Genomic DNA, 114124 nt, shown 5'->3' on the forward strand with positions numbered 1-114124 from the left:
GCTGTTCGTCATGATCTGACCAGTCTCCCTGCCCGCGACCGCGGGCAACAGGACGACTCTCATAACGACTGGACCTACGAAACGGGGTCAGCCCACCGATCCAGGCGAAGAGGCCCTTTGAGAAGCGGTTGGTCTCGCTCATCTGGAGGAGCGCGTCCACCGCCCGGCGAGACAGGGCTCGGAAGTCTCCCACTCCGTCTCCGAGCTCGACGTCCACGAGGTGCTGGACCATGCGGTAGTACAGCTGGGAGAGGCGCTTTCGGAGCCAGCTCTCCCCATCTCGGGTGCGCCGGGCGATCACCTGGTCGGCCTGCTGGGTGCGCATGGATGTGATCATGCGGGGCACCAACGATGGAGGGTGCTGGAGGTCGGCGTCCATGATGACGACGGCATCACCGCGGGCCGCCTGGAGGCCGGCGAACATGGCCGCCTCTTTGCCGAAGTTGCGCGAGAGATTGATTCCGACGACACGGCTGTCCATGGCCGATGCATGCTGGATCTCGGCCCAGGTGTCGTCGGGGGATCCGTCGTTGACCAGGATCAGCTCGTACTCCCAGTCCTCCGCGGCACACGCCTCAGCGACGGCGTTCACCAGAGCGGCCACATTCTCCTGTTCCCGGTAACAGGGGCTGACGATAGAGACGAAGCTGGGCATGGTCCTCCTTCGGCGTCGCCTGAGAGTATCACCGCACCGCCGCGAGCCACGCTGGGAACTCTGACGCGGCTTGAGTCGCCCCGAGTCTGCGAGAGGTCTTGATCCATCGGAAGGATTCAGAGCATTCCAGCACCACGCAAGTACTCCGACGAGCTACGCGATCGCACCACGAGAACGACCCTCGACGCCCGCCAAGACCCCGCAAGCAAGGCCGAACTGACCGCCGAGTCGTAGAATAGCTCGCCATCAATCCTGAAACCATGCGGAACCGGGATCATCAACGTGAAGTGGACGAAGCGCGCCGCCCCGGCGTCACGGCCGGCGAAGCGGCACGAATAACCCAGCCGCTGAAGGAGGAGCGTGGAGTGCGGCGGACGAACGGGATCCCACACTCGGCCGCGGCGGCGCTCGCGGCGAAGCGCGACCGCCCGTAGCGTTGATTGCGGACCATCTCGACGAAGACGAACACGACTTCGGTCTCGAGCGGATTTGCACCACGCTGCCCGCAGCGGCCACGCAGTTCCCACTGATGACGTACTACTCCGGTCAGTGGGCCCACCCTTCACAACAAGCACCCGGGGCCACGAGCCCGTGGAGGACGAGGAGGGTCACGAGCCGATCGGGGCAGAGGCTATCTGCGCAACCCACCCCACATAACTCGTGAACCGATGGACGGCGCGGATGTCCGTCCGCGTCTTGACGTCTGACGTGGCGAGTCTATGCAATTCGTCGACGTCTATGTCCGCCGCGAGGATGGAGAGGTCCAGGGTGTCCAGACTCCTCTTGAGCATTGCCTGAGTCTGTTCAAGGGTGACCACCTGCCAATAGGGCAGATGCAGGTTGTTTGCTCGGCTCACCGCGGCCTGGCGTTGCGCGGCGGACGGCGGGGACATGTCGATGCCCCTCCAGAGTTCGTCGGCCCCGGGCACCCGTGGTGCATGAGTCGCCCGAAGCAGGTCGAGGGTCTCGAGCTCGGGCCTGCGCCATCTGGGTAGATCACGGAGTGGCGGGACGGGTCGACGTTGTGCCAGCCCTTCCCCGAACCGGGAATAGGTTTCGAAGGGGATCTCCAAGAGGCGCGGGGCGAGGGCGGCTATGAGATCGAATCCTACGATGTTGTCAAGACGCATCGACCGGGGGACGACGTCAACCATCACGGCGCCCGCCACGGAGTACAGGGGGTCGAATCGGGGAGTGGTGCGGGAGATGGCTAGGGCGTTGGAGCCGAAGTGGAACCGCGCTCTCGTGTCGAGCCACAGGCGGTCGGGAATGGAGGCCTCTTCTCGGCTGGCCGCCGCCGCCGATTTCCACACGATCCCGAATTGGCGCGCGACTCGGGAGAGGGCCGAGGGTTTCACCCAGGCGGTCGCCTCGTTGAAGCGCGGCACCGCGCCGACCAGAACGTCGATGCCGCGTGCATCAGCGCTCAAAGCCTGACGGGTGGGGGCCGGCCGATACATCTCACCCCATCCGCCCCCCACGGCCACGGCGTTCTGCGGGATCTCTGCCCCGGTTGGCGCGGCTTCGCTCAGGCCGGCGGAGGCGACCATGGCCGCCAACTGGCGCTCAGCCTGGGTCCTGAACGGCGGGATGACGTTGGCGTCTGTGGAGACGCGTCGCAGGCCCAGCAGCTGTGTGATGCCGTCTGCAACGACTCGGTCCGCGGTGCCCTCTGGCCCAGAGCAGAAGAACTGCAAGCGTTCCGTGACCCCTGCCCTGATACTCGCCGCCAGCACGAGCCGGGAGTCGAATCCGCCAGTGAGGTGGGCCACGATCGGGGTGTCGGGGGTGCTGGCCAGAGCCGCCAGATTGGCCCTCAGCTCTTGCACCGCCCGCTCGAGGAGCTCGTCATAGCCCAGCGACTGGAGGCCCTCAAAGACGGGGTACTCACGAATGCTCACCCCTCGCGAGTCCATCACGGCGAAGGTCCTCGGGGGGAGCGGGAGAGTGTGCGCGAAGGGACTGACAGCCTGGCCCCCGAGCCCGGTGAGGAGCCGTTGCACCTGGTGGTCCTGGTCCGGCGTGACTGTTCCCCCGCGATAGCGCACATCGCGCGCGAGACTGGTGAGGTCAGAACTCATTGTGGTTCCCGACGTGTCGTCGTGTCGATAGACCACCCCGCCACCCAGTGGATCGGGGAGGACCGCGAGTTCACCCGTGTCTGGCCGTGCGGCATAGAGGACGCTTGGCGTCCTGCACTCTCCGCCCCACCATGCGGCGAGCTGCTGCATCGTCCACTCGGCGACCCCCGCGGGGAGCGCCGATTTGAGTCCATCGTTGTCCAAGACCACCTGCTCGCCGACCATGGCGACGCCGTCGAGCCACAGCGCGAGGCTGCCCACCCGACACGTTGTGGCGGGGACGACCAGCCGAGGAGCGCCGCCCGCGCTTTCGCTAGTGGAGGGCGCGTACGCAACAGGTGCCGTGAGTTGGTCGGAGACATGGACCAGGGGCGGCGCGGCGGGGGCTTCGAGCATGAAGCCCACGATACTGGCCCCATCGAAACCTAGGCGCGAGGTTCCGGGGACGCCGACGCGTGCGGCGGTGAGCATGTGTGCCGACGTTCGGTCTAGACCGTCACCCGACGACAGTGAACTCCGGCAGACGCTCCCCGACGCCCAGCAGTTCCGCGATCGCGGCGACCGTGCGTTCGGCGGCTCGGCCGTCACCGTACGGGTTGACGGCGTTCGCCATCTCCTCGTAGGCGGCCGGGTCCGTCAGGAGGCGCGAGGTCTCCGTGAAGATGCGCTCCTCATCAGTGCCGATCAGGCGGACGGTGCCGGCGGTCACGGCTTCCGGCCGCTCGGTGTTGTCCCGCATGACCAGCACGGGTTTCCCGAGCGAGGGGGCCTCCTCCTGGACCCCACCCGAGTCGGTGAGGACGACATCGGCCAGATCCATCATCCGCGTGAACTCGCCGTAGGCGAGGGGCTCGGTCACGACCACGTTCTCCAGGCCCTCCAAGGCGGGCAGAACGGCCTCGCGCACCACGGGATTGCGATGGGCAGGCAGGACGACGGTCAACGTCGGATGCTGGGCGGCGATCCGGGCCAGCGCACGGCCGACGCCACGCATGGCGTCCCCTTGGTTCTCGCGACGATGGGTCGTGACCAGGAGGACGCGGGAGTCCTCGTCGGCGCCGCGGCGCTCGGCCAGGGCCAACAGCTGGGGATCGGAGAAGGGGATGCGCTTCTCCACCGTGCTGAGCAGCGCGTCGATGACCGTGTTGCCAGTGATGGTGATCGTGTCGAGGGGGACCGACTCGCGCTCGAGGTTGGCCCTGGAGATCGACGTCGGGGCGAGGTGGAGGGAGGCGATCTGCGAGGTGATCTTCCGGTTGGCCTCCTCCGGGAAGGGCGAAAACAAGTCGCCGGAGCGCAGGCCAGCCTCGGCGTGCACGACGGGGATGCCGAGGTAGAACGCGGCGATCGCGCCGGCGGTGGAGGTCGTCGTGTCGCCCTGCACGACCACAGCGTCCGGCTTCTCCCGCTGCAGCAGTTCGTCGAGGCCCTCGACGGTGCGGGCGAGGATGCCGTTCAGGGTCTGCTTCGGGCGCATGATGTTGAGGTCGGCGTCAGGGACGATGTCGAAGATCTCGTTGACCTGGTCCATCATCTCGCGGTGCTGACCGGTGACCGTGACGAAGCAGGAGAACCGGTCATCGGCCTTGAGGACGTTGACGATGGGCGCCACCTTGATGGCCTCAGGGCGGGTGCCGTAGATCGGCATAATCTTCAACGTCATGGTGCTCCTCCAGATGGGACGGGGTCCATCGGTCGACCCGTTCGCCCCGAGCCTATCCAGTTCCCAGCCGGATCAGCCGCTGCCGCTTCGTATACTGTGTCGAGCGATTCCTTGAGACGGCGTTCTGGTGCGGCATGCCCCAGAGGCCCGGCCAGGGATGGAAGGGAAGGACACCACCGTGCCGAACGACCATGCCGTGGAGTCGGTCCAAGAACTGCACGTCGATACGACGGGCATGCGGCGCGTGGGCCAGCGGCCGGGGCCCGGTGACTACATCGCCCGGCTCTGGCACCTCCGGCACTACATGCGCTACGAGGCGGCGGCAGTCGTTCAGGCCCAGAACCGTGGCCATCGCCTCGGGAACATCTGGCTCATCCTCACGCCGCTCTTGAACGGCGCGACGTACTTCCTGATCTTTGGTGTGCTGCTCCAGACCTCGCGAGGTGTCGAGAACTTCATCGGCTTTCTCACGGTGGGCGTGTTCATGTTCACCTTCACCTCGCGAGCGGTGGCGGCCATCTCCCGCTCGCTCACCGCCAAAAACAACGTGGCAGACGCCTTCCATCTTCCCCATGCCGTCCTGCCCCTGAGCGTTGTGATCCGTGAGAGTCTGACCTACTTCTTCACGCTGATGGCGATGATGGCGGCGATCCTCGTGATCCCGCCGCACGCGGCTGTCACCTGGCGATGGCTGCTCTTCCCCGCCGTCGTCCTGCTGCAGGTGCTCCTCGTGGCAGGGCTCGGTCTCCTGTTGGCCCGTGTGGTGTCCCGGGTGCGGGACGTCGGCCAGCTGGTCGGGTTCGCGCTGCGCGTGTGGATGTACGGCTCGGGCGTGTTCTACGCCTTCGACCGGTTCGTCTCGCACCCTCAGGTGTTGCAGATCCTGGAGCTGAATCCCATGTATCAGGTGCTCGACATCAGCAGAGACCTCCTCCTGTACGGGGTCACGCCCAGCTGGAGCGCCTGGGCCGTCCTGGCCTCGTGGTCGGTCGGGCTGGCAGTCGTTGGATTCGTCGTCTTCTGGCAGGGAGAAGAGCAGTACGGGCGGAACCTGAACCGATGACGCAGACCGTGAATCAATACGCACTCATCGTGGACCGGGTGTCCATGACCTATCACGTCCCCTCTTCGTCGGAGGCGGACCTGAAGGCTCTTCCGCTTCCACGGCGCTGGGCCTCACGGGTCCTCCGGCGACCTCCCAGAGTGCCGGTCGAGGCGCTCCAAGAGATCTCTCTGGTGCTCGAGCGCGGACGCACCCTCGGGCTCGTCGGGCGGAACGGCTCCGGTAAGTCAACGCTCTCCCAGATCATCTCCGGCAAGCTCGCCCCGAGCACGGGCCGTGTCCTGACTCACGAAGCACCCATGATGCTGGGCGTCAACGCCGCCCTCGTGCCGGCGATGTCCGGGCGGCAGAACGTGGTCCTCGGGTGCCTTGCGCTGGGCATGGGCAAGGCGCAGGTCGACGCTGCACTTCCCCGGATCGTGGACATGGCGGGCCTAGGGGAGGCGATCGACCGACCCATTGAGACCTACTCCTCAGGGATGAGCGCGCGCCTGCGGTTTGCGATCGCCACCAGCAGGGATCCCGAGGTGCTGGTCATCGACGAGGCCCTGAATGTCGGGGACTCCCAATTCCGAGCCAAGGCCAAGGAGCGGATGCAGGAGCTCAAGACCAATGCCGGAGCGGTGGTCCTCGTCAGCCACGACAACCGGACCATCCTCGACTCGTCAAATAGGGTGCTCTGGTTGGACAACGGTTGCCCCGTGATGGACGGCGATCCCCAGCGCATCATGGACCGCTACGAGGAGTTCAATGCGCTGCTCGCTCAACAGCGCATCGATGACGCCGAAGCTTTCGTGGAACGCATGCGGGGTGCATATCGGCCGCGTCGCATTGTGGAGGTAGGCGAGGATTAGGTCAGTGGGTGACTCACGCGATCATTTCGCCGCAGCGGCACCATGATTTCAGACATACCCTCCTGGACGGGGAGTCACGTCCGGCGGGATGATCGTGGGCAGCGAGCCCGTGCGCGGTCCGCCCGGGGCGACCGGCACGTTGGTCTCGGGGGCGCGGGTCCAGGCCAGCGCACCGAGCAGGATCACACCGCCGGTGAGCACGAACGCCCAGCCGTAGCCGGCGTGGTCCACCACGAGGCCGGCCAGCAGCGGACCGGCGATCGCACCGAGGTCCGCGGACATCTGCGCCGCGGACATCACCGGCCCGGCCTTGCGGCCCTGGCCCACCATGTCCGCGATGGCGGCCTGCTGCGGGGCGTTGAGCACGCCGGTGCCGGCTCCGGAGAGCAGGCACGCGACCAGGAACAGCAGGGGCGACTGCATCCACCCGATCACGCCGGTGGTGGCGGCCATGGTGAGCAGGCCGGTGAGGATCAGCGGCTTGCGGCCGTGCACGTCGGAGAGTCGCGAGGAGAAGGTCACGGCGACCACGTTGCCCAGCGCGAACACGGAGAGGGCGAGTCCGGCCATGAAGGCCCCGTCCACCGGCCACCCCAGCAGCGCCGTGCCCGCGAACGCGGTGCCGGCGAACAGCGGCATCACCGAGTTGCGCACGCCGAACGTGGCCCAGCCGTTCGCGAAGAACGAGGCGAGCGCCGCGCGGTAGGACGGCAGGCCGAACGCCTCCTTCAGGGGCATCGTCGGGCGGGGATCGCCGGTGCCGCGGTCCGCGCGCCGCGTGTCCCGCAGCAGGACGAACACCATCCCCGCGGCGATCACCAGCGACGTGCCGTAGATCAGGAACGGCGCACGGAAGCCGAAGACCGCCAGGGCGGAGCCCACAATCGGCCCCACGATGTTGCCGATGAGGAAGGCGGAGGCGTACGCACCGGAGACGCGTCCGCGCATCGTCGGCGGTGACTTCGCCGCCAGGAACGCCATGGCGGACACCGTGAACAGCGTGGATCCGACGCCGCCGAGGGCGCGGAAGAGCAGCAGCTGCTCGAACGTCTGCGCGAAGGCGATCAGGAACATGGACGCGGCCACGATCAGCACGCCCGTCATGTACACAGGCGTCTCGCCGAGCCGGTTCGTCAGCCTGCCGGAGACCGGGGCGAACAGGAGACGGGTCAGCCCGAACGCGGACACGACGGCGGCCACCCCGACGGCGGACGCGTCGAACGTCGCCGCGTACTGCGGCAACAGCGGGGCGATGATGCCGAAGCCGATCGCGATGACGAACGCGGCGGCGACGAGGACCTTGATCTCACGGGGCAGGGGGACCCGCGAGGAGCGGGCGGACGACGACGGCATGACCGCCATCCTCGCACGACGCCGGGTGTGCAGCCCGGGGCGGGCGACGGCCCGTGTGACAGACTGGGCCCGTGGAAATCGTGCTCATAGTCTCAGTCGTGGCCGCCCTGCTGCTGGGCGGCGTGCTCGTCGGCCTGCTGGACCGGCGCCCCGCCCCGCCGAAGGGGTCGTACCAGGAAGTGCGGGACGCGGACGACCCGCGCCCGAGCCCGCGGCACGCGGTGCCGTCGGGCTCCACCGCCGTCCTGGAGCGCCCCGAGGTCGACGAGGCGCCGGTCGTCGTCGCCGAGCCGGAGCCCGCCGTCGTCGAGGAGGTGGAGACCGCCCCGGCGAAGCCCGAGTACGAGCGGCCCGAGGCCGCCGGCTCGCGCCTGGCCCGCCTGCGGGCTCGCCTGCTCAAGTCCAACAACGTCTTCGGCAAGGGCCTGCTGGCGCTGCTGTCCCAGGACCGCATCGACGACGACGTGTGGGACGAGATCGAGGAGACGCTGCTGATGGCGGACCTCGGCACCGAGCCCACCCTGGAGCTCGTCGACCGCCTCAAGGCCCGCGTCACGGTCGAGGGCACGCGTGACCCCGAGCAGGTGCGCACCCTGCTGCGCGAGGAGCTCGTGGCGATGGTGGACCCCTCGATGGATCGCCGTCTCGCCGCGACCCGCAGGGGCGACCGCCCCGCCGTGACCATGGTCGTGGGCGTCAACGGCGTCGGCAAGACCACCACCGTGGGCAAGCTCGCCCGTGTGCTCGTGGCGGAGGACCGCACCGTCGTGCTCGGCGCCGCGGACACCTTCCGCGCCGCCGCCGCCGAGCAGCTCGCCACGTGGGGTGCCCGCGTGGGCGTCGAGACCGTCCGCTCCGAGAAGGAGGGTGCCGACCCGGCGTCCGTCGCCTTCGAGGCCGTCGAGCACGGCATCGCCGAGGGCGTCGACGTCGTGCTCGTGGACACCGCGGGCCGTCTGCAGAACAAGGCCAACCTCATGGACGAGCTCGGCAAGATCAAGCGCGTCATCGAGAAGCAGGCCGAGGTGGACGAGGTCCTGCTCGTCCTCGACGCCACCACCGGCCAGAACGGCCTGACCCAGGCGAAGGTGTTCGCCGAGGTCGTGGATGTCACCGGCATCGTGCTGACCAAGCTGGACGGCACCGCCAAGGGCGGCATCGTGATCGCCATCCAGCGCCAGCTCGGCGTGCCCGTCAAGCTGATCGGCCTCGGCGAGGGCCCCGACGACCTCGCACCGTTCACCGCCGAGGGCTTCGTGGACGCGCTGCTGGCCGACTGACGTCCCGCACCCCGGTCCAGGCCCCTCCCGACGTCGTCGGGAGGGGCCCTGTTCTGTCACGGAGACGTCATCAACGTGTGGTGCGGCCCACTCCTCCGGTATCTTCCTTGCATCGGCCCCGATCGGGGCCGGGCAGCGACGCCGCGGGACGGGCGTTCGCCCCCGGCTCGCGGCCCGGACCGAAGGAGACCCCCATGGAGGAGTCGAACGTCCTGGACGCAGGGACAGTGTGGATGGTGACGAGCGCGGCGATGGTCCTGCTCATGACACCCGGACTGGCCATCTTCTACGGCGGCATGACCCGCGCGAAGTCCTCGCTCAACATGATCATGATGTCCTTCGTCTCGATGGGCCTCGTCGGAGTCGTCTGGGTCCTGTGGGTCCACGGGATGACCGGCGGCGACGGGTGGGCCGGGGTGGTGGGGAACCCCGCCGGTGACCTCGGGCTGACCGGCACGATGGCCGAGGGCGGGCTCGTCGCCGCGGCCTACGGCGCCACCTTCGCGATCATCGCGGTCGCCCTCATCTCCGGCGCGGTGGCCGACCGGTTCAAGTTCGTCACGTGGTGCGTCTTCGTGCCCGTCTGGACCACCGTCGTCTACGCCCCGCTGGCCTACATGGTGTGGGGCGGCGGGCTCCTCTCCGAGGACGGCGCCATCGGCGCCCGCCTGGGGGAGGCCCTCGACTTCGCCGGTGGCCTCGTGGTGCACATCAGCGCCGGCGTGGCCGCCCTCGTGCTCGCGCTGCTGCTGGGCAAGCGCCACGGCTTCGGCGTGGACCCCGGCCACCGGCCGCACAACGTCCCGTTCACCATGCTCGGCGCGGCCCTGCTGTGGTTCGGCTGGTTCGGATTCAACGGGGGCGCGGCGGGCGGTGTCGACGAGCTCGGACTGATCTGGGTGGACACCCTCGCCGCCGGCGCCGCCGGCATGCTCGGCTGGGTGTTCGTGGAGTGGCTGCGCCGCGGGCGGCCGACCTCGATCGGCACCGCCTCCGGGATCGTCTCGGGACTGGTCGCCATCACGCCTGCCTGCGCCTATGTGAGCCCCCTGGGGGCCGTGGTGATCGGTCTGGTCTCCGGTGCGGCCAGCGCGCTCGCGGTCAACCTCAAGTACCGCCTCGGCTTCGACGATTCGCTCGACGTCGTCGGCGTGCACCTCACCTCCGGCATCCTGGGCACCGTGCTGATCGGCTTCTTCGCCCTGCCGGACGAGGGCCGGGCGGGCCTGTTCTACGGCGGAGACGCCGGTCTCCTGGTGGCCCAGACGGTGGCCGTGCTCGTCGCCGTGGTCTTCACCGCCGTGGTGACCACGGTCATCGCCCTGGTCCTGCGCGGGACCATGGGCCTGCGGGTCAGCAAGGAGGACGAGGAGCGGGGCGTCGATCTGACCCTGCACGACGAGTCGGCCTACGACGTCGGCTTCGGCGGGGTGCCCGTCCCCGCGGAGGCGCGGTGAGCCGCCGCGGACGGGTGAGGCCGGTCGGTTGCTAGGCTTGGCGGGCGCCGCGGTGGATGCCGCGGTGCCCGCGACCGACCGCGTCCGGATCAGTCGACCCCGCTTCGAAGGATCACACCCGCCGTGTTCAACTCCCTGTCCGACCGCCTCACAGCCACCTTCCGCAGCCTCAAGGGCAAGGGGCGGCTGAGCGAGGCGGACATCGACGCCACCGCACGCGAGATCCGCCGCGCCCTCCTGGACGCCGACGTCGCCGTGCCCGTGGTCCGCCAGTTCATCGCGCAGATCAAGGAGCGCGCCCTCAGCGCCGAGGTGGCCCAGGCCCTGAACCCGGGCCAGCAGGTCGTGAAGATCGTCAACGAGGAGCTCGTGGGCATCCTCGGCGGCGAGACCCGGCGCATCCAGCACGCCAAGACGGGCACCACCGTCATCATGCTCGTGGGCCTGCAGGGCGCCGGCAAGACGACCCTCGCCGGCAAGCTCGCCCACCTGCTCAAGTCCCAGGGCCACACCCCGCTGCTCGTGGCCTGCGACCTCCAGCGCCCGAACGCCGTGAAGCAGCTGCAGGTCGGCGGCGAGCGCGCCGGCGTCCCGGTCTACGCGCCGCACCCCGGCGTCTCCTCCGAGTTCGAGGCCGCCACCGGCGACCCGGTGCAGGTGGCCCGCGACGGCGTCGCCGAGGCCAACACGAAGTACCACGACGTGGTCATCATCGACACCGCGGGCCGCCTCGGCGTGGACGCCGAGCTCATGCAGCAGGCCGCGGACATCCGCGCCGCCGTGGACCCGGACGAGGTGCTCTTCGTCATCGACGCGATGATCGGCCAGGACGCCGTGGCCACGGCCCAGGCGTTCAACGAGGGCGTCGGCTTCACCGGCGTCGTGCTCACCAAGCTCGACGGCGACGCGCGAGGCGGCGCCGCGCTGTCCGTCCGCCACGTGACCGGCAAGCCGATCATGTTCGCCTCCACGGGTGAGGGCCTGAAGGACTTCGAGGTCTTCCACCCGGACCGCATGGCCTCGCGCATCCTCGACATGGGCGACGTGCTCTCCCTGATCGAGCAGGCCGAGCAGAACTGGGACCGCACCGAGGCCGAGAAGATGGCCCGCAAGTTCGCGGACCAGGAGGACTTCACCCTCGACGACTTCCTCGCCCAGATGCAGCAGCTCAAGAAGATGGGCTCGCTGAAGAAGATGCTCATGATGATGCCGGGCGCCCAGGGCATGCGGCAGCAGCTCGAGCAGTTCGACGAGTCGTCGATCGGCCGCGTCGAGGCGATCATCCACTCGATGACCCCGCACGAGCGCGTGGCCCCCAAGATCATCAACGGCTCGCGCCGTGCCCGCATCGCCCGCGGCTCGGGCGTGAGCGTGTCCGAGGTCAACGGCCTGCTCGAGCGCTTCGCGGAGGCGCAGAAGATGATGAAGCGCATGGCCGCCGGCGGCGGCATCCCGGGCGTGCCCGGGATGCCGGGCGGCGCCTCCCGCAAGGCGAAGGGCAAGGGCAAGAACGCCAAGCGCGATCGCGTGAAGTCCGGCAACCCGGCCAAGGCCGCGGCCGAGCGCAAGGCGATCGAGGAGCGGCGCGCCCGGGCCGCCCAGGCGCAGGCCGGGGCCGTGTTCGGCCGCGACGGCGCGGGGATGGACGGCTTCGACCCGTCCACCCTCAACCTGCCGGCGGGCTTCGAGAAGTACCTCAAGGACCGCTGAGTCGCCCGGTCGCGGCGCGCCGGGTGTGCACCGGCCCGCCCGATCTGGCAGAATGACACGGTACTGAGCGTGAGCCCGGACGACCCTCTATCCTCCGCTGCGCTCCGTTCCGTGTGCCAGGTCGTCGACGCCCGCTGCCCCCACGCGGCGTCGTGCCCCGGCCCCCCAGATCCACTGAAGGAGAACCACACTCGTGGCTGTCAAGATTCGTCTGAAGCGGTTCGGCAAGATCCGCGCCCCGTTCTACCGCGTCGTCGTCATGGACTCGCGCACCCGCCGCGATGGCCGTGCCATCGAGGAGATCGGCAAGTACCACCCCACCGAGGAGCCCTCGTTCATCGAGATCGACTCGGAGCGCGCCCAGTACTGGCTCTCCGTCGGCGCCCAGCCGACCGAGCAGGTCGCCGCGCTGCTGAAGGTCACCGGTGACTGGCAGAAGTTCAAGGGCGAGTCGGGCGCCGAGGGCACCCTGAAGTCCAAGTCCGAGAAGGAGGCCTTCGTGGCCCCCGAGAAGGGCTCGGTCATCCTGCCGGAGGAGCCGAAGCAGGAGGAGGCCCCGGCCGAGTCCGAGCAGGCCGCCGAGGCTCCGGCCGAGGAGGCCGCTGAGGCTCCGGCCGAGGACGCCGAGAAGTCCGAGTGACCATGCTGACCGAGGCCCTCGAGCACCTGGTGCGCGGCATCGTGGACACGCCCGAGGCGGTCCGCGTGGACGCCCGCTCCCAGCGGCGCGGCGACATGCTGGAGGTCCGCGTGGCCCCCGAGGACCTGGGTCGCGTGATCGGCCGCCAGGGTCGCACCGCCACCGCGCTGCGCACCGTGCTGGACGGCCTGGCCGGCCACCCCGTCCGCGTGGACGTGGTGGAGACCGACCGCCGCTCCTGACGGCCCGTGACGCACGGCCCGCCCGCCCCTCACCGGGCCGGCGGGCCGTCGTCGTCTGCGGCCCCGCCCCCTCCCGCCACCGACCGTCCCACCCAGGAGAGCCCATGAGTCCCGCAGCCCAGGACGACCTCGTCCGCGTCGCCCGCATCGGCAAGCCGCACGGCATCCGCGGTGAGGTGACCGTGCAGGTCTTCACCGACGACCCGGACGCCCGCTTCGCCCCCGGCGAGCGACTCGTGGTGCGCGACGGCGCCCCGGGCCTGCCGGCGGAGCTCACCGTCACCCGCGCCCGGTGGAACAAGCAGATCCTCGTGGTCGGCTTCGCGGAGTCGCCGGACCGCAACGTCGCCGAGACCCTGCGCGGCGCCCAGCTGTTCGCCGTTCCGGCCGTGCCCGAGGAGTCCGACGAGTGGTACGAGGAGGACCTCGTGGACCTCGAGGTGCGGGTCGAGGGCGAGCGCGTCGGCGTCGTCACGGCCCTGACCACCGGGGCGGTCCAGGATCTGCTGCACGTCGCGTTGGACGGCGTCGAGGAGGAGGCCCTGGTGCCCTTCGTCGAGGAGATCGTCCCGGAGATCGACTCCGAGGCCGGCGTGCTCGTGCTGACCCCGCCGCCGGGGCTGCTCGAGCTCGCCACCGGCGAGGACGAGGGCGCCGTAGACGGGCCCGCCGATGCGGATGCGGAGGACTGAGCGGTGCGCTTCGACGTCGTCACGATCTTCCCCGAGTACCTCGCGGTGCTCGACGTCTCGCTGCTGGGCCGTGCCCGCCGCGAGGGCCTCGTGGACGTGCACGTCCACGACCTGCGCGACTTCACCGTCGACCGGCACCGCACCGTGGACGACACGCCCTACGGCGGCGGCGCCGGCATGGTGATGAAACCGGAGCCGTGGGCGCTCGCGCTCGAGCACGTGGCGGCCCAGGGGCCCGTGTCACCGGCCCCCGCCGAGTCGTCGTCGGCGGAGCCGGGGGACCGCCCCGTGCTGCTCGTGCCGACGCCCTCGGGGGAGCGCTTCACCCAGCGGTTCGCCCGGGAACTGGCGGGCCGGGAGCACGTGGCGATCGCGTGCGGCCGCTACGAGGGGATCGACGAGCGCGTCTTCGGCTGGGCCGAGGAGCTCTTCGAGGTGCGGCTGGTCTCGCTGGGCGACTACGTGCTCAACGGCGGCGAGGTCGCGGCGCTGGCGATGATCGAGGCCGTCGGCCGCCTCGTGCCGGGCGTCGTGGGCAACCCGGCCTCGCTCGTCGAGGAGTCCCACGAGGACGGCCTGCTGGAGTACCCGGTCTACACCAAGCCCGCGGACTGGCGGGGCCGTGCGGTGCCGCCCGTGCTGCTCTCGGGCGACCACGGCAAGGTCGCGGCCTGGCGTCGGGCCCAGCAGGAGGAGCGCACGCGCGAGCGGCGACCGGACCTGTGGGCGGCGTACGACTCCGAGGACTGACCCGCCGCGCCCGACGGGCCGGAGGGGCGTCGCGGCGTCATCGGCTGTGGCATAATGGATCCTCGTGTCCGCCGGACGCCCGACCTGCCACAGGGGGCGCGCGTCAACGGATCGGACCCCGGGACCGCACCCCACGTGCGGAGCCCGGCCCTCGGCTCGGGACCCGGCCCCCTCGTCATGCGGACGTGGACGGGCCGTGCGCCCGCATACCACGCGGTTGACCTGTGGCATCCGCCAGGAGAGACGACATGCACATTCTCGACTCGTTCGACAAGAAGACGCTGCGCGACGACATCCCGGAGTTCGCCCCCGGCGACACCGTCAAGGTGCACGTGAACATCATCGAGGGCAAGACTGCCCGCGTCCAGGTGTTCCAGGGCTACGTCATGGGCCGTCAGGGCTACGGCGTGCGCGAGACCTTCCGCGTCCGCAAGGTGTCCTTCGGCATCGGCGTGGAGCGCGTGTTCCCGGTGCACTCCCCGGTCATCGACAAGATCGAGGTCGTCACCAAGGGCGACGTGCGCCGCGCGAAGCTGTACTACATGCGCGACCGCCACGGCAAGGCCGCCCGCATCCGCGAGAAGCGCGCCGACGCCAAGTGATCATCCCGGTCGGCCCCGCCGACCGGTGATCGACCCATGCGCACCTCGGAGCCCCGTGACCCCCGCCGGTCACGGGGCTCCGTCGCGTCCGGGGCCGGCTCCTCCTCGGGCCCGACGGCGGCCCCCGCCTCCGGCACGAGCCGCTGGTGGGCGTGGCTCGGCCTGACCGTGGTGGCCGCCGTCGTGGTGGCCGCGGTGCTGCGAGCCCTCACCGGCCCCGTCTACCTCATCCCCTCCGGGTCGATGGAGCCGACCCTGCAGCCCGGCGACCGCGTGCGGGTGGACGCCGCCGCGGCCGGCGGGCAGGGCCTGCACCACGGCGACGTGGTGGTGTTCGACGGCGCCGGCAGCCTGGCGCCGTACCGTTCGGCCGGATCGCTCGAGCGCGGCCTCGAGGACGTCGCCCGGTGGTGGGGCGTCGGCGCGGCCGAGGACGTCTTCGTCAAGCGCGTGCTGGCCCTGCCGGGGGACCGCCTCGAGTGCTGCGCCCCGGACGGCCGGCTGCTGCGCAACGGCGAGCCGCTGGACGAGCCGTATCTCGGCAGGCCCGTGACCGCAGACGAGCCGGCCGCGGCGGGGACCTGGTCCTTCGAGGTGCCCGACGGGCGCATGGTCGTCCTGGGCGACCACCGCGCCGCCTCCCGGGACTCCCGCGCACTGCTGGGCGCCCCCGGCGGCGGGCTGATCCCGCTCGAGCGGGTCGAGGGCCGGGCCGCGGAGATCGTGTGGCCCCTGTCCCGCCGCGGGACCATGGACGCCCCCTCCGGGGACACGCCGTGACGGGGCGCCGCACCGCGCTGATCGCGGCCGCCGTGACCGTACTCGCCTGCGTGCTGGCGTGGGCCTTCCTGGCGCGCATGTACGCCATCCCGTCCTCGTCCATGGAGCCCGGGCTGCGGGCCGGCGACCGCGTGGTCGCCACGCTGCTCACCCCGGATCCGTTCCCGGTGCGCCGCGGTGACGTGGTGGTGTTCGAAGACACGAAGGGCTGGCTGCCCGGGGGCGGCCACGTGATCAAGCGGGCCGTCGGGCTGCCGGGGGACATCGTCTCCTGGACACCCGGCGAGGAGACGCTGCGCGTGAACGGGGTGCCCGTGGAGGAGCCGTACCTCGCGCCGGGGGAGACGCCCGCGCAGGAGGCGTTCGAGGTGACCGTGCCTGCGGGGCGACTGTGGGTGCTCGGTGACCATCGCTCGGCGTCGGCGGACTCCCGCGCGCACCGCGCCGGGCCCGGGGGCGGGTTCGTGGCCCTCGACGACGTGGTGGGCCGCGCCCGGTTCGTGGTCTGGCCGCTGGACCGGATCGGCGGCGCCGGCACCGACCCCGACGCGTTCGCCACCGTGCCGGACGCGCCCGCGCCGGAGGCTCGCACGTGACCGCCCGCCGGGGCGGTGGCCGGCCGACGGTGCGCGCCGGCCTGGACGTCGAGGCGGGGCTGGCCGCGCCGGCCCTCGCCGCGCGGGGAGCGGACCGGGTGCTGGTGGCGGGCATGGACGAGGTGGGCCGGGGCGCGCTGGCCGGGCCCGTCGTCGTCGGGGTGTGCGCCGCGTGGCTGCCCGCCGCGGGGCAGATCCCTCCGGTGCGCGACTCCAAGGCGCTCACGGACCGACGCCGGCGCGCCCTGGTCCCGCAGATCGAGGACTGGGCGGCCGGGGTGGCGCTGGGCGAGGCCGGCCCCGCGGAGATCGACGCGCTGGGGATCTCGGCGGCCCTCGGCCTCGCCGGGCGACGGGCGTGGGCGGCGCTGTGCGCCGCGGTGGGGCAGGAGCCGGTCGCCCTCGTGCTCGACGGCCGGGACGACTGGCTGAGCCGCTCCGATCCCGACGCCGGCCCCGCGCCCGCGCCGCGCCCGCTGCCGCCCGAGCCCACGATGCTGGTGCGGGCCGAGGACCGGTGCGCGACGGTGGCGGCCGCGTCGATCGCCGCGAAGGTGGCCCGCGACGACGTCATGATCGCCCTCGACGCGGCGCACCCGGGGTACGGATGGGCCGGGAACAAGGGGTACGGCTCAGCCGCGCACCGGGCCGCCCTGGCCGAGCGCGGGGCGAGCGAGCAGCACCGGCGCAGCTGGAACCTCGGGCTGCCGGGCGCGCCCGCGCAGGCGCCGCCCACGCTGTTCGACTGAGCCCCCGGGGCCGGGCGAGGCCGCCCGTTCGACGTGCGACCCCCGGACGGGGGAGGATGGAGGCCGTGCGTGCCCGGACTGTCGCGGGTGCGCGGCGAACACTGAGGAGGCATGTCATGAGCGCAGACGACGTCGAGGACTTCGAGGCCGAGGCCGAGCTGCTGCTCTACCGCGAATACCGGGACGTGGTGGGCCTGTTCCGCTACGTCGTGGAGACCGAGCGGCGCTTCTACCTCGCCAACGACGTGCGGCTGACGCCCCGCCAGGCGGACGGGGACGTGTTCTTCGAGATCCTGCTCGAGGACGCCTGGGTGTGGGACGTGTACCGCACGCAGCGGTTCATCAAGCGCGTGAAGGTGCTGACCTTCAAGGACGTGAACATCGAGGAGCTGCCCACCGAGGACCTGACGGTCCCGCCGGACGGCCAGCTGCCGAGCTGACCCACCCCTGAGCGGTCCAGAGGACGGGACGCAGACGTCCACTCCTGCACAGGCGTCCGGCCCCGCACAATCCCCGCCGCCGCCCACCCCGCGGCCTCGCCCGGGACCACCCTGGTGCCCAGGAGGTGGTCGGGATGACGGGGACCGCGGAACAGATCGGGGCGCAGCCGCCCGGAGAGAGGCGCGCCAGCCGCGCGCACACGGCGCTGGGCCGGTTCGGTGAGGACGCCGCCGCGCGCTGGCTCGCCGAGCGCGGCTACGTGATCGCCGACCGCAACTGGCGGGGCGAGGCCGGAGAGCTGGACATCGTGGCCCACCACGCCGGCTGGTGGGTGGGCGTCGAGGTGAAGACCCGCTCGGGCCTGGCCTTCGGCGACCCGTTCGAGTCGATCGACCGGCGCAAGCTCACCCGGCTGCACCGCCTCACCGCGGCGTGGGTGCGGGCCCACGCCGCGGACCGCCGGGGCACGCCCTGGCGCGTCGACGCCGTCGCCGTGCTGGTGCCGCGCACGGGAGGGATCCGCTTCGACCTGCTGCAGGACGTGCGGCCGTGAGCGGCATCGGACGCACCCGCTCCATCACGCTGGCGGGTCTGCGCGGGGAGGTCGTGCACGTCGAGGCGGACATCGCCCAGTCCCTGCCCGGGTTCACCCTCCTCGGCCTGCCGGACCAGGCGCTGCAGGAGAGCCGGGACCGCATCCGCTCCGCCGCGCGCAACGCCGGACTGCCCCTGACCCGGCGGCACCTGACCGTGAACCTGCTGCCGGCGGGGGTGCACAAGCGGGGTGCGTGCCACGACCTGGCGAAAGGTTAGACTAGACACATGACCAAGCGCAAGGCCACCGCCGCAATCTATGTTCGGATCAGCCGCGACGCTGACGGGCGGGCCGCTGGCGTGGAGCGTCAGGAAGCGGACTGCCGAGCGCTGGCCGAGCGCATGGGGCTCACTCTGCATCCGCGAGTGTTCAAGGACAACGACACCGGAGCATCCTCCAAGAGCAAGAAGGCGCGCCCCGCGTACCGCGATCTGCTGGACGCCGTGCGCTCGGGTGAGGTGCAAACGATCCTCGCCTACTCCAACAGTCGGATCACCCGCCGCCCGATGGAGTGGGAGGACCTGATTCGTCTCTCCGAGTCGCACGGCCTCCAGGTACACACCGTTGTGTCGTCCTCAGCCCGATTCGACACCGCTGATGGCCGGATGATTCTCCGAGTCCTGGCCGCGAACGATGCCGCCGAGGCCGACCGGATTTCCGAGCGGGTGACTCGGGCGAAGCAACAGCGTCTCGAAGAAGGGGCTTTCAGGGGTGGGCCGCGTCCGTTCGGATATGAAGCGGACGGGATGACCATCCGTGAGGTTGAAGCCCAGGCGTTGCGGGAGGCTGCTGGCCGGATCATTGCGGGGGAGTCCCTGCGGTCAGTCACGGCAGACCTGCGGGATCGCGGATTCAAGGGCACGCGCCGCGCCGACTCGGGGTTGCAGCCGGTCCAGCTGCGTCGAATCCTGTTGCGCCCACGAAACGCCGGTCTTGTGGAGCACTACGGCAAGGTGACCGGCCCAGCGGCATGGCCGGCCATCCTGTCAGAAGACGAGTGGCAGGCGGTGCGGTCCGTCCTCACAGACCCGGCGCGCAAGACGAATCACGGGTCTAACCGAGTGAAGCATCTGGGGTCGAGCCTGTTTCGCTGTGGGGTGTGCGGCGACCACGTGCGGGCGAGCGCCGCCTCTCGGGGCTATCGGGTGTATCGGTGCAAGACCGGCGCGCACGTGTCGCGTGCTCAGGAGCCAATCGACCATTTCATCCGGGAGGTAATGGCTGCCCGTCTCCGGGCCGACCCGGACGTGCTGCGGCGCGAGGATGATGCGGACGACGCGGCCCCCAATGAGATTCGCCGGGAGCTTTCGACCCTGCGGGCGCGCCGCGCGCAGCTCGCGGACGACTATGCAGACGGGCTACTCGACGGGCCGCAAGTGAAGGCCGCTGGCGCGCGTATCGACGCGAAGATCGAAGCCGCCGCCGCCGAGCTGGCACGGCTCACCTCGGCTTCCGTGCTTTCCGGGCTTGCCGAAGCGGAGGACGCCGGGAATGCGTTTCTCGCCGCGCCGATTGGCGCTCAACGGGCAATTGTGGACGCCCTCGCCACCGTCACGATCTACCCTGCGGGCAAGAAGGGACGCCCGGCAGGGTGGCAGACCGGGGACCACTATCTCGACCTCGAAACGGTACAGATCACTTGGAAGGGAAGCGACGATGACTGAGGCTATGTTTCGGTACAGGATTCCGACGATGGCGGAGGCTCCGGCGGTGCTCGTGGAGCGCCAACGGTCATTCTCCAGCCTCACGCCCGAACAGATGGCCGAGCGGATCGGCATCTACTGCGAAGAGTCGTCCCACGACGGCGAACCGTGGCTCATCGGGTCTCTGGCCCTGTCCCCAGAAATGAAGGCGCAGACAGGCCGCGACTACTGGACAGTCATCCCGAAGTTCACCGTGGGGACGGGCCGGCAACTCACCGTCGCCGGTGTGCAGGCCCAAACCATGATTGGCGACCGGCGCATGCCGACTGACGACGACGGCCTCCCGATCCTGGCGGGTGAGGATTACTCCCGCGCACGAACGCGGTATCGGATGGAATGCGCCCGTTGTGGGCTGACGGTCACGGCCCGTCACGAGACCTTGCAGAAGGTCGCCGCGAGGCTCCAGACGGCTGGACTGCGAGAGGCCACCCTAGGCGTCCTCGCCGCCGCCGTTCACCGGCTTGCATGAGCATGTGCTCAGGGTGCTATAATGAGTAGCGTCTGGCACCGCCTGAGCGGGCTGGGACACTAAGCCTCCAAGCAGAGGGTGATTCACCCTGCCTTGGAGGCTCTCTCGTGTCCGAGACCCTGGCCCTGCGGGGACGTGTGGCGTCCCTCAGCCGATCCCGACCTGCTACAGACCCCGACCTGATCGACGCCCGCCGCGACCTCGCCGCTGCCAAGCTCGACGCCTACGTCAAGAAGGTGGTGGCCGAGGCCCCGCCCCTGACGGACGCCCAGCGTGACCGCATCGCCGCCCTGCTGCGGCCGACCAAGGCGCGGGATGCCCAGTGAGCGCCGCCGCCGATCTTCAGGCCCGCGTTACGCGCGGGAATGGCCGGGGAATCACCCTGTTCGCCTTTCAGCACGAGCTGAGCACCCGCGATAAGCGCGGGGCCGTCGACCTGATCTGCGAGACCTTCCCTCGCCTCTCCCGCTCCTGGGCTAAGCGCCACCTTGCCCGCATTCAGGACATGGACGGGGCGCGTCTGGGGGAGTTCATCGCCGCTGCTGATCCCGTGGTCTACATGCGCCGTCTGCGCACCCTCGACCCCACCGGCGACACCGCCGCCCGCAACGTGGACCGTGAGCGTCGGGAGGTGGCCGCGTGAACATCCCGAACATGGAAGAACGCCGCCCCCTCGCCCTGGGAGCGGCGTTCAACCACACCGATTCAGCACCTACCACGGACCCGAATCTGTCTCCCATTTTACCGGATTCAGCGGATCTTGTCGCGGGCGTTTTCGTTCTCGTGGTGACAGTGCCCAATGACCCTGAACCCCGCCACCGTCGCCGCGTTTTCCTTCAGGCTCAGCCCGCCCAGCGTGCGGCGGACCGTGCCGTGGCACGCGGACACCGGGCCGAGGTTGTCCTGTGCCGTCTCGTGCCCGAGACCTACGGAGGTGCGGCCCGTGTCTGAGCTGCTGCGCAAGATCGCTGAGACATTCGCGCCTACCTGTGCGTGCGGGGACGCGGCCCGCGCCCTCGCACACGTACTGGCCGGGCTGACCGATACCGAGGTGTACCGCCAGGGCTACAACGCCGGACGCGCCGACCTCGTGGCCGAACAGATCGACTACCAGTCATCCCGTGCCCTCCGCGCCCAGGCCGCACGCAAGCAGTGGGACGCGAACGCTAAACGCTCGTGGTGGGCCAACTGTGAGTGTGCCGCGTGCAAGGGCGCACCTGCTGATGGGTGGTGCCGCTGCGTGTTCTGTCAGGTGGCCGGATTCGTTGGAGACCAGGTGTTTCGTCACGGCGAACATGATGCAGACGGGGGCCGCGTGGTGACCGAACGGACGATGGGGGCAGGGGGTATCTACGTTGACGCCGCATGATCTCGAAGAACTCGACACCGCCGCCTACGCATGGCCGGCCAATGGCGCGGAGGCCGCAGATGCCCCTGTGGCGACCTGGAAGCCGCTGGACCTGGCCGGGTACCTCAACGGCACAATCCAGCCCGCTCAGGCCCGCCTGATGGCGCGCACGGACGGCGTACACCTGCTGTACCCCGGACACGTTCACAGCGTCGCGGGAGAGTCCGAGTCCGGGAAGTCCATGTTGATGCTGGCCGTCGTCGTGGAGACCATCGCGGCGGGCGGGCGAGTGCTGTTCATCGACTACGAATCGGACCCGGCAACCGTGGTGGACCGGCTCGTGAAGATGGGGGCCGACCCGTCCGAGCTTGCTGACCACCTCGACTACGTGCAGCCCCAGACAGACCCCGTCAACGGGCCGTACCTGGAGGCGAGCGCATGGTCAGCCATCAAGGCGACCCGGTACGAGCTGGCCGTACTGGACGGTGTCACGGAGGCGCTGAGCGTGTCCGGTGTGGCGAGCATCGACAACGACGAGGTGACCGGGTGGATTCGGCGCGTGCCGCGTGCGCTCGCACGGTCCACCGGGGCCGCTGTGGTGCTCGTGGACCACGTCACGAAGTCGTCCGAGGGACGGGGACGGTTCGCCATCGGTGCGCAGTCCAAGCTGTCCGCACTCGACGGTGCTGCGTTCATCGTGGAGCCGCTGGCCCCGCTCGGAGTCGGGATGTGCGGACGGCTGGCCGTGCGGGTGGGCAAGGACCGGCCCGGGCGCATCCGTGGTCACGGTGGAGCCTGGCGCAAATCTGACCGCACCCAGGCCGTCGCCGTGGCCGTGATCGACTCGACCGACCCGGCGCGGATCGTCTACACCCTGGAGCCGCCCGCACGCGAGCTGGACCCCGAGCAAGCGCGCCAGCAGCTCGACGATGAGCGGCGCGCGTCCGTCCTGGCATGGGTCCGTGACTGTCCGAAGCCGCCGAGCCTGAACAGCATCTGTGCGGGCGTGGCCGGTCGGAAGCAAGAGACAACGGCCATCGTCCGGGAGCTGATCGAAGCGGGAGAGCTGACGACCTCGCCAGGGCCGAACCGCTCGACCCTGCATCACATCCCCGCCTGATGGTCCCCCGGTGGTTCCGGTTCCCACTCTAAAGAGTGGGACCGGGAACCACTCATGGGAACCAGTTCCCACTAGTTCCGAACCACCGGGAACCACTGGGAACCACTCACCGCCGACACACCACAGACGGCCCCGAGCGCACCACGCGCCGGGGCCGTCGCCGTCCCGAGGAGGACACCACCGATGACCACCACCCGTGCATCCGAGATGGACAACCTGCGCTCCGTCGTCCGATTCCGACCGGACCAGTCCGGTCTAACCGGACGGACCGGACGAACCGTCCGAACCGGCCCCCAGACGGCCCTCGGCCCTTGCCTGGTCGGGGCCGTCGTCGTCCCCACGGAGGACAAATGAGCACCACCACCACCCCGCCGACCCTGCCCGACCTCGCCCCCAGCAGCGATAGGAGCGCAACCGATGACCACAACCGAACGCCCCACCGAGGCCGACAACCTGCGCCAAATGCTCCGGTTCCACATGGACCGCGCCGAGCGGCACCGGCTGCGCGCCGAGAAAGCCGAAGCCGAACTAGCCGAGCTGAAGAAGGAGTCGCACCCGTGAGCACCCCCTCCCGCCCCACACCGAAACACGCCGCCACCACCGCACTTGAACGTGCAGCCGCTGAACTCGCGTACCTGCGGAATGAGTGCGAGAGCATTCGCCACGCCCTCAATCGATCCCAGGAGCGCCCGTGAGAGCCCGCCCCACATACACCGATGCCCAGCTACGCCGGTTCGTAGCCCTCGCACGAGGCGGACGCGACAGACGCGCCGACGTGCTGGACGCCATGAGGCGGCATCCCGCCGGGAAGGGGCCACGCGCGCCCCGCCCAGACCATCCCCCCATGACCGACGCGGACGGCACACCCGCCGCCCCGCTGCCCACCACCACACCCGAGGACCACCGATGACCGCCCGATTCGTCACCCGCCCCCACATGTGGGCGCACAACAACCAGATCAGTCAGACCATCCGCGCCGAGCGCGTCGAACTCACCGACGAACACGGCGTGCTGCATGACGGCGTGGGCATCTTCAGCATGGGCAAACCCCGCCAGATGCTCACCCCCGAAGCCGGGCACCGACTAGCGCACGACCTCGCCGACGCCCTCGACTCAATCACCATCAACCCCCGCCCCGAGCACCACAACTGACCGTCCAAGGAGGACACGCACCATGACCACGAACCCCCTCTCTGAGATGACCACTGAGCAGCTGACCAAGCTTGCCCAGACCGCCGACCAGGCCCACGCATCCGTGAACGATGCAGCCCAGAAGGCGCGCACCGCAGCACAGAAGAAGGTGGAGGCCGCACTGTCCCAGGCCGAAGCCGCACGCGATGAACTCCAGCGACGGAGCGATGCCGAGGCCCAGCGCATCCAGGACCGCCGCCGGGCATTCGCGCACCACCTGCTCAACGCGGGCGGGATCGAACGACTGGCCGAGGAGAACAGGGCCGACCTGAAGACGGCACAGGAAGCCCTCATCGCCGCGCTGGAGGCCGACCCGGTCATGGTCGCCACTGCCCGCTACCAGTCCATTGCGCGCCGCTCAGAGTCCATCCGGTCCCTGCTGCACGAGGCTGCCGTGGCACTGGGGCAGGAACTGCCCGCCGGCCTGGCGAACTACCGCGCCCCCAGCGGGGCCGACTTCGACACGCACCACCGCCGCGTCCTGGACCGGCTGACGTTCACCTACGCCGATGAATGGGCCGAGAACATGCAGGACACGGCCCAGGCCAGCATCAGCGGAGACGACGCCGCCCTGGACAAGTACGTGCCCACCGCCGCTGAACGGCACGCCGAGAACGAGGCCGCACGCCTGGCCGCGCTGGCCGAGTTCAAGGCGGGCGAGAACGTGGAGCGCGTCGTCACCTACCCCGACGTGCCCGGTTCCCCGTTCCTGCATTACAGGGTCATCCAGTGGCGGGACAGCTACACCGGGCAGACCGTCCCCGACGCCGCGCCCGACGCTGGCCCCGGACCGGAGGGCATCCTCGCCGGACTCCACCACTGGGTGCCCCTCCACGAGGCAACCGCCGAAGACGTGGCCGCAGCCGTAGAGGCCGAGACCATCAGCATTCGATCCGCCGAGTTCTACGGCCTCCCGCTGCCCTCGACTCACCAGGGCTGACCACGCACACCACGCACACGGCGACGGCTCACGCACACCAGCGTGGGCCGTCGCCGCTACTGCAAGGAGCAACAGACATGGCACGCGCTAAACGCATCTGCCCGAGGCCAGGTTGCCCACGTCCCGCCGTGGGCCGCTACTGCCCGGAGCACAACAAGGAGTACGACCGGAGCCGGGGCACCGCGACTGCCCGAGGCTACGGAACCGCGCACAGACGCGCCCGCGCCGAATGGGATACACGAGTCCAACGCGGCGGCATCTGCTGCCAGCGCTGCGGCGGACCCATCACACCCGGCGAACCCTGGCACCTGGACCACGACGACCACGACCGCACGCAGTATCTCGGACCATCACACGCGCGCTGCAACAACGCGGCAGGCGGACGACGCGCGCACCTCTATGACTGACTCACCGGGGGCCAGGGGGAGCCACCGGCTGGGGGGGTCACCAGCACCGCCGGTGGGGTCCGCCAGGTGCGGGCTACGCAGATGGCCTCATCCGAATCGACGCAAGGAGGTGCCGGAATGCCCGGACCTATGCCAAATCCGACCAAACCGCGATCCCGCAGAAGGGCCACGGGAACGCGCTCAAACCTCACTGAGCTGCCCGCTGAGGGCTGCACTCTGCCCGTTCCCGCTTTGCCGAAGATGCGGGACTGGTCCCGTGAGGAGCGCGCCCTGTGGCGGAACCTGTGGCAGTCGCCGCAGGCGACGCAGTGGGATGACTCGTTTATCGCCGCTGTGGCCGCGTACATCGTCCATGCGACGGCGGTCTATGGGGGTACCGCGTCCGCCTGGCAGGCGCAGGAGATGCGCCACCTGGGGGCACAGTTGGGCCTCACGCCGGCGGGGATGCTCGCGTTGGGTTGGGTGGTGCGCAATGAGTAGGCGCAGGCTCGCCCGGCGTGACCTCGTGGCCCCGGTGATGCCCGCTGCGACCGACCCGAACCGGATCACGCAATGCTCATTCACGACCTCGCACGGGCCGGTGCGCGTCTGGAGCGCGGGCGGTGTCCCGTACCGGCTGCGCGTGGCCGGGGTGACGCTCCGGCGGGAATGGGACCGTGCCGCGTTTATCGCGTGGATGGATGACCCCGAGGTGCGGGCGGCGTTGGGGGTTGCGGGACCGTTTTTTCCTCCGAGAACTACCCCTGCCCGTGGCGCGACGAGTGCGCGCGGCCGAGAAGAGGTGGAGAAGAAGTGACGTTTGAGACTTTTCTATCCCTCGCTCTGGTGGGCATCGTCTCCGCCGTGCTCCACCTTCGTCTGTTCAGTTCGCCGCGGCGGACGCTCGACAAAGAGGCCCTGCGCGGCGACCACGCCTGTCAGTCCTCCGACATTGAAGATCGACGAGTACAGGATGAGCTTGTCCCAGAATGGTCCCGCGCCACCGTTCGCGAGGCCGACGAACGCACCGGTAAAGCCGACCATGACGGATAGAGCCGTTGCGTAGGCCACTGCCTGCGCGCCCCAGTAGTTTGCGCGTGATGACGCCTCTCGGACTTTCTCACCCGTGTAGACGGTCGCGCCGAGAATCAGGGGCATGGACAGGAGGTAGGCCTCGTAGAACTGTGCGCCGTTAGTCATGTTGCCTCAATCGCCTACGGGGGGGCGGTGCCCCCGGCCTTGAAACGGGATCGACCGGGGGCACCTGACGCCGCCAGGCCAGCGGAGGGGGGGGATGCGGCGGGCGGCGCTGATCCCAGGGTAGTGGAGGGCAGTGGACGCGCGGGCCACCCGAGCGCGACTGCTCGGCGGACAGGTCCCCGTGACGTCATCATTTGTTCACATTGCGTTCATCGTCGTAGTACACTCTGAAGTCACCCGATCGGCAGGGATCGGGTTCCACGTCGGTCTAGTTGACAGTCTCGGAGGGGTTCGATGGGTGGAAATGGTTTTCCATCCATCGGGGCCCCGAAACTAAAACGCATCCTCTGCAAGAAGCTTGGCTATAGAGAAGTGCCAGATTCTGGTCCCGGATCGCATTGCTGGTTGGAGTCAGAAACGCACACACGAGTTCGTTGGGCGTTCCATGATTCTCGTGAAGTCACCTCAATCGAGGTGCGACGACTACTAGTAACCCAAATCGGCCTGTCGAACGAAGAAGCAAGGAGGCTGGTGACGTGAACGTGCACGCAATTGTCTCGCGATACGACACGAACGCTTACGGCCTGATTAGTCCCCAGGTGCCCGCACTTTTCGCCGGCAGTGATTCGCCCGATGCCTACGAAACCGAACGCATCCCGGCTCTACTCGCGGAGTCGGGCCTTGAGGGCGATTATCAGCTCCAGGTGCACCGGCAGACCTATGAGCAGCTTGAGGATCGAGAGTGGTTCATGCGCGTGAAGGTGGACCGGCCATTTGATGTACCGTCCGCTTCGCGTCGTGACACCTGGGAGGCGCTGGAGCGCCTCCTCGAGGAGACTCCCGAGCCCATTGACAATGCTCGGCCTAACTCCACCGGCGAGGTGATTTTCATCATCTGCGAGCTGGACGACACCATTGGGTGGGTCTCCGAGCAGCTGCTGGAAGGGGAGACGGCCGCACTGGTAACTCCGGTCGGTGCCGAAGAGTTGTGGGTTCTGGATGTGCACAAGGGTGTGACTGAAGGGGCCGAGCGCCTCGACGACTCTGTCACTTTACGGGAGCTGCAGCAGCGCTTCCTTGGGGCCACCGACGAACTTCAGTCCCGAGAGTCTTTTGTGATGCATGAGCCGACGCCGGGGATGTCTCGGACGCGTCAGCTCGTGGGCGTGTGACAAGGCAGCTGCCTCTAATCGCTTCACACGCACAAGGACCACACACCACGGCCCCGGCCCTCCCATCGCGGGAGAGTCGGGGCCGTGGTGTGTTTCCGAGGGTGGTGTTCTACTGCGAGGGCCGGACTGGGTAGGTGGTTGCCAGGCCCCTACGGGGCTAGCGGAGCCCTACGGGCACAGGTCTCCCGGTCCCTCATCCCAGAAAACCCGCCGCCCTCCGCCCCCACTCAGCAGCATTTGCCCACGCCGAGTAGACCCCCGCCGATCGGCGGGTGTCTCTCGTGTGGCCCTAGGACTGGCCGAGCTCTGGCCGTCCTCGCCCCGGCGGTTCGGGAGCGTTCGGGAGGGGTGTCACCGCGCCCTCATGATTGGCAGCACAGAGGGCTGTAGACGCTGGAGGATCACGCTGTGACCTCGTGCCGTCCACCGGCGCTAGGACGGTGGGCAGGACGCGGCCCCGCGTGTGGGGGCCGGAGGCTCTAGGGCACGCCCTGGCCGGTGAAGACGCGCCACAGGGGCACATGGACCGTGGGGCCGATGACACGGCGCTCACGAGCCGCCCACAGGTCTACAGGCACGTCCTCGCCGGGCAGGTGGACTCGATACGTACCGGCGGCGTCGCGGCGTGTGTGTGCGTGAATGGTGCCGTCCTGGCCGACCATGACCCCGGCGTGCATGTCGCCGTGGTGGGCGCGTCCAGCGTCCGCGAGGGGGCCGGGGTCCGCGTCGTGGTGCGCGCCGATGTGCGCGAGGACGCGGGCCGAGTTGTCCTGGTAGTAGTCGCCCATTGTCAGCACGCCCCCACGAGAAGAGACGGGGCGGAGAGAAGGAAGAAGCCCGCCACCGTGAGCGCCGTGCAAGTGACGGCGCGGGCGACGGGCTGGAGGATGCTGGGGAGGGTACGGGTAGGCTGGTTCACGGCGTCACGTCCTAACTCACGTGGTGTCCACGCCCCGGGGTGTTCCAGCACCGCCGGGGCATTCTTACGTTTGGGCGTCTTAGTTGTACTAATGCCCTGGCGATCGTCCTGGCGGCCTACGCCGCGGACGGGCGGGTGCGGAACGTCGAGGGGCCCGTGTTCCTGGCCGAGCTCGGCCTCGACGGCGCCCTGCACCGCTCGCCGGAGACCGTGGCGATGGTGATGGCCGCCGTCGACGCGGGGTGCTCCGAGGTGGTCGTCGCCGAGGATGCGGAGGCCGAGGCCCGACTGGTCCCCGGCGCCGAGGTCCGCGGCTTCGCCCATCTGCACGACGTCATCCGCGCCTTCGGCGGGGAACCGGACGGAGAGCCGCCCCACCGCCCGGCCCGACGGCAGGTGACAGCCCCGGAACCGGAGCCGGCCCGTGCGGTGCCCGACCTCGCCGAGGTCGCCGGACAGGCCGAGGCCCGGTTCGCGCTCGAGGTCGCAGCCGCCGGCGCCCACCACCTGCTGCTCATGGGCGCCCCGGGGGCGGGCAAGACCATGCTCGCCGAGCGCCTGCCCGGAATCCTGCCTCCCCTGGACCGGCGCACCGCGCTCGAGTGCGCCGCCCTGCGCTCCCTCCGCGGCGGCGACGCCCGTGTCCGGCGCAGGGGCGGGACGGCCCAGGGGTTCGACGGTGACATCGACCGGACCCCGCCGTTCGAGGCACCCCACCACTCGGCGTCCCGCTCGGCCCTCGTGGGCGGCGGCAGCGGCCTCGCCCGGCCGGGAGCGGCCTCCCTCGCCCACGGCGGCGTGCTGTTCCTGGACGAGGCCCCCGAGTTCGAACGGCGCACCCTCGAGGCGCTGCGCCAGCCCCTCGAGTCCGGGGAGGTGCTGCTGCACCGGGCCCTCGGCGCCGTCGTCTACCCGGCCCGGTTCCAGCTGGTGCTGGCCGCCAACCCCTGCCCGTGCGGCAAGGGCGGCGGCACGGGCGTCGAATGCCGGTGCAGCGTGCCCGAACGCCGGCGCTACGCCCAGCGGCTCTCCGGGCCGCTGCTGGATCGCGTCGACCTGCAGGTCACCGTACGGCCCGTCGACGCGCGGCAGCTCACGGGGGCGCCCGCCTCCGAGACCACGTCGCAGGTGGCCGCCCGGGTCGCCGCGGCCGCCGACCGGCAGGCTCGGCGCTGGGCCGCCGCCGCCGAGCGCGGGCTCGTCCCGTCCGGGCTGCGCCGCAACGCGCACGTCCCCGCCGGGGTGCTGCGGCACGGCCCGTACGCCGTGCCCCGGGCGGCCCGCCGGCCCGCGGACGACGCCGTCGACCAGGGCCTGCTGAGCGCGCGCGGCCACGCCCGCGTCCTGCGCCTCGCCTGGACCCTGGCAGACCTGCGCGGCGCCGAACGGCCCGCACCCGAGGACACCGACGTGGCACTCACGCTGCGCCACCAGAACGAGGAGGACGCATGACCACCTACGTCACCCCGGCGGCAGACCACGTCGCCGGGCCGCGCCGGCCGGACGCCGCCCGGCTCGCCCGCGCCGCCCTGACCCGGCTGGTCGAGCCCGGGGACGCGCTCGCGGTGCAGACCGTCACGGCGCTGGGGCCGGAGCGGGCGCTCGCCCTGCTCACGGGCCGGGAGACGATCCAGCCCGCCGAGCGCGATCTGCTCGCCGATCGCGCCGGCGCGCCCGACACGCTGCCCCGGCGCTGGGCCGCGGGGCTGGCCCGCTGGGCGCCCCGGGCCGCCCGGCTGGAGCCGGAGCGTGACCTCGTGACTCTGCACCGGCTCGGGGGAGGCCTGCTGATCCCCGAGGACGACGCCTGGCCCGCCGCCCTGGCGGACCTGGGCGAGGAGGCGCCCCTGGGCCTGTGGTTCCGCGGCTCCGGAACGCTGCCTCCCGCGGACCGGATGCTCGCCGTCGTCGGCAGCCGGGAGGCGACCGCGTACGGACGGACCGTGACCGCCCGCTGCGCCGCCCACGCCGTCCAGCAGGGCGCGTGCGTGATCTCCGGCGGTGCGTACGGCATCGACGGCGCCGCCCACCGGGCCGCGCTGCAGGCGCCCGCCGCACCGGAAGACGCGGCGGATCGCGACGGCGTCCCGCCCACGGTGGCGGTGCTGGCCGGCGGCCTCGACCGGTTCTACCCGGCCGGCCACGAGGACCTGCTTCGCGCGGTGATGGCCGCCGGGCTGCTCGTGTCCGAGATGCCGCCCGGTGCGAGTCCCACGCGGTACCGGTTCCTGCAGCGCAACCGGGTCATCGCCGCGCTCGCGGGGGCCGTGCTGGTGGTCGAGGCGCGCTGGCGGTCGGGGGCGCAGAACACGGCGGGCCACGCGTTCGGCCTCGGCCGCGAGGTGGGCGTGGTCCCCGGCCCCGTGACCTCGCCCAGCTCCGCCGGTTGCCACCGTCTGCTGCAGGAGAGCCCCGCCCGTCTCGTGACCACCGAGCAGGAGGCCCTCGCCCTGCTCGGCCAGGGGCCCGCCCGGAGCGGCGGCGCGGGCGGGAGCACCTCCACCCGGGCAGCTCCCGAGTCCGCCGCGCGGCCCACCGACGGGCTCACGATGGAGGAGGCCCTCGTCCACGAGGCGCTGCCCCTGCGCCAGGCGGTGCCCGTCGACCGGATCACCGTCAGCGCCGGGCTCGCGCTGCCCACCGTCCTGGCGTGCCTGTCCCGGCTGCAGCGGGCGGGCCTGGCCGAACGGGTCGAGGACCGGTGGCGGCGGGGATGACCTCCGGCCGCGTGCTCCCGGGCGGCGCCGCCCTGGGGCGGATGGCAGAGTGGGGGGATGACCCCGTCGTCCTCCGTCCGTCCCGTCCCGGTCCCGCGCGCCCCCTCGCCCCGGGACACGGCCTGGCTCGAGGCGTTCGAGGAGCACCTGCGCCACGAGCGGAACCGCAGCCCCCAGACCGTGCGCGCGTACCTCGCCGATCTGCGCGCCCTCATCGACCACGTCGCCGGCACAGCCGGCACCGCGGCGGCGCCCGCCGTGGATGACGACGCCCTCGCTCGCCACGTGCCCAGCGCACCGGACGTCCTCGCCGAGCTGGACATCGAGGACCTGCGTGGCTGGTTGGCGGCCATGAGCGGGGCCGGCCTCGCCCGCGCGACCCTGGCCCGCCGGGTGGCCGCCGTCCGCACCTTCACGGCCTGGCTGCGCCGGGAGGGCCTGCGCTCGGACGACCCCGCCCTGCGGCTGCGCTCGCCCCGACCCGAGGGGACGCTGCCCCACGTGCTCCAGGAGCAGCAGGCGACCCGGCTCCTCGCGGCTGCCCAGGAGCGTGTGGACGCCGCCGCCGCGGGCGACGACCCTGCCGCCCACGCGCTGGCCCTGCGGGACGCCGCCCTGCTCGAGCTGCTCTACGCCACCGGCGCCCGGGTGGCCGAACTCTCCGCCCTGGACGTGGACGACCTCGAGGCCGGCCGCGGCGTCGTCCGGCTGACCGGCAAGGGAGACCGGCAGCGCACCGTCCCCTACGGCGCACCCGCGGGCCGCGCCCTCCAGGAGTGGCAGCGGCTCGGTCGCCCCCGCCTGGCCCGGCCGGACTCCGGCCCCGCCCTCTTCCTCGGCGCGCGCGGCGGCCGGCTGGGGGTGCGCCAAGCGCGCACCGTCGTCGACCGGGCACTCGAGGGCCTGGGGGACACCGCGGCGCGCGGGCCGCACGCGCTGCGCCACACGGCCGCGACCCACCTCCTCGACGGCGGCGCCGACCTGCGCAGCGTGCAGGAGCTGCTGGGGCATGCGTCCCTGCGCACCACGCAGGTCTACACACACGTCTCGATCGATCGCCTCCGCGAGGGCTACCGGCAGGCCCACCCACGCGCCTGACGCCTCCCCGGAGCACCCCCGGCCCGTCCCCTGCGCCATAGCGACACGCGCGGCGGCGCGCCGCCTCGTTGCCGGCCCGGCATCCCTGGTGCACAATGGCCCCAGGATCCACCGGAGCCGCGACGTGGTCGTAGGGGAAGACGCACCGCATCGCACCCCCGGAGGCATCCATGACCAGCACCCATACCCGCGGCGTGGTCCACATCCTCTCCGCCCCCACCGCCCTCTGCCCCCACGTGGAGTGGGCGCTGAGCTCCGTGCTCGGCCCCGCGACCTCGGTGGAGTGGGAGGGTCAGCCGGTCGCGCCCGGCCAGCACCGCGCCGAGGTGCACTGGACGGCGACCGCCGGCACCGGTGCGCGTCTGGCCTCCGCCCTGCGTGGCTGGCCGCACCTGCGCTTCGAGATCACGGAGGAGCCGTCCGCCGGGGTTGACGGCTCGCGCTGGTCCCACACCCCGGACCTCGGCATCTTCCACGCCACCACGGACGTCTCCGGCAACATCATGGTCTCCGAGGACCGCATCCGGTACGCCTACGAGGCCGGCGCGGGCGATCCCAGCGTGCTGATGCACGAACTCTCCCTCGCGCTCGGCGAGGCCTGGGACGATGAGCTCGAGCCGTTCCGGCTGGCCGCCGCCCACGCCAACGTGCGCTGGCTGCACCGCGCCGTCTGACCCCTCGTCCGGTCGGCGGCGCTCCGGCTCAGACGCTGCGGAACACGGCCACCGCGTTGTGGCCGCCGAAGCCGAACGAGTTCTTCACGGCCACGCGCGGCCCCTCGGGCAGGCGGGCGGGGGAGCCGGTGACCACGTTCAGCGGGATCTCCGGGTCCTGGTGGTCCAGGTTGATGGTCACGGGCGCCTGGCCGTGGTGGACGGCGAGCACGGACAGGATCGACTCGATCGCGCCCGAGGCGCCCAGCAGATGGCCGGTCTGGGACTTCGTGGCCGAGACCTGCACCTGCTCCAGGTGGTCGCCGAACACGGCCCGCATGGCCAGGTATTCCGGGGCGTCGCCCTTGGGCGTGGACGTCGCGTGGGCGTTCACGTGGCACACGTCCTCGGGGGTGATGTCGGCCGACCTCAGAGCGGCGCGCATCGCACGGGTCGCGCCCAGGCCCTCGGGCTCGGGCGCGGTGATGTGGTGGGAGTCGGAGCTGACGCCCGTGCCGGCCAGCTCGGCGTAGACGCGTGCGCCGCGGGCCTTCGCGTGCTCCTCCGACTCGATCACCATGACGCCGGCGCCCTCACCGAGGACGAAGCCGTCGCGGTCCACGTCGTAGGGGCGGGACGCGGACTGCGGGTCGTCGTTGCGCTTGGACAGCGCCTGCATCGCGGCGAACGCGGCCATCGGCAGCGGGTGCACGGCGGCCTCGGCGGCGCCGCAGATCACGACGTCGGCCTGGCCGGAGCGGACGAGCAGCAGCGCGGTCTCGAGCGCCTCGGTGCCGGCGGCGCACGCGGACACCACCGTGCGGGCGCCGGCGCGGGCGCCGAACTCGAGGGAGAGCGCGCCGGCGGCGCCGTTGGGCATGAGCATCGGGACGGTCATGGGCAGCACGCGGCGCGGGCCGCGCTCGCGCAGGGTGTCCCAGCCGTCCAGGAGGGTCCACACGCCGCCGATGCCGGTGCCGAAGGCCACGGCGAGCCGGTCGCCGTCGACCTCCGCGCCCTCGAGGCCGGCGTCCTTCCAGGCCTCGCGCGCGGCGACGGTCGCCATCTGGGTGGCCGGGTCCTGGCGCTTCTGCTCCACCTTGGAGAGGACCTCGGAGGTGGGCACGGTCAGCTCGGCCGCGAAGGTGACGGGCAGCTCGTACTTCTCCACCCAGTCGTGCTCCATGGTGCGCGCACCGGAGACGCCCTGCAGGGCGTGGGACCAGAAGGTGGGCACGTCGCCGCCGATGGGCGTGGTGGCGCCGAGGCCGGTGATCACTGCGGTGCGGGTCATGGGTCTGCTGCCTCTGGGTCTCGAGTGGGGATCGGGCGGAGGGGTGTCGTCGGCACGACGCGCGGCGCGCGCCGGGGTGCCGGAAGTCGAGGGTGTCGGGCGCCGGGGGCGCTCACACGCCCCCGGCGCTCACCGAGGGGACGGGGCGGGCCGGGCCCGCCGCCGTCGTGGGCCGATCAGGCCTGGGCGCCGTCGATGAAGTCGACGGCGTCCTGGACGGTCTTGAGGTTCTTGACCTCCTCGTCCGGGATCTTCACGCCGAACTTGTCCTCGGCGTTGACCACGATGGTCATCATCGAGATCGAGTCGATGTCCAGATCGTCCGTGAAGGACTTCTCCGGCTGCACCTCGGCGGTGTCGAGGCCGGTCTCCTCGTTCACGATCTCGGCGAGGCCGGCGAGGATCTCTTCCTTGGAAGCCATGGGGCGTCTCCTTCGGTAGGGGTGTGGGGTGTACGTGGACAGTGAATCAGACGGCGCCGCCTCAGGGGAGACGGACCACCTGGGCGCCGTAGACCAGCCCGGCGCCGAAACCGATCTGCAGGGCCAGGCCGCCGGAGAGCTCGGGGTTCTCCTCCAGCAGACGGTGCATGGCCAGCGGGATGGACGCGGCCGACGTGTTGCCGGCGTCCGCGATGTCCCGGGCCACGACGACGGACTCCGGCAGCTTCAGCTGCTTGGCGAACTCGTCGATGATCCGCATGTTGGCCTGGTGCGGGATGAACGCGGCGAGGTCCTCGGGCTCCACGCCCGCGGCGTCGAGGGCCTCGCGGGCCACCTTCGCCATCGACCACACGGCCCAGCGGAAGACGGAGGGCCCGTCCTGGCGCAGCGTGGGCCAGAGCATCCCCTCCGCGCCGGTGATCGCCGAGGCGTCGCCCGTGGTGCGGGCGTGCTCCACGGCATCGCGCAGCTCCAGCTGCGAGTGCGTCATGGAGATCGTGGACCAGCGCTCCCCGTCCGAACCCCACACCGAGGGGGAGATGCCCGGCTCGTCCGCGGCCGACACGATCACGGCGCCCGCGCCGTCGCCCAGGAGGAAGGAGATGGAGCGGTCCGTGGGATCCACGACGTCGGAGAGGCGCTCGACGCCGACCACGAGCACGTGCCGCGCGGTGCCGGAGCGCACGAGCGCGTCGGCCTGCGCGACGCCGTAGCAGTAGCCGGCGCACGCGGCGGAGACGTCGTAGGCGGGCGCCGGGGTGGCGCCGATCTCGTGCGCCACGAGGGCCGCGGCCGAGGGGGTGGCGTGCGGGAAGGTGACGGTCGAGACGATCACGGCGTCCAGGTCCGAGCCCTGCAGGCCGGCCCGCTCGAGGGCCTCCCGGGCGGCGCCCACGGCCATGACGGGCACGGTCTCCTCCGCCGTGGCGCGCTGGCGCGTGACGATGCCGGTGCGCTGGCGGATCCACTCGTCCGACGAGTCGATGGGGCCGACGAGGTCCTCATTGGGGACCAGGTTCGCCGGGCGGTAGGCGCCCACGGCCACGATGCGGCTGGCCGCGGGGCGCTCGTGCTGCTTCAGGGTGACGGTCATGGTGCTTCTCTCTGCCGGGCGGTGCGCGGGGTTCAGGCCGAGTGCTCGGCCAGGAACGCCCGCGCGGCGTCCAGGTCCTCGGGGGTCTTCACGGCGAGCTGCGCGGTGCCCTTGAGACCGCGCTTGGCCAGTCCGGTCAGTGTGCCACCGGGCAGCAGCTCCAGAACGCCCGTGACCTGCCGCGTGGCCATGGTCGCCATGCACAGGTCCCAGCGGACCGGGCGGGTGACCTGGTCCACGATCCGGGCGAGCACGTCCGTGCCGGACTCGACGGCCTCGCCGTCCCGGTTGGACAGCAGGGGCAGGCGCGGGTCCGAGGGGGAGAGGCCGGCGACGTGGGCCGCGAGGTCGTCCACGGCGGGGCGCATGTGCTCCGTGTGGAACGCGCCGGCCACCTTGAGCGGGATCACGCGGGCGCGGGCGGGGGCGGACTCGGCGAGCGCGCCGAGGGCCTCCGCGGTGCCGGCGGCGACGATCTGGCCGGCGCCGTTGACATTGGCGGGCGTCAGGCCCGCCGCGTCGATGGCCGCGAGGACCTCGTCCTGGTCCCCACCCACGACGGCGGCCATGCCCGTGGGCGTGGCCGCGGCGGCCCGGGCCATGCCGGTGGCGCGCACGCGCACCAGGGAGAGGGCCTCGGCGGGGGACAGCACGCCGGTGACGGCGGCCGCGGTGACCTCGCCCACGGAGTGGCCGGCCACGACGGTCGACTTCGGTGCGGCGGCGTCCGCCTCGAGGGCCGCGGCGGCCACGAGGCCGGCCGCCACGATCAGCGGCTGGGCGACGGCGGTGTCCTTGATGGTCTCCTCGTCCGACTCAGTGCCGTGGCGGATCAGGTCCACGCCCGCGGCGTCGGAGAGGGATGCGAGCAGGTCGCGGGTCCCGTCCAGCTCGAGCCAGGGGGCGAGGAAGCCGGGCGTCTGGGACCCCTGTCCGGGGCACACGATGGCAAGCATTCCTCCATCGTGTCAGGATCGGCCGCCATCCCGGGCAGATCGCGCCACGAAGCACGGCGAGTCGGTTTGGAGGGTTTCTACAAGCGGGGGTGTGCGCCGCCCCGGCTCAGTCCGACCCGTCCCCGGTCGTCTGCCGCGCCCCCGCGAGCCGGCCCAGGGTGATCGCGGTCTGCAGGACGTACGCGTCGCGGGGGACCAGCGGGTCCCAGCCGGTCACCTCAGCCACCCGCTTGAGGCGGTACCGCACGGTGTTCGCGTGGACGAACAGCTCGCGGGCCGTGCCCTCGAGCGAGTGGCCCAGCGCGCCGTACGCGTCCACGGTCTCCAGCAGGGAGGTGCCGGCGTCGGCCAGGGGCGTGAACACCCCGTCCACGAGGGCCTCCCGGGCCGTGGGGTCGCCCAGCAGCGCCCGCTCGGGCAGCAGGTCCTCCGCCGGGGTGGGCCGGCTCGCCCGGGGGTGGGCGGCCGCGGCGCTGAGCCCGGCGAGGGTGTGCCGCGCCGAGACGTGCGCCGAGACCAGCGAGTCCACGACGGGTCCCACGATCACCGGTCCCGGCGCGAACCAGGGCGCGAGCGCCTCGCCCACCGCCCGCGCGTCCCGCACCGAGCCGACCACGAGGACGAGCCGTTCGGACTGCACGCCCACGAGCAGGTCGCAGTCGAGCCTCGCCGCGGCCCGCCGCAGGTCCGGGATGAACGCGGGCTTGTCCTGCCCCGGGGCGAGACCCGCCATGACCATCACGTCGTGGTCCCCACGCCAGCCCAGCGCGGTGGCCCGGTGCCGGATCTCGTCCGGGTCCTGCCCGCGCAGCACCGCGTCCAGCAGGACCGACTCGAGCCGCGAGTCCATCGCTCCGCGCATCTCCGCGGCCCGGGCGTACACGTCTGCGAGCGCGAACGCGACCTCGCGCGAGTAGTGGAGGATGTGCTCGCGGACGGGCGCCTGGTCGCGCTCGGCCAGCAGCTCCGGCACCCGCGTCTCGACGACGTCCACCATCGTCCGGATGAGCTGGAGGGCCCGCTGCAGCGAGATCGCCCCGGTGAGATCGGTGGGCGCGGGCCCGAAGACGTCCTGCAGGACGTGGCCCGTGGAGGTGGGCCGCTCGAACCACGTGAGGAAGCCCTGCAGGGCGCGCTGGGCCACGAGCCCGAGGGCGCTGCGCTCGTCCGGGGTGAGTCGGCGGTACCAGGGCAGGGTGGCGTCCAGCCGCTGCAGCACCGCCGTGTTCAGGGCCCCCAGGTGGCTCCTGAGGCGGGCCAGCCCGTCGGTGCTCACGGGGCGAGGGGCGGCGGGGCGGGGCTCGGGCATGCGCTTCATCCTAGGCGCGTGTTGTGGGGTTCCTACAGCGACGACGCCGGCCGCTCGCCTCCCTGGCGGAGGCGAGCGGCCGGCGTCGGGACGGGAGGGCGTCGGCCTCCCCGCGGCATGCGGGTCAGGCGTCGCCGCCCGCGATGCCGGTGGTGCCGGCGTTGACGTCGTCCAGGCGGTACTTCTCGTGCGCCTTCGCGGCCGTGCCCCGCTCGACCTCGCCCTCCTCCTCGAGGAGCTGCAGCGCGCGGACCACCATCGAGTGGGTGTCGATGAGGAAGTACCGACGGGCGGCGGCGCGGGTGTCCGCGAAGCCGAACTCGTCGGCGCCGAGCGCCGAGAAGCGGTTCGGCACGAACGGGCGGATCTGGTTCGTCCACGAGGTGGAGTAGTCCGAGGTGGCCACGATCGGGCCCTCGGCCCCCTGCAGCGCCTGCGTCACGTAGGGCACGCGCGGGGTGGCGGACGGGTCCTTCAGGGCGTCCTTCTCCGCCGCGACGGCGTCGCGGTACAGCTCGTTGTAGGAGGTCACCGACCACACGGAGGCGTTCACGCCCCACTCCTCGGAGAGGATCCGCTGGGCGTCGAGCGCCCACGGCACGGAGACGCCGGAGCCCAGGAGCTGGACCTTCGGGCCGTCGCCCTGGCCCTCGGAGAGGCGGTAGATGCCCTTGAGCAGGCCCTCCACGTCGAGGCCCTCGGGCTCCTCGATGTGGGTGATCGGCTCGTTGTACACCGTGAGGTAGTAGATGACGTTGCGGACGTCGTCCCCGCGGTCGTGGTCGCCGTACATGTCCTCCAGGCCCTGGCGCACGATGTGGGCGATCTCGTACGAGTACGCCGGGTCGTAGTGCTTCACGGCCGGGTTCGTGGACGCCAGGACGGGGGAGTGACCGTCCATGTGCTGGGTGCCCTCGCCGGCGAGGGTGGTGCGCCCGGCGGTGGCGCCGATCATGAAGCCGCGCGCGAGCTGGTCGCCTGCGGCCCAGATGTTGTCCGCGGTCCGCTGGAAGCCGAACATCGAGTAGAAGATGTACACCGGGATCATCGGCTCGCCGTGCGTGGAGTACGCCGTGCCGATCGCGTTGAACGCCGCGGTGGCGCCGTCCTCGTTGATGCCGACGTGGTAGATCTTCCCCTGCGGGGACTCCTTGTAGGACAGGAACAGGTCCCGGTCCACGGACAGGTAGTTCTGGCCCTTGGGGTTGTAGATCTTCGCGGTCGGGAAGAACGAGTCCATGCCGAAGGTGCGGGCCTCGTCCGGGATGATCGGCACGAAGCGCGGTCCCATGTTCTTGTCCCGCATCAGGTCCTTGAGCAGGCGCACGAACGCCATGGTCGTGGCGGCCTGCTGCTTGCCCGATCCCTTGCGGGCCTGCTTGTACGCGGACTCCGGGGGCAGCGGGATCGCGTGGTAGTCGCTGCGCCGCTCCGGCACGAAGCCGCCCAGCTCCTTGCGCCGCTCCATCATGTACGTGATCTCCGGAGCGTCGGCGCCCGGGTGGTAGTACGGGATGTCGTACGGGTCCTTCTCGATCTGCTCGTCCGAGATCGGGATGCGGTGGCGGTCCCGGAACACCTTGAGGTCGTCCACCGTCAGCTTCTTCATCTGGTGCGTGGCGTTGCGACCCTCGAAGGACTTGCCCAGGCCGTAGCCCTTGATGGTGTGGGCCAGGATCACGGTGGGCTGGCCCTTGTGCTCCATGGCGGCCTTGTAGGCGGCGTACACCTTCTTGTAGTCGTGGCCGCCACGCTTGAGGCCCCAGATCTCGTCGTCGGTCATGTCCGCCACCATCTCCTTGGTGACGGAGGACCGGCCGAAGAAGTGGTCGCGCACGAAGCCGCCGGACTCGGCCTTGTAGGTCTGGTAGTCGCCGTCGAGCGTCTCGTTCATGATGCGCACGAGCTCGCCCTCGTCGTCGGCCTCGAGCAGCGGATCCCACTCGCGGCCCCACAGGACCTTGATGACGTTCCAGCCGGCGCCCCGGAAGTAGGACTCCAGCTCCTGGACGATCTTGCCGTTGCCGCGCACCGGCCCGTCGAGACGCTGCAGGTTGCAGTTGATGACGAAGGTGAGGTTGTCGAGCTTGTCGTTGGCCGCGATGTGCAGCTGGCCGCGCGACTCGGGCTCGTCCATCTCGCCGTCGCCGAGGAAGGCCCACACGTGCTGGTCGGAGGTGTCCTTGATGCCGTTGTTGTGCAGGTACCGGTTGGTCTGCGCCTGGAAGATGGCGTTCATCGGCCCCAGGCCCATGGACACGGTGGGGTACTGCCAGAAGTGCGGCATCATCCGCGGGTGCGGGTAGGAGGGCAGGCCGTGGCCCTGGCGGGACTTCTCCTGGCGGAAGCCGTCGAGGTCCTCCTCGGTCAGGCGGCCCTCGAGGAAGGCTCGGGCGTAGTTGCCCGGCGAGGAGTGGCCCTGGAAGAAGATGTGGTCGCCGCCGCCCGGGTGGTCCTGGCCGCGGAAGAAGTGGTTCAGGCCCACCTCGTAGAGGGTCGCCTGGCCTGCGTAGGAGGAGATGTGACCGCCGACGCCGACGCCGTCGCGCTGGGCGCGCTGCACGAGGGCCATGGCGTTCCACCGCAGGTAGTTGCGGTAGCGGCGCTCGAGCTCCTCGTCGCCCGGGTACTCCGGCTCCTGGTCCGCCGGGATCGTGTTCACGTAGTCCGTGGTGGTCACGTAGGGCAGGGCGACGGACTGGGCGCTCGCGCGCTGCATGAGGGAGCGCATGATGTACTGCGCCCGCTCCGTGCCGCGCTCCTCGATGAGTCCGTCGAGGGACTCGATCCACTCCGACGTCTCCTGGGGATCCTTGTCCGGGAGCTGGTCGGTCAGACCGCTGCGGATCTGCGAGCTCTCTTCGGCTGCGCTCACGGTGCCTCCTGGTTCTCGTGCGGAGGGGTGCTCCGCGGTGGGCTGCGGGCAGACGATCCGGTCCGGGCCCGCGACGCCGAGCCGGGCGCGTCGCCCGGAGAGTGCGTCTGTTCCTCCCCAGAGTAGACCGGAGCCGCCGCGTCCGCCCGGCCGGAGGCCCCGGAACGGCGGCGTCCACGGCGTATGGTGGTCATCATCACCCGCTCGACGGCGCGGGCCGCAGTGCCCGCCACCATCAAGGAGGACCGGACACTATGCAGGCTGGGTCGACGCCGACCTCGACGGACAGCGCCCTGCTGGCGGAGCTCGCCCTCTCGAGGGGCGACCTGGTGCAGGAGTGGGGGTACGACGACGACGTCGACGTCACCTTCCGCGACGCGCTCGAGGACGCGCTCGGCGAGGAGCTGCTGACCGAGGACGACCAGGAGCCGGCGGACGCGGTCCTCTTCTGGTGGCGCGCGGACGACGGCGACGTCACCGATCTCGCGGACGCCCTCGTGGACGCCCAGCGCTCCCTCGATGCCGGCCCCGTCTGGATCATGACCCCCCGCAAGGGGCGCCCCGGCCACGTCAGCCCGGCGGACGTCGCCGAGGCCGCCTCCACCGCGGGCCTGCACGCCACCACCGGGGCCGGTGCCTCCGAGGACTGGGCCGCTCAGAAGCTCGTCCAGAAGCGCGGTGGCTGAGCCCCCGTCCGGCGGGACGCGGGGCGCCGACGTCGTCCCCGCGCTGCGCGACGACCACGGCCAGAGGTGGCCGTGGCCGCCGACGCGCGGGCCCGAGGACGCCGCCGCGCCGCGGGGCACGTGGCTCGTCTTCCTGCCCGGGGCGTTCACACCGGTGTGCACGGGCGAGCTCGGCTGGCTCAGGGCGCTCGCCGAGGACGTGGCGGTCGACGATGTGGCTGTCCGCGTGGTCTCGTGTGACGCCGCCCCCGTGCTGCGCCGCGTCCGCGAGGAGCTGGCACTGCCGGAGCCGCTCACCCTGCTCTCCGATTTCTGGCCCCACGGCGCGGCCTGCCGTGCCCTCGACGTCTTCGACGCGGAGACCGGGCGGCCCCGCCGCGTCTCCGTGCTGCTCGACGCGGACGGGGTCGAGGTCGCGCGCGTGGTCGCCGCCCCGGGACAGGCACGCACCCGGGGCGAGCACGAGGCGGCGACGCGCGACCTGCTCGCTCACCGGTAGCCTGGACGGACACCGGCACCTGTAGCTCAGTTGGTCAGAGCATCTCGTTTACACCGAGAGGGTCGGGGGTTCGAGTCCCTCCGGGTGCACCGATCGCGCGGCCATGACATGGCGTGACACCCCGCCCCGTCATGTCGCTGGCCCGCCGAGCGCGTGTGAGACCATGCTCACCATCATGAGCTCCTCGACAGAGTCCTTGCGCGCCCCCGTTCCGCCCTCGCGGTGGGCCGAGGTGCGCTCCGGCGTCGCCGTGACGCTGGGCGCCGGCCTCGGCCTGTTCCCGCTGGGCATGGCCTTCGGGATGCTCGTGGTCCAGGCCGGGCTGCCCGCGTGGGTCGCACCCCTGTTCTCCGTGGTCGTGTTCGCCGGGTCCGTCGAGCTGCTGCTCGTCTCGCTGGTGGTGGCGGGCACGCCGCTGCTCACGATCGCCGTGACGGTGTTCCTGGTGAACTTCCGCCACGTGTTCTATGCGTTCAGCTTCCCGCTGCGCGTGGTCCGGGGGCGCCTCGCGCGGATCTACTCGATGGGTGCCCTGATCGACGAGGCCTACGCCATCGCCGCCGCCCGGCCCCGCGGCTGGACCGGCCCCCGACTGGTGGCCATGCAGGTCGCTTTGCAGGCGTACTGGGTGCTCGGGGGCCTCGCCGGGGTGGCCGTGGCCTGGCTGCTGCCCGGGCCGGTGGAGGGCCTGGAGTTCGCGCTCGTCGCCCTCTTCATCGTGCTCGCCATGGACGCCGCCCGCACACGCGCCCAGCTGCCCCTCGTGCTGGCGGCCGCGGTCGCCGTCGGGGTGGCCCTGCTGATGGCACCGGCACAGGTGCTCGTCGTCGCCTTCGCCCTCTACGCCGCGGTGCTGATCGCGTTCCACGTGCTCGCCGCGCGCGGGACCGCCCTGCCGCTGCCTGAGCCCGTGCCCGTCACCGGGCCGGTGCCCGTCGTCGCCGCGGCGGGGGAGCGGGCCGTCACGGATGCCGAGCCCGGCGTCGAGGAGGACCCCCGATGACCGGCGCCGCGTACCTGGTGGCCGCGGCCGTCGTCGCGGGCCTCGTGACCTTCTGCCTGCGCGCGTTGCCGTTCGCACTGCTGCAGCCGCTGCGGGAGTCCGTGCTCGCCGCGCGGCTGGCGGTGTGGATGCCTGCCGGCGTGCTGACCATCCTGGCCCTCGTGATGCTGCTCGACGCCGCGGCGCTGGCCCCTGGAGAGCCCGTGGACGGGACGCGGGTGGCCCACGCGCTGATCGCGGCGGCGGTGACAGTCGTCGTGCATCTGCTGGCCGGGCGGCGGACCCTGGTCTCGATCGCCGCCGGCACGCTGGCGTACGTGCTGTTGGTCAACCTGGCCTGACCGGCGGCGGGGCGGGCTCGCCCAGGCGTTCGGCCCATGCGCGGGTCGCCGCGGCGAGGCGCCGGCCGTAGGCGGTGACCCCGTCTGACAGCGTCCCGGCGTTGTAGAGCGTCCCCGCCCGGGCGATCCCCTCCGCGGAGAGGTCGCCGCGCAGGTGACCGCGCAGGATCTCCAGCCCCAAGGCCAGGTTGTCCTCCGGCTCCCACAGGTGGAGGCCGTGCTCCGCCGCCTGCGCGAAGTACGGCGGCCACGTGATCTGCGCGGGCCCCACGCCGTTGGACTTCTCACCCTGCGCCACCCGGGCCACGAGCTCCTCGTAGCGCTCCCGGGTTACGGGGACGTCCGTCCCGCGCGGGGCGCTGTGCACGCCGCCGGCGTCGTGCCCGAAGACGTTCCGGCCGCCGGACTCGAGCTCGGCCAGGGCCGCCGCCACCGCGAGCGGAACGTCCGCCCGGCGTGCGGCGGCCACGATCGCCGCGGCGTTGTCGAGGTGTCGGCCGAGCGTCGCCGTCGGGTCGGAGGAGCGGTCGCGGGCGGAGCGGCGGGTGAGGAGGTCGCGGAGCAGGCCCATCGGCCCACCCTCCCGCATCCCGGGTTGAGTTGTCGCGGGTGACGGGCCCGCGCACCCGCGACAACTCAACCCGGGATGCGGGGCAGGGGCCGGGCGGCGGCGCGTCGTCGGCGTCCGGGGCGCACTAGGGTGGAGCGCATGTCCGCGACCCCCCTCGGCTTCTGGAAGCTGCCCGCACGTCCCGACGGCGCCGCCCGTCACCTCGCCGTCATCACCGGGGGCGAGGCGCAGCAGACCATGCTCTTCCTCCAGGACGGGCAATGGTCCATCCTCGCCCTCTTCCAGGACGAGCTGGCCGGCAAGGCCGCCGCCCGCACCCTGGACGCGCTCCTGCAGTCCGTCACCTGTCTGCGCATGGGCGGCCGTGACGTCCTCGACGGTGCCGACACCCCGCGGCCCGGTATCGAGTGGGCCGGCTACGACCGCGAGTTCGAGGAGGCCGACGTGGCCGAGCAGCGCGACGTCGAGCCGCGCGGCCGGATCTGGATCCTCCCCGCCACGGACGGCGCCTCCGTCGGCCTCAAGCTTCCCGGGCACCGCCGGTACGACGACGCCGTCGCGCAGTTCGCCGACGTCGACGCGGCGCGTGCCGCCGTCGCGGCGATCGACGAGCTCCTGGGCGTCGGCCCGCGCGGCTGAGCAGGCCGACACTCGTCGGCCCGGGGCCGCGACCGTTCGCCTCCCAGGGTTCACCTGCTGTTCACGCGGCTGCGCTGCCGGGCCCGGCTTCCTCGTCCGCCGCCCGCCCATAATGGTGGACAGAGCACAGGCCGCGGCCCGCCGCCGTCGTACCGAGGAGGGGGACGGACGGGCACGGTGACGCACCCAGTGAAGGAGACGGTCCATGGAGCTGCTGCAGCCCGACGCCCCCCGCGAGAACCTCCGCGAGTTCATCGACAAGCTGCGCGACGGCGGCTACACCGTCTCGGACGGCCACACCAACGATCCCGACCTGATCGATCCGCAGGGCCGTGCCGTGGAGACGTGGAGGGAGGACTACCCGTACGAGACGCGCATGACGCGCGAGGAGTACGAGCTGGAGAAGTACCGCCTGCAGATCGAACTGCTCAAGCTGCAGTACTGGGGCGAGGACACCGGCCAGCGCCACATCATCGTCTTCGAGGGCCGCGACGCCGCCGGCAAGGGCGGCACCATCAAGCGCTTCACCGAGCACCTGAACCCCCGCACCGCCCGCGTCGTGGCCCTCAACAAGCCCTCGGACCGCGAGCTCGGCCAGTGGTACTTCCAGCGCTACATCCAGCACTTCCCCACGGCGGGCGAGATCGTGCTGTTCGACCGATCGTGGTACAACCGCGCCGGCGTCGAGCGCGTGATGGGCTTCGCCACGGACGAGCAGTACCGCCGCTTCATGAACCAGGTGCCGCTGTTCGAGAAGATGCTCGTGGACGACGGCATCCACCTCACCAAGTTCTGGTTCTCTGTCACGCAGACCGAGCAGCGCACGCGCTTCGCGATCCGCCAGATCGACCCGGTCCGCCAGTGGAAGCTCTCGCCCATGGACCTCGAGTCCCTGGACCGCTGGGAGGCGTACACGGAGGCCAAGGAGGCCATGTTCCTCCACACGGACACGGACCACGCCCCGTGGATCTCCATCCGCTCCAACGACAAGAAGCGGGCCCGCCTCAACGCGATGCGCTACTTCCTGTCCCAGTTCGAGTACGAGGGCAAGGACCACGAGGTCGTCGGCACCCCGGACCCGCTGATCGTGCGCCGCGGCCGCGACGCCGTGGGGGACTGACCGCGGTCGACGTAGGCTGGGGGCGGGTCCGTGTCCGGCACGGCCCGTCCCACCGTCCGAGCCACAGGAGGCCCCCGCGATGACCGAGCAGACCACCACCGTCCCCGTCGGCGCCGCCGACATCGGCGTCACGGGCCTGGCGGTGATGGGCGCGAACCTCGCGCGCAACTTCGCCCGCCACGGCTACACGGTGGCCCTGCACAACCGCAGCCGGGCCCGCACGGACCAGCTCGTGGCCGAGCACGGTGACGAGGGTGCGTTCGTGGCGACGGAGACGCTCGCCGAGCTCGTGCAGTCCCTCGCCGTGCCGCGCCGGGTGCTCATCATGGTCAAGGCGGGCGCCCCCGTGGACGCCGTCATCGACCAGCTCGTCCCCCTGCTGGACGAGGGCGACATCGTCATCGACGCCGGCAACTCCCATTACGAGGACACCCGCCGCCGCGAGGCGGCCCTCGCCGAGAAGGGCCTGCACTTCGTGGGCGTCGGTGTCTCCGGCGGCGAGGAGGGTGCCCTGCACGGTCCGGCGATCATGCCCGGCGGTCCGGAGAAGTCCTACGAGGCCCTCGGTCCGATGCTCGAGAAGATCTCCGCGCAGTTCGAGGGGGAGCCGTGCTGCGCCTGGGTCGGCACGGACGGCGCCGGCCACTACGTGAAGATGGTCCACAACGGCATCGAGTACGCGGACATGCAGGTCATCGGCGAGGCCTACGACCTGCTGCGTCGCGTGGGCGGCCTCGAGCCCGCCGAGCAGGCCGAGGTGTTCACGGCGTGGAACCAGACCGACCTGGCCTCCTACCTCATCGAGATCACGGCCGAGGTGCTCGCGCAGGTGGACGCGGCCACGGGCCGCCCGCTCGTGGACGTGATCGTGGACGAGGCCGGGCAGAAGGGCACCGGCCGCTGGACCGCGATCTCGGGTCTCGACGTCGGCTCCCCGGTGGCCGCGATCGCCGAGTCCGTCTTCGCCCGCTCGCTGTCCTCTCAGCGCGCGGTGCGCGAGGTCGCCCGTGAGACCCTCGCGGCCGGCGTCGACGAGGAGGCGCAGCGCGCCCCGCAGGACACGGACGCGTTCGTGGAGGACGTGCGCCAGGCGCTGTTCGCCTCCAAGCTCGTGGCCTACGCGCAGGGCATGGACATGCTCGCGGCCGCCGCCGAGGAGTACGGCTGGTCGCTGGACCTGGGCACCATCGCCTCGCTGTGGCGGGACGGCTGCATCATCCGCGCCGACCTGCTCGACGTGATCATGCAGGCCTTCGGCGGCCGCGACACCTCCCGCCATCCGGCGCCGGGCACCCGCGCCCCCGGCCAGCCGCTCAACCTGCTCTTCGCCCCCGAGTTCGCCCAGGCGATCGCCGAGGCCCTGCCGGCCTGGCGCCGCGTCGTCGGCACCGCCGTCGCCGCGGGCGTGCCGGTCCCGGTGTTCTCCTCGGCCCTGGCGTACTACGACGGCCTGCGGGCCGACCGCCTGCCGGCCGCCCTCGTGCAGGGCCAGCGCGACTACTTCGGCGCCCACACCTACCTGCGCGTGGACCGCGAGGGCTCGTTCCACACGCTGTGGTCCGGCGACCGCACCGAGGTCGACGGCGAGGGCGTGCCCGTGGTCATGCCGCAGCCGACCGAGGGCGACCCCACGCAGGACTGACCCGGCGTGGACCCGGCCCTCAGATCCAGAGGGCCGGGTCCACGTACTCCGCGGGGTCCACGAGCGGCTTGCCCTCGGACGGGCCCTTGCGCGGTCGGACGGTGGCCGGCACGCCGGTGGCGATCGCGTCGGCGGGGGTGTCCTTCACGACGACGGCGTTGGCGCCCACCGCCGTCCCCTCCCCGATCTCGACGGGCCCGAGGATCTTGGCGCCGGCCCCCACCACGACGCCGTCGCGCAGCGTGGGGTGCCGCTTCACCTTGGCCAGGGAGCGGCCGCCGAGGGTGACCCCGTGGTACAGCATCACGTCGTCGCCGATCTCCGCGGTCTCGCCGATCACGACGCCCATGCCGTGGTCGATGAAGAACCGGCGACCGATCGAGGCGCCGGGGTGGATCTCGATGCCCGTGGCCGCGCGCGTGACCTGCGAGAGCACGCGGGCGGGCATCTTCAACCGGTCGTGCCGCCACATCCGGTGCGCGACGCGGTGCGCCCACACGGCGTGCAGACCCGAGTAGACGAGGGCCACCTCGAGGTCACCGCGCGCCGCCGGGTCATGGCTGCGGACGGTCGCGATGTCTTCCTTGATGCGGGAGAACAGTCCCACGGGCGGCCCCTTCGGGTCGGTGCGGTCGGTGAGCGGGCGGCGGTCAGCCGCGGATGTCCTCGAAGAGGGCGGTGGAGATGTAGCGCTCGCCGAAGTCACACACGATGGCGACGATCAGCTTGCCCTCGGACTCGGGCTTGGCGGCCTCCTTGAGGGCGGCCGAGATGATCGCGCCGGTGGAGATGCCGCCGAGGATGCCCTCCTCGGTCCCGAGCCGACGGGCGGTCTCGATGGACTCCTCGAAGGCGGCCGGGTAGACCTCGTCGTAGAGGTCGGTGTCCAGGATCTCGGGCACGAAGTTCGCGCCGATGCCCTGGATCTTGTGCGGGCCGGCCTGGCCGCCGGAGAGGATGGGGGAGTCGGCCGGCTCGACGGCGATGAGCTTCACGTCCGGCTTCTGCTCGCGCAGGTACCGGCCCGCGCCCGTGATGGTGCCGCCGGTGCCGACGCCGGCGATGAACACGTCCACGGCGCCCTCGGACGCGTCCCAGATCTCCGGGCCGGTGCCCCTGTAGTGGGCCTGGACGTTGGCCTGGTTCGCGAACTGCTGCGCCCAGATGGAGTTCGGGGTGCTGCGGACGATCTCCTGGGCGCGCTCGAGGGCGCCGCGCATGCCGTCTGCACCGGGGGTCAGCACGATCTCGGCGCCGAACGCCTTGAGCATCACGCGGCGCTCGGTGGACATGGTCTCGGGCATGGTCAGGATCACGCGGTAGCCGCGCGCCGCGCCGACCATGGCCAGGGCGATGCCGGTGTTGCCGGAGGTGCCCTCCACGATGGTGCCGCCGGGGGTCAGCTCGCCGGCCGCCTCCGCGGCGTCGACGATGGCGGTGCCGATGCGGTCCTTCACCGAGTTGGCCGGGTTGTAGAACTCGACCTTCACGGCGACGTCGCCGGGCAGGTCCTTCGCGAGGCGGTTCAGCCGGACCAGGGGCGTGTTGCCGACCGCCTGGGTGATGTCGTCGAGGATGCGGGCCATGGTGATACCTCCGGTGGTGGTGCGCCTCGGGGCGCGGGCGATCTAGTGGGTGTTCCTGCGTCAGGCTATCGAGCCGCGGCGCCGCTCAGGCGTCCACGAGCCACGCGGAGTAGTTCCGGCGCACCTTCGCGAGCTTCGGATCGATGACCACACGGCAGTATCCGTTGGAACGGCGCCGCGCATAGAAGTCCTGGTGAATGTCCTCGGCCGGGTGCCACGCGGACGCCGGCTCGACGCGTGTGACGATGGGGCTGTCATAGTTCGCCTGCGCCCGGGCGATCTCGTCCGCGAAGAACCGGGCCTCGGCCTCGTCGTGGGCGAAGACGGCCGATCGGTACTGGGTGCCGACGTCGGCCCCCTGGCGGTTCAACGACGTGGGGTCGTGGCCGGTGAAGAACAGATCCATGATCACCTCGGGCGGCACGACGGCGGCGTCGAAGCGCACGCGGACCGCTTCGGCGTGGCCGGTGGTCCCGGTGCACACGGACTCGTAGCTCGGGGCGGGGTCGTCGCCTCCGGTGTAGCCGGACTCGACGGCGAGCACGCCCCGCACGCGACGGTAGACGGCGTCGAGGCACCAGAAGCAGCCGCCGGCGAGCGTCAGCTCGCGGACGTCGGCGGGCGCGTCGGAGGCGCCGAGGGGCTCGGTACGGGGGGAGTCGGTCATGGCAGGCACAGCAACGCGGCCCGCGCTTTTCATTCCCGACGGCGCCGCGCCGTGCCCTCACCCAGGGCCGCCGGGTCGTGCGTGCCCGGGCCGGGTGGGCCATCATGGCCGGTATGACCGTGTCCCGTCCCACCGTCCCCGTCTCGCCGGTGCATGCCCTGGCCCCGCCGACGCTCGGGCAGGTCCTCGAGGTCGTCCAGGGGCTGTGGCCGCGGGAGCTGGCGGAGCCGTGGGACGCCGTCGGGCCGGTGGCCGGGCGCCCGGAGGCCCCGGTGCGGACCGTCCTGTGGGCGCTGGATCCCGTGCAGGCCGTGGCCGACGAGGCCGTCGCCCGCGGGGCCGACCTCGTGGTCACCCACCACCCGCTCCTGCTGCGCGGGACCTCGTCCGTCGCCGCCGTCGGACACGCCGCCGCCGCGAAGGGCCGCCTGCTGCACACCCTGATCGAGCACCGCATCGCCCTGCTGGCCGCGCACACCAACGCCGACGTCGTCGTGGACGGCGTCTCGGACGTGCTGGCCCGTGCCGTCGGCGTCACCGGGGCGCTCTCGCCCCTGACGACCTCTGCCGCCGGCACCGGGGCCGAAGGCATCGGCCGGGTGGGCGACCTGCCCGAGGAGACCGACCTGGCCGCCTTCGCCCGGGCCGTGCACGCGGCGTTGCCCGCCACGGCCGGCGGCGTGCGCGTGGCGGGCGATCCCGCCCAGCGCATCCGCCGCGTCGCCGTGTGCGGCGGTGCCGGAGACAGCCTCTTCGACGCGGTCCGCGCGTCCGGCGCGGACGTCTACGTCACCGCCGATCTGCGCCACCACCCGGCCTCGGAGGCCCGGGAGACGGCCGCGCCGGGGGAGGGACGTCCCGCGCTCGTGGACGTCTCGCACTGGGCGAGCGAGTCCCTATGGCTCGAGCACGGCGCCCGCGCCCTGGAGGCCGCCCTGGCGGAGCGGGGACTGGGCGTCACCACCCTGTTCTCAGATCACCGCAGCGACCCCTGGGACTTCCTGGTCGGGGGAGAGCGGGCCGACGAGGGGAGTCACGCATGAGTGAGGTCACCGCACCGCCGGCCGTCCAGGCCCGGCTGCTGGAGCTGCAGGAGCTCGACACGGCCCTGGACCAGGCCCGCGCCGCCGTCCGTCGGCTCAAGGCAGACCCGGAGCACGCCCGGCTGCGCGCCCGCGCGCTGGAACTCGAGGAGGCGTTGCCCGGCCTCGAGGATGCCGCCCGCACCGCCGACCGGGCGGGGGCCGAGGCCACCGAGAAGGCCGCCGCCACCCGCGCCCGTCGGGAGCGGCTCGAAGCGGGCCAGGGCGGGTCCAAGGAGCTGCAGGCCATGCAGCACGAGGACGACACGCTCACCGCACTGCTCGATGACCACGAGGCCGCGGCGCTCGAGGCCATGGAGGCCGCCGACGCCGCCGAGTCCCGGCTCGCGAAGGGCCACGCCGCTCTGGAGCAGGCACGGGCCGAGGTCGAGGCCCGCGCGGCGGAGGTGCGCCGCGAGGGGCAGGCCGTGACCCAGCGTGGCCGGGACCTCACCCAGCGCCGGGCGGCGTTGGCCGCGGAGTTCCCCGCGTCGTTGCTGGCCCTGTACGAGCAGGCGCGGGAGCGCAACGGCGGCATCGGCGCGGCCCGGCTCGTCGGGAACCGGTCCGCGGCCGCGGGCACGGAGCTGTCACCGGCGGAGGTCGCGCGCATCCGGGCCCTCCCGCCGGCCGCCGTCGCCCGCTGCCCCGAGTCCGGCGCCATCCTCATCCGGGACTGACCCCGGGCCCCGCCCCCGGCGCGGTCAGTAGAGTGGGGGGCCGCGTCGGACGGCGCGACCACGGACACGAGGAGGCGCACGGTGAGCGGACGAGTCCTGCAGGTGGAGGCCGACGGCGGGTCGCGGGGCAACCCCGGCGTCGCCGGCTACGGCGCCCTGGTGCGCGACCCGGCCACAGGCGAGATCCTCCGGACCGACGCCGCTCCGCTGGGGAAGGCGTCCAACAACGTGGCCGAGTACTCCGGGCTCGTGGCCGGGCTGCGGATGGCCCGGGACCTCGACCCGGAGGCCCGGGTGCACGTGCTGATGGACTCCAAGCTCGTGGTGGAGCAGATGTCCGGGCGGTGGAAGATCAAGCACGACGACATGCGGCGCCTCGCGGCCGAGGCCCGGGCCGTGCTGCCCCCCGAGCGCGTCAGCTACGAGTGGATCCCGCGCAACCGGAACAAGGACGCCGACCGCCTCTCCAACGAGGCCATGGACGCCGGCGCGCGGGGCGGCCAATGGGACGCGGGCGCGTCCGAGGTGCCGGTCGCGGCCCCCGCGGCCGCGGGGTCGACCGCCGCGGAGGCGTCCACGACCTCCGCGTCGGCGGTGGCCGGGTCCGGCCTCGAGGCCGACGCGGACGTCCGGGCCGTGGAGGCGGACGGGCCCGACGCCGTCGCCTCGCCGGAGGATGCGACCCCGGCGCCCGCGCCCACGGGCCGGCTGCACCACGTGGAGATCTGGGTCGCGGATCTGGCGGCGGCCGAGGCGAGCCTCGGCTGGCTGTTCGGCGAGCTCGGCTACGTGCCCGGCGAGGGGTGGGCCGAGGGCCGGACGTACCAGGGGGCGGGGGAGTACCTCGTGCTCGAGGCCGGGCCCGACGTCGCCGCGGGCGCCCACGAGCGCACCCGCCCGGGACTGAACCACCTGGCCTTCCGGGCCGGATCACGCTCCCGCGTGGACGAGCTCACCGCCGCCGCGCGCGGCCGGGGGTTCCGCCTGCTCTTCGAGGACCGCCACCCGCACGCCGGGGGAGCGGACCACTACGCCGCCTACCTCGAGACCGCGGACGGCTTCGAGGTGGAGCTGGTGGCCGTCGAGGACTGAGGCCGCGTCCGGGCGGACCGCGCCTCGTCCGGGATCATCCCTCGGGCAGGATCACCCGCAGCGCGCCGGGCTTGCCGCCGGACGGCCGGGCCAGCTCGACCTCCCAGCCGGGGCCGTCCCCGGCCCGCGCGACCACGTCCGCCACGCGGTCCAGCGTCGAGGTCTCCCGCGCCCCCGCCTCCAGGAGCGCGCGGGCCACGAGGCCGCGGGTGTGCTTGGCGAAGTGCGAGACGACGGTCCGCTCGCCGTCGCGCAGCTGGAACACGTCGACCGCGAGGGTCCGCTCCGCCGGTGCCCGCCACTGGGCCGCGTAGCCTCCGGAGCGGCAGTCGACGACGGGCCCGCCGTCCCGTGCGGCGAGCGCGTCGAGGGCGGGGGTCAGGACGGGGCGCCAGTGCGCGGCCAGCCCGGGCAGCCCGGGCAGCTTCGCGCTGACGGGCAGCCGGAAGGCGGGGATCCGGTCCGCCAGCGCGGTGGCGCCGAACAGCGCGGAGAAGACCAGCACGGACAAGCGGGCGCGGCGCTTCGCCGCCGCCGACAGCGAGGCGTGGTCGAGCGCGTCGAAGAGCACGCCCGTGAACACCCGGTGACCGGGCGCGGCGGGGGCGACGGCCAGGCGCGTGTTCGCCTCGACCTCGCCGGCGAGCGACGCTCCGACGCCGAGGGTCGTCAGGGCATCCGGGGCGGCCGAGACCGCGGCGAGCCGCGTGAGCAGGTCCGCGCGGGCGCCCGTCACCGCGGCGTCGTCGGCCAGGGCGAGGGAGTCGAGGTCGAGCGGGGCCCCGGAGCGGGGTGCGGTCTTGCCCTCGGAGGGCGGCAGCAGGATCAGCACCGGGCCAGCCTAGCCAGGCGCCCCCGGACCGACGCGCGGACGGGCCGGGCCGACGTCGTCGTCCGGACCTGGCACAGTGGTGGGGTCCGCACAGCCGCCCCGCATCCCAGGAGTCGCCCGATGACCGCCATGAACGTGTTCGGCGTGGTGTACCCGTTCGTCCTGCTCGTGATCGCGGCCGCCGTGTGGCTCGGGGTCCGCTCCAGCGGGCGGGAGCGCACGCACGCCTCCGCTCTGGAGCACCGCCTGCGGGAGCGCACCTTCACGGGGCAGGACCGCGTGACGCTCGAATGGCCCCGGGACCGGCGACACCCGAGCCTGGCGAAGGTCGTCTCGATCGGCGAGTCGTACGGGTACCGGCTGCTGGACAAGCGGGAGCGCGAGCACGTGGTGGAGCTCGAGTTCGAGCGGATCCTCGACGACGAGGGGTTCTGACCCCAGCCGGGGGCCGTGAGGCGGGACGGACCGGCTGTAAGCCGGGTTCTGTGCCTCGCGCGCGTTGCCCCGCGCGAGGTGACGGCCATCCATCTGGGCCCGCCATCGCTGACGGGCTCGAGCGGCCAACCCGGACGCTGGGGCGAGCAGCCCTCGTGACGCGTCCTGTTCGGCCTTGCACCGGATGGGGTTTACCGAGCCGGCCCCGTCACCGGGGCCGCTGGTGGTCTCTTACACCACCCTTTCACCCTTACCGCCGCGCACACGGCGCGGAGGCGGTCTTCTCTCTGTGGCACTGGCCCGCGGGTCGCCCCGGGTGGATGTTGTCCACCATCCTGCTCTGCGGTGCCCGGACTTTCCTCGCACCCCCGCAGGGGCACGCGGCCGTCCGCCGATCCGTCCCGACCGACCAGTCTACGCCCCGCCGAGGCCGCGGGGCCGCTGCGGACGCGTCCTCGCCTAGAATGGAGGCGCCCGCCGACAACGAGGTCGGGGGATGGGGCCTGCCCAGGACGGCCCCGCCAGGTTTCAAGGAAGGACTCCCGTGGCAGACACCGCCTCGACCCAGACCCCCGAGTGGAACACGCAGCAGAAGCTCGCGGAGAAGATGGTCCCCCTGCTGGGCACCCTGTACCGCGAGCACAACGTGGTCACCTCGATCTACGGGCGCTCCCTCGTGAACCGCGGCGTGATCGACATCATCAAGGCCCACCGCTACGCCCGCCGCGTGCAGCAGGCTCCGCTGAGCGTCGAGTCCACCTACCCGCTGGTCGAGGCCATGGCTGCGATGGACCTGGGCGCCGCCACCATCGACCTGGCCGAGCTGGCCGCCAAGCAGAAGGCCTCGGGCCAGGACGTCCAGGCCTTCCTGGACGCCGAGCTCGCCGAGGTCAAGGGCAAGGCCGGTGAGGGCCTGGGCGAGACCCAGGACGTCGTGCTCTACGGCTTCGGTCGCATCGGCCGCCTGCTGGCCCGCATCCTCCTCGACCACGCCGGCGGTGGCTCCAAGCTGCGCCTGCGTGCCGTCGTCGTGCGCAAGAACTCGGAGGACGACCTGATCAAGCGCGCCTCCCTGCTGCGCCGCGACTCGATCCACGGCCCGTTCGACGGGACGATCGTGGTGGACGAGGACCGCGACGTGATCACCGCCAACGGCACTGAGATCCAGGTCATCTACTCGAACGACCCGACCACGGTGGACTACACCTCCTACGGCATCAAGGACGCGCTGGTCGTCGACAACACCGGACGCTGGCGCGACGACGAGGGTCTGTCCCAGCACCTGCAGGCCAAGGGCGCCGCGAAGGTCCTGCTGACCGCCCCGGGCAAGGGCGAGATGAAGAACATCGTGTACGGCGTGAACTCGGACGACATCACGCCCCAGGACACCATCATCTCGGCGGCCTCCTGCACCACCAACGGGATCACCCCGGTGCTCAAGGTCATCCAGGACGACTACGGCATCGACCACGGCCACGTGGAGACCGTGCACGCCTACACCAACGACCAGAACCTCGTGGACAACTTCCACAAGGGCGCCCGTCGTGGCCGTGCCGCCGGCATGAACATGGTGCTCACCGAGACCGGCGCCGCCAAGGCCGTGGCCAAGGCCCTGCCCGAGCTCAAGGGCAAGCTCTCCGGCAACGCCATCCGCGTCCCCACCCCGGACGTGTCCATGGCCATCCTGAACCTCGAGCTGACCAAGCCCACCTCGGTGGGGGAGCTGAACGCCCGCCTGAAGCAGGAGTCCCTCACCGGCCCCCTGCGCGGCCAGGTCGGCTACGTGGACTCCCCGGAGGTCGTGTCCACCGACTTCGTCGGCTCGGACCGCGCCGGCGTCGTGGACGGCCTGGCGACCCTCGTGAACAACGACGGCAAGAACGCGATCCTCTACGTCTGGTACGACAACGAGTACGGCTACTCGCACCAGGTGATCCGCGTGGTGGAGAAGATGGCGGGCCAGCAGGTCCCCGCCTTCCCGCAGGCCTGACCCGCCGATGACCGACGGCCCGTCCCCGCGGAGGGGACGGGCCGTCGTCGTGTGCCGACCGGGTCGGACGTGGAGCCGAGGCTCAGGCCTCGTCGTCCCCGTGGTCGCCGTCGGGGCCGTGCTCGTGGTCTTCGTGGTCGTCGGCGTCGTGGCCGAAGGGGTCCTCGTCCGTGCCGGGCAGCCACGTCACACCGGGCACGTTCAGACGCTCGGCCCGCTGCGCGCGCTTCCAGCGCCGCTGCCATTTGCCCTCGAGCCGGTTCACGTAGAGGGTGCCGTTGAGGTGGTCGTACTCGTGCTGCATGATGCGCGCGAACCAGCCCTCGGCCTCGAACTCGAACATCTCGCCGTCCACGCGCTGGCCGGACAGGCGCACGCGGGTCGGGCGCTGCAGGGGGAAGCCGAGCCCGGGCACCGAGAGGCAGCCCTCGGTGTGCTCGTCCGGGTGCGGGTCCTCCCGCGGGGCCTTGTCCAGGTGGGTCAGCACGGGGTTGATCACGTGGCCCACGTTCGGCGCGTCGCCGGAGTCCGGGAACGTCCACGTGAAGATCCGCAGCCCGACCCCGACCTGCGGGGCGGCCAGGCCCACGCCGTGCGCGGCGTCCTGCGTGACGTACATGTCCTCGATCAGCTCGCGAATCTCGTCGTCGATCACCTCAACCTCGGCCGCGCGCCTGTGCAGCACGGGCTCGCCGTAGACGGTGATGGGACGGATGGAGGCCATGGCACTGCGCTTCCCGGCCCGGGCTGCGGGCCTGCGTGGATAGGGGGACGGGGGAGTCCCCAGCCTACCGCCGGCGACACCACGACGACGGCGGTCATTCCGCGGCAAGGGCCTCCAGCGCCTCCGGGTCCAGCAGCGTCACCCGCGGGCCCTCGATGGCGATCAGGCCGTCGTCGGCGAGGCGGCGCAGCCCGCGGCTGAACGCCTCGGGGGTGGTGCCCAGCAGCGAGGCGACGTCCTTCTTCGGCGCGGCCAGCACCACGACGAGGTCGGCCTCGTCCCGGAGGGCCGGCAGGCCGAGCAGATGTCCGGCGATCCGTGCGGTGACAGGCTGATGCTCCCGGGCCAGCCGTTGTTCAGCCTCGGCCAGGCGGACGGCCAGCGTCCGCATCACGCGTCCCCCGATGCCCGGATGCTCGGCCAGGAGTCGGGCGACCTCGGCGTGGGAGAAGGTGCACAGGCGGGTCGCGGCCACGGCGCGCGCCCCATGCCGGGCCGGCTCGCCCGTGAGGAACTCGTGCTCGCCCACGGAGTCCCCCGGCTCGACCATCCGCACCACGCGTTCCCGGCCGGTCGCTGAGCCGAGCGTCAGCGCCAGGCGGCCGCTGTGCACGACGCACAGGCGGTCCGTGCGGTCACCGGCCAGGTGCAGGGCATCGCCGGCCTCGAGCACGAGCGGCCGCGCCAGGGCGGAGACCCGGCGCAGCTGCTCCAGATCCAGCCCGGTGAACAGCGGGACCCGGGCCGCGCACGGCTCTGGTTCATCCACGGGGATGAGGGGCAGGTCGATACGCACGCCATCAGCCTCCCACACGGCGGCTTGACCGCGGTCAAGGCGTACCCGCCGTCCCCTTCGTAGCGTCAGTGACATCCCCGGAGGACGGGGATCGGACCGGGCGCCCGCCCCGTCTGCTCAGCCTCACCGGCGGCCGCGCCGGTGACGACCGACTGGAGTGACCATGACCCCCACCACGCACACCCTGCTCCGCGCCGAGGGCTTCAGCTGCCCCTCGTGCGTCCGGAAGATCGAGAAGGCCCTCGACGCCCTGCCCGGCGTGACCGGCGCGCAGGTCCACTTCGAGACCCAGCGCATCGAGGTCGACCACGACCCGCAGACCACCACTGCCCAGGACCTCGTCGAGGCCGTCGCCAAGGTCGGCTACACCGCCCGGCCGTCGGCCTTCTGACCCCGCCCTCCCCCGACGAACGGAGTCCGCCATGTCCACCCCCGCCGTCACACGTCCGGGCCGCCCTCGTGCCCGGTTCACGTTGTCCCGCCGCTGGCGGCGCCCCGTGGTGGCCGGCCTGCTGATCGCCGTCTCGCTCGTGCTGGCGCCCGAGCAGCTGGCCCACGGGACCGGACACCTCGTGGCGGCGGGCCTGATGCTCGCCGCCGCCGTCGTGGCCGGCCTGCCGATCGCGCGCGACGCGATCGCCGCCCTGCGGGTGAAGACCGTCGGCATCGACCTGCTCGTCGCCACCGCCGCGATCGGCGCGTCCCTGCTCGGCAATTTCTGGGAGGCCGCCGCCGTGACCTTCCTCTTCGCCCTCGGCCACGCCCTCGAGGACGCGACCCTGTCTCAGACTCGCTCGGCGCTCGCGGACCTCGTCTCCACGGCGCCCGAGACCGCCGTCGTCGTGGACGCAGACGGGACCCAGCGCACCGTGCCTGCCCACGAGGTGGCCCCCGGCGCGACCGTCCTCGTCAAGGCCGGCGCTCGGGTGCCGGTGGACGGCGTGGTGCTCACCGGGGTCGGCGCCGTGGACGAGGCATCCATCACGGGCGAGTCCATCCCGGCGGAGAAGACCGACGGTGACGCCATGTACGCGGGCACCGTCGCCACGGCCGGCCTGCTGCAGGTGCAGGCCCGGGGCGTCGGCGCCGACACCACGCTGGCGCGCATCATCCACCGCGTCGAGGCGGCGCAGGAGGCCCGTGCGCGGACCCAGCAGTTCATGGACCGCTTCTCCCGCTGGTACACCCCGGCGATCATGGTGCTGGCCTTCGCGACAGGCCTGATCACGCGGGACGTCCCCCTGGCCCTGACCCTGCTGGTCATCGGCTGCCCGGGCGCCCTCGTGATCTCCATCCCGGTCGCGATCGTGGCAGGGATCGGCCGCGGCGCCAAGGACGGCGTGCTCATCAAGGGAGGGGAGTTCCTTGAGCGCTCCGCGAAGGTCGACGCCGTCGCCGTCGACAAGACCGGCACCCTCACGTCGGGCACCCCCGAGCTGACAGACGTCGTCGCGTTCGAGCCCGGGGCCGAGGACGAGGTGCTGCGCTGGGCCGCACGGCTCGAGGCGGCCTCGGACCACCCGCTGGCCGCGCCGGTCGTCGCGGCGGGCCGGGACCGCGGCCTGCTGGACGGCCCGCTGGCCACGGATGTGGACGTCGTCCTCGGCCGCGGGCTCACCGGAGAGGTGGACGGCCGCGTCGTCGCCGTGGGCAACGTGGCGATGCTGCGCGAGCGCGGCGTGGATCCGGCCGCGACCGACCGGGTCGAGACCGTCGCGGCCGAGCTCGCGGAGGCGGGCCGGACCCCGGCGGCGGTCGTCGTCGACGGCATCCCGCTCGGCGTCCTCGCCATCGCAGACACCCTCCGGCCCGAGGCCGCGGGCATGATCCGGGCGCTGCACGGGATCGGCGTCCGCGAGGTCGTGATGCTGACCGGCGACCAGCCCGGCGTCGCGCAGGCCGTGGCCCGGCAGGTGGGCGTCGACCACGTGCGGGCGGGCCTGCTGCCCCAGGACAAGCTCGAGGCGATCGAGGCCCTGCAGGCCGAGGGCCGCGTCGTCGCGATGGTCGGTGACGGTGTCAACGACGCCCCGGCCTTGGCGACGGCGGACATCGGCGTGGCCATGGGCGCGGCCGGCTCCGGCGTGGCCATCGAGACCGCGGACATCGCCCTGATGGGCGACCGGCTCGAGCGGCTGCCGCAGGCGCTCGATCTGGCCCGGCGCACGGTGCGGGTGATGCGGCAGAACATCGCGATCTCCCTCGTGACCGTCGTGGCCCTGCTGGCCGGCGTCTTCGCCGGCGGCGTCACGATGGCCGTCGGCATGCTCGTGCACGAGGCGTCCGTGCTGCTGGTCATCGTGAACGCGATGCGCCTGCTGCGGCGCCCGGGTCAGCCCAGGTCCACGACCTCGAACTCGAGCAGGTCGGCGCCCGTGGCGACCGGCGCCGGGCGGCCGCCCTGCTCGGCGGCGTGAGCGGCGGGCATGCGCCCGTCCCGCCAGCGCTGGAAGTCCTCCTCCGACGCCCACGTCGTGACCACGAAGTAGCGGTCCTCGCCCGCGGTGGGCCGGAGCAGCTGGAAGCCCTCGAAGCCCGGCTCCTGGTCCACCGCGTGCTTGCGGGCGGCGAACCTCTTCTCGAGTTCCGGGCCGGCGCCCTCGGGGACGCTGATGGCGTTGATCTTCACGACGGACATGGGCTGGCCTCCTCGTCGGCGGGGGTGCGGCGTCGGGTCGACGCCCTCACCGGCCGACTCTACGCCCGGCAGCGGACCGGGGATCCGTCGAGCGGTTGATGCCCGGCGGCGTCGTCCCCGTCGCGCTCGCGGTCGCGGCGCTCGCCCTCGCGCTGTTCGAAGGGTTGGAGCGACACCGCGAGAAGGTGCGCCGCTCGGCCTGGACGTGATGGGGGCGGGCCTGGTCCTGGCCGCGATGGCCGCAGGCGCGTTCCTCTCGGACGCCGCGGCCCGTCACCTGGCGGCCCGGTTCGGCGCCCCGGGCACCGTGCTGATCGGGCTGGGCCTGGAGGTGGCCGGGGTCGTGGCGCTCGCCCTGCTCCTGGGCCCGGACACCTCGGGTTGGCTCGTCGCCGTGCCCCTCGTCGTGTACGGCCTCGGGCTCGGCCTGGCCTCGGCGCAGCTGACGGACATGGTGCTCCAGGACATCCCCGTGCAGATCTCGGGTCAGGGCGCCGCGACGCAGAGCACGGTCCGGCAGATCGGCTCAGCGCTGGGCACCGCGTTCGCCGGGGCCACCCTGTCCATCGCCCTCGCCGCCACGCTGCCCGCGGCCCTGGACGACGCCGGCCTCACCGGTCCGGCGGCCGACTCGCTCGCCGCGGCCACGCGGGACTCGGCTGGCACCACGATCCCGCAGCTGCGGGCGCAGGGGGAGCGCGGCCCGCTCGGGGAGCACACGAAGAAGCCCCCGGAACCAGTAAGGATTCCGGGGGCTTCGAGTGGGGTGAGCGACGGGGATTGAACCCGCGACCTTCTGGACCACAACCAGACGCTCTGCCGACTGAGCTACGCCCACCATGCCTGCCTCACACGGACGGATCCGCGCGGCGCAGCGGGGTCCACAGTACACGAGATCCCGCGCAGCGCCGAATCGGGGCGGCGAGGCCGGGGGTGACGGCTCAGGCCTGCGCCCCGGACACCACCTCCGCGATGGCGCGGGCCTCCTCCGTGGTGGGGCCGGGGGCGGGGGCCATGACGGCGGCCCGGTAGTAACGCAGCTCGGTGATGGAGTCCTTGATGTCCCCGAGAGCGCGGTGGCCCCCGGTCTTGGCGGGGGCCTGGTAGTAGGCGCGCGGGTACCAGCGCCGGGCCAGCTCCTTCACGGTGGACACGTCCACGATCCGGTAGTGCAGATGGTCGACGACGGCGGGCATGTAGCGGGCGAGGAACAGCTTGTCCTGGCCCACCGTGTTGCCGGCCAGCAGGCCCTTGCCGGCAGGCACGCGGGCGGCGATGTACTCGAGCACGCGCGCGGCGGCGTCGTCGAGCTCGAGGCCCTCCGCCAGCTCCGGCAGCAGGCCGGAGGTGGTGTGCATGTCCCGGACGAAGGGGTCCATCTGCTCGAGGGCCGCCGCGGAGGGACGGATCACCAGGTCGATGCCCTCGTCCAGGGTGTTCAGCTCGGCGTCCGTGATGAGCACCGCCACCTCGACGAGCTCGTCGACCTGGGGGTGCAGGCCGGTCATCTCGCAGTCGATCCAGACCAGGGGGGCGCTCTCCGGCGCGGGGGTGCTCGTCTCGCTCATGCCCCCAGGCTACTCGCGTGTCACGATGGTAGATTCGAGCGAGCCGCGCCCTCGCGCGCCCTCGCAGGACCGCACGGAAGGACCCGTCGCATGAGCGTGTCGACCCCGCGTCCGTCCGGGTCCACGGCCCACCGGCCGGAGTACGTCGGCGTCGGCGGCCTCCGCGCGGACCCCCAGGTCGCCGGCGCGGACTGGTGGCCCATCCTGGTGGGGACCCTCGGCTCCCTCCTCCTGGTGGTGGGCTCGTACTCCGTCGGCTGGCTGGCCTCGGCCTCCCCGATCAACCGCTGGCAGTGGCTGATCCCGTGGCGCACCCAGGAGACCGGCGTGCTGGCCGGCACGGTGCTCCTCACCCTCGGCTGCTGGGTGATGTTCTGGGCCTGGCTGCGGCTGGGCCAGACGATCCGCCCCTTCGGCCGCGGCGCTTTGCGCACGGTCAACCTCGCCACCGTCCTGTGGTGCCTGCCCCAGGTCGTGGCACTGCCGATCTTCAGCCGGGACATCTTCGCCTACGTGGGGCAGGGCCGTCTCATGGTGGCGGGGCAGGACCCCTACGTGGACACGATCTCCTCGCTGTCCAACTGGTTCCAGCTCGGAGCGGACGCGACCTGGGCGGACTCCGAGACCCCGTACGGTCCGATCTTCCTGTGGATCGAGCAGGCCGTCGTCGCGATCTCGGGGGACATGAACCCGGACCTGGCGATCTTCCTGTTCCGCCTGGTGGCGGTGGCCGGCGTCGCGCTGATCATGGTCTTCGTGCCGCTGCTCGCCCGCCGGCTGGGCGTCAACGATGCGTGGGCGCAGTGGATCAGCGCCGCCAACCCGCTCTTCACCATCAGCTTCGTCGCGTCCGGGCACAACGACGCCCTCATGGTCGGCCTCGCCCTGGCCGGCACGTGGTGCGCGCTGCGCGCCGGACATCCGCTCCGCCCCCAGCGACCCGGGCAGTCCGTCGCGTGGGGGGTGGCCGGCGTCGTGCTGGTCACCCTGTCCCTGGGCATCAAGCCCATCACCCTCGTGCTGCTCCCGTTCATCGGCCTGCTGTGGGCCGGCCCGACGGCCCGATGGCCGCGCCGGTTCGCCTTCTGGGCCCTCACCGCCGGGATCTCCTTCGGCCTCATGGCCCTGGTGGGCGTGCTCAACGGCTTCGGCTTCGGCTGGGTGGCCGTGATGGTCGGCACGGGCACGGGCACCGTGCCGTGGGGGCCGATCGGCATGCTGTCCCTCATCACGGTGGGGGCGAGCGAGCTCCTCGGGCAGGGGGCGGACGTGCAGGCCGTCGAGGGGGTGTACAAGACCGCCGGACGCGTGCTCTCGGTGCTCATCGTGCTGGCCCTGATGTTCCTCGGCCGCCAGGACCGCGTGATGACGCGCATGACCTGGGCGTTCACCGCGCTGGTGATCCTCTCGCCCATCATCCAGCCCTGGTACCTGTTGTGGCTGCTCCCGTTCTTCGCCGTGATCGGCATCCGGGACAACTGGCAGATCAAGTGGGTCGTGTTCACGGTCGGCTACTTCCTGGCGTTCGGCGCGTCGGACCAGCTCTTCACCTGGCAGTTCCTGGACATCGCGGACCAGGTCAAGGCCGTGTCCCTGATCGTCTCCGCCGTGTGTCTGCTGTGGATCCTCGTCGTGGACCGCCGCACCAGCCGGTTCGTGAAGGACCACTGGCACGTGCGCCCCGCCGTGCGCGCCGGCCTGGCCCGGCTCCGTGGCGCCCCTCGACCCGTGGAGCCGGGGGAGTGAGGCCCGCCGCCCCCGCGACGACCGGCGCCCGAGGGCCCCGTCCGAGCCGCGTGGCGGCGCAGCCCGAGCCGGAGGCGGCCGTCCGCCGGGGCACGTGGGCGTCCGTGCTCATCACGGTGGGCTCCTGGGGCGTGGGGTGGCTGCCGATGACGCCCGACTCGGTGTTCTCCGGCACCACCCTGCTCAACCCGCTGCGGGTCTACCTTCCCGGCGTGCTGCTCAGCACCGTGCTGCTGGCCGCCGGCTCGCTGCTCCTCGTCCGATCCTGGCTCGAGCTGGGGCGCGCGCTGCGGGGCCGCTGGGAGGAGCACGGCCGCCTGGTGGCCCGGGCCGCCTGGTGGTGGTCCGCCCCGCTGATGCTCGCGCTGCCGATCTTCTCCCGCGATGTGTTCTCCTACCTCCAGCAGGGCCGGCTCCTCGCGTCGGGTCTCGACCCGTATTCCCAGGGCGTGTCCGCCCTGCCCGGCTGGTTCATGCAGGGAGCGGACTCCATCTGGGCCGAGTCCCCGTCCCCCTACGGGCCGCTGTTCCTGCTGTTCGCCGAGACGACGTGGCGGGCCACGGGCGGCAACATCGAGCTCTCCGTCACGGCGTTCCGGCTCCTGGCGCTCGCGGGCCTGGCGCTGTGCCTGTGGGCGGTGCCGCGGCTGGCCGCCGTCGCGGGCCGATGCGGGGTGTGGGCCACGTGGGTGGCCGTGGCGAACCCACTGTTCCTGCTCTACATGATCGCCGGCGCCCACAACGACGCGCTGATGTCGGGGCTGATGCTCGCGGGCATCCTGCTCATGGTCCGCCCGCCCCGCCGCCGCGTGCATGCGCTGTGGGGGATCGTGCTGATCGCCCTGTCCGTTGCGATCAAGCCCCTGACAGCTTTGGTGCTGCCCTTCGTGGCCCTGCTCCTGCCCACCGGCTGGGCCCGGTTCCGCGCGGCCGATCCGCGCCTGCGCCGGCGGGACCGGCTCGGCCCGTGGTTCACGACGGCGGTGATCTCCCTGGCCGTCCTCACGATCCTCGGCGCCGGCTCCGGCCTCTGGTTCGGCTGGGTCCCGGCCATGCTCACGAGCGGGGACGCGGCGTTCCCGTATGCCCCCGTGGGCCTGCTCGGCCTGCTGCTCGGCGCGGTCGTCGAAGCCGTGACGCCCCTGGGGGCGCGCGACGTGGCCGCGGCCTTCTACACCGCGATGACGGTGTCGGCCCTCGGCTTCACGGCCTGGCTGGCCCTGCGCCGCCGGCCCCTGGACCCGGTGTTCAGCGCGGCGGCCGTGCTCGTGGTGGCCGTCGCCACCGCCCCGATCGTCCAGCCGTGGTACCTGCTCTGGGTCCTGCCGCTGCTGGCGTGCGCCCTCCGCCCGCTGCCGTGGGGCGCCGACCATCCCCGCTGGCTCGGGTGGGTCACCGCGCTCGCGGTCCTGTTGCTCACCGGCGTCGGCGTGGTGGACCAGCTCTCCGTGGCGCAGTGGCTGCCGGTCCTGGCCGTCCGCGTGTTCACCCTGGTCCTGATGCTCGCGGGGATCGGATGGATCATCCACCGCGATCCCGTCACCGCGCCCCTGTTCCCCGGGCGGCGGCGTCCTCCCCTGGAGGTGGTCGAGCCGCGGGCCGCGGCGGCGTCGCCGACGCCTCCGGAGGCGGGCGTGCCGCCGGACGCGCCGCCCGACGGGCCGCCGTCGACCGCCGCGCACCCCGCCTCCTCGTCCACCCGCATCCCCCAGGAGAGACCGTGACCTCCCACCCCCGCAGTCCCGCCCCGTCCCGTCCGAGCGGCCGCTGGGTCGGCCTGCTCGTCGGCCTGACCGTGGTGGCCGCCGCCGTCGGCGTGCTGACCAAGCAGTGGTGCCGCGTGAACGGCTGGGCGGCCCCCGGCGTGCACGCGCACATGTGCTATTCGGACTTCGCCCAGCTGTTCCCCACGCGGGGCCTCTCGGACGGCCACTTCCCCTTCTACACGCCGCTGCCGCCCGAGCAGTGGATGGAGTACCCGGCGTTGCTGGCCGTGGTCGCGGGTGTGACCATGTGGCTCGTGCCCGCCTCCGGCGACCTGCACGAGCGCACCGTGACCTACTTCGACGTGAACGCGATCGGCGTGGTGCTGTGCTGGATCGTGCTGGTCGTCGCGACCGCGTACACCGCGCGCGGTCGCTCCCGGGACGCCCTGCTCGTGGCCCTGGCCCCGGGGATCATCCTGACCTCGATGCTCAACTGGGACCTGTGGGCCGTGATGCTGGCCGCCCTGGCCCTGTGGGCGTGGACGGCGGGCCGTCCGACCCTCGCCGGCCTGCTCATCGGGCTCGGCACCGCCACGAAGCTCTACCCGCTGTTCTTCTTCGGCGCGATCTTCGTGCTGGCGCTGCGCACGGGCCGCTGGGCCGGGTTCGTGAAGGCGGCCCTGGCCGGGGCCGCGGCCTGGCTCGCGGTGAACCTCCCGTTCATGCTGACGGCGTTCGACCAGTGGTCGCGCTTCTACACGTTCTCGGGGGACCGCGCGGTCTCCTTCTCCTCGACCTGGCTGGCGCTGGCCTGGACAGGATGGTCCGGGGAGACGTTCACGACGCTTCAGAACGGCCTGTTCCTGGTGTGCTGCGTGGGGATCGCCTACCTCGCCCTCGCGGCGCGGCACCGTCCGCGCATGGCCCAGCTGTGCTTCCTGATCGTGGCGTCCTTCATCCTGTGGGGGAAGGTGTACTCGCCGCAGTTCGTGATGTGGCTGATCCCGCTCGTGGTCCTCGCGACGCCGCGGTGGCGCGCGTTCTGGATCTGGCAGGCCGTGGAGGTCTACCACTGGGGCGGGGTGTGGATGGAGTCGGCGCGCATCACCTCCGACGGGGCGTTCGCCGGCGGCGCCTGGTGGATCACCGCCTGGTATGCCTCGGGGATCGTGGCGCACATCGTCGCCCTCGTGTGGCTCATGACCACGGTGGTCAAGGACATCCTGGACCCCGTCCGCGACCCGGTGCGCCGCACCGCACTCGACCAGGGGGCCCCCGAGATCGCCCCGGGGGTGGCCGAGGACCCGCACGCCGGCGTCTTCACCGGTGCCCGTGACCGACTGCTCCTGCCCCCGGCCGGACTCGGCCTGCAGCCACTCGGCGAGTCCGCGGGCCGCTGACGGCGGAGCGGGTCCGCCGGCGCCGTGGGGTTCCGCTCAGCGGTGCTCGAGGTACGTCGTGCAGGTGGGCGAGACCGCGCGGTCCGGGTGGTGCAGGACGACGACGTCGCCCGCGGACCAGACCCGCTCGAAGCCGAGCCGCTCGGCGCGGGCCAGCGCCTGCTCCGGGGTGAGGGGGTCCCAGCCGCCGAGCTCGGGCACCGAGGTGTCCACGATCATCCACGTGGCCAGCTCGTCGCCGATGTCCCCGTGCAGCCCGACGTGGGTGCGGGCCGTCAGGTGCGGCACGGCGTTGTCGGCGGCCTCGACGCACACCCCGTCCGGGATCAGCCCGACCGCGTGGTCGAGGTCGCGGGCGTGCTGCGTCATCGTCATGTCGCCGGCGATCGTGCGGTGCAGCGGGTACACCTGCGGGAAGAACGCGGTGCCGATCAGACCGGCGGCCAGTGCCGCGGAGACGAGGACGGCGGGCAGCCGGCGCAGCGTGTCCCGGCGTCCGGCCAGCCGGTGGGCCGCCTCGAGCGCGGCCATGAGCAGCAGCGGGGCGAGGATCGCGTCGTACTGGTACACGGGGGCCCACACGTTGAGGCGGTCGTTGAACAGCCGCGAGAGCAGGATCGGCAGGGCCATCAGCGTGAGCGGGCTCAGGACCGGCAGGAACAGCAGCGGGACGAAGTGCAGGAGCCAGAGGGCCACCTTCAGCGGGTGGTCGAACAGCACCGCGACGGCGTTCCACGGCTGGGTCAGCAGGAACAGGACCGAACTGCGCATGTCCGGGCCCAGGGCGGTGAACTGCCAGTAGCCGAACGCGCCGGTGGGGGAGTAGTGGGGGATCACCACGGACGTGGCGAACCAGTAGCCGAGCACGCCCAGCACGGCGGTGACCGCGGCCTGCGGCCAGAAGCGACGGATCGCCATCACCAGGGCCACGGCCAGCAGGGTCACGCCCATGTCCTCTCGGACCGTGAGCAGCAGCGCCGCCAGGCCGGTGGCGAGCCACGCCCGCTGCCCGTCCAGGGCCCACACGAGCCAGGCGAGGATCGGCACGCCGAGGGTGACCTCGTGGAAGTCCCAGTTCACCATCGCCTGGAAGGGCCAGGAGAGCAGCAGGGCGGCGACGGCGGCCAGGGCCACCCCGTGTCCCGCGCGACGACGGGCGAACAGGTACACCGGCACGGCGGACGCGGCGAGGGCCAGCGCCATGACCACGCCGAGCATGCGGGGGTCCGGCCATACCCAGTAGAAGGGCGCCAGCAGCGCGAGGATCGGGTGGAAGTGGTCGCCGAGGATGTGGAAGTCCACGCCCTTGACGGAGCTGAGGGGGGCGTTGAACAGCGCGTACTGCCGCACCACCTGGTCGAAGATGCCCAGGTCGTAGCCCTTGGCCTCGTAGGTGGCGTACCGGAGGAAGGAGTGCGTCACGTACAGGGCCGCGGCCGCGACGAGCAGGGCGGCCAGCTGGACGCCCTCGCGACGGGTCACACGGACCTCGGGGACGGCGGGTCGCGGGGCGCGGAGCCAGGAGCGCAGACGGTCCAGGACGGTCTCCTTCGGGCGGTCGTCGGGCGTGCTCGGACGGCTCCGCCCCTGGTCTGGGTGCCCCAGGAGGGATTCGAACCCCCGACCGGCGGATTAGAAGGCCGCTGCTCTGTCCAGCTGAGCTACTGGGGCTGGGCCGTGTCAGTCTAACGGCCGCCGGCCGCGGCGCCGTCGGCTCCTGCACAGTCGCCCGGGGACCTCCGCGCGTCCCCAGACCGGCCCCGATCCTGCCGGGGTGCCCCGCGGTGGGGTTGTCTGGCCATGGCGGATCAGCCGATGCGCCGACGACTCGCCCCGGCGCCCACCGGGGCCCAGCCCAGGAGGCACACCATGCAGGACCTCATCACCGTGCGCGGCTTCGTGGCCACGGACCCCGCCACCCGCCACACCGCATCGGGGGCCGCCGTGACCGGCTTCCGCCTGGCCACCACCGAGCGGCGCTTCGACCGCGAGACCGCCGAGTGGGTGGACGCCCACACCAACTGGTACAGCATCTCGGCGTTCGGCCAGCTCGGCTCGAACACCGCCCAGTCCGTGAAGAAGGGCAACCCCGTGATCGTCACCGGTCGACTCCGGGTCCGCGACTGGTCCTCGGGCGAGCGCTCCGGCACGTCCGTGGACGTGGTGGCGGACGCCGTCGGGCTGGACCTGGGCTTCGGCTCGGCGGCGTTCCAGCGCAGCCAGCGCGCGGCCGTGCCGCGCCCCGAGTCGGCCCCGCGCGACGACGACGCGTCGGGCGGGCGGGCCGGCGCGGTCGGCGACGGGTTCAGCGCGGGCCTGCCGGACGGGTTCCAGGGTGGCGACGCCCCGGCCTCGCCCGGCCCGGACGAGTCGGACGCGGGCGCCCCCGGGCGCGAGCCGGCGGCGGCCGGCGTCGCCTGACCACGGGGCGGCACGGAGCACGGAGGGGGAGCGGGCTCGGTGGTCGCGGGATCGGCACGATGAGTGGAATCCCGCGGCCACCGACTAGCCTGGGCCGCATGGCGGAATTCATCTACACGATGGTCAAGGCCCGCAAGAAGGTGGGCGACAAACTGATCCTGGACGACGTCACCATGTCGTTCTACCCCGGGGCGAAGATCGGCATGGTCGGCCCCAACGGCGCCGGCAAGTCGACGATCCTGAAGATCATGGCCGGGCTGGACGAGCCCTCGAACGGCGAGGCGCGGCTCTCTCCCGGCTACTCGGTGGGCATCCTGATGCAGGAGCCCAAGCTGGACGAGTCCAAGACGGTGCTCGAGAACGTCCAGGAGGGCGTCGGCGAGATCTACGGCAAGATCCAGCGCTACAACCAGATCTCCGAGGAGATGGCGAACCCGGACGCGGACTTCGACGCCCTCATGGGGGAGATGGGCGAGCTGCAGTCCGCCATCGACGCCGCGGACGCGTGGGACATCGACTCCCAGCTCGAGCAGGCGATGGACGCCCTGCGCACGCCCCCGGGGGACGAGCCGGTCACGAACCTCTCCGGCGGCGAGAAGCGGCGCGTCGCACTGTGCAAGCTGCTGCTGGAGAAGCCCGACCTGCTCCTGCTCGACGAGCCCACCAACCACCTGGACGCCGAGTCCGTGCTGTGGCTCGAGCAGCACCTGGCCTCCTACCCGGGCGCCGTCATCGCCGTCACCCACGACCGGTACTTCCTCGACCACGTCGCGGAGTGGATCGCGGAGGTCGACCGCGGCCGCCTCTACCCGTACGAGGGCAACTACTCCACCTACCTGGAGACCAAGCGTGCCCGCCTCGAGGTGCAGGGCAAGAAGGACGCCAAGCTCGCCAAGCGCCTGGCCGAGGAGCTCGACTGGGTCCGCTCCAACACGAAGGGCCGTCAGGCGAAGTCCAAGGCCCGCCTGGCCCGCTACGAGGAGATGGCGGCCGAGGCCGAGAAGACCCGCAAGCTGGACTTCGAGGAGATCCAGATCCCGCCGGGCCCGCGGCTGGGCACCGTCGTGATCGAGGCCAAGGACCTGAAGAAGGGCTTCGGGGACCGCGTCCTCATCGACGGCCTGTCCTTCTCCCTGCCCCGCAACGGCATCGTCGGCGTGATCGGCCCGAACGGCGTCGGCAAGACCACCCTGTTCAAGACCATCGTCGGCCTCGAGCCCCTGGACGGCGGTGAGCTGAAGATCGGCGAGACCGTGAAGATCTCGTACGTGGACCAGTCTCGCTCCAACATCGACCCCGAGAAGTCGCTGTGGGAGGTCGTCTCGGACGGCCTGGACTACATCAAGGTCGGCAACGTCGAGATGCCCTCGCGCGCCTACGTGTCCGCGTTCGGCTTCAAGGGCCCGGACCAGCAGAAGAAGGCCGGCGTGCTCTCCGGCGGTGAGCGCAACCGCCTGAACCTGGCCCTGACCCTCAAGGAGGGCGGCAACCTGCTGCTCCTCGACGAGCCCACCAACGACCTCGACGTGGAGACCCTGACCTCCCTCGAGAACGCGCTGCTCGAGTTCCCGGGCTGCGCCGTCGTCGTCTCGCACGACCGCTGGTTCCTGGACCGCGTGGCCACCCACATGCTGGCCTACGAGGGCACCGCGGAGGACCCGGCCAACTGGTACTGGTACGAGGGCAACTTCGAGTCCTACGAGGCCAACAAGGTCGATCGGCTCGGCCCCGAGGCCGCCCGCCCGCACCGGATGACGCACCGCAAGCTCACGCGCGACTGAGCCGACGCGCCCCCGGGCGCCGCGCCGACGACGGCCCGCCGCGATCACGTGATCGCGACGGGCCGTCGTCGTGCCGGGACGAGTGCACATCGGCCGCCATGAACGGCCCGCGCGCGGCGCGGACGTCGAGCCGCCTCACCCGTGGCAGGGCCCGATCGGCAGCCTCACCCCCGTGGAACCGCCGGGTCAGCGCCGCCAGCTGCGGCGCAGCACCGTCCGCATGGCCATGCGCTGGGCCGCGCCACGAACCCGCGCCCGCCGGGCGGCGGCCCCCTCGGGCAGGCGGACCATGCCCTCCTGGGCGACCGTGGCCACGAGCGTCCCGTCCTCGGTGAACACGGCGCCCGTGCCGAGGCCGCGCGCGCCCTGGGCGCTGGGGGAGTCTTGGACGTAGAGCAGCCACTGGTCGACGCGGGCGGGCCGGTGGAACCACATCGCGTGGTCGAGGGAGGCCGCGGACATGCCGGGCTGGATCCAGGCCACGCCGTGCTGCCGCAGGATCGGCTCGAGGAGCGTGTAGTCCGAGGCGTAGGTGAGCGCCGCCAGGTGCAGCGCGGGGTCGTCCGCCAGGGGCGTGAAGGTCTTCATCCACACCATGTTGCGGTTCTCGGTCTCCGCGGCCGGGTCCACATAGATGGCCGGGGTGACGTGGCGGATGTCGAACGGTCGGGACCAGGCCCACTCCTGGGCCACGGGGTGGTTGATGCCGCCCAGCACGTCCGCCGTCGTGGGCAGGTCCTCGGGCCGGGGCACTCCCTCCGGCATGGCCACCTGGTGGTCCAGCGCGCTGCCGGCGGGCTCCTGGAAGGAGCAGGTCAGGGCGAGGATGGCCTTCTCGTTCTGGGAGGCCAGCACCCGGCGGACGGAGAAGGAGCGGCCGTCCCGCAGCGTCTCGACGGTGAACGTGATGGGCTGCAGCGCGTCCCCGGGGCGGATGAAGTAGCCGTGGAGCGAGTGGGCGGGGCGGGCGGCCGGCACCGTGCGGGAGGCGGCCGCCAGAGCCTGGGCGAGCACCTGGCCGCCGAACACCCGGCCGTGCGTCTGGCGGGGGGTCGTGCCCGTGAAGCGGACCTGACCCGTCACCGGGTCCGGCGCGGCCGGCGTCAGCTCCAGGATCCCGCGCAGCACGTCGGTGGGGTCCTTCGGGGCCGAGGCCGGGCGGGCCGGTGCGCGACCGGGGCGGGGACGGGGATGGCGCTGCGGCACGAACGGCTCCTTCGACGTGGATGGACCCCGCGACGGCGGGGCGGCCCGGGACGCGACGGACCTGGGACAATGCTTGCATGACCGAGCACTCCGCCGCCGCACCAGTCCTCCGCTTCGTCGACGACCGCGCTGTGTGGGACCTCGAGCAGCTGGCCACCCGCGCCCGTCGCGTCGCCGACACGGGGATGCGCCTGCACGTCGTGCCTGAGGCAGGGCGCTCCCGCACCCCGATGCTCGCCCAGTGGGTCTCCGTGCTGCAGCCGGCCGGGCTCGGAGACGGGGTGCCCGTCGTCCTGGGGCTGCGCACCGTGCCCCTGGCGACCGCCGACGGCGTGGCGGACCTGGACGCCGTCGTCGCCCTGGGCTCCGTCACCGAGCGCACCGCCCGGATGCGCGGCCAGGACCCCGTCGACCTGGCGTTCGCCGTGCCGCCGGGCCGCGAGCACGTCACCTGGACCGCGCTGACCCCGCCCCGCGGCGGCTGGACGCCCGTGGCCGAGGTCGCCGATGAGGAGTTGACCGAGGTGGCCACACGCGGCGCCGACGCCGTGTGGGACGCCCTGCCCGAGAACCCGGGGGAGGCGCTGGTCCGCAAGATCCGGGCGCAGATGTGGGGACCCCTGCTCGGGGGCGACGCTCTGCAGTTCCCGGCCGGCATGGCCTTCGGCGCGCACGCGCTGGGCTTCCTGCGGCCCGGCGGCCGCGCCCGGCTCAGCACGGCGGGGCCGTGGACGCGCCTGGACACCCCCGGCGGCTTCGTACTGGGCCGCCCCGCCATGGCGGTGTGAGCCCGCGCCCCATGTCGGGGCGCGGACCGCGGGCCGGTCAGGCCGAGTTCTGCAGGGAGTGGGCGGCCCGCTCCAGGTAGTCCCAGAGTTCGGCCTCGTGCAGCGGTGACAGCTCCAGCGTGTCCACGGCGGCGCGCATGTGGCGCAGCCACGCGTCGCGCGCGGCCGGGTCGATCCGATACGGGGCGTGGCGCATGCGCAGGCGGGGGTGGCCGCGCTCCTCGGAGTACGTCCGCGGTCCGCCCCAGTACTGCTCCAGGAACATCAGCAGCCGGCGCTGGGCGCCCTCGAAGTCGTCCTGCGGATACATCGGGGCGAGGATCTCGTCTTCGCGCACGCGGGCGTAGAACTCGGCGGTCAGCCGGTCGAAGGTCGGGCGGCCGCCGACGGCGTCGTAGAAGCTGGTGGCCTGACCGGGCGCGGCCGGGGTCCCCGGGGTCGCACCGGCGGGGCCCGCCGCGGCGTCGCGGGCGCGCACCTGCTCCACCGGGGCGGGCGTGCCCTCCTGCATCACCGGCTCGACCTCGGTGGGCCGCTCCGCCAGGCCCGTCACACGGGACGGGCCCTTGGCGACGCGCGGCCGCAGCACCGCCAGGGGGGCGCCCAGGCGCGCGGAGTGGTCCGGCAGCGTCGGCGTGCCGGTGGGCAGGGCCTCGGGGCGGACCGGCTCGACGGTGACCGGGGCCGAGAGCGAGTTCGCGATGAAGCACAGCCGGTGCGCCTCGGCGTGGAGGGCCTCGGCCCGCTCCCGGTCGGCCTCGTCCTGCAGCGTGACCTCGGGCCGCAGCGTGATCGCGATGAACCGCCCGGCGCCGTCGCCGTCCACCTCGAGCTCGCCCTCGACCCCGCACGTCATCCCCGTGACCACGACCCCGGAGGTCGCCGCGACATGGAGGTACGAGAGCACGTGGCACTCGGCGAGCGCGCCGAGCAGGAGGGTCTCCGGGTTCCACTTCGAGTCGTCGCCGCGGAAGGGGCGGGCGGCCGAGGCCTGGATCTCGCCGACGGCGGCGTCCTGGATCACCACGGAGCGGTCGTAGTCGCGGACGCCGGAGGTGCCCGAGCCGCGGTCGCCCGTCCACTCGGTGCGCAGGGAGAAGGTGTGCTTCATGGGTTCCAGCCTAGCCAGCCTGCGCCTCGACGGCGGCGGGGGTGGTGCTGGAGGGCATCTTGCGTGGAATGCCCACCGGCACCGCCCCCGGAAGCGCCAGCAGAGGCGTCAGCCGCGGCTGCCGCCGCCGCGCGGCTCAGGCCCCGGCGTGGACCTGATGCACGTGCGCCGTCGCGTGCTCGCGCGCGGCCAGGGCGCGGACCGTCTCGTCCCGGCCCTCGGCGAGGACGCGGGACAGCCCCGCGCGGGTGTCGGCCAGCCGCTCGGACAGGTCGGTGGCGCGGTCGGCGATCTCCGGGGTGACCTGGGCGGTCGGGTAGCCCAGCGTCGCGGCGGTCTCGGCCATCTCGTGAGAACGGGAGTCCCACATCGCCTCGACGCCCTCGAAGTAGGCGTCCGCGAAGGGCGCGATCAGCGCGGCGTCATGGACCCGGGCGAACCCGATCAGGGCCTGGCGCTGCTCCGTGTTGGACAGTTCGCCGGCCATCACCCGGTCCCAGACCGCGCGCTTCGCCTCGGCCGTCGGCACGGCGGCCCGGGCCTGGATCGCGGCGAGCGCGCCCGTGGCGGTCGCGTCGGCGCGCTCGGCCTCGGCGATCTCGGCCTCCCCGGCGCGGCCGGCCGCCACCAGCGCGGTGAGCAGCTCCCAGCGCAGGTCCGTGGTGAGGTCCAGCCCGGGCACGGTGCGGGTGCCGTCGACGAGGGCGGACAGGCGGTCCAGCTGCGCCGTGGTGCGCGCGTGCAGGGCGAACGCCTTGACGAACTGCAGCTGGTTGTCCGAGCCGTCCTCGGCCTCCGCGACGAGGCCCCACAGACGGTCGGCCGCCGCGACCCGCACGGCCTCGGCCTGGTCCTCGGGCAGGTACAGGCCGATCGCCGTCGCGAGCTGGCGCAGCAGCGTCTGCACCACGGAGGAGTCCCGCTCGTGGCCGACGTTGGCGAGGACGAGGTCGACGAACCAGGCGGCGGAGGCCTCGCCGTCGCGCACGGTGTCCCAGGCCGCCCCCCACAGCAGCGTGCGCGCCAGGGAGCCGTCCACATCCTTCAGACGGGTGGACGCGGCCTCCCACGAGGCGTCGTCGAGGCGCAGCTTGGCGTAGGCCAGGTCGTCGTCGTTGGGCAGGATCACGGCGGGACGACGGCGGGCGGCGGCCTCGACGACCTCGGTCACCTCCCCGGCCACGTCGAGCTCGAAGCGCTCGGTGCGGATCAGGCGGCCGGTGGCTTCGTCCACGTCGTAGAAGCCCACGGCCAGACGGTGGGGGCGGAGCACGTCGTCGCCGGGCGCCGACGGTGAGCCGTCCGGGGCGCTCTGGCGCAGACGCAGCGCGGTGATGGTGCCGGCCTCATCCGTCTCCACCTCGGTGCGCAGCGTGTTCACGCCCGAGGTCTCGAGCCACACGCGGGTCCATTCGGACAGGTCGCGGCCGGACGCGGCCTCGAGCTCGGTCATGAGGTCCGGCAGCTCCGTGTTCTGCCACGCGTGCTTGGCGATGTACGCGCGGACGCCGACCATGAAGTTCTCCTGGCCCACCCAGGCCACGAGCTGGCGGAGCACCGAGGCGCCCTTGGCGTAGGTGATGCCGTCGAAGTTGACGAGCACGTCGTCGAGGTCGCGGATCCGGGCCTTGATGGGGTGCGTGGAGGAGAGCTGGTCCTGGCGGTAGGCCCAGTTCTTCTCCATGGAGGAGAAGGTGGTCCAGGCGCCGGTGTACTGCGTGTTCTCAGCGGCGGCGAGCGTGGACATGAACTCGGCGAACGACTCGTTGAGCCACAGGTCGTTCCACCAGCGCATGGTGACCAGGTCGCCGAACCACATGTGGGCGAGCTCGTGGAGGATCGTGATGGCGCGGCGCTCGATCAGCGCCTCCGGCACGGTCCCGCGGAAGACGTACGACTCGAGGAAGGTCACACAACCGGCGTTCTCCATCGCGCCGGCGTTGAACTCGGGCACGAACAGCTGGTCGTACTTCTCGAACGGGTAGGCGTGGCCGTACTGGGCCTCGAAGAACTCGAATCCCTGGCGGGTGAGCTCGAAGACGTTCTCCGCATCCAGGTGCTCCACCAGCGACGCGCGGCAGTAGACGCCGAGGGGGATCGTGCGGCCGTCGGCGCTGGTCAGCTCCGAGTGCACGGAGGCGTACGGGCCGGCGACGAGCGCGGTGATGTAGGAGGGGATGCGCGGGGTGGGCTTGAACTCCCAGACCGCGGCGTCCACCCCCTGCGGGTTCTCCTCGTTCGCCACGACGCCGAGGGTGCGGCGGGAGGCCTCCGGCTGGTTGGACACCACGGCCCAGTGCGCCGGCGCGGTCACCGTGAAGCGGAACGCGGCCTTGAGGTCGGGCTGCTCGAACACCGCGAACATGCGGCGGGAGTCCGGCACCTCGAACTGGGTGTAGAGGTAGACCTCCTGGTCCACGGGGTCCACGAACCGGTGCAGGCCCTCGCCGGTGTTGCTGTAGTCCCCGAGCCCGTCGACCACGAGGGTGTTCTGCGCCGCCAGCGGGCCGATCCGCAGTCGGGCGCCGTCGAAGTCCGCCACGTCCAGGGCCTCGCCGTTGAGGGTCACCGTGGGAGCCTGCTCCGCCACGAAGTCGATCCACGTGTGGGTGCCCACCGCGTCCTGCGTGGCCGCGAACGTCACGGTGGTGGCCGTGTGGAAGTGCTCCGCTCCGCGGGTGAGGTCCAGGCTCACCTCGTACGCGTCCACGGTGAGGGCGGCCGCGCGCGCGGCGGCCTCTTCGCGGGTGATGTTCATGGCGGCGGCGGTGGTCACGGTCGGACTCCTCCTGGGGTCGGGTGGATGCGGCACGGCCGGGCGCCTGTGATGGGGGCCATGGCACGGTGCTCCCCAGTGTGCCACCTGGCCCGGGCGTCGTGGACGGCCGCGGAAGGGCGGGCCGGCCGGCGTGCTCAGCCCCCGATCTCGGCCAGTCGGGTCGCCGCCGCACGCAGCACCTCAGCCACCTCGGGCACGCGTGCCGGTGGCATCCGCTGCTCGGCCGCCGAGGCGGTGAGGGACACCTGGGGGATGCCTCCCGTCCGCGCCGGGACGCCACAGGCGACTCCGGCCACCCCGGGCACGACCGGCACACCGCCGCACCACCCCTGCTCGTCCATCTGACGCAGCAGGGTGTCCAGCAGGTCGTGCAGGGCCCCGTCATCCGTCAGGTTCCAGCGGCGGGGAGGCCGGGCGACGACCGCGTCCACCTCCGCTCGCCGGCGCTCGGGCGGCAGGGCGGCCAGGAGCGCGATGCCGGCGTACCCGGCGGCAAGCCGCTTGACCTCGCCGACCTCCACGGTGAAGACGCGCACGGGGGAGTCGCCGTCGCATCGCAGGAGGTAGGCCACTCCGCCCGCAGCCCGTGCCGCCAGGTAGACCGTGTCCCCCAGCTCGTCCGCGGCGGCCTGGACCACGGCCCGGCTGGCCTCGCGTTCGATCAGGCACCGCGGCGTCACCGGTTCGAACCCGACCGGGCCCCACCGATCACCGAGCGCATAGGCGGCCCCGCGCCGGGTCACGGCACCCTGCTCCGCCAGGTCGGCCAGCAGTCGATGGGCGGTGGGCTGGGGCAGACCCGTCCGCTGGACGAGCTGGCTCAGCCGCAGGCCGGCGGGTCCGGCCTCGTGCAGCAGGCGCATCACGAGGGCGGCACGGGGCAGGACGCCGGTGGGTGGGGTCATAGGGGTCACCGGTCGATCGTGCCGCAGCTCCGGCGTCGGAGCCAGTTCCATCTGATGGACTAAATGATTGCCGCTCTACTTGCATTCCGAGAAATGAACGCGCCATGCTGGGAAATGTAGGGCGGGTCACATCGCGGGTGTCGTCCCCATAGTCCACATATCGGTTTCCAGGAGGAGCCTCATGCCACTGACCGCATCGACCGTCACGCGCACCGTCAGCGTGGACGGTGCCTCCGTCACCTGCCACGACTCGGTGACACCCGGGGAGCTCGACCGGCCTCTCGTGCTGGTCCACGGCACGGGCGGGACGACCGCCTCGCACTTCGGCCACCTGTTCCCGATGATGGCCACGCGGACGCGCGTCATCGCCGTGGACTGGGCGCCGACGGCCGACCCCGCCGCAGACCTGACCGTCGACCTGCTGGTCGGCCAGGTGCGGGCTGTCGTCGACGAGCTCCTCGGCCCCGACGCCGCGTTCGACCTGCTGGGCTACTCACTCGGCGCCGTCGTGGCCGGGCAGCTGGCCGCCGACCTCGGTCGCCGTGTGGAGAACCTCGTGCTCGTGGCCGGCTGGGCGACGACGGATGTCCACCAGCGCCTGCGCAACGAGGTCTGGCGGCACCTGTACGCCACGAGCCCTGATGCCCTGGCCCGTTACACGGCCTTCTGCGGCCTGTCCCCGCTGGCCCTGCGCTCCCTGACCCCGGCCATGCTCGACGGGGCGCTCGCCTCCCTGACCGCGGACGAGTTCACCGCCCGGCAGATGGACCTGAACGCCCGCGTGGACGTCGCCGACCGTCTCTCCGCCGTCACCGCGCGGACACTGATCGTCTCCTGTGCCGAGGACATCATGGTCCCGCCCCATCACCAGTACGAGCTGCTCGGCATCATCGACGACGCGCGGCTGACGACCATGACGAGCGGCCACGCCTTCTTCCTCGAGCGCCCGGCCGAACTCATGCAGATCGTCGACCTGTACCTGCGCGAGCCCGACCGCCACCCGGCCGGCGCGATCATCCCCGAGACCCACGCCTGAGAGAGGGGCCAGCCATGACCACCGCCATGACCACCACCACCGACGTGCGCCCCGCACCGCGCGACGAGTCCGCCGAGATCCTCATCATCGGCTCCGGATTCGCCGGCCTCGGCATGGGCGCCCAGCTGCGGCGTCACGGCCGCGAGGACTTCCTCATCCTGGACCGCGCCCAGCAGGTCGGCGGGACCTGGAGGGACAACACCTACCCGGGTGCCGCGTGCGACGTCCCGAGCCACCTCTACAGCTTCTCCTTCGCGCCGAACCCGCAGTGGTCGGGCTTCTACACACCGGGTCCGGAGATCCAGGACTACCTCGTGCGCTTCTCCGAGGACGAGGGCCTCACCCCGCACCTGCGTCTCGGGGCGGACATGCTCGAAGCGCACTGGGACCCCGAGACGGAGCGGTGGACGGTGCGGACGCCGCGCGGGACCTACACGGGACGCTGGCTCATCATGGGCACCGGGCACCTCGCCGACCCCCGCCTGCCGGACGTCCCGGGTCTCGACGCCTTCGAGGGCGAGGTCATCCATTCCGCCCGCTGGGACCACACGGTGGACCTGAAGGGCAAGCGTGTCGCCGTCGTCGGCACCGGCGCCTCCGCGATCCAGGTCATCCCCGAGCTGGCGGCGACGGCGGCCGAGCTCGTCGTCTTCCAGCGCACCCCCGCGTGGGTCACCCCGCGCGTGGTCAAGCCGTACTCCGCGGCCGTGCGCCGCATGTTCGAGCGCGCCCCGCACACCATGCAGCGCGAGCGCGACGACATCTTCTGGTTCGCCGAGTCGAACTATGCCCAGCGCCGCGGTGTGCCGGCCGCACTGGACCAGGTCCGGGCCCAGGCCCTCGGGCACCTGGCCGCCGCGGTCTCTGACCCCGAGCTCCGCGAGCGCCTCACGCCGCGGTACCTGCCGGGCTGCAAGCGTGTGCTCGTCTCCAACGACTACTACCCGGCCATGGCCCGGGACAACGTCACCCTGGAGGACAGCGCGCTGGACCGCGTCGAGGGGAGCCGGCTGTTCGGCGTGAGCGGTCACGGGTACGAGGTCGACGTCGTCGTCCTCTGCACCGGCTTCGAGGCGGCCCAGCCGCCGTTCGCCGAGCGCGTCCACGACGGTGAGGGCCGTTCCCTGGCCGATCACTGGAGCAGCGGCATGGCGGCGTTCGACTCCACGGCCGTGGCGGGATTCCCGAATCTGTTCGCCATCAACGGGCCGAACACCTCGCTGGGGCACAACTCGATCGTCTACATCATCGAGTCGCAGATCGCGTACATCTTGGAGGCCCTGGACCGGGTGGAGCACGAGGGAATTAGGACGATGGTCCCCGAGACACTCGCCCAGGAGGAGTACGTGGACCGTCTCCAGGAGCGGGCCGCCACCTCGGTGTGGCTCGTGGACGGCGGCTGCCACTCCTGGTACGTCGACCCCCGCTCGGGCAAGTTGACGCTGATCTGGCCCGACTACGCCTACGACTTCCGCGCCCGCAACGGCCACTTCACCGGGGAGGGCTTCCTCTCCTCGGCGAGTGGGGAGCCCGAGCCCATGCCGGTGCGCGAGCCCGAGCGATCGGTCGCGCTGATCTGAGCCGGCCCGCCCCGGGGCAGGGGGTCGGGTGGGGCCGTCAGTAGACTGACCCCACCCGACCGTCGTCCTTCTGGAGGAGTCTGCGCATGCGCGTCCACATCGCCACCGACCACGCCGGCATGGAGCTGTCCGCCCACCTGGTGGAGCACCTCACCACCGCTGGCTACGAGATGGTGGACCACGGACCCACCGAGTACGACGCGCAGGACGACTACCCGGGCTTCTGCATCAACGCCGCCCGCGCCGTCGTCGCCGACCGCGAGCAGGGACTGGACTCGCTCGGCATCGTGCTGGGCGGCTCCGGCAACGGCGAGCAGATCGCCGCCAACAAGGTGGCCGGCGTCCGAGCCGCCCTGGCCTGGAACCTGGACACGGCGCGGCTGGCCCGCGCGCACAACGACGCGAACGTCGTGGCCGTCGGCGGTCGACAGCACTCGCTCGAGGAGGCCACCGAGCTCATCGAGGCGTTCCTGGCCGAACCGTTCTCCCAGGACGAGCGCCACGTGCGCCGCATCGGGAAGATCGCGCACTACGAGACCACCGGAGAGGTGCTGATGTGAGTGCCTGAGGGCCACTCCGTCCACCGTCTCGCGCGCCAGTTCACCGACGTCTTCGGCGGCCGCCGGATCCGCGCCACGAGTCCGCAGGGCCGCTTCGCCGAGGGGGCCGCCCTGCTCGACGGCCAGGTCCTGAAGCGCGCCCGGGCCCACGGCAAGCACTTCTTCGCCGACGTCTCCGGCGGCCACGTGCTCCACGTCCACCTGGGCATGTACGGGGCGTGGACCTTCGGCGGGGATCAGGACTTCGCGGCCGCGTCCTCGATCGGCGCACCCCGCCGGATCGGCGAGCGGGAGGTCCACGACGACGGCGCCCCGGCCGCCGAGCCCGCTCGCGACGCCGACGGCTGGGTCCAGCCCCCGCCGCCGGCCGCCACGGTCCGGCTGCGACTGCGCGCCGAGCACGGCTGGGCCGACCTGATCGGCGCGAGCCGGTGCCGCGCGCTCACTCCGGCCGAGGCTGCCGACGTCGTCGCCGGCCTGGGCCCGGATCCGCTGAGCGACGACGATCCCGCGCCGTTCTACGACCTCGCCCGGCGGACACGGCGGCCGATCGGCGTCGTGCTGATGGACCAGGCGGCCGTCAGCGGGATCGGCAACATCTTCCGGGCCGAGGCGCTGTTCCGGGTCGGCATCGACCCGTGGCGGCCGGCCCGGGACGTCTCCGCGTCGGAGCTGGAGTCCCTCTGGGCGGACAACGCCGCGCTCATGCGGGAGGGCGTGCGGCTCGGGCGGATCGTCACCACCCGGCCCGAGCACCGGCCGGGGATCCCTGCCGAAGCGGCCTGGCCCGAGCACGCGAGCTACGTGTACCAGCGGCAGGGCCTGGCGTGCCTCGTGTGCGGGCGCGAGACGATCGTGGTGGAGGAGATGGCGGCCCGGAAGCTCTACCGGTGCCTCACCTGTCAGAGCTGAGGGGCCTGTAGCAGGCCCGACCGGGCACAGCGGTCAAGGCACCGGCGCGGACGACGACGCAACCGAGAAAGCCATGAGCCGGGCCATCGTGTGCACACGATGACCCGGCTCATGAGGTCCGGAGGGGATGACGGGAATCGAACCCGCGTAGCCAGTTTGGAAGACTGGGGCTCTACCATTGAGCTACATCCCCGCGGGGCCGCGCTCGGCGCGGACCAGCGGCTGACACCGTATCACGGCGGGCCCGCGTCGGCCGTGGGGGAAGAGGCATGATGCACGGCTCCCGTCCCGCCCTCCGCAGGGCCGCGTCCGCCCTCGCCGGCCGTCGTCCCCTGTCCCTGCGCGGCGCCACCGTCCTCGTGACGGGCGGCGCGTCCGGCATCGGTCGACTGATCGCCCTGGGGGCCGCCCGCCGCGGCGCGGGCCGCGTCGTCGTCTGGGACCTCGACCTGCAGGGGGCTGAGGCCGTCGCCGCCGAGATCCGGTCTCAGGGCGCGGACGCCCAGGCCGAGCGCGTGGACGTGACGGACGCGGCCGCCGTCGAGGCCGCCGCCGCCCGCGCCGGAGAGGTGGACGTCGCCGTGAACAACGCGGGCGTCGTGACGGGCGTGCGCCTCGAGGACGCCACGGAGGAGGGCATCCGCCGCACCTTCGAGGTGAACGCACTCGCGCCGTACTGGCTGACCCGGGCGGTCCTGCCCGGAATGCGGGCCCGGGACCGCGGGGCCGTGGTCACGGTGGCCTCGGCCGCGGGGTTGGTCGGCGTCGCGCGCCAGACGGACTATTCCGCCACCAAGCACGCCGCGGTCGGCTTCGCCGAGTCCCTCGCCGCGGAGCTGCGCAAGGACGGCAGCCGCGTCACCTCCCTCGCCGTCTGCCCCTTCTACATCGACACCGGGATGTTCGCGGGCGTGCGCAGCCGGGTGCCCTGGCTGCTGCCCGTGCTGGATCCGCGCCACGTGGCGCAGGAGGTGCTGGACGCCGTCGAGGCCGGCCGCACCCGCCTGCTGCTGCCGCGCGCCGTCGGTCTGATCGCGCCCCTGCGCGCCCTGCCGGCGCCCGTCTTCGACCGCGCGATGGACGTCCTCGGGGTCAACGCCACGATGGACGGCTTCACGGGCCGGCGGTCGCGGCTTTTCGCGGGGCGCGAGACGGCGCGCTAGGATTCCACAGTCTGCCCTCGGGCAGTCCCTCGGGTGTCCGGCGAGCCTCCACCGCGTGAGCCCGCCGGCGTCGGGGACGACGGCGGGGTGTAGCTCAGCTTGGTAGAGCGCGCGCTTTGGGAGCGTGAGGCCGCAGGTTCAAATCCTGTCACCCCGACTCGACGTCAAGACCATCCACCACCACCAACAGGAGTCATCCGTGGTCAAGTCCACCGCAGAGAACCTCAGCCCGACCCGCGTCAAGCTGACCGTCGAGGTGCCGTTCGAGGAGGTGAAGCCCGCCCTGGACAAGGCGTTCAAGGACATCGCCAACCAGGTCCAGATCCCGGGCTTCCGCAAGGGCAAGATCCCGGCGCGCCTGATCGAGCAGCGCTTCGGCCGCGAGATCGTCGTGGACCAGGCCGTCAACGAGGGCCTGAACACCTGGTTCTCCGCCGCCATCGCCGAGGCCGAGGTCACGCCGATCTCCCGCCCCGAGGTCGACGTGACCGCCACCCCGGACGCGGAGAACGCCGAGGGCCCGGTGGCCTTCACCGCCGAGTTCGACGTGCGCCCGACCATCGAGCTGCCCGACTACAAGGGCCTCAAGGTGACGGTGGAGCCCGCCCAGGCCACCGAGGAGGACGAGCAGAAGGCCCTCGACGCCCTGCGCTCGCGCTTCGGCTCCCTCAAGGACGTGGACCGCCCGGCCGCCCAGGACGACTTCGTCACGATGAACCTGACCGCCACGGTCGACGGCGAGCAGGTCGACCAGGCCGAGGGCCTGTCCTACCAGGTGGGCGCCGGCACCATGCTCGAGGGCATCGACGAGGCCCTCGACGGCCTGTCCGCCGGTGAGGACGCCACCTTCGAGACCACGCTCAACGGCGGCGAGCACGACGGCGAGACCGCCGTGGTCAAGCTGGAGCTGACGGCCGTCAAGGAGCGCGAGCTGCCCGAGGCCGACGACGAGTTCGCTCAGCTGGCCTCCGAGTTCGACACCATCGCCGAGCTCAAGGAGGACCTGAAGAAGCAGGCCGCCGAGGAGGCCGTGAACCGCCAGGGCGTCGAGGCCCGCGACAAGGTCCTCGAGGAGCTGGCCAAGCTCGTCGAGGTCCCGGTGCCGGACGGCGTCATCGCCGAGCAGGTCGAGCAGCACTTCTCCGCCGGCGGCCACACCGCGGGCGACGACCACGACACCGCCGAGCACCGTGCCGAGCTCGAGCAGAACACCCGCGAGGCGTTCGCCAACGAGGTCATCCTGGACGAGGTCGCCGAGGCCGAGGAGGTCACGGTCGACCAGGGTGAGCTGATCGAGTACATCATCGCCACCTCCTCCGAGTACGGCATGGACCCGAACCAGTTCGCCATGATGCTCGACCAGGGCGGGCAGATCCCGATGATCATGGGCGAGGTCCGCCGCCGCAAGGCCCTGGCCAAGGTCCTCGAGTACGCCGAGGTCACCGACACCGACGGCAAGGCCGTGGACCTGACGGCGTTCGTGACCCCGGGCGGCCAGGAGGCCCTCGACGCTGAGGCCGAGGGCGCCGAGGCCGAGGGCGCCGACGAGGCGGAGGAGAAGCCCGCCGAGAAGGCCCCGGCCAAGAAGAAGTCGACGGCCAAGAAGGCCCCGGCCGAGCAGGCCGACGACGCCGAGGCGGCCGAGCAGGCCTGATACCGGCCGGTGGGGACGCACCCCCGCCGAGCCACGACGACGGCGCCCCCGCCCACGCCGGTGGGGGCGCCGTCGTCGTCCCGGGGCCCCGGTGGGCGGCCCCGGGCGGGGTCCGCGACAACCTGCGCCAACAGCGAAACGCCGACGGCGTCCCGCGCGCTGGCCCGGACGCCCGGCTAGTGTCGGACTCGATCAGGGACCCGTCCGTCCGCGCGAGCGGCCGCCGTTCGGGAGGCCCGTGGACATCTCGACAGGAAGGCGGAAGTGATGACCGACATCACCCCCAGCATGCGTTCGGTGGACCCGGCGCAGCGCGAGGATTTCCTCTACACCCAGCTGCTGAAGTCGCGCATCGTCTGGCTGGGCGAGGACGTCCGTGACGACAACGCCAACGCGATCTGCTCCCAGCTGCTCCTGCTCTCGGCCGAGGACCCGGAGAAGGACATCTACCTGTACATCAACTCCCCGGGCGGCTCCGTCACCGCGGGCATGGCGATCTACGACACGATGCAGTACATCCCCAACGACGTTGTGACGGTGGCCACCGGCCTCGCCGCGTCCATGGGCCAGTTCCTGCTCGCCTCCGGCACCAAGGGCAAGCGCTACGCCACCCCCCACGCGCGCGTGCTGATGCACCAGCCCTCCGGCGGCATCGGCGGCACCGAGTCGGACATCCGCATCCAGGCCCAGCTGATCCTGCACATGAAGCAGGTGATGGCGGAGCTGACCGCCGAGCAGACCGGCCAGTCCGTGGAGACCATCCTCGAGGACAACGCGCGGGACAAGTGGTTCACCGCGCAGGAGGCCCTCGAGTACGGCTTCATCGACCACATCGCCGACCGTGCCGCGTCCGTGACCGGCGGCGGCGGCGTCCGGGGCTGAGCCCGGCCCGGACCGTCCCGACCCTCTCCAGGAGACCAAGAATGACCCAGTTCCCCGCCGGGCTCCCCACCGGGATGCCCTCCCTGCCCACGCCGGACGCGCGCTACATCCTCCCGCAGTTCGAGGAGCGCACGCCCTACGGCTTCAAGCGCCAGGACCCCTACGCCAAGCTCTTCGAGGACCGCATCGTCTTCCTCGGCGCGCAGGTGGACGACGCGTCGGCCGACGACGTGATGGCCCAGCTGCTCGTGCTCGAGGCGATGGACTCCGAGCGTGACATCACCCTGTACATCAACTCGCCGGGCGGCTCGTTCACGGCCATGACGGCGATCTACGACACCATGCAGTTCATCCGCCCCGAGGTGCAGACCGTGTGCCTGGGCCAGGCCGCCTCCGCCGCGGCCGTGCTGCTGGCCGCGGGCGCCCCCGGCAAGCGCCTGGCGCTGCCCAACGCGCGCGTGCTGATCCACCAGCCGGCGATGCAGGGCGACCGCGGCACCGCCACCGACCTGGAGATCCACGCCCAGGAGATCAACCGGATGCGCGTGTGGATGGAGGAGACGCTGGCCTCCCTCACCAACCGCACGCCCGAGGAGGTCTCGCAGGACATCGACCGGGACAAGTTCCTCTCGGCCGAGCAGGCCCTCGAGTACGGCCTCGTGGACGAGGTCCTCGCCTCCCGCAAGATCACCCGCCCGTCCGCCTGACCGACGGCGCCCGTCGAGGGGCCCGGCCGCGCGCCGCGCGGCCGGGCCCCTCGATGCCGACCGGGGACCCGGTCCCTTAACGTGTCCGTCCACGGTCGTATGCTGGACGGAATCTGACAGCGACGCCGCCCGCGCGGGGCGGACGTCTCCGCCCGGCCCTCGAGGAGTACCACCATGGCGCGTATCGGAGAGAGCGCTGACCTGCTGAAATGCTCGTTCTGCGGGAAGAGCCAGAAGCAGGTGCGCAAGCTCATCGCCGGCCCGGGTGTCTACATCTGCGACGAGTGCATCGAGCTGTGCAACGAGATCATCGAGGAGGAGCTCGGCGAGGCGGCGGAGGCGGACGAGACCGTCCTGCCCACCCCGCAGGAGATCTTCGACCACCTCGAGAGCTTCGTGATCGGTCAGGAGGCGGCCAAGCGTTCCCTCGCCGTCGCCGTGTACAACCACTACAAGCGCGTGCGTGGGCCGCAGGCGCGGAGTGGTGACCTGGCCGACCGCCTCACCGAGCGGGACGACCTCGCGGACGTCGAGGTCGGCAAGTCGAACATCCTCATGGTCGGCCCCACCGGCTCCGGCAAGACGTATCTCGCGCAGACCCTCGCCCGGCGGCTCAACGTCCCGTTCGCGGTCGCGGACGCCACGAGCCTCACCGAGGCCGGCTATGTGGGCGAGGACGTGGAGAACATCCTCCTCAAGCTCATCCAGGCCGCGGACTACGACGTGAAGAAGGCCGAGCAGGGCATCATCTACATCGACGAGATCGACAAGATCTCGCGGAAGTCCGAGAACCCCTCCATCACCCGGGACGTCTCCGGCGAGGGCGTGCAGCAGGCCCTGCTGAAGATCCTCGAGGGCGCGGTGGCGTCGGTGCCGCCGCAGGGCGGGCGCAAGCACCCCCACCAGGAGTTCCTGCAGATCGACACGTCCAACGTGCTGTTCATCGTGGCGGGCGCGTTCGCGGGCCTGGACGAGATCATCGGTTCCCGTGCCGGCCGCAAGGGCATCGGGTTCGGCGCGCCCCTGAACCATCTGGGCGCGGGGGACGTCACCTACGCGGACGTGCGGCCGGAGGACCTGCTGAAGTTCGGCCTCATCCCCGAGTTCATCGGCCGCCTGCCCGTGATCACCACCGTCGAGGACCTCACGCACGAACAGCTCGTGCGGGTGCTGACCGAACCGAAGAACGCCCTGCTGAAGCAGTACCAGAAGATGTTCCTCATGGACGGCGTGGAGCTCGAGTTCGAGCAGGACGCCCTGGATGCCGTCGTCGCCCAGGCCGAGGCCCGCGGCACCGGTGCCCGCGGCCTGCGCTCCATCATGGAGAACGTCCTCAAGCCCGTGATGTTCGAGCTGCCCTCCCGTTCGGACGTGGGCACGGTCGTCATCTCCGGGGACGTGGTGCGCGGCGAGGCCGAGCCCACGCTCATCCCGGCCGAGGTGGAACGACGTCGACGCGGCCGGAGCGCCTGACCGCCGTCGCCCAGCAGGACCGACCGGAGCCGAGACGGCTCCCTGACCGCAAGGAGCACATCATGACCGACACCACGCAGCAGCCCACCGTCGACTTCTACTTCGACGCCACGTGCCCGTTCGCCTGGATCACCTCCCGGTGGATCCTGGAGGTCCAGAAGGTGCGCGACGTGCGGGTGGTCTTCAAGATCATGTCGCTCGCCGTCCTGAACGAGGGCCGCGACCTGGACCCCGACTACCTGGCCCGCCTCGAGAAGGCCTGGCTGCCGGCCCGCGCCGCCGTGCAGGTGCGCGAGCGGCACGGTGCCGAGGCGCTCGGCCCGTGGTACACCGCGGTCGGCACCCGCATCCACGAGCAGGGCCGCACGGACTACGAGGCCGTGGTGGCCGAGGCCCTCGAGGAACTGGGCCACGACGCGGACATCCTGGACGCCGCCCGCACCGACGTGGCCGACGAGCAGCTGCGCGCCAGCCAGAAGGAGGCGGAGGACCTCGTGGGCAACGACGTCGGCACGCCCGTCGTGGCGTTCAACGGCACGGCCTTCTTCGGTCCCGTGATGACCCGCATCCCGCGCGGCGAGGAGGCGGGCCGCATCTTCGACGGCGCCGTCGCCCTGGCCAACTTCCCGTACTTCTACGAGATCAAGCGGGCCCGCACCACGGATCCGCAGTTCGACTGAGCCCCCGGCTCGCACGAGACCGGCCCCACACCTTCAGCGCGAAGGTGTGGGGCCGGCGTCGTCGGGGTGCGGGGCGGCGGGGGTCAGCTGCGCGCCACTCTGCCGGCCGCGCGGATCAGGGGGACCTGCAGGGGCAGCCGCCCGAGGGAGACCAGTTGCGCCGGCCAGGGCCGGCGTCGCCACCGCCAGGCCATCCACGCATTGCCGGGCCACACGCCGAGGAAGAGCGCCTGCGCGGCGCGTCCGCCCGCGCGCCGGGTGCGCGGGACGGCCAGCAGACCCGCCACGGCCAGCTCGGCCACGCCGGAGCCGTGGGTCCACGCGCGGGCCGAGCCGGGCAGGAACGGCGGGATCAGCCCGTCGAAGGGCTCAGGTCGGACGAAGTGGAGCACGCCCATGGCGGCGAGGGCGGCGGACATCCGCCGGGCGGAGGAGTCGCAGGCGCGGCGGCCGGCCGGGGCGGGATCGGGTGTCGGTCTCATCCTCTCAGTGTCCACCCCTGCCGCGGTGACCGCACTGCGACATGCGGCAGGAGCACGACCGGGAGGTGCACCACGACACCCCCGGGAGGGCCGCCTCCCGACGAACTCCGATCCGGCGGCGGACTGTCCGACGTGCGCTGTGCCCTACCGGATCCCGGCCACGAACATCCCACGCTGACGGGCAGACTCGGGTTCGCAGCACGGGCGCGACGACGGCCCCGCCGCCCGTGATGGGCGACGGGGCCGTCGTCGTGCCGCGTGCGCTCCCGAGACACCTTCCGGGAACGCGCGGCGCGGATCAGTCGTCCTCGACCGGTGCGAGCTGCACGTCGGAGACGGTCAGCGGCGCGGACTCGCCGGCCTCGCCCTGCGTGAGGGACAGGTCCGCGATGTTGCCGGCCGCCTTGAGGTCCGCCAGGCCGCCGCGCAGCTTCTCGAGCCACTCGGCCGGTCCGGTCACCACGGCGGAGCGCACCTCGGTCCGCTGCTTCACCTTGGCCTCGGACTTCGCCTTGCGGACGCCGCCCAGGACCTGCGCCACGGTGGGCAGGACCTCGGCGTCGCCGGCGGAGGCGGCGTAGGACAGGGCCGCCGCCTCGTCCGCGGCGCCCGGCCAGGCGGCGGTGTGCACGGATCCGGCGCGCCACCAGCTCCACACCTCCTCGGTGGCGAACGGCTGGAACGGGGCCAGCAGACGCAGCAGGGCGTCCAGGGTGGTGGCCAGCGTGGTCACCACCGAGGCCTGCTCGGCCTCGCCGTGGCCACCGTAGGCACGGTCCTTCACGAGCTCCACGTAGTCGTCCGTGAAGGCCCAGAAGAACTGCTCGGTCACGTTGAGGGCACGCGCGTAGTCGTAGGCCTCGAACGCGCGGGTCGCCTGCTCCACGGTGGCCGCGAGGCGCGCCAGCAGGGAGGCGTCCAGCGGGTTGGTGATGGCCGCGGCGTCGTCGGCCGTGCGGATGACGGCGTCCTGCGTGGCGCCCAGGTTCAGAACGAACTTGGCGGCGTTGAGCAGCTTGATGGCCAGTCGGCGGCCGATCTTCATCTGCGCCACCTCGTAGGCGGTGTCCGCGCCGAGGCGGGCCGAGGCGGCCCAGTAGCGGACGGCGTCCGAGCCGAACTGGTCCAGGATGTCGGTCGGGACCACCACGTTGCCCTTGGACTTGGACATCTTCTTGCGGTCCGGGTCGAGGATCCAGCCGGAGAGCGCGGTGTCCGTCCACGGCACGGAGCCGTTGAGGGCGTGGGCGCGCACTACGGTGGAGAACAGCCAGGTGCGGATGATGTCGTGGCCCTGCGGGCGCAGATCGAACGGGAAGACGTTGTTGAAGAACGCCTCGTCACGGGACCAGCGGCCCACGATCTGCGGGGTCAGCGAGGAGGTGGCCCAGGTGTCCAGGACGTCCGGGTCGCCGGTGAAGCCGCCGGGGACGTCGCGCTGGTCCTCGGAGTAGCCCGGGGCGGCCTCGGCGGCCGGGTCCACGGGGAGCTGCTCGTCGGCCGGGAGGATCGGGTTCTCATAGTCGGGCTCACCCTCCGCGTCCAGCGGGTACCAGACCGGGATCGGCACCCCGAAGAAGCGCTGGCGGGAGACGAGCCAGTCACCGTTGAGGCCCTCGACCCAGTTCTCATAGCGGTGGCGCATGTGCTCCGGGTGCCAGGAGAGCTCGCGGCCGCGCTCGATCAGCTCCGCGCGGCGGTCGGCGTCGCGGCCGCCGTTGCGGATGTACCACTGGCGGGAGGTGACGACCTCGAGCGGCTTGTCGCCCTTCTCGTAGAAGTTCACGGCGTGCATGATCTTCTTCGGCTCTCCGTCCAGCAGGCCGGCCGCGGTGAGGGCGTCCACCACACCCTGCTTGGCGGAGAAGACGGTCTTGCCGGCCACGGTGTCCGCATAGGCCTGTCGGCCGGCGTCCGTGGTGATCCACTCGGGGGTGTCGGCGGCGAAGCGGCCGTCACGGCCGATCAGGGTGCGGGTCGGCAGCTGCAGCTCGCGCCACCAGGTGACGTCGTTGAGATCGCCGAAGGTGCAGACCATGGCGATGCCGGAGCCCTTGTCCGGCTTGGCCAGCGGGTGCGGGAAGACCTCGACCTCCACGCCGTACAGCGGGGAGGTGACGGTCGTGCCGAACAGGTGCTGGTAGCGCTCGTCGTCCGGGTGGGCGACCAGGCCGGAGCAGGAGGCCAGCAGCTCGGGGCGGGTGGTCTCGATGAAGACCTGCTCGCCGTCCGCAGCGGTGAAGGCGTAGCGGTGGTAGGCGCCGGGGACCTCGCGGTCCTCGAGCTCGGCCTGGGCCACGGCGGTGCGGAAGGTCACGTCCCACATGGTGGGGGCCTCGGCCAGATAGGCGTCGCCCGAGGCGATGCCGGCCAGGAAGGCGCGCTGGGAGACGGCGCGGGAGACGTCGTCGATGGTCCGGTAGGTCATGTCCCAGTCGACGGACAGGCCGAGACGGGTGAAGAGGTCCTCGAAGACCTTCTCGTCCTCGACGGCGAGCTCCTCGCAGAGCTCGATGAAGTTCTTGCGGGAGATCACGTCCCAGTCGCGCTGGTTCTTCGCCGGCTTCTCCGGCGGGCGGTAGCCCTCCACGTACGGCTTGGCGGGGTCGCAGCGGACGCCGTAGTAGTTCTGCACGCGGCGCTCGGTGGGCAGGCCGTTGTCGTCCCAGCCCATCGGGTAGAACACGTTCTTGCCGTTCATGCGCTGGTAGCGGGCGAGCACGTCGGTCTGCGTGTAGGAGAAGACGTGGCCCACGTGCAGCGAGCCGGAGGCGGTCGGCGGGGGAGTGTCGATCGAGTAGACCTGCTCGCGGGTGGTCTGCGTGTCGAACGCGTAGGTGCGCTCGTCGGCCCAGCGGGCGGTCAGCTTCTCCTCGAGGCCCTCGAGGGCCGGCTTGTCCGGCACGGCCACGGCGCCGGCGGCGGGGGTGGACGGGGTCGATGCGTCGATGGGCGTGTCTGTGCCCTGCGTGTTCTCAGCCATGCCCGCCATCCTCCCATGACCGGGGCGGCGGGCCGGGCCTGCGACGACGCCCGGGACGTCCCGCCCTTTCAGTCGCTCGACCTGGCGGAGGTGATCCGGGCGGTGCTCCGAACGGCGCGGCTCGGCTACGGTCGGAGGCGTGAGCCACACCCATGAACCTGCGAAGAACCCCGCCCGCGCCGCCGTCGTGACGGGGGCCACGAGCGGCATCGGCCGCGCCACGGCCCTCGAGCTCGCCCGCCGCGGCTGGCGCGTGTACGCGGTCGGCCGCCGGGCCGAGCGCCTCGAGACCCTCGCTGCCGACGCCCGGGCCGAGGGCGTGAGCGGCGACGTCGTCCCCGCCGCCCTGGACGTCACGGACGAGGCCGCCGTCGCCGCGCTGGCCTCGCGCGTCGAGGCCGACGGCGGCGCCGACACCCTCGTCAACATCGCCGGCGGCGCGCTCGGCACGGACGCGGTGGGCGACGGCGACCGCGCCGACTGGGAGTGGATGTACCGCGTCAACGTGCTCGGCACCCTCACGATGTGCCAGGCGTTCCTGCCCATGCTCCGCGCCCACGGCGAGGGCACCGTGCTCAACCTGACCTCGACCGCCGCCGTCACCGCCTACGAGGGCGGCGCCGGCTACAACGCCGCGAAGATGGGCCAGCACGGGCTCACCGGCGCGCTGCGCCTGGAGGAGGCCGAGCACAACGTGCGGGTGATCGAGGTGCTGCCGGGCATGGTCCACACCGAGGAGTTCTCCCGCAACCGCCTGGGCGGCGACCAGTCCGCCGCGGACGCCGTGTATGCGGGCGTGGAGAAGCCGCTCACCGCCGAGGACGTCGCCGAGGTGTGCGTCCACGCCGTCGAGCTGCCCCACCACGTGAACCTGGATCAGATCGTGATGCGGCCGGTCGCCCAGGCCGCCCAGCACAAGGTGATCCGCCGGTGAGCGGCGGGCCGCAGAACGTGTGGGCCGACGCGGTGGGCTCGGCATGAGCGCGCCCGTGCTGCACGTGATCGCCTGCGCCCACGGCACGCACGACGCGGCCGGCCGCGACGTGATCGACGGCCTCCGTGCCGACCTGGCGGCCCTCCTGGCCGCCGAGGGGCCGGGCGCCCAGGTCCACGAGGCCTACGTGGACGTGCAGAGCCCCTCCCTCGACGAGGTCGTGGCGGCCCTGCCCCCGGGGGAGCCGGCCGTGATCGTGCCGCTGCTGCTGTCCCTGGGCCATCACGTCCACCACGACATCCACCACGCCGCAGCCGCCCGACCCGGCACGATCGCCGCCGCACCGCTGGCCGGGGCCGGGGACGACGTCGAGCCGCGCCTGGTGACCGTTCTGGCCGAGCGGGTGGCCCGGGCGGTGCCGGCCGGTGAGGCCGCGACATCGGACGTCATCCTGGCGGCGGCCGGCACCCGCGCCGCGGACGGCCAGGCCCAGGTGCACGCCCTGGCCGGGGCCCTGGCCCGGGCCACGGGACTGCCCGTGACCGCGGCGTTCGGGGCGGCGGCGACCCCCCGTGTGCCCGACGCCGTCGCCCGGGTGCACGCCGCCGGCCGTCGCGCCGTGGTGGCCGCCCACCTGCTGGCCCCCGGGTACTTCCACGACCGGCTCGGCGAGGCCGGCGCGGACGCGGTCACCGACCCCCTGCTGCCGCATCCGCTGGTGGCGCGGATCGCCCTGGACCGGCTGCGGTCCGCCCTCGTAGAGGCCCCGAGGGGAGCCGCCGGAGGCCGCTGAGCCGTCCGTCACACGACCGGGGCCGGACCGGGTCCCCGCCGCGGCCCGGCCCCGGGAACGTGACGAACCGCGTCGACGATCTTGGGGCCGGCATGCCGGGTTCCTAGCGTGGCGGCCATGACCCAGGTGAACGAGACGTCGAGGCCGGCGCGCACTCCGCGCCGTCCCTCCGCCAAGCCGCACGGCCAGTGGAAGGTGGACGGGACCGCCCCCCTGAACCACAACGAGGAGTTCAAGCAGCAGGACGACGGCCTGAACGTCCGCGAGCGCATCGAGCAGGTCTACGCCCACGAGGGCTTCGACTCGATCCCCTCGGACGACCTGCACGGCCGCTTCCGCTGGTGGGGCCTGTACACCCAGCGTCGGCAGGGGATCGACGGCGGCAAGACCGCCACCCTGGAGCCCCACGAACTCGAGGACCGCTACTTCATGCTGCGCGTGCGCATCGACGGCGGCGACCTCACCACCGAGCAGCTGCGCGTGATCGGCGGGATCTCCACCGACTTCGGCCGTGACACCGCGGACATCACCGACCGGCAGAACGTCCAGCTGCACTGGATCCGCGTCGAGGACGTCCCCGAGATCTGGCGGCGCCTGGAGTCCGTGGGCCTGTCCACCACCGAGGCCTGCGGCGACGTGCCGCGCGTGATCCTCGGCTCACCGGTGGCCGGGATCGCCGCGGACGAGATCATCGACCCCACGCCCGTGATCCGGGAGATCGCGGACCGCTGGATCGGCGACCTCGAGATCTCCAACCTGCCCCGCAAGTTCAAGACCGCCATCACCGGACACCCCTCCCAGGACGTGGTCCACGAGATCAACGACGTCTCCCTGATCGGCGTGGTGCACCCCGAGCTGGGCCCCGGTTACGACCTGTGGGTCGGCGGCGGCCTGTCCACGAAGGCCCGCCTGGCCGACCGGATCGGTGCCTTCGTCTCGGCCGAGCGCGCCCCCGAGGTGTGGCACGCCGTCGTGAGCATCTTCCGTGACTACGGCTACCGGCGCCTGCGCAACAAGGCCCGCATGAAGTACCTGCTCGAGGACTGGGGGCCGGAGAGGTTCCGCACCGTGCTGGAGGAGGAGTACCTCGGCTACGCCCTGCCCGACGGACCCGCCCCGGCCCCGCCCACCCGTCCCGGCGACCACGTGGGGGTCCACGAGCAGAAGGACGGCCGCTTCTACATCGGCGCCGCTCCCGTCGTCGGCCGCTCCAGCGGCACCACCCTCACCGCCCTCGCGGACCTGCTCGAGGCCCACGGCTCCACGCGGCTGCGCACCACCCCCCACCAGAAGATCGTGGTGCTGGACGTGGAGCGGGACCGGGTGGACGCCGTCGTGGCCGGCTTGAAGGAGCTGGGACTGGACCCGGAGCCGTCCGTATTCCGCCGCTCCACCATCGCCTGCACGGGCCTGGAGTTCTGCAAGCTCGCCATCGTGGACACGAAGGACACCGCCACCGCCGCGATCGCCCAGCTCGAGGAGCGCCTGGCCGACCTCGCCGACCGCCTCCCCGAGCGGCTGAGCCTGCATGTGAACGGCTGCCCCAACTCCTGCGCCCGCATCCAGACCGCGGACATCGGCCTGAAGGGCCAGCTGCTCCCGGACGACGACGGCGGCCAGACGCCCGGCTTCCAGGTTCACCTGGGCGGCGGGCTGGCCTCCGTGGACCGCGCCGAGGCCGGCCTCGGACGCAGCGTCCGCGGCTTGAAGGTCCGCGCGGACGGGCTGGTCGACTACGTCGAGCGCGTCGTCCGCCGGTACGACGAGCAGCGTGAGCCGGGCGAGACCTTCGCCCGGTGGGCGCACCGAGTCGACGAGGAGGCCCTCCGATGAGCACCGTTCCCCCCACCCGTCCGACCGAGGACCTCGAGCGCCTGCAGGCGCTCGCGGAGTCCGGCGCCGCCGAGCTCGGCTGGGACGCCCCCGCCGAGGCGGTGGTCGACTGGGCCGCCCGCCATGTGGACCTCCGCCGGGCGGCCGTGGCCTGCTCCATGGCCGACGCCGTCCTGCCGCACCTGGTGGCGCAGCGGATGCCCGGCGTGGACGTCCTCTTCCTGGACACCGGCTACCACTTCACCGAGACGCTCGCGACGCGCGACGAGGTGGCCCGCCGCCTCGCCGTCACCGTGGTGGACGTGCTCCCGGAGCTGACCGTGGCCGAGCAGGACGAGCGCCACGGCAAGGACCTGTTCGCCCGCGACCCGGGGCTGTGCTGCGCGATGCGCAAGGTCGAGCCCCTCAACCGGGCGCTGGCCGGATACGACCTGTGGTTCACCGGCGTCCGCCGGGACGAGGCGCCGACGCGCACGAACACCCCGCTGGTGGGCTGGGACGAGGCCCACGGCATGGTCAAGGTCAACCCCGTCGCCCCGTGGAGCTTCGACGACCTGGTCGGCTACGCCACGGACCACGACGTGCCCGTGAACCTGCTCCTGCAGAACGGCTACCCCTCGATCGGCTGCCGCCCCTGCACCCGCCCCGTCGCCCCCGGGGAGGACCCCCGTGCCGGGCGCTGGGCCGGGACCGCGAAGACCGAGTGCGGCATCCACGTCTGAGCGCCGCACCCGAGACAGACCAAGGAGACACGATGACCCTCACCCATGCCCCCGACCCGGGGACCGTGAGCCCCGCCGGGCCCGACGTCCAGGACGCCCTGGAGGCCGAGGCGATCCACATCATCCGCGAGGTGGTGGCCGAGTTCGAGCGCCCCGCCATGCTCTTCTCGGGCGGCAAGGACTCCGTGGTGATGCTCCACCTGGCCGCGAAGGCCTTCTGGCCGGGGAGGATCCCCTTCCCGGTGGTCCACGTGGACACCGGCCACAACTTCCCCGAGGTCCTCGAGTTCCGCGACCGCACGGTGGAGCGGCTCGGCCTGCGGCTCGTGGTGGGCTCCGTGCAGGAGTACATCGACCGCGGCGAGCTGCGTGAGCGCGCCGACGGCACCCGCAACACCCTGCAGACCACCCCCCTGCTGGACACGATCCGGACCAACCGGTTCGACGCCGTCTTCGGGGGAGGCCGCCGTGACGAGGACAAGGCGCGGGCCAAGGAGCGGATCATCAGCCTGCGGGACGCGTTCGGCCAGTGGGACCCGCGCAACCAGCGCCCCGAGCTGTGGAACCTCTACAACGGCCGTCACACCCCCGGCCAGCACGTCCGCGCGTTCCCCATCAGCAACTGGACCGAGCTGGACGTGTGGCGGTACATCGCCCGCGAGGGCATCGAGCTGCCCTCCATCTACTACGCGCACGAGCGGGAGGTCTTCCGCCGCGACGGCATGTGGCGCGCCGTGGGGGAGCACTCCCGCCCGGCCGAGGGCGAGGAGGTCACCACGCGGACGGTGCGCTACCGCACGGTGGGCGACATGTCCTGCACCGGCGCCGTCCTCTCGGAGGCCGCCACCGTCGAGGACGTCGTGCTCGAGGTCGCCGCCTCCACCCTGACCGAACGCGGGGCCACCCGCGCCGACGACCGCATCTCCGAGGCGGCCATGGAAGATCGCAAGAAGGACGGGTACTTCTGATGAGCACCGCACTGCTGGACCGGCACGCCCCCGCCGGGACCCTGTTCCGCCTGGCCACGGCCGGCTCGGTCGACGACGGCAAGTCCACCCTCGTGGGCCGCCTCCTGCACGACTCCAAGGCCGTCCTGGCCGACCAGCTCGAGGCCGTGGCCCGCACCTCCGCCGAGCGCGGCTTCGGCGGTGCCGAGGGCGGGCTGGACCTGGCGCTGCTGACCGACGGCCTGCGCGCCGAGCGGGAGCAGGGGATCACGATCGACGTCGCGTACCGGTACTTCGCCACGGACCGGCGCACCTTCGTGCTGGCCGACTGCCCCGGGCACGTGCAGTACACCCGGAACACCGTCACGGGCGCCTCGACGGCCGATGCGGTCGTGCTGCTCGTGGACGCCCGCAAGGGCGTGGTGGAGCAGACCCGGCGCCACCTCAGCGTGGTGGCCCTGCTGCGGGTGCCGCACGTGATCGTCGCCGTCAACAAGATCGATCTCGTGGACTACGCCGAGGAGGTCTTCACCGCGATCGCCGAGGACGTCCGGCGCGTGGCCCGGGAGCTCGGCCTCTCCGACGCGGTGAGCGTCCCGGTGTCCGCCCTGCAGGGCGACAACGTGGTCACCCGCTCCGAGCGGACGGACTGGTACACCGGCCCCACGCTCATGGAGCTGCTCGAGTCCCTGCCCGGGGCGGACGCCGAGGACGACGCCGCCGCCTCCTTCCGCTTCCCGGTGCAGCTCGTGGTGCGCCCCCAGGGCGCCCTGGCCCCCGGCCTCGACCCCGAGGTGTTCCGCGACTACCGCGGCTACGCCGGGCAGGTGGTCGCGGGCACCGTCCGGCCCGGGGACGCCGTCGCCGTCCTCACCCCGGGGCAGCCGGCGCGCACCACCACCGTGGTGGGCGTGGACGCCGCCGGGGAATCCCTCGAGGAGGCCTCCTCCCCGCAGTCGGTGGTCCTGCGCCTGGCCGACGAGGTGGACGTGGCCCGCGGGGACACGATCGCCGCCGCGGACACCGCCCCGCGCCCCACCGCGGAGGTGGCCGCCGCGCTGTGCTGGCTCTCCGCCGCACCGCTGCGCGTCGGGCAGCAGGTCCTCGTCAAGCACGGCACCGCCGTCGTCCGGGCGCTCGTCCAGGAGGTGGCCGGTCGGCTCGACCTCGACACCCTGCGGCTCGACCCGGCCGAGACCCTCGGGCTCAACGACATCGGACAGGTGCGCCTGCACCTGGCCGCGCCGCTGCCCGTGGAGCCCTACGCCGTGCATCGGCGCACCGGGGCGTTCCTCGTGATCGACCCCCACGACGGGGCCACGCTCGCCGCCGGCATGGTGCGCGGCGGCGACGAGGCCTGATCCGGATGACGACGGCGCGACGGGAGCGGTCATGACGGTGGTGATGGAGGACGTGGGCAAGAGCTTCGGCGGGCCCACGCCCGTGCTGGAGGACGTCTCCGTGCGGATCGAGCCGGGCGAGTTCGTCTGCCTGCTCGGTGCGTCCGGGTGCGGCAAGTCCACCCTGCTGAACCTCGTCGCCCGGCTCGAGGCGCCCACCGCGGGCGTCGTCAAGACCCCCCGGGAGGGGGCCGCGTTCATGTTCCAGGACGCCGCCCTCTTCCCGTGGCTCACCGCCCGCGGCAACATCGAGCTCGCCCTCCGCTTCGCCGGTGTGGCCGCGGGGGAGCGTCGGGAGCGTGCCGGGGAGCTGCTGCGCCTCGTCCACCTCGACGACGCCGCCGACCTGCGACCCCACCAGCTCTCCGGCGGCATGCGCCAGCGCGTCGCCCTGGCCCGGGCCCTCGCCCAGGACCGCCCCCTGCTGCTCATGGACGAGCCGTTCGCGGCCTTGGACGCGATCACCCGCGACCTGCTGCATGGGGAGCTCGAGCGCGTGTGGCGGCAGACCGGTCGGACGGTCGTGTTCGTCACCCACAACGTGGCCGAGGCCGTCCGCCTCGGCCAGCGGGTGCTGCTGCTGTCCTCACGTCCGGGTCGCGTCGTCGCCGAATGGGACGTGCCCGCGGCCGCCCGCCACGACGCGCCCGCCGCGGCCGCCCTCACGGCCGCCATCACCGCCCGACTCGGTCAGGAGATCCGTCGCCATGCGCACTGACACCCCCACCCTCGACGCCCCCGGCCGCGCGCCGGGGGCCGCCACCGACGACGAGCTGCGCGAGCTCGACAGCGGCCTCGACGCGCTCCAGGCCGTCGACTCGACCCGTCGGACGGGTCTGGCCGGGTGGGACTGGAGCCGGGTCCTGCTCCCGGTGGCCGCCGTCGTCCTGCTCGTGGCGATCTGGCAGGCCTTCGCGTGGCTGGCCGGTGCGCGCGGTGAGCCGATCACCGGTCCCGGCGACGTCGTCGGGGCCTTCGGGACGCTGTGGGCCCAGGGCCTCGTCCAGCAGGCAGTGGCGACGTCGGTGGGCCGCGCCGTCGTCGGCTTCGCACTCGCCGTGGTCGTCGGCGTCGGGCTGGGCCTGGTGCTCGGACAGGTCAGCGTCCTGCGGCGGGCGTTCGGCCCGCTGCTCACGGCCCTGATGGTGCTGCCGAACGTGGCCTGGGTGCCGCTCGCGGTGCTGTGGTTCGGCCTCAGCGACGCCACCGCGTACTTCGTGATGCTCACCGGCGCCGTCCCCGCCGTGGTCGCCGGCCTCACCACCGGCACGGACCAGGTGCCGCCGCAGCTGCGTCGCGCGGCCCGGGTGCTGGGCGCCTCGCGTCTCGAGACCGCCCTGCTGGTGGTCCTCCCGGCCGCCCTGCCCGCCTTCGTCTCCGGCCTGCGCCAGGGCTGGGCCTTCGCGTGGCGAGGCCTCATGGCCGCCGAGATCATCGCCGTCGGCGGGCCCATGGGCGTGGGACTCGGGACCCTGCTCCACGAGGGACGTGCCGCGTCCGACCTCGCCGTCGTCCTCTGCGCCGTCCTGACCATCCTGGCCGTCGGCGTCCTCGTCGAACTGGCCGTATTCGGCCCCGTCGAGCGGCGCATGCTGCGCCGCCGGGGGCTGCTGGAAGGGAGCACGCGATGACCGCGTCCGATCTGTACCCCACCTCCCTGCGTCTGCTCGGCCGGCCCGTCCTGATGGTGGGCGGCGGGCGCGTGGCCGGCCGCCGCATGGGCGCCCTCCTCGACGCCGGCGCGCTCGTCACCGTGGTGGCCCCGGAGCCGGGGGAGGAGGTGGAGCGGCTCGCGGCGGCCGGCCTGATCACCCTGCACCGCCGCCCCTACCGCCCGTCCGACCTCGACGGGGTCTGGTTCGCCCAGACCGCCACCGGCGACCGGGCCGTGGACGGGGCCGTGGCCTCCGACGCCGAGGCCCGCCGCGTCTGGTGCGTCGACGCCTCCGATGCCGAGTCCTCCGCCGCCTGGACGCCCGCCGTCGTCCGGGCCGGGGACGTGACCGTGGCCGTCAACGCCGGGGGAGACCCTCGCCGCGCCCGCGCCCTGAAGGATGCGATCACCCTCGCCCTGTCGACGGGGCGGCTGCCGCTGCGCCGGCGGCGCGCGTCCGCCGAGCCCGGCCGCGTGGCCCTCGTCGGCGGCGGCCCCGGCGACTCCGGGCTCATCACCGTGCGCGGCCGACAGCTGCTCGCGGAGGCCGACGTGGTGGTCGCCGACCGGCTGGGCCCGCGCGCCCTCCTGGCCGAGCTGGACCCGGCGGTGCCCGTGATCGAGGTCGGCAAGGCCCCCGGGAACCACCTGGCCACGCAGGACGAGATCAACGCCGTCCTGGTCCGGGAGGCCCGGGCCGGCCGCCTCGTCGTCCGGCTCAAGGGCGGCGACCCGTACGTGCTCGGCCGCGGCGGCGAGGAGGCAGCGCACTGCCGCGCCCATGGCGTCGACGTCGAGGTGGTCCCCGGTGTCACGAGCGCCGTCTCGGTGCCCGCCGCCGCGGGGATCCCGGTCACCCATCGCGGCGTCGCCACCGGCTTCACGCTGGTGACCGGCCACGAAGAGCTGGCCGAAGTGCCCACCCGGGCCGACCACACGCTCGTCCTGCTGATGGGCGTGCGCCGGCTCGCGGACACCGCGCGCCGACTGACGGAGCGCGGCCTCGACGGCGCGACGCCCGTGGCGATCATCGAGCGCGGCTGGATGCCGGACCAGCGGGTCACCGTGGGCACGGTGGAGACCATCGCCGCGCAGGCGGCCGCCGTCGGTGTGGAGAACCCCGCCGTGATCGTCGTGGGCGACGTCGTGCGCCTGAGCCCCTACGCCACCGGCGCGCCTGCAGCCGGTGTCCCTGCCCCGATCTTGACCCTGAACCCGACCTCCGAAGGAGCACGAGCATGACCCTGACCCCCTCGAGGCCTGACCGCCCGTTGCGCATCGCCATCATCGGTGCCGGACCCGCCGGGGTGTACACGGCGGACATCCTGACCAAGGAGGAACGGGACTTCCGTGTCAGCATCGACCTGTTCGACCGGTACCCGGCCCCGTTCGGTCTGATCCGCTACGGGGTGGCCCCGGACCATCCGCGCATCAAGGGCATCGTCACCGCCCTGCACAAGGTCATGGACCGCGGGGACATCCGTTTCCTGGGGAATGTGGACTACGGCACGGACCTGAGCCTGGCGGATCTGCGTCGGCATTACGACGCGATCGTGTTCTCCACCGGTGCGGTGCGGGACGCTGCCCTGGACGTGCCGGGGGTGGAGTTGGCCGGCTCGTTCGGTGGCGCGGATTTCGCGTCCTGGTATGACGGGCACCCGGATGTGCCGCGGCATTGGCCGTTGGAGGCCACGCAGGTGGCGGTGATCGGCAACGGGAACGTGGCCCTGGATGTGGCCCGGATCCTGTCCAAGCATGCCGAGGACCTGTTGCCCACCGAGATCCCGGACAACGTGTACCGGGATCTGGCCGCTTCCCCGGTCACGGATGTGCACGTGTTCGGTCGGCGTGGGCCGGCGCAGGTGAAGTTCACCCCGTTGGAGCTGCGGGAGCTGGCGCATTCGAGGGATGTGGACATCGTGCTGTACGAGGAGGACTTCGACTTCGATGAGGCCTCGGAGAAGGCGATCGAGGAGAACAATCAGGTCCGCACGATGGTGGGGACGCTGACGAACTGGCTCATGGAGCAGGAGGACCGTCAGCAGAGCGCCTCGCGTCGGCTGCACCTGCATTTCCTGCAGGCCCCGGAGGAGTTCCTGGACGAGGACGGCGACGGCCGGGTGGACGGTCTGCGGATGCGCCGCATGGAGTTGGACGGCTCCGGTGGGGTCCGTCCGACGGGGGAGACCGTGGACTACCCGGTGCAGGCGGTGTACCGGGCGGTGGGCTACTTCGGTTCGCCCGTGGAGGGGGTGGAGTTCGATGAGGTGCGCGGTGTGATCCCGAACGCGGAGGGTCGTGTGCTGGACGCGGACGGCGCCCCCGTCCCCGGCCTGTATGCCTCCGGCTGGATCAAGCGCGGCCCCGTGGGGTTGATCGGGCACACCAAGGGTGACTCTCTGGAGACGATCAAGCATCTGATCGAGGACGAGCCGGGGCTGTGGACGGCCCAGGAGCCCTCCGAGGAGTCGGTGATCGAGCTGCTCGAGTCCCGTGAGGTGCCGTACACGACGTGGGCCGGTTGGCATGCTCTGGATGACCATGAGAAGTCCTTGGGTGCGCAGGCGACGCAGGCCGGTCCGGTGGCGCGGGAGCGGGTGAAGGTCGTGGACCGGGAGGAGATGACCCGCATCTCCCGGGAGAGCGTCCTCCTCGGCGCCGGAGGCTGAGTCCTCCCGTCGGGCGGATTCGCGGCCGCGGCGCGGCCCACCCCTCGCCCGCGCCGCGGCCCGCTCCCTACCGTGGTGCCCATGACCACCTTCGCCGCAGCCGAACGCGCCCGTCTCGCTGACCTCCTGCTCGAGAAGGGCCCCCACGCGCCCACCCTGTGCGGCGGCTGGAGCACCCGCGACCTCGCCGCCCACCTCTGGCTGCGGGAGAGCCGGCCCGACGCCTTCGCCGCCCTGTTCATCCCGCCGCTGTCCCGCCACCTCGACCGCCTGACCGCGGACACCAAGCGCCGCGACTACGCCGAGGTCGTGCGGGAGTGGGCCGCGGGCCCGTCGGCGCTGAACCCCATGCGGGCGGCGGACAGGCACGTGAACGCGGCCGAGCACTTCATCCACCTCGAGGACGTCCGGCGCGGCGAGTCCGCGACCGGCGGCTCGCTGCCCGCCCCGCGCCCGTTCTCCCCGGACGAGGAGGACGCCCTCTACCGCTCGCTGCGTCGCATGGCCCCGCTGTTCCTGCGCACGTCCACGGCGCCGGTGGTCCTCCAGGGCCCGGGTCGCGCCCCGGTCACCGTCACCCGTGGGGCCGTGGCGCTGCGGGCGCCCGTCACGGTGACCGGCGAGGTCGGGGAGCTCCTCCTCTGGGCCTCGGGCCGGGACGCCGTGCACGTGGAGATCGACGGCGACGCGTCGGCGGCCGTGCGCACCGCCCTCTGACGCGCTCCGGCCCCGCGGCCCCGGGCCGGCGCAGCGTCCACTACACTGGCGGGCACAGGCGTCGACCCGGCCATCACCGGCGAGCCTCCGGAAGAACGGGCCGCACGGCCCCAGTAGAACCGGACGGGTAAGCCCGTCACAGCAGTCATCAAGCGGCCGGCACCCCGGGGACCTCCCGACGCCGGCAAGCAAGGTGGTACCGCGTCCGCGGCCGGCCGGAGGGTCGGGCCCTCGGGCGTCCTTGCACGGAACCGACGCCCCGGACGCAAAGGACCCCCGTGTACCCCCTCGCCTCCTCCGCCCCTGACGGCCGCACCCCCGCCTCCCCGCGCTTCCCGGAGATCGAGCGCCGCATCCTGGCGTACTGGGACGAGGACGGCACCTTCCAGGCCTCGATCGACCAGCGTCCCACCCGGAACGAGGACGGCTCGCAGAACGAGTTCGTCTTCTACGACGGCCCGCCCTTCGCCAACGGCCTGCCGCACTACGGCCACCTGCTCACCGGGTACGTCAAGGACCTCGTGGCCCGCTACCAGACGCAGCAGGGCCGCCGCGTGGAGCGCCGCTTCGGCTGGGACACCCACGGCCTGCCCGCCGAGCTCGAGGCGATGAAGCAGCTGGGCATGACGGACAAGTCCGAGATCGAGGCCATGGGCATCGACACGTTCAACGACGCCTGCCGCTCCTCGGTCCTGAAGTACACCGACCAGTGGCAGGACTACGTGACCCGCCAGGCCCGCTGGGTCGACTTCGAGAACGACTACAAGACCCTCACCCCGGACTTCATGGAGTCCGTGATCTGGGCCTTCTCCGAGCTGCACCGCAAGGGCCTGACCTACCGCGGCTTCCGCGTCCTGCCCTACTGCTGGAACGACGAGACCCCGCTGTCCAACCACGAGCTGCGCATGGACGACGACGTCTACAAGATGCGCCAGGACCCCTCGGTCACCGTCACGTTCCCGATCACCGGCCTCCCGGCGGACCCCGCCCTCGTGCCCGACGGCGGCGCCGACGCGGCGCTCGCCGCGCACCTGGCCGGCGTCCACGTCCTGGCCTGGACCACCACGCCCTGGACGCTGCCGACCAACGCGGCCCTCGCCGTCGGCCCCCAGATCCAGTACGCCGTGGTGCCGGCCGGCCCCGAGGGCGCGACCGCGGACGGGGACCGCTTCCTCCTGGCCGTGGACCTGGTGGGCGCCCACGCCAGGGAGCTCGGCTACGCCGATGCCGACGCCGCCCGCGCCGCGGTCACCGAGACGATCCCCGGCGCCCGCCTCGGCGGCCTGGCCTACGCGCCGCTGTTCACGGACGTGTTCGACGCCCACCGCGGGGAGACCTTCACCGTCAACGGCCGTGACCTCGGCGTCGAGGGCGCCCACCGCATCCTCGTGGACGACTACGTCTCCACCGAGGACGGCACCGGCGTGGTCCACCAGGCGCCGGCCTACGGTGAGGACGATCAGCGCGTGTGCGAGGCCAACGGCATCCCCGTGCTGCTCTCCGTGGACTCCGGTGCCCGGTTCCTGCCGCTGTTCGCCCGCGAGGACGTCGGGCGCGGCGACCTGCGCGAGATCGCCGGCGTGCAGGTCTTCGAGGCCAACCGCACGATCATCCGCGCCCTGCGCGCCCTGGGCCGCGTGGCCCGCGAAGCCTCCTACGAGCACTCCTACCCGCACTGCTGGCGGTGCCGCACGCCCCTGATCTACCGCGCGGTGACGTCCTGGTACGTCAAGGTCACCCAGATCAAGGAGCGCATGCTCGAGCTGAACGAGGAGATCACCTGGATCCCCGGCAACGTGAAGCACGGGCAGTTCGGCACGTGGGTCGCCAACGCGCGCGACTGGTCCATCTCCCGCAATCGGTACTGGGGCTCGCCCATCCCGGTGTGGGAGTCCGACCACCCCGACTTCCCCCGCCAGGAGGTCTACGGCTCGCTCGCGGAGATCGAGGAGGCCTTCGGCCGCCTGCCGCGCAACGCCGAGGGCGAGGTGGACCTGCACCGCCCGTGGGTGGACGACCTCACCCGCCCCCACCCGGACCCCGAGGCCGCCGCGGCGGGTGCGGTCATGCGCCGGGTCGAGGACGTGCTGGACGTCTGGTTCGACTCCGGCTCCATGCCGTACGCCCAGGTGCACTACCCGTTCGAGCGCGCGGACTGGTTCCCCACGCACAACCCGGCGGACTTCATCGTGGAGTACATCGGCCAGACGCGCGGCTGGTTCTACACCATGCACATCCTGGCCACGGCGCTGTTCGACCGGCCGGCGTTCTCCAACGTGATCTCGCACGGCATCGTGCTCGGCTCGGACGGGCAGAAGATGTCCAAGTCGCTGCGCAACTACCCGGACGTCACGGAGGTCCTGGACCGCGACGGCGCGGACGCCATGCGCTGGTTCCTCATGGCCAGCCCCATCCTGCGCGGCGGCAACCTGATCGTCACGGAGGAGGGCATCCGCGAGGGCGTCCGCCAGGTGCTGCTGCCGGCGTGGAACGCGTACCACTTCTTCACCCTGTACGCGAACACCGCGCACGACGGCGGCGCCCGCCCCGAGGGGTACCGCGCGCAGGAGCGGCACACCGCCGAGGACCCCCTGGACCAGTACATCCTGGCCGCCGCGGGCCGCATGCTGCGGGAGGTCAAGGCCGGCCTGGACGCCTACGAGGTTTCGGACGCCACGGACGCGCTGCGCGGCTTCATGGACACGCTGACCAACTGGTACATCCGCCGGTCCCGGGAGCGGTTCTTCGACGAGGACACCGTCGCCTTCGACGTCCTCTACACCGTTCTCGAGGCCTTCACCCGGGCCGCCGCACCGCTGATGCCGCTGATCGCCGAGGAGATCTGGCGCGGCCTCACCGGTGGCCGCTCGGTCCACCTGACCGACTACCCGGACGCCGACCTGTTCCCCCACGGGCCCGAGGCGGACTCCCTCGTGGCCCGGATGGACGCGGTGCGCCGCATCAGCTCGGCCGGCTCGGCCCTGCGCAAGGGGGCCGGGCGCCGGGTGCGCCTGCCGCTGCCCCGCCTGTCCGTCGTCGTCCCGGACGCGGCGGGCCTCGAGGGCACCTACGCCCGCATCGTGGCGGACGAGCTGAACCTCAAGGACGTCGAGCTCACCGAGCTCTCGGAGGAGGCGATCGCCCGCTACGGCATCGGCACGGAGCTGAAGCTGAACTTCCGCGAGCTCGGCAAGGCGTTCGGCAGGCAGGTGCCGCTCGTGAAGCAGGCGGTCGACGCCGGCGCGTACGAGGAGACGGCCGAGGGCCTGGCGGTCACGCTCGCCGACGGCGAGACCGTGACACTGGCCCCCGCGCTCTACGAGCTGCGCACCGTCTCCACCGGCGCCCCCGAGGGGACCGCGGTGGGCGTGCTGCCCGGCACCGCCGGCTTCCTCGTGCTGGACACCGAGGTCTCCGCGGAGCTGGCCGCCGAGGGCACCGCCCGGGACGTGGTCCGCGCCGTCCAGGCGGCCCGCAAGGACGCCGGCCTGGACGTCTCCGACCGCGTGCGCACGCGGATCGAGGGCCCCACCGCCGTCGTGGCGGCGCTCGAGGCCCACCGCGGCCTCGTCGCGGAGGAGACCCTCACGGTGGACCTGGAGCTCGTGGACTCCGGTGCGGCCGACCCGCGCAAGGACCCGGCCGACGACGCCATGAAGACCGTGGCAGTCACCGTCGCGAAGGCGGACGCGTGATGCGCGGGGACGCCCCGGGCACGGTCGAGGAGGTCTACCGGGACCTGCTCGCCCGCGCCCCGGAGAACAAGATGCAGCCGCGGCTCGAGCCGATGCGGCGCGTGCTCGCGCTGCTCGGCGACCCGCAGCACGCGGCCCCGGTGATCCACCTGACCGGCACCAACGGCAAGACGTCCACGGCGCGGATGGTCGAGGCCGTCCTGCGCGCCTACGGGCTGCGCACCGGGCGCTACACCTCGCCGCATCTGCAGCGTGTCACGGAGCGGATCAGCATCGACGGCGCCCCGGTGGCCGACGAGACCTTCGTGCGCGTGTGGGGGGAGATCCTCCCGATCGTGCAGACCGTGGACGCGGAGCTCGAGGCCGCGGGCGAGGTCCCGCTGACGTACTTCGAGGCGGTCACCACGCTGGGCTTCGCGGTGTTCGCGGACGAGCCCGTGGAGGTCGTCGTCCTCGAGGTGGGCCTCGGGGGCGTGACGGACGCGACCAACGTCGCGGACGCCGTCGTCTCCGTGGTCACCCCCATCTCCCTGGACCACACGGACCTGCTGGGGGAGACCGAGGCCGAGATCGCCGAGGAGAAGGCCGGCATCATCAAGCCCGGCGGCGCCCTCGTCTCCGCCGCCCAGGAGCGCGACGCCGCCCAGGTGCTGCTCGAGGCGGCGCAGGCGGCCGACGTGCCGTTCCGCTTCGAGGGCGTCGAGTTCGGCGTGCTCGAGCGCTCCCTGGCCGTGGGCGGCCAGCAGGTGTCCGTGCGTGGCCTCGCGGCCGAGTACCGGGACCTGTTCCTGCCGCTGCTCGGGGAGCACCAGGCGCAGAACCTCGCGGTGGCCGTGGCGGCCCTGGAGATGTTCCTGGGCGGCGGCGAGCGACCGCTGGACGAGGAGCTGCTGCGCGAGGGGCTGTCCCAGGTCACCTCGCCCGGCCGGCTCGAGGTGCTGCGCACCGCCCCCACGCTCATCGTGGACGCCGCCCACAACCCGGACGGCGTGCGGGCCACGGCCCGTGCGGTGCAGGAGGCGTTCGGCTTCACCCGCCTCTCGCTGGTCGTCGGGATCCTCCAGGAGAAGGACGCGCCGGGCATGCTCGCGGCGCTCTACCGGGCGTTCGGCGACGACGTGGAGGACCTCGCGGTGACGCAGTCCTCCTCGGCCCGCGCCATCCCGGCCGGGGAGCTGGCCCGCATGGCCGTCGACGCCGGCTGGCCCGAGGACGACGTGTACGCCACCGAGTCCGTGCCGGACGCCCTCGAGTGGGCGGTCGGCCGCGCGGAGGCCCTCGAGACGAGCGCGGACGAACTGGCCTCCGGCACCGGCGGCGGCGTGCTCGTGCTCGGCTCGATCACCCTGGCCGCCGAGGTCCGCACCCTCGTGGGCGAGCCCCGCCATGCCGGCCCCGTCACCGTGGCCGCCCGCGGCCTCGACCCCGCCGACCTGCTCGACGCCGTCGGGCTGGCGGACGCCGACGAAGACGATCTGGACCCGGAGATCCTCGAGCTGCTCGAGGACCGCGACGACGCCGGCGCCCGCCGCCGGCCGGAGGAGGACCGATGACCCCCGACCAGCCGGAGACCGGAGGCGCCACGGAGCAGGGGCGCTTCGGCGACGAGCCCTGGCGCCCCGAGCGCGAGACGCGAGCCCAGCGGCAGTGGCGCCCCGGCACTCGCCGGCGCCGACGCTCCGTGCGCGCCCTGTTCACCTCCACGATCCTCATGCTCGAGGCGGTGCTCATCTTCTTCCTCGGACTCATGCTGTTCGGCATGCACCGGGACGAGCCGGGCGCCTGGTGGTTCGTGGCGGGCTACTCCGCGCTGGCCGTCGTCGCGGTGCTGACCTGCGCCCTGGTGCGCAAGCCCGTCGGCATCGCGATCGGCTGGGCGATCCAGGCCGTCCTGCTGGCCTCCGGCTTCTGGGAGTACTCGATGTTCGTGGTGGGGGCCCTCTTCGCGCTGACGTGGGCGTACGCCGTGATCAAGGGCGGTGCCATGGACGTCGAGAACGCCCAGCGCGACCGCCTCGAGGCCGCCTGGGAGGCCGAGCACGGACGCTGAGTCCCGGGCCCCACTAGGGTGGAGCGGGAACCGGGCCGCGCTCGCGGCCGTCCGACGACGCTAGGAGCACACCCCATGACGCACCACACCGAAGAGACCCTCGTCCTCATCAAGCCGGACGGGGTGGCCCGCAACCTGGTCGGCGAGATCCTCGCGCGCATCGAGCGCAAGGGCTACGTGATCGCCGACCTGAAGATGCTCACGCCCACCCGCGCCATGTTGGAGCGCCACTACGAGGAGCACCAGGGCAAGCCGTTCTTCGAGCCGCTGGTGGCGTTCATGGCCTCCGGCCCCGTGGTGGCCGCGCGCGTCACGGGCGATTCGGTGATTGAGGGGTTCCGCTCGCTGGCCGGCAAGACCGACCCCACCGTGGCCGCCCCGGGCACCATCCGCGGCGACCTGGGCCGGGACTGGGGCGAGGCCGTCCAGAAGAACCTCGTCCACGGTTCGGACTCGACCCTTTCGGCCGAGCGCGAGCTCGCGATCTGGTTCGGCTGAGCCCGTTCCGGGCCCGCACGACGGCGGCCGGTCACCCTGGTGGGGTGACCGGCCGCCGTCGTCGTGTCCGGTGGGGGAGCTTAGGCTCAGTCGATCCCGACGACCCCGAGGCCCAGTTCCAGCAGGATCGAGGCGAACACCAGGACGTAGAGGAGCACGATCACGGGCCAGGCCAGCTCCCGGGCGAGGCGGACGAGACCGGCCGGGGCCGGCAGCGTGCCGGTCTGCAGGTTCCGGGACGTCACAAGCACGAGCTGGGCGATGACCATGGCCCACACGATCATGCAGTAGAGGCAGAGCGTGCCGATGCTGTAGACGGCCGAGTACCAGAGCCACACGCAGAACGCGAAGCCCGCCAGGATCCCCGCGTTCATCAGCAGCCAGTACCAGCGGGCGAAGCGGGCGCCGGCGAGCAGGGACATCCCCACGGTGATGAGCACGGAGAACGCGACCACGCCGATGTACGTGTTCGGGAAGCCGAAGGTGTGGGCCTGCCACGACTGCATCACCTGGCCGCAGGACACCCACGGGTTGAGGTCGCAGGACGTGCGGTGCGTCGGGTCCGCGGTGAGGAGGGTGCGCTCGACGATGATGATGATGGTGGCCGTCAGCGCCACGAGCGAGGTGATCAGGAGCAGCGCCGCCGTGCCCGCGGGCCGGGCGTACCAGGTGAGCCGGGCCTCCTCGGCGGGGATGTCGTCGGCGGGGGAGAGGCGGATGTCGTCCGTCAGCGGGGTCGCAGGCATGGACACGATTCTAGGCGCGTGCCCGGGGCGGATGTGAGAGAATCGGCCCTGGCCGTCCCGTGGCCACACCGCGGGGCAGCCCGCTGCGCGCCCGACGTCGGGCCGCCGCCGAGGCGCCCCCGCGTCGAGCATCGTGCGGGAGGTGGACGCCGGGCTTCGCCCGTGCGCGTCCGTGCGCCGGCCGGCGGACGGCACGTGACGCCCAGGCCCCGATCTCGAGGGCGCAGCGGTTCCGCGCCGGGCCCTGACGGTCGACGCGGTCCACCCGATGACTTCTCGGAGTCCGCCTCCCGGCGCACCCGTGGCGCACGGCGCCCGGGGCAACGCGGCCGGCGGCGGACGCGGACACGCCGGGCGGCGGCGAGTGTGGCGTCGTCGGTCGGCGGGAGGTGCTGCCATGGCGGCCAACAACGAGGACACGACCCGCGCAGACGAACGCGTGGAAGAGACGGCCGAGCAGGCCGTGACGCAGACCGCGGCGGACACCGCCGACGGGGCGGAGCCGGAGCGGACCGCCGCGTCCGACGACGCCGCGGACCCGGCCGAGGAGCCGAGCGCGCCGACGCTGCAGGTCGACCCGACCGACCCGTTCGCCGTGCCGGCGAACCTGATCGAGGTCCTGCGCACCGAGACCACGTCCCGGCAGCGCTCCGAGGACGAGGACGCCGGAGAGTCCGAGGACCGGGCCGAGGGCGCCGTGGTCTCCCGGCGGCGCCGCCGACGCCGCCGCGGTGAGGTGGACATGGAGCTCGACGGCGGCGAGGCCGGCGATCCCGAGCACACCGTCACCCGCGTGCGCGCGCCGCGCCAGGCCGTCGGCACCGCCTCGGACACCGTCCAGAGCGTCAAGGGATCCACCCGGCTCGAGGCGAAGCGCCAGCGCCGCCGCGACTCCCGCTCGGGCGGGCGTCGCCGCACCGTGATCACCGAGGCCGAGTTCCTGGCCCGCCGCGAGGCCGTGGACCGCAAGATGCTGGTGCGCCAGCGCGACCAGCGCATCCAGATCGCCGTGCTCGAGGACGGCGTGCTGGCCGAGCACTTCGTCTCGCACACCACGCAGGACTCGATGATCGGCAACGTGTACCTGGGCAAGGTCCAGAACGTGCTGCCGTCCATGGAGGCCGCGTTCGTGGACATCGGCCGCGGACGCAACGCCGTGCTCTACGCGGGCGAGGTCAACTGGGACGCCGCCCAGCTGGACGGCAAGCCGAGAAAGATCGAGAACGCGCTCAAGTCCGGCGACACCGTGCTCGTCCAGGTCACCAAGGACCCGGTGGGCCACAAGGGCGCCCGTCTGACCAGCCAGGTCTCCCTGCCCGGCCGCTACCTCGTGTACGTGCCGGGAGGCTCGATGACCGGCATCTCCCGCAAGCTGCCGGACGTGGAGCGCTCGCGTCTGAAGAAGATCCTCAAGGACCACCTGCCGCAGGACGCCGGCGTGATCGTGCGCACCGCGGCCGAGGGCACCTCCGAGCAGGAGCTGCAGAACGACATCAACCGTCTGCGCGCCCAGTGGGAGGGCATCCAGGAGAAGGCGTCCGGCACCAAGGTGCTCGCCCCCGAGCTGCTCTACGCCGAGCCGGACCTGACCATCAAGACGGTCCGCGACGTCTTCAACGAGGACTTCTCCGCCATGCTCGTGCAGGGCGAGGCCACGTGGGACAACATCGAGGCCTACGTGACCTACGTGGCCCCGCACCTGCTGGGCCGTCTGCACCACTGGGTGCCGGAGGACCACGACGGCGAGGACCTGTACGCCACCCACCGCGTGGACGAGCAGCTCCACAAGGCGCTCGAGCGCAAGGTGTACCTGCCCTCCGGCGGCTCGCTCGTGATCGACCGCACCGAGGCCATGACCGTGGTGGACGTGAACACCGGCAAGTTCACGGGCTCCGGCGGCAACCTCGAGGAGACCGTCACCAAGAACAACCTCGAGGCCGCCGAGGAGATCGTCCGGCAGCTGCGCCTGCGGGACATCGGCGGCATCATCGTCATCGACTTCATCGACATGGTGCTCGAGGCCAACCGCGACCTCGTGCTGCGCCGTCTCGTGGAGTGCCTGGGCCGGGACCGCACGAAGCACCAGGTCGCCGAGGTGACCTCGCTCGGCCTGGTCCAGATGACGCGCAAGCGCATGGGCACCGGGCTCGTGGAGGTGTTCTCGGAGACCTGCGAGCACTGCGCCGGCCGCGGCATCCTCATCCAGGACACGCCGGTCGAGCGGGGCCGCTCCGGCGGTGAGCAGCGCGGCGAGGCGGAGGGCCGCCGTCGTCGCCGGCGTCGGGGCGACGGCGAGGGCGAGCACGCCCACGCCGCCGCGGCCACGACGACGGGCGCCGAGCACGCCGACTCGGAGGACGAGCGGCAGCGCCGTGAGCGGGCCGAGGCCGCCCGGGTCGCCCTGCACTCGATCGCGAAGGCCTCCGGCAAGGTGGCCGAGGACGAGGCCCCCGCCCAGGAGTCCGCCCCCGCCGAGCAGGCGGCGGACGCCGCCGAGGACTCCGCGGCCGAGGCCGTCGAGGCCGCGTCGGCCGGGCCCGCGGAGGCCGGGCAGCCGGCCGGGACGGACGAGGAGGAGACGCCGCGTCGCCGGCGTCGTCGGGGCCGCCGCCGCAGCCGGGGCCGCGCTGAGGAGTCGGGGGACACCGGCGCCGAGGATGCCGGCTCCGAGGATGCCGCGCGGTCGCACGACGACGGCCCCGCCGAGTCCGCCGGTCAGACCCGTCAGACCGAGGAGGAGGCGGCCGAGCCGGCCGCCGCCGCGGCCCCCGAGCACCAGGACCCGGTCGTGCAGGCCGAGGAGGCCGTGGCCGCCGTCGCGGAGGCGGAGGCCGACGCCGAGGCCGAGTCCCCGGAAGACGCGGCTGAGCAGGACGACCGTCCCCGCCGGTCCCGGCGTCGCCGGGGTGGCCGCGGGCGGTCTCGCCGAGGCGGCGAGGCGGCCTCGACCGAGGCCGACGCCGACGCCGAGGACCACGGTGCGGAGCGCGCGACGCCGTCGCGGCACGAGGCCGCGGACGCCGACTCCTCGGTGGCCGTGTCCTCCGAGGTCGCATCGGAGCCTGTGCCTGCCGAGGATGCCCCGGCGCCCGTGCCCGCCGAGGATGCCCCGGCGCCCCGGCGCCGCCGGTCCCGCCGGGCCTCGAGCGACGGCGTCGTCCGTCCGGCCGCCGGTGCGGACGCGTCCGCCGAGCGGACGGCCGACCGCACGGACGCGGCTCCGGTGGAGGCCACCGAGCCCTCGCCCGAGGAGTCCACGGACGCCACCGAGGTCCACGAGCAGCCCGCCGCCCCGGCCGCCGTCGAGGAGGCCGTGATGGTGGAGCCTGCGGCGACCGAGCCGACGGCGGAGCCCACGGCGGACGCGGACCAGGCGTCCGCCGCGGACGCCCCGACCGAGGCCCAGGCGGCTCCGACCGCCCCGGTGCCTGGATCGCCGCGCCGGCGCTCGCGTCGCGCCGTGTCGTCCGACGGCGTCCACGTCCAGGTCCAGGCCGCGCCCGGCGGCGCCCAGGGCGGCCGCTTCACCGCGGCCGTGGCCGAGGCGTCCACCCCCGCCGAGCCGCAGGGTGCCGCCCCGGTGATGCTCGGCGTCGGAGTGAAGGCCGCCGACCTGGCCCGTCGCGGCCGCTGACCGTCGTCGGTGCCGCCGCCCCGGGCCTGCCCCGGGCGGCGGCGACGCGCCGACACGCCTCTGTTTGGTCCGGATGCCCGGCAGCGAGTATGCTGGACCATCGGTGTTCACCGCCCGCACGCTCCCGCATGTCCCGGTGAGGGACCGCCGGACCCGGACGCAGCCGCGGTCGAGGTGCGGGCGAGCAGAACCCGATC

The 114124-nt window shown here is 72.4% G+C and carries 106 protein-coding genes, 5 tRNA genes, 1 other RNA gene and 3 pseudogenes; 79 read left to right on the plus strand and 36 right to left on the minus strand.

Annotation, left to right across the window (positions count from 1 at the left end):
* The 3 genes from DE149_RS05975 to wecB all read right to left on the minus strand — a co-directional run.
* On the minus strand, nt 1-655 hold a 655-nt coding region (locus DE149_RS05975), incomplete at its 3' end, for a glycosyltransferase family 2 protein (RefSeq protein WP_147084461.1).
* 608 nt (nt 656-1263) lie between these two features.
* A complete protein-coding gene (locus DE149_RS05980; RefSeq protein WP_147084462.1) occupies nt 1264-3132 on the minus strand; it encodes a hypothetical protein in 1869 nt (622 codons plus the stop codon).
* A gap of 100 nt (nt 3133-3232) precedes the next feature.
* Nucleotides 3233-4399, minus strand: a complete 1167-nt coding sequence (gene wecB, locus DE149_RS05985) for a non-hydrolyzing UDP-N-acetylglucosamine 2-epimerase (protein WP_113914158.1) — start codon at nt 4397-4399, stop codon at nt 3233-3235.
* A gap of 178 nt (nt 4400-4577) precedes the next feature.
* Here wecB and DE149_RS05990 point away from each other — a divergent pair, with 178 nt between their 5' ends.
* Nucleotides 4578-5462: an ABC transporter permease gene (locus tag DE149_RS05990; RefSeq protein ID WP_158530783.1), complete on the plus strand. Its 885-nt coding sequence runs from the start codon at nt 4578-4580 to the stop codon at nt 5460-5462.
* Nucleotides 5459-6316 (plus strand): ABC transporter ATP-binding protein, encoded by an 858-nt coding sequence (locus DE149_RS05995; RefSeq protein WP_113914160.1) that lies wholly within the window; start codon nt 5459-5461, stop codon nt 6314-6316. Before DE149_RS05990 ends, DE149_RS05995 begins: the two co-directional genes overlap by 4 nt.
* Nucleotides 6317-6364: 48 nt before the next feature.
* Here the strand turns inward: DE149_RS05995 and DE149_RS06000 are convergent, their stop codons facing one another.
* The gene (locus DE149_RS06000; RefSeq protein ID WP_222121323.1) at nt 6365-7669 is read right to left on the minus strand and encodes an MFS transporter; all 1305 of its coding nucleotides are present in this window, start codon (nt 7667-7669) and stop codon (nt 6365-6367) included.
* A 71-nt stretch (nt 7670-7740) separates the two neighbouring features.
* On the opposite strand from DE149_RS06000, the gene ftsY reads away from it, so the two are divergent.
* The 18 genes and pseudogenes from ftsY (at nt 7741) to DE149_RS06090 (ending at nt 21018) form a co-directional block, all read left to right on the plus strand.
* A complete protein-coding gene (ftsY, locus tag DE149_RS06005; RefSeq protein WP_186315399.1) occupies nt 7741-8949 on the plus strand; it encodes a signal recognition particle-docking protein FtsY in 1209 nt (402 codons plus the stop codon).
* A 194-nt stretch (nt 8950-9143) separates the two neighbouring features.
* Complete coding sequence (locus DE149_RS06010) at nt 9144-10406, plus strand: ammonium transporter (RefSeq protein ID WP_113914163.1); 1263 nt, start codon at nt 9144-9146, stop codon at nt 10404-10406.
* A gap of 123 nt (nt 10407-10529) precedes the next feature.
* Nucleotides 10530-12116 carry a signal recognition particle protein gene (gene ffh, locus DE149_RS06015; RefSeq protein ID WP_113914164.1) on the plus strand — a complete coding sequence of 529 codons (1587 nt, stop codon included), beginning with the start codon at nt 10530-10532 and terminating at the stop codon, nt 12114-12116.
* A 193-nt stretch (nt 12117-12309) separates the two neighbouring features.
* Nucleotides 12310-12756 carry a 30S ribosomal protein S16 gene (rpsP, locus tag DE149_RS06020; protein ID WP_020628324.1) on the plus strand — a complete coding sequence of 149 codons (447 nt, stop codon included), beginning with the start codon at nt 12310-12312 and terminating at the stop codon, nt 12754-12756.
* 2 nt (nt 12757-12758) lie between these two features.
* A complete protein-coding gene (locus tag DE149_RS06025) occupies nt 12759-12998 on the plus strand; it encodes an RNA-binding protein (RefSeq protein ID WP_029248213.1) in 240 nt (79 codons plus the stop codon).
* A gap of 104 nt (nt 12999-13102) precedes the next feature.
* Nucleotides 13103-13690, plus strand: coding sequence for a ribosome maturation factor RimM (gene rimM / locus DE149_RS06030; protein WP_036312846.1), 588 nt, complete (start codon nt 13103-13105; stop codon nt 13688-13690).
* A 3-nt stretch (nt 13691-13693) separates the two neighbouring features.
* Nucleotides 13694-14440 (plus strand): tRNA (guanosine(37)-N1)-methyltransferase TrmD, encoded by a 747-nt coding sequence (gene trmD / locus DE149_RS06035; RefSeq protein WP_036312840.1) that lies wholly within the window; start codon nt 13694-13696, stop codon nt 14438-14440.
* Nucleotides 14441-14688: 248 nt separating this feature from the next.
* Complete coding sequence (rplS, locus tag DE149_RS06040; RefSeq protein ID WP_002853821.1) at nt 14689-15042, plus strand: 50S ribosomal protein L19; 354 nt, start codon at nt 14689-14691, stop codon at nt 15040-15042.
* A gap of 36 nt (nt 15043-15078) precedes the next feature.
* Nucleotides 15079-15822, plus strand: a complete 744-nt coding sequence (gene lepB / locus DE149_RS06045) for a signal peptidase I (RefSeq protein ID WP_036312835.1) — start codon at nt 15079-15081, stop codon at nt 15820-15822.
* Nucleotides 15819-16418, plus strand: a complete 600-nt coding sequence (lepB, locus tag DE149_RS06050; RefSeq protein WP_036312832.1) for a signal peptidase I — start codon at nt 15819-15821, stop codon at nt 16416-16418. Before lepB (DE149_RS06045) ends, lepB (DE149_RS06050) begins: the two co-directional genes overlap by 4 nt.
* Nucleotides 16415-17167, plus strand: a complete 753-nt coding sequence (locus tag DE149_RS06055) for a ribonuclease HII (protein WP_036312829.1) — start codon at nt 16415-16417, stop codon at nt 17165-17167. The genes lepB (DE149_RS06050) and DE149_RS06055 overlap by 4 nt, the downstream gene beginning before the upstream one ends.
* A 116-nt stretch (nt 17168-17283) precedes the next feature.
* Nucleotides 17284-17607 (plus strand): DUF2469 domain-containing protein, encoded by a 324-nt coding sequence (locus DE149_RS06060; protein ID WP_002853817.1) that lies wholly within the window; start codon nt 17284-17286, stop codon nt 17605-17607.
* 134 nt (nt 17608-17741) lie between these two features.
* Nucleotides 17742-18161 carry a YraN family protein gene (locus DE149_RS06065; protein WP_036312824.1) on the plus strand — a complete coding sequence of 140 codons (420 nt, stop codon included), beginning with the start codon at nt 17742-17744 and terminating at the stop codon, nt 18159-18161.
* Nucleotides 18158-18412, plus strand: a pseudogene (locus tag DE149_RS06070) (magnesium chelatase domain-containing protein); the annotation flags it as partial. The gene DE149_RS06065 and the pseudogene DE149_RS06070, both read left to right, overlap by 4 nt.
* An 18-nt stretch (nt 18413-18430) precedes the next feature.
* On the plus strand, nt 18431-19867 hold the full coding sequence (locus tag DE149_RS06075; RefSeq protein WP_113914165.1) for a recombinase family protein: 1437 nt from the start codon (nt 18431-18433) through the stop codon (nt 19865-19867).
* A 28-nt stretch (nt 19868-19895) separates the two neighbouring features.
* A complete protein-coding gene (locus tag DE149_RS06080) occupies nt 19896-20375 on the plus strand; it encodes a hypothetical protein (RefSeq protein WP_113914166.1) in 480 nt (159 codons plus the stop codon).
* Nucleotides 20376-20482: 107 nt separating this feature from the next.
* A complete protein-coding gene (locus DE149_RS06085; protein ID WP_113914167.1) occupies nt 20483-20701 on the plus strand; it encodes a hypothetical protein in 219 nt (72 codons plus the stop codon).
* Entirely contained in the window at nt 20698-21018 is a 321-nt protein-coding gene (locus DE149_RS06090; protein ID WP_036313768.1) for a hypothetical protein, read from the plus strand. Before DE149_RS06085 ends, DE149_RS06090 begins: the two co-directional genes overlap by 4 nt.
* A 107-nt stretch (nt 21019-21125) precedes the next feature.
* Here the strand turns inward: DE149_RS06090 and DE149_RS11620 are convergent, their stop codons facing one another.
* Complete coding sequence (locus DE149_RS11620) at nt 21126-21263, minus strand: hypothetical protein (RefSeq protein ID WP_158530784.1); 138 nt, start codon at nt 21261-21263, stop codon at nt 21126-21128.
* 55 nt (nt 21264-21318) lie between these two features.
* Here DE149_RS11620 and DE149_RS06095 point away from each other — a divergent pair, with 55 nt between their 5' ends.
* From DE149_RS06095 to DE149_RS06110, 5 genes are all read left to right on the plus strand, one after another.
* Complete coding sequence (locus tag DE149_RS06095; RefSeq protein WP_147084463.1) at nt 21319-21744, plus strand: hypothetical protein; 426 nt, start codon at nt 21319-21321, stop codon at nt 21742-21744.
* Nucleotides 21731-22843 (plus strand): AAA family ATPase, encoded by a 1113-nt coding sequence (locus tag DE149_RS06100; protein ID WP_147084464.1) that lies wholly within the window; start codon nt 21731-21733, stop codon nt 22841-22843. The genes DE149_RS06095 and DE149_RS06100 overlap by 14 nt, the downstream gene beginning before the upstream one ends.
* 417 nt (nt 22844-23260) lie before the next feature.
* A complete protein-coding gene (locus DE149_RS11625; RefSeq protein ID WP_158530785.1) occupies nt 23261-23404 on the plus strand; it encodes a hypothetical protein in 144 nt (47 codons plus the stop codon).
* Nucleotides 23405-23749: 345 nt separating this feature from the next.
* On the plus strand, nt 23750-23995 hold the full coding sequence (locus tag DE149_RS06105) for a hypothetical protein (protein ID WP_113914170.1): 246 nt from the start codon (nt 23750-23752) through the stop codon (nt 23993-23995).
* 22 nt (nt 23996-24017) lie between these two features.
* A complete protein-coding gene (locus DE149_RS06110; protein ID WP_113914171.1) occupies nt 24018-24974 on the plus strand; it encodes a hypothetical protein in 957 nt (318 codons plus the stop codon).
* A 1217-nt stretch (nt 24975-26191) separates the two neighbouring features.
* Here the strand turns inward: DE149_RS06110 and DE149_RS06125 are convergent.
* A complete protein-coding gene (locus DE149_RS06125; RefSeq protein ID WP_113914174.1) occupies nt 26192-26560 on the minus strand; it encodes a hypothetical protein in 369 nt (122 codons plus the stop codon).
* Between the two features lie 536 nt (nt 26561-27096).
* Between DE149_RS06125 and DE149_RS06130 the strand changes: the two genes are divergently transcribed.
* Entirely contained in the window at nt 27097-27732 is a 636-nt protein-coding gene (locus DE149_RS06130; RefSeq protein WP_036381788.1) for a hypothetical protein, read from the plus strand.
* Nucleotides 27733-28211: 479 nt separating this feature from the next.
* Here DE149_RS06130 and DE149_RS06135 read toward each other — a convergent pair whose 3' ends face one another.
* Complete coding sequence (locus tag DE149_RS06135) at nt 28212-28529, minus strand: hypothetical protein (RefSeq protein WP_147084465.1); 318 nt, start codon at nt 28527-28529, stop codon at nt 28212-28214.
* Nucleotides 28530-28690: 161 nt separating this feature from the next.
* Between DE149_RS06135 and DE149_RS06140 the strand changes: the two genes are divergently transcribed.
* From DE149_RS06140 to DE149_RS06155, 4 genes are all read left to right on the plus strand, one after another.
* Nucleotides 28691-30103, plus strand: coding sequence for a YifB family Mg chelatase-like AAA ATPase (locus DE149_RS06140; RefSeq protein ID WP_113914176.1), 1413 nt, complete (start codon nt 28691-28693; stop codon nt 30101-30103).
* On the plus strand, nt 30100-31368 hold the full coding sequence (locus DE149_RS06145; protein ID WP_036312818.1) for a DNA-processing protein DprA: 1269 nt from the start codon (nt 30100-30102) through the stop codon (nt 31366-31368). Before DE149_RS06140 ends, DE149_RS06145 begins: the two co-directional genes overlap by 4 nt.
* A 57-nt stretch (nt 31369-31425) precedes the next feature.
* A complete protein-coding gene (locus DE149_RS06150; protein WP_113914177.1) occupies nt 31426-32466 on the plus strand; it encodes a tyrosine recombinase XerC in 1041 nt (346 codons plus the stop codon).
* A gap of 170 nt (nt 32467-32636) precedes the next feature.
* On the plus strand, nt 32637-33140 hold the full coding sequence (locus tag DE149_RS06155) for a DUF3145 domain-containing protein (protein WP_073115561.1): 504 nt from the start codon (nt 32637-32639) through the stop codon (nt 33138-33140).
* 28 nt (nt 33141-33168) lie between these two features.
* Here DE149_RS06155 and fabF read toward each other — a convergent pair whose 3' ends face one another.
* The 6 genes from fabF to aceE form a co-directional block, all read right to left on the minus strand.
* Nucleotides 33169-34413, minus strand: coding sequence for a beta-ketoacyl-ACP synthase II (fabF, locus tag DE149_RS06160; RefSeq protein WP_073115558.1), 1245 nt, complete (start codon nt 34411-34413; stop codon nt 33169-33171).
* Between the two features lie 176 nt (nt 34414-34589).
* On the minus strand, nt 34590-34835 hold the full coding sequence (locus DE149_RS06165) for an acyl carrier protein (protein ID WP_010078906.1): 246 nt from the start codon (nt 34833-34835) through the stop codon (nt 34590-34592).
* Nucleotides 34836-34896: 61 nt separating this feature from the next.
* A complete protein-coding gene (locus DE149_RS06170; RefSeq protein ID WP_073115556.1) occupies nt 34897-35949 on the minus strand; it encodes a beta-ketoacyl-ACP synthase III in 1053 nt (350 codons plus the stop codon).
* A gap of 32 nt (nt 35950-35981) precedes the next feature.
* A complete protein-coding gene (locus DE149_RS06175) occupies nt 35982-36905 on the minus strand; it encodes an ACP S-malonyltransferase (RefSeq protein ID WP_113914178.1) in 924 nt (307 codons plus the stop codon).
* 106 nt (nt 36906-37011) lie between these two features.
* Nucleotides 37012-38214, minus strand: coding sequence for a CdaR family transcriptional regulator (locus DE149_RS06180; protein ID WP_044659134.1), 1203 nt, complete (start codon nt 38212-38214; stop codon nt 37012-37014).
* A 124-nt stretch (nt 38215-38338) separates the two neighbouring features.
* Nucleotides 38339-41089 carry a pyruvate dehydrogenase (acetyl-transferring), homodimeric type gene (aceE, locus tag DE149_RS06185; RefSeq protein ID WP_044659133.1) on the minus strand — a complete coding sequence of 917 codons (2751 nt, stop codon included), beginning with the start codon at nt 41087-41089 and terminating at the stop codon, nt 38339-38341.
* 254 nt (nt 41090-41343) lie between these two features.
* On the opposite strand from aceE, the gene DE149_RS06190 reads away from it, so the two are divergent.
* The 5 genes from DE149_RS06190 (at nt 41344) to DE149_RS06210 (ending at nt 43618) form a co-directional block, all read left to right on the plus strand.
* Entirely contained in the window at nt 41344-41775 is a 432-nt protein-coding gene (locus DE149_RS06190) for a DUF3052 domain-containing protein (protein WP_113914179.1), read from the plus strand.
* Nucleotides 41768-42274, plus strand: a complete 507-nt coding sequence (locus DE149_RS06195) for a redoxin domain-containing protein (protein ID WP_095353764.1) — start codon at nt 41768-41770, stop codon at nt 42272-42274. The genes DE149_RS06190 and DE149_RS06195 overlap by 8 nt, the downstream gene beginning before the upstream one ends.
* Before the next feature lie 15 nt (nt 42275-42289).
* Nucleotides 42290-42363: transfer RNA gene (locus tag DE149_RS06200), tRNA-Val, on the plus strand.
* An 86-nt stretch (nt 42364-42449) separates the two neighbouring features.
* Nucleotides 42450-43277 carry an AzlC family ABC transporter permease gene (locus DE149_RS06205; protein WP_233490715.1) on the plus strand — a complete coding sequence of 276 codons (828 nt, stop codon included), beginning with the start codon at nt 42450-42452 and terminating at the stop codon, nt 43275-43277.
* On the plus strand, nt 43274-43618 hold the full coding sequence (locus DE149_RS06210; protein ID WP_010078898.1) for an AzlD domain-containing protein: 345 nt from the start codon (nt 43274-43276) through the stop codon (nt 43616-43618). Before DE149_RS06205 ends, DE149_RS06210 begins: the two co-directional genes overlap by 4 nt.
* Here the strand turns inward: DE149_RS06210 and DE149_RS06215 are convergent.
* Nucleotides 43605-44189: a hypothetical protein gene (locus DE149_RS06215; protein WP_036381286.1), complete on the minus strand. Its 585-nt coding sequence runs from the start codon at nt 44187-44189 to the stop codon at nt 43605-43607. The genes DE149_RS06210 and DE149_RS06215 overlap by 14 nt on opposite strands.
* A gap of 138 nt (nt 44190-44327) precedes the next feature.
* Between DE149_RS06215 and DE149_RS06220 the strand changes: the two genes are divergently transcribed.
* From DE149_RS06220 to gndA, 3 genes are all read left to right on the plus strand, one after another.
* Complete coding sequence (locus DE149_RS06220; RefSeq protein ID WP_036312781.1) at nt 44328-44828, plus strand: hypothetical protein; 501 nt, start codon at nt 44328-44330, stop codon at nt 44826-44828.
* Nucleotides 44829-45033: 205 nt separating this feature from the next.
* A complete protein-coding gene (gene ppk2 / locus DE149_RS06225; protein WP_010078895.1) occupies nt 45034-45948 on the plus strand; it encodes a polyphosphate kinase 2 in 915 nt (304 codons plus the stop codon).
* 79 nt (nt 45949-46027) lie between these two features.
* Nucleotides 46028-47590, plus strand: a complete 1563-nt coding sequence (gndA, locus tag DE149_RS06230; RefSeq protein WP_095346858.1) for an NADP-dependent phosphogluconate dehydrogenase — start codon at nt 46028-46030, stop codon at nt 47588-47590.
* Between the two features lie 19 nt (nt 47591-47609).
* Here the strand turns inward: gndA and epsC are convergent, their stop codons facing one another.
* From epsC to msrA, 3 genes are all read right to left on the minus strand, one after another.
* Complete coding sequence (gene epsC, locus DE149_RS06235; RefSeq protein ID WP_036340179.1) at nt 47610-48197, minus strand: serine O-acetyltransferase EpsC; 588 nt, start codon at nt 48195-48197, stop codon at nt 47610-47612.
* A gap of 43 nt (nt 48198-48240) precedes the next feature.
* The gene (gene cysK / locus DE149_RS06240; protein ID WP_036340182.1) at nt 48241-49176 is read right to left on the minus strand and encodes a cysteine synthase A; all 936 of its coding nucleotides are present in this window, start codon (nt 49174-49176) and stop codon (nt 48241-48243) included.
* An 85-nt stretch (nt 49177-49261) separates the two neighbouring features.
* Complete coding sequence (gene msrA / locus DE149_RS06245; protein WP_036312770.1) at nt 49262-49843, minus strand: peptide-methionine (S)-S-oxide reductase MsrA; 582 nt, start codon at nt 49841-49843, stop codon at nt 49262-49264.
* A gap of 113 nt (nt 49844-49956) precedes the next feature.
* On the opposite strand from msrA, the gene DE149_RS06250 reads away from it, so the two are divergent.
* From DE149_RS06250 to DE149_RS06260, 3 genes are all read left to right on the plus strand, one after another.
* Complete coding sequence (locus tag DE149_RS06250) at nt 49957-50886, plus strand: Nif3-like dinuclear metal center hexameric protein (protein WP_113914181.1); 930 nt, start codon at nt 49957-49959, stop codon at nt 50884-50886.
* On the plus strand, nt 50883-51605 hold the full coding sequence (locus DE149_RS06255; RefSeq protein ID WP_113914182.1) for a zinc ribbon domain-containing protein: 723 nt from the start codon (nt 50883-50885) through the stop codon (nt 51603-51605). The genes DE149_RS06250 and DE149_RS06255 overlap by 4 nt, the downstream gene beginning before the upstream one ends.
* Before the next feature lie 81 nt (nt 51606-51686).
* Entirely contained in the window at nt 51687-52697 is a 1011-nt protein-coding gene (locus tag DE149_RS06260; protein WP_113914183.1) for a reverse transcriptase-like protein, read from the plus strand.
* Between the two features lie 34 nt (nt 52698-52731).
* Here DE149_RS06260 and DE149_RS06265 read toward each other — a convergent pair whose 3' ends face one another.
* Complete coding sequence (locus DE149_RS06265) at nt 52732-53529, minus strand: YaaA family protein (RefSeq protein ID WP_061873166.1); 798 nt, start codon at nt 53527-53529, stop codon at nt 52732-52734.
* 120 nt (nt 53530-53649) lie between these two features.
* Between DE149_RS06265 and DE149_RS06270 the strand changes: the two genes are divergently transcribed.
* A complete protein-coding gene (locus DE149_RS06270; RefSeq protein ID WP_061867832.1) occupies nt 53650-53964 on the plus strand; it encodes a hypothetical protein in 315 nt (104 codons plus the stop codon).
* Nucleotides 53965-53985: 21 nt separating this feature from the next.
* Here the strand turns inward: DE149_RS06270 and rnpB are convergent.
* Nucleotides 53986-54364, minus strand: an RNA gene (gene rnpB, locus DE149_RS06275) — RNase P RNA component class A.
* Between the two features lie 144 nt (nt 54365-54508).
* Here rnpB and DE149_RS06280 point away from each other — a divergent pair.
* Nucleotides 54509-55954, plus strand: a complete 1446-nt coding sequence (locus DE149_RS06280; protein ID WP_113914184.1) for a glyceraldehyde-3-phosphate dehydrogenase — start codon at nt 54509-54511, stop codon at nt 55952-55954.
* A gap of 82 nt (nt 55955-56036) precedes the next feature.
* Here DE149_RS06280 and def read toward each other — a convergent pair whose 3' ends face one another.
* Nucleotides 56037-56678 (minus strand): peptide deformylase, encoded by a 642-nt coding sequence (gene def / locus DE149_RS06285; protein WP_113914185.1) that lies wholly within the window; start codon nt 56676-56678, stop codon nt 56037-56039.
* A 94-nt stretch (nt 56679-56772) separates the two neighbouring features.
* Nucleotides 56773-57474, minus strand: a complete 702-nt coding sequence (locus tag DE149_RS06290) for a Crp/Fnr family transcriptional regulator (protein ID WP_227717897.1) — start codon at nt 57472-57474, stop codon at nt 56773-56775.
* Between the two features lie 163 nt (nt 57475-57637).
* Here DE149_RS06290 and DE149_RS06295 point away from each other — a divergent pair, with 163 nt between their 5' ends.
* The gene (locus DE149_RS06295) at nt 57638-57865 is read left to right on the plus strand and encodes a heavy-metal-associated domain-containing protein (protein ID WP_036381311.1); all 228 of its coding nucleotides are present in this window, start codon (nt 57638-57640) and stop codon (nt 57863-57865) included.
* 31 nt (nt 57866-57896) lie between these two features.
* On the plus strand, nt 57897-59891 hold the full coding sequence (locus DE149_RS06300; RefSeq protein WP_369814513.1) for a cation-translocating P-type ATPase: 1995 nt from the start codon (nt 57897-57899) through the stop codon (nt 59889-59891).
* Here the strand turns inward: DE149_RS06300 and DE149_RS06305 are convergent.
* On the minus strand, nt 59807-60112 hold the full coding sequence (locus DE149_RS06305) for an antibiotic biosynthesis monooxygenase (protein ID WP_010078879.1): 306 nt from the start codon (nt 60110-60112) through the stop codon (nt 59807-59809). The genes DE149_RS06300 and DE149_RS06305 overlap by 85 nt on opposite strands.
* 208 nt (nt 60113-60320) lie before the next feature.
* On the opposite strand from DE149_RS06305, the gene DE149_RS06310 reads away from it, so the two are divergent.
* Complete coding sequence (locus tag DE149_RS06310; RefSeq protein WP_369814512.1) at nt 60321-60896, plus strand: hypothetical protein; 576 nt, start codon at nt 60321-60323, stop codon at nt 60894-60896.
* Here DE149_RS06310 and DE149_RS06315 read toward each other — a convergent pair.
* Nucleotides 60875-60950: transfer RNA gene (locus tag DE149_RS06315), tRNA-His, on the minus strand. The genes DE149_RS06310 and DE149_RS06315 overlap by 22 nt on opposite strands.
* A gap of 103 nt (nt 60951-61053) precedes the next feature.
* Nucleotides 61054-61680, minus strand: a complete 627-nt coding sequence (gene orn / locus DE149_RS06320; RefSeq protein WP_113914186.1) for an oligoribonuclease — start codon at nt 61678-61680, stop codon at nt 61054-61056.
* Nucleotides 61681-61770: 90 nt separating this feature from the next.
* Between orn and mptB (DE149_RS06325) the strand changes: the two genes are divergently transcribed.
* From mptB (DE149_RS06325) to DE149_RS06335, 3 genes are read left to right on the plus strand one after another with little or no spacing between them, the layout of a single operon-like run.
* Nucleotides 61771-63426, plus strand: a complete 1656-nt coding sequence (gene mptB, locus DE149_RS06325; RefSeq protein WP_069941173.1) for a polyprenol phosphomannose-dependent alpha 1,6 mannosyltransferase MptB — start codon at nt 61771-61773, stop codon at nt 63424-63426.
* A gap of 50 nt (nt 63427-63476) precedes the next feature.
* Nucleotides 63477-65150 (plus strand): polyprenol phosphomannose-dependent alpha 1,6 mannosyltransferase MptB, encoded by a 1674-nt coding sequence (gene mptB, locus DE149_RS06330; protein WP_223247532.1) that lies wholly within the window; start codon nt 63477-63479, stop codon nt 65148-65150.
* Nucleotides 65147-66532: a glycosyltransferase family 87 protein gene (locus tag DE149_RS06335; protein WP_036316843.1), complete on the plus strand. Its 1386-nt coding sequence runs from the start codon at nt 65147-65149 to the stop codon at nt 66530-66532. The genes mptB (DE149_RS06330) and DE149_RS06335 overlap by 4 nt, the downstream gene beginning before the upstream one ends.
* Nucleotides 66533-66568: 36 nt before the next feature.
* Here the strand turns inward: DE149_RS06335 and DE149_RS06340 are convergent, their stop codons facing one another.
* On the minus strand, nt 66569-68014 hold the full coding sequence (locus DE149_RS06340) for a DUF2079 domain-containing protein (protein ID WP_061867776.1): 1446 nt from the start codon (nt 68012-68014) through the stop codon (nt 66569-66571).
* A 115-nt stretch (nt 68015-68129) separates the two neighbouring features.
* Nucleotides 68130-68203 (minus strand) — tRNA-Arg (locus DE149_RS06345).
* Between the two features lie 198 nt (nt 68204-68401).
* Here DE149_RS06345 and DE149_RS06350 point away from each other — a divergent pair.
* Entirely contained in the window at nt 68402-68953 is a 552-nt protein-coding gene (locus DE149_RS06350) for a single-stranded DNA-binding protein (RefSeq protein WP_036381125.1), read from the plus strand.
* 98 nt (nt 68954-69051) lie between these two features.
* Nucleotides 69052-70734 carry an energy-dependent translational throttle protein EttA gene (gene ettA, locus DE149_RS06355; RefSeq protein ID WP_063190229.1) on the plus strand — a complete coding sequence of 561 codons (1683 nt, stop codon included), beginning with the start codon at nt 69052-69054 and terminating at the stop codon, nt 70732-70734.
* Nucleotides 70735-70920: 186 nt separating this feature from the next.
* Here ettA and DE149_RS06360 read toward each other — a convergent pair whose 3' ends face one another.
* Nucleotides 70921-71940, minus strand: a complete 1020-nt coding sequence (locus DE149_RS06360) for an acyl-CoA thioesterase II (RefSeq protein WP_063190230.1) — start codon at nt 71938-71940, stop codon at nt 70921-70923.
* A gap of 77 nt (nt 71941-72017) precedes the next feature.
* On the opposite strand from DE149_RS06360, the gene DE149_RS06365 reads away from it, so the two are divergent.
* Entirely contained in the window at nt 72018-72728 is a 711-nt protein-coding gene (locus DE149_RS06365; RefSeq protein ID WP_113914187.1) for a hypothetical protein, read from the plus strand.
* Between the two features lie 37 nt (nt 72729-72765).
* Here the strand turns inward: DE149_RS06365 and DE149_RS11695 are convergent, their stop codons facing one another.
* The 4 genes and pseudogenes from DE149_RS11695 to DE149_RS06380 form a co-directional block, all read right to left on the minus strand.
* Nucleotides 72766-73239, minus strand: coding sequence for a globin (locus tag DE149_RS11695; RefSeq protein ID WP_197458595.1), 474 nt, complete (start codon nt 73237-73239; stop codon nt 72766-72768).
* Between the two features lie 168 nt (nt 73240-73407).
* Nucleotides 73408-73839: pseudogene (locus DE149_RS11700) on the minus strand (OsmC family protein); the annotation flags it as partial.
* A 136-nt stretch (nt 73840-73975) separates the two neighbouring features.
* A complete protein-coding gene (gene pepN / locus DE149_RS06375) occupies nt 73976-76597 on the minus strand; it encodes an aminopeptidase N (RefSeq protein ID WP_063190241.1) in 2622 nt (873 codons plus the stop codon).
* Nucleotides 76598-76752: 155 nt separating this feature from the next.
* Complete coding sequence (locus DE149_RS06380) at nt 76753-77523, minus strand: IclR family transcriptional regulator (protein WP_041104802.1); 771 nt, start codon at nt 77521-77523, stop codon at nt 76753-76755.
* A gap of 181 nt (nt 77524-77704) precedes the next feature.
* On the opposite strand from DE149_RS06380, the gene DE149_RS06385 reads away from it, so the two are divergent.
* The 4 genes from DE149_RS06385 (at nt 77705) to DE149_RS06400 (ending at nt 81611) form a co-directional block, all read left to right on the plus strand.
* Nucleotides 77705-78559: an alpha/beta fold hydrolase gene (locus DE149_RS06385; RefSeq protein ID WP_049146105.1), complete on the plus strand. Its 855-nt coding sequence runs from the start codon at nt 77705-77707 to the stop codon at nt 78557-78559.
* A gap of 14 nt (nt 78560-78573) precedes the next feature.
* Nucleotides 78574-80139, plus strand: a complete 1566-nt coding sequence (locus DE149_RS06390; protein ID WP_049146108.1) for an NAD(P)/FAD-dependent oxidoreductase — start codon at nt 78574-78576, stop codon at nt 80137-80139.
* Between the two features lie 86 nt (nt 80140-80225).
* The gene (locus DE149_RS06395; protein ID WP_060974239.1) at nt 80226-80699 is read left to right on the plus strand and encodes a ribose-5-phosphate isomerase; all 474 of its coding nucleotides are present in this window, start codon (nt 80226-80228) and stop codon (nt 80697-80699) included.
* Nucleotides 80700-81611, plus strand: a complete 912-nt coding sequence (locus DE149_RS06400; protein WP_063190232.1) for an Fpg/Nei family DNA glycosylase — start codon at nt 80700-80702, stop codon at nt 81609-81611. It abuts the gene before it with no gap.
* Between the two features lie 122 nt (nt 81612-81733).
* Here the strand turns inward: DE149_RS06400 and DE149_RS06405 are convergent.
* Nucleotides 81734-81804 (minus strand) — tRNA-Gly (locus DE149_RS06405).
* A gap of 76 nt (nt 81805-81880) precedes the next feature.
* On the opposite strand from DE149_RS06405, the gene DE149_RS06410 reads away from it, so the two are divergent.
* The 7 genes from DE149_RS06410 (at nt 81881) to DE149_RS06440 (ending at nt 88170) form a co-directional block, all read left to right on the plus strand.
* A complete protein-coding gene (locus tag DE149_RS06410; RefSeq protein ID WP_036316872.1) occupies nt 81881-82774 on the plus strand; it encodes an SDR family oxidoreductase in 894 nt (297 codons plus the stop codon).
* 83 nt (nt 82775-82857) lie between these two features.
* Nucleotides 82858-82931: transfer RNA gene (locus tag DE149_RS06415), tRNA-Pro, on the plus strand.
* A gap of 42 nt (nt 82932-82973) precedes the next feature.
* Entirely contained in the window at nt 82974-84428 is a 1455-nt protein-coding gene (gene tig / locus DE149_RS06420; RefSeq protein WP_036316981.1) for a trigger factor, read from the plus strand.
* A gap of 267 nt (nt 84429-84695) precedes the next feature.
* The gene (locus DE149_RS06425) at nt 84696-85310 is read left to right on the plus strand and encodes a ClpP family protease (protein ID WP_169577765.1); all 615 of its coding nucleotides are present in this window, start codon (nt 84696-84698) and stop codon (nt 85308-85310) included.
* 41 nt (nt 85311-85351) lie between these two features.
* Nucleotides 85352-86017, plus strand: coding sequence for an ATP-dependent Clp protease proteolytic subunit (locus DE149_RS06430; protein WP_002855988.1), 666 nt, complete (start codon nt 85352-85354; stop codon nt 86015-86017).
* 174 nt (nt 86018-86191) lie between these two features.
* Complete coding sequence (gene clpX / locus DE149_RS06435) at nt 86192-87490, plus strand: ATP-dependent Clp protease ATP-binding subunit ClpX (protein WP_063190235.1); 1299 nt, start codon at nt 86192-86194, stop codon at nt 87488-87490.
* 62 nt (nt 87491-87552) lie between these two features.
* Entirely contained in the window at nt 87553-88170 is a 618-nt protein-coding gene (locus DE149_RS06440; RefSeq protein WP_063190236.1) for a DsbA family protein, read from the plus strand.
* 83 nt (nt 88171-88253) lie between these two features.
* On the opposite strand, the gene DE149_RS06445 is transcribed toward DE149_RS06440, so the two are convergent.
* Nucleotides 88254-88589, minus strand: coding sequence for a membrane protein (locus DE149_RS06445; protein ID WP_036316984.1), 336 nt, complete (start codon nt 88587-88589; stop codon nt 88254-88256).
* A gap of 361 nt (nt 88590-88950) precedes the next feature.
* A complete protein-coding gene (valS, locus tag DE149_RS06450; RefSeq protein ID WP_063190237.1) occupies nt 88951-91635 on the minus strand; it encodes a valine--tRNA ligase in 2685 nt (894 codons plus the stop codon).
* Nucleotides 91636-91774: 139 nt separating this feature from the next.
* Here valS and DE149_RS06455 point away from each other — a divergent pair, with 139 nt between their 5' ends.
* From DE149_RS06455 to DE149_RS06515, 13 genes are all read left to right on the plus strand, one after another.
* Nucleotides 91775-92569, plus strand: coding sequence for an SDR family oxidoreductase (locus DE149_RS06455; protein ID WP_036316887.1), 795 nt, complete (start codon nt 91775-91777; stop codon nt 92567-92569).
* Nucleotides 92570-92612: 43 nt separating this feature from the next.
* A complete protein-coding gene (locus DE149_RS06460) occupies nt 92613-93362 on the plus strand; it encodes a sirohydrochlorin chelatase (RefSeq protein WP_036316890.1) in 750 nt (249 codons plus the stop codon).
* A 117-nt stretch (nt 93363-93479) separates the two neighbouring features.
* A complete protein-coding gene (locus DE149_RS06465; protein ID WP_036316987.1) occupies nt 93480-95195 on the plus strand; it encodes a nitrite/sulfite reductase in 1716 nt (571 codons plus the stop codon).
* Nucleotides 95192-95917, plus strand: a complete 726-nt coding sequence (locus DE149_RS06470) for a phosphoadenylyl-sulfate reductase (RefSeq protein ID WP_036316893.1) — start codon at nt 95192-95194, stop codon at nt 95915-95917. The genes DE149_RS06465 and DE149_RS06470 overlap by 4 nt, the downstream gene beginning before the upstream one ends.
* A gap of 32 nt (nt 95918-95949) precedes the next feature.
* The gene (cysD, locus tag DE149_RS06475) at nt 95950-96885 is read left to right on the plus strand and encodes a sulfate adenylyltransferase subunit CysD (protein WP_002855962.1); all 936 of its coding nucleotides are present in this window, start codon (nt 95950-95952) and stop codon (nt 96883-96885) included.
* Entirely contained in the window at nt 96885-98225 is a 1341-nt protein-coding gene (locus tag DE149_RS06480; RefSeq protein ID WP_036316896.1) for a sulfate adenylyltransferase subunit 1, read from the plus strand. The genes cysD and DE149_RS06480 overlap by 1 nt, the downstream gene beginning before the upstream one ends.
* A 31-nt stretch (nt 98226-98256) precedes the next feature.
* Nucleotides 98257-98982 (plus strand): ABC transporter ATP-binding protein, encoded by a 726-nt coding sequence (locus DE149_RS06485; RefSeq protein ID WP_036316899.1) that lies wholly within the window; start codon nt 98257-98259, stop codon nt 98980-98982.
* Nucleotides 98972-99895, plus strand: coding sequence for an ABC transporter permease (locus tag DE149_RS06490; RefSeq protein ID WP_041104780.1), 924 nt, complete (start codon nt 98972-98974; stop codon nt 99893-99895). Before DE149_RS06485 ends, DE149_RS06490 begins: the two co-directional genes overlap by 11 nt.
* Nucleotides 99892-101160, plus strand: coding sequence for a uroporphyrinogen-III C-methyltransferase (gene cobA / locus DE149_RS06495; protein WP_113914188.1), 1269 nt, complete (start codon nt 99892-99894; stop codon nt 101158-101160). Before DE149_RS06490 ends, cobA begins: the two co-directional genes overlap by 4 nt.
* The gene (locus DE149_RS06500; RefSeq protein WP_113914189.1) at nt 101157-102587 is read left to right on the plus strand and encodes an FAD-dependent oxidoreductase; all 1431 of its coding nucleotides are present in this window, start codon (nt 101157-101159) and stop codon (nt 102585-102587) included. The genes cobA and DE149_RS06500 overlap by 4 nt, the downstream gene beginning before the upstream one ends.
* Before the next feature lie 81 nt (nt 102588-102668).
* Nucleotides 102669-103304, plus strand: a complete 636-nt coding sequence (locus tag DE149_RS06505) for a TIGR03085 family metal-binding protein (RefSeq protein WP_101965499.1) — start codon at nt 102669-102671, stop codon at nt 103302-103304.
* Nucleotides 103305-103582: 278 nt separating this feature from the next.
* The gene (gene ileS / locus DE149_RS06510; protein ID WP_113914190.1) at nt 103583-106999 is read left to right on the plus strand and encodes an isoleucine--tRNA ligase; all 3417 of its coding nucleotides are present in this window, start codon (nt 103583-103585) and stop codon (nt 106997-106999) included.
* Nucleotides 106999-108552, plus strand: coding sequence for a folylpolyglutamate synthase/dihydrofolate synthase family protein (locus DE149_RS06515; RefSeq protein ID WP_078026090.1), 1554 nt, complete (start codon nt 106999-107001; stop codon nt 108550-108552). Before ileS ends, DE149_RS06515 begins: the two co-directional genes overlap by 1 nt.
* Before the next feature lie 115 nt (nt 108553-108667).
* Here DE149_RS06515 and DE149_RS11955 read toward each other — a convergent pair.
* Nucleotides 108668-108730, minus strand: a pseudogene (locus tag DE149_RS11955) (hypothetical protein); the annotation flags it as partial.
* Between DE149_RS11955 and DE149_RS06520 the strand changes: the two are divergent.
* A complete protein-coding gene (locus tag DE149_RS06520) occupies nt 108705-109049 on the plus strand; it encodes a DUF4233 domain-containing protein (protein WP_354436019.1) in 345 nt (114 codons plus the stop codon). The pseudogene DE149_RS11955 and the gene DE149_RS06520 overlap by 26 nt on opposite strands.
* Nucleotides 109050-109124: 75 nt before the next feature.
* Entirely contained in the window at nt 109125-109547 is a 423-nt protein-coding gene (gene ndk, locus DE149_RS06525; RefSeq protein ID WP_012750845.1) for a nucleoside-diphosphate kinase, read from the plus strand.
* A gap of 86 nt (nt 109548-109633) precedes the next feature.
* On the opposite strand, the gene DE149_RS06530 is transcribed toward ndk, so the two are convergent.
* Entirely contained in the window at nt 109634-110293 is a 660-nt protein-coding gene (locus tag DE149_RS06530; protein ID WP_078026092.1) for a vitamin K epoxide reductase family protein, read from the minus strand.
* Nucleotides 110294-110690: 397 nt separating this feature from the next.
* Between DE149_RS06530 and DE149_RS06535 the strand changes: the two genes are divergently transcribed.
* Nucleotides 110691-113927: an Rne/Rng family ribonuclease gene (locus DE149_RS06535; RefSeq protein WP_223247533.1), complete on the plus strand. Its 3237-nt coding sequence runs from the start codon at nt 110691-110693 to the stop codon at nt 113925-113927.
* The last annotated feature ends 197 nt before the right edge of the window (nt 113928-114124 follow it).

Origin of the sequence: Micrococcus sp. KT16 (assembly GCF_003315015.1) — a bacterium.
GTDB lineage: Bacteria > Actinomycetota > Actinomycetes > Actinomycetales > Micrococcaceae > Micrococcus > Micrococcus luteus.

Coding starts and splice junctions, on each gene's coding strand:
- DE149_RS06380 (WP_041104802.1), bottom strand. CDS start 77,523: ATGACCCCACCCACCGGCGTCCTGCCCCGTGCCGCCCTCGTGATGCGC.
- ppk2 (WP_010078895.1), top strand. CDS start 45,034: ATGGAGCTGCTGCAGCCCGACGCCCCCCGCGAGAACCTCCGCGAGTTC.
- DE149_RS06480 (WP_036316896.1), top strand. CDS start 96,885: ATGAGCACCGCACTGCTGGACCGGCACGCCCCCGCCGGGACCCTGTTC.
- DE149_RS06075 (WP_113914165.1), top strand. CDS start 18,431: ATGACCAAGCGCAAGGCCACCGCCGCAATCTATGTTCGGATCAGCCGC.
- mptB (WP_069941173.1), top strand. CDS start 61,771: ATGAGCGTGTCGACCCCGCGTCCGTCCGGGTCCACGGCCCACCGGCCG.
- DE149_RS06175 (WP_113914178.1), bottom strand. CDS start 36,905: ATGCTTGCCATCGTGTGCCCCGGACAGGGGTCCCAGACGCCCGGCTTC.
- DE149_RS06490 (WP_041104780.1), top strand. CDS start 98,972: ATGCGCACTGACACCCCCACCCTCGACGCCCCCGGCCGCGCGCCGGGG.
- lepB (WP_036312835.1), top strand. CDS start 15,079: ATGCGCACCTCGGAGCCCCGTGACCCCCGCCGGTCACGGGGCTCCGTC.
- DE149_RS06505 (WP_101965499.1), top strand. CDS start 102,669: ATGACCACCTTCGCCGCAGCCGAACGCGCCCGTCTCGCTGACCTCCTG.
- DE149_RS06010 (WP_113914163.1), top strand. CDS start 9,144: ATGGAGGAGTCGAACGTCCTGGACGCAGGGACAGTGTGGATGGTGACG.
- DE149_RS06165 (WP_010078906.1), bottom strand. CDS start 34,835: ATGGCTTCCAAGGAAGAGATCCTCGCCGGCCTCGCCGAGATCGTGAAC.
- DE149_RS06065 (WP_036312824.1), top strand. CDS start 17,742: ATGACGGGGACCGCGGAACAGATCGGGGCGCAGCCGCCCGGAGAGAGG.
- DE149_RS06460 (WP_036316890.1), top strand. CDS start 92,613: ATGAGCGCGCCCGTGCTGCACGTGATCGCCTGCGCCCACGGCACGCAC.
- DE149_RS06425 (WP_169577765.1), top strand. CDS start 84,696: ATGACCGACATCACCCCCAGCATGCGTTCGGTGGACCCGGCGCAGCGC.
- DE149_RS06180 (WP_044659134.1), bottom strand. CDS start 38,214: ATGCCCGAGCCCCGCCCCGCCGCCCCTCGCCCCGTGAGCACCGACGGG.
- DE149_RS06155 (WP_073115561.1), top strand. CDS start 32,637: ATGACCAGCACCCATACCCGCGGCGTGGTCCACATCCTCTCCGCCCCC.
- DE149_RS06485 (WP_036316899.1), top strand. CDS start 98,257: ATGACGGTGGTGATGGAGGACGTGGGCAAGAGCTTCGGCGGGCCCACG.
- DE149_RS06220 (WP_036312781.1), top strand. CDS start 44,328: ATGTCCGCGACCCCCCTCGGCTTCTGGAAGCTGCCCGCACGTCCCGAC.
- DE149_RS06145 (WP_036312818.1), top strand. CDS start 30,100: ATGACCACCTACGTCACCCCGGCGGCAGACCACGTCGCCGGGCCGCGC.
- DE149_RS06410 (WP_036316872.1), top strand. CDS start 81,881: ATGATGCACGGCTCCCGTCCCGCCCTCCGCAGGGCCGCGTCCGCCCTC.
- DE149_RS06105 (WP_113914170.1), top strand. CDS start 23,750: ATGACCGCCCGATTCGTCACCCGCCCCCACATGTGGGCGCACAACAAC.
- ettA (WP_063190229.1), top strand. CDS start 69,052: ATGGCGGAATTCATCTACACGATGGTCAAGGCCCGCAAGAAGGTGGGC.
- DE149_RS06150 (WP_113914177.1), top strand. CDS start 31,426: ATGACCCCGTCGTCCTCCGTCCGTCCCGTCCCGGTCCCGCGCGCCCCC.
- valS (WP_063190237.1), bottom strand. CDS start 91,635: ATGGCTGAGAACACGCAGGGCACAGACACGCCCATCGACGCATCGACC.
- orn (WP_113914186.1), bottom strand. CDS start 61,680: ATGAGCGAGACGAGCACCCCCGCGCCGGAGAGCGCCCCCCTGGTCTGG.
- DE149_RS06080 (WP_113914166.1), top strand. CDS start 19,896: ATGGCGGAGGCTCCGGCGGTGCTCGTGGAGCGCCAACGGTCATTCTCC.
- wecB (WP_113914158.1), bottom strand. CDS start 4,399: ATGACGTTGAAGATTATGCCGATCTACGGCACCCGCCCTGAGGCCATC.
- DE149_RS06445 (WP_036316984.1), bottom strand. CDS start 88,589: ATGTCCGCCGCCCTCGCCGCCATGGGCGTGCTCCACTTCGTCCGACCT.
- DE149_RS06470 (WP_036316893.1), top strand. CDS start 95,192: ATGAGCACCGTTCCCCCCACCCGTCCGACCGAGGACCTCGAGCGCCTG.
- DE149_RS05995 (WP_113914160.1), top strand. CDS start 5,459: ATGACGCAGACCGTGAATCAATACGCACTCATCGTGGACCGGGTGTCC.
- DE149_RS06385 (WP_049146105.1), top strand. CDS start 77,705: ATGCCACTGACCGCATCGACCGTCACGCGCACCGTCAGCGTGGACGGT.
- rimM (WP_036312846.1), top strand. CDS start 13,103: ATGAGTCCCGCAGCCCAGGACGACCTCGTCCGCGTCGCCCGCATCGGC.
- DE149_RS06295 (WP_036381311.1), top strand. CDS start 57,638: ATGACCCCCACCACGCACACCCTGCTCCGCGCCGAGGGCTTCAGCTGC.
- DE149_RS06390 (WP_049146108.1), top strand. CDS start 78,574: ATGACCACCGCCATGACCACCACCACCGACGTGCGCCCCGCACCGCGC.
- DE149_RS06465 (WP_036316987.1), top strand. CDS start 93,480: ATGACCCAGGTGAACGAGACGTCGAGGCCGGCGCGCACTCCGCGCCGT.
- fabF (WP_073115558.1), bottom strand. CDS start 34,413: ATGACCCGCACCGCAGTGATCACCGGCCTCGGCGCCACCACGCCCATC.
- rplS (WP_002853821.1), top strand. CDS start 14,689: ATGCACATTCTCGACTCGTTCGACAAGAAGACGCTGCGCGACGACATC.
- pepN (WP_063190241.1), bottom strand. CDS start 76,597: ATGAACATCACCCGCGAAGAGGCCGCCGCGCGCGCGGCCGCCCTCACC.
- DE149_RS06255 (WP_113914182.1), top strand. CDS start 50,883: ATGAGTGAGGTCACCGCACCGCCGGCCGTCCAGGCCCGGCTGCTGGAG.
- cysD (WP_002855962.1), top strand. CDS start 95,950: ATGACCCTCACCCATGCCCCCGACCCGGGGACCGTGAGCCCCGCCGGG.
- DE149_RS11625 (WP_158530785.1), top strand. CDS start 23,261: ATGACCACAACCGAACGCCCCACCGAGGCCGACAACCTGCGCCAAATG.
- DE149_RS06305 (WP_010078879.1), bottom strand. CDS start 60,112: ATGTCCGTCGTGAAGATCAACGCCATCAGCGTCCCCGAGGGCGCCGGC.
- DE149_RS06170 (WP_073115556.1), bottom strand. CDS start 35,949: ATGACCGTCACCCTGAAGCAGCACGAGCGCCCCGCGGCCAGCCGCATC.
- DE149_RS06000 (WP_222121323.1), bottom strand. CDS start 7,669: ATGCCGTCGTCGTCCGCCCGCTCCTCGCGGGTCCCCCTGCCCCGTGAG.
- ndk (WP_012750845.1), top strand. CDS start 109,125: ATGACGCACCACACCGAAGAGACCCTCGTCCTCATCAAGCCGGACGGG.
- def (WP_113914185.1), bottom strand. CDS start 56,678: ATGGCCTCCATCCGTCCCATCACCGTCTACGGCGAGCCCGTGCTGCAC.
- DE149_RS06430 (WP_002855988.1), top strand. CDS start 85,352: ATGACCCAGTTCCCCGCCGGGCTCCCCACCGGGATGCCCTCCCTGCCC.
- DE149_RS06300 (WP_369814513.1), top strand. CDS start 57,897: ATGTCCACCCCCGCCGTCACACGTCCGGGCCGCCCTCGTGCCCGGTTC.
- DE149_RS05980 (WP_147084462.1), bottom strand. CDS start 3,132: ATGCTCGAAGCCCCCGCCGCGCCGCCCCTGGTCCATGTCTCCGACCAA.
- clpX (WP_063190235.1), top strand. CDS start 86,192: ATGGCGCGTATCGGAGAGAGCGCTGACCTGCTGAAATGCTCGTTCTGC.
- DE149_RS06250 (WP_113914181.1), top strand. CDS start 49,957: ATGACCGTGTCCCGTCCCACCGTCCCCGTCTCGCCGGTGCATGCCCTG.
- DE149_RS06310 (WP_369814512.1), top strand. CDS start 60,321: ATGGGGGCGGGCCTGGTCCTGGCCGCGATGGCCGCAGGCGCGTTCCTC.
- msrA (WP_036312770.1), bottom strand. CDS start 49,843: ATGACCGACTCCCCCCGTACCGAGCCCCTCGGCGCCTCCGACGCGCCC.
- DE149_RS06530 (WP_078026092.1), bottom strand. CDS start 110,293: ATGCCTGCGACCCCGCTGACGGACGACATCCGCCTCTCCCCCGCCGAC.
- DE149_RS06190 (WP_113914179.1), top strand. CDS start 41,344: ATGCAGGCTGGGTCGACGCCGACCTCGACGGACAGCGCCCTGCTGGCG.
- DE149_RS06205 (WP_233490715.1), top strand. CDS start 42,450: ATGAGCTCCTCGACAGAGTCCTTGCGCGCCCCCGTTCCGCCCTCGCGG.
- DE149_RS06500 (WP_113914189.1), top strand. CDS start 101,157: ATGACCCTGACCCCCTCGAGGCCTGACCGCCCGTTGCGCATCGCCATC.
- DE149_RS06440 (WP_063190236.1), top strand. CDS start 87,553: ATGACCGACACCACGCAGCAGCCCACCGTCGACTTCTACTTCGACGCC.
- gndA (WP_095346858.1), top strand. CDS start 46,028: ATGACCGAGCAGACCACCACCGTCCCCGTCGGCGCCGCCGACATCGGC.
- DE149_RS11695 (WP_197458595.1), bottom strand. CDS start 73,239: ATGCAGGAGGGCACGCCCGCCCCGGTGGAGCAGGTGCGCGCCCGCGAC.
- DE149_RS06515 (WP_078026090.1), top strand. CDS start 106,999: ATGCGCGGGGACGCCCCGGGCACGGTCGAGGAGGTCTACCGGGACCTG.
- DE149_RS06215 (WP_036381286.1), bottom strand. CDS start 44,189: ATGGGCCTGCTCCGCGACCTCCTCACCCGCCGCTCCGCCCGCGACCGC.
- DE149_RS06350 (WP_036381125.1), top strand. CDS start 68,402: ATGCAGGACCTCATCACCGTGCGCGGCTTCGTGGCCACGGACCCCGCC.
- DE149_RS06395 (WP_060974239.1), top strand. CDS start 80,226: ATGCGCGTCCACATCGCCACCGACCACGCCGGCATGGAGCTGTCCGCC.
- DE149_RS06025 (WP_029248213.1), top strand. CDS start 12,759: ATGCTGACCGAGGCCCTCGAGCACCTGGTGCGCGGCATCGTGGACACG.
- DE149_RS06110 (WP_113914171.1), top strand. CDS start 24,018: ATGACCACGAACCCCCTCTCTGAGATGACCACTGAGCAGCTGACCAAG.
- DE149_RS06365 (WP_113914187.1), top strand. CDS start 72,018: ATGACCGAGCACTCCGCCGCCGCACCAGTCCTCCGCTTCGTCGACGAC.
- DE149_RS06060 (WP_002853817.1), top strand. CDS start 17,284: ATGAGCGCAGACGACGTCGAGGACTTCGAGGCCGAGGCCGAGCTGCTG.
- cobA (WP_113914188.1), top strand. CDS start 99,892: ATGACCGCGTCCGATCTGTACCCCACCTCCCTGCGTCTGCTCGGCCGG.
- DE149_RS06210 (WP_010078898.1), top strand. CDS start 43,274: ATGACCGGCGCCGCGTACCTGGTGGCCGCGGCCGTCGTCGCGGGCCTC.
- DE149_RS06125 (WP_113914174.1), bottom strand. CDS start 26,560: ATGACTAACGGCGCACAGTTCTACGAGGCCTACCTCCTGTCCATGCCC.
- cysK (WP_036340182.1), bottom strand. CDS start 49,176: ATGGCCCGCATCCTCGACGACATCACCCAGGCGGTCGGCAACACGCCC.
- DE149_RS06270 (WP_061867832.1), top strand. CDS start 53,650: ATGACCGCCATGAACGTGTTCGGCGTGGTGTACCCGTTCGTCCTGCTC.
- DE149_RS06535 (WP_223247533.1), top strand. CDS start 110,691: ATGGCGGCCAACAACGAGGACACGACCCGCGCAGACGAACGCGTGGAA.